This window comes from Streptomyces sp. 8N114 (assembly GCF_052245835.1).
Classification (GTDB): domain Bacteria; phylum Actinomycetota; class Actinomycetes; order Streptomycetales; family Streptomycetaceae; genus Streptomyces.
This window is the reverse complement of the sequence record NZ_JBQQBT010000006.1, coordinates 1-112,608: the sequence shown is the minus strand read 5'-3', so window position 1 is coordinate 112,608 and position 112,608 is coordinate 1. Positions and strand designations below refer to the sequence as shown.

The following is a 112,608-nucleotide window of genomic DNA, read 5'->3' as shown; positions in this document are numbered from 1 at the left end:
GCCGTCGCCCGCTCCGTCGCCATAGCCTCCGGGCTGGGCGGCACCTCCGCCTACACCTGGCTCAAGCTGCCGGTCACCGAGGACCCGGACGACATGGCGTGGGTGTGCGAGACCTCCACGCTGCCGGTCGTCCTGCTCGGCGGCGAGGTGCACGGCGACCAGGAGGGCACCTATGAGAAGTGGCGCAAGGCGCTCAGCCTGCCGACCGTGCGCGGGCTGGTCGTCGGGCGCTCCCTGCTCTACCCGGCCGACGGCGACGTCAGCGCGGCCGTGGACACCGCCGTCGGACTGCTCTGAAAGGGGCTTGAGGAGATGACCCGCACCACCACCGACTTCCATCTGCGCGCGGGCAGCGCCGCAGCGGGCCCGTACGCCCTCGACATCGGACCCGAGAGCGCGGGCTGGGGCTACTCCTCGCTGCGGGTGCTGGAGCTGGGCCCTGGGGAGTCGCATACGTTCCCGACCGGTGAGAGCGAGTGGATCGTGCTGCCGCTCAGCGGTGGCTGCACCGTCGAGGCCGAGGGGCAGACCCTCGAACTGCACGGCAGGGAGAGCGTCTTCACCGCCGTCAGCGACTTCGCGTACGTACCGCGCGACGCCGAGGTGACGCTCGGCAGCGCGGCGGGCGGCCGGTTCGCGCTCACCGGCGCGCGCTGCGAGCGGCGGCTGCCGGTCCGCTACGGCGCCGCCGCTGACGTGCCGGTTGAGCTGCGCGGCAGCGGGCAGTGCTCGCGGCAGGTCAACAATTTCGGCGCTGCAAGCGTCTTCGAGGCGGACAAGCTCATCGCTGTCGAAGTGCTGACCCCGGGCGGCAACTGGTCCTCCTATCCGCCGCACAAACACGACGAGCACCGCGAGGGGGTGGAGAGCGAGCTGGAGGAGATCTACTACTACGAGATCGCCCCGCACCACACCCCCGACGGTCGCTCCACCGAAGGGCTCGGCTACCAGCGGGTGACCCCCAGCGGCCACGGCCGGGGCACCGATGTGCTGGCCGAGGTGCGCAGCGGCGACGCGGTGCTGATCCCGGACGGCTGGCACGGCCCCTCCATGGCGGCGCCGGGACACGACATGTACTACCTGAACGTGATGGCGGGTCCGGGGGTGGATCGCGCCTGGCTGATCTGCGACCATCCAGACCACGCGTGGATTCGCGGTGCGTGGGCCGATACGCCTATGGATCCAAGGCTTCCGCTCTACGGGGCGAAGGAATCCGCAGAAGCGCGAGCTGGCTCACGAGAAGAGGAGGGCGAGCGATGACGACCGTCAGACTGACCGTCGCACAGGCCCTCGTGCGCTTCCTCGCCGCGCAGCACACCGCACGCGACGGGCAGCAGCACCGGTTCATCGACGCCTGCTGGGGCATCTTCGGGCACGGCAACGTTGCCGGGCTCGGCCAGGCGCTCGTCGAGAGCGGACAGGGCTGGTCGTCGAACGGAGCGCCGCTCCCCTTCCACCAGGGCCGCAACGAGCAGGCGATGGTGCACGCGGCCGTCGGCTTCGCACGTCAGCACAACCGGCTCTCCGCGCAGGCCGTCACCACCTCCATCGGTCCCGGCGCCACCAACCTGACCACCGGCGCGGCGCTGGCGACCATCAACCGGCTGCCCGTCCTGCTGCTGCCCGGCGACATCTTCGCCGGCCGCATCCCCGACCCGGTGCTCCAGCAGCTGGAAGTGCCGTACGCGGGCGACATCTCCGTCAACGACGCGCTGCGGCCCGTCTCCCGTTACTTCGACCGGGTACTGCGGCCGGAAGCGCTGATCCCCGCCGCGCTCCAGGCCATGCGGGTGCTCACCGACCCCGTCGAGACCGGCGCCGTCACCCTGGCGCTGCCGCAGGACGTGCAGACCGAGGCGTACGACTGGCCCGAGGAGTTCTTCGCCGAGCGGGTCTGGCGGGTGGCGCGGCCGGTTCCCGAATCGGAGGTGCTGGCCCAGGCCGCGGAAGCGGTACGGGCCGCGCGGCGTCCGCTGCTGGTGGCGGGCGGCGGCGTCCACCACAGCGAGGCCGAGGAAGCGCTGCGGGCCTTCGCCGATGTGACCGGCATCCCGGTGGCCTCCACCCAGGCGGGCAAGGGCTCGCTGCGGTACGACCACCCCTGCGACGTGGGCGGCATCGGCCACACCGGCACCGCCGTGGCCGACGATCTGGCCCGCTCCGCCGACCTGGTGATCGGCGTCGGCACCCGCTTCACCGACTTCACCACGGCTTCCGGCACCCTCTTCCCGTCCACGGCCCGCTTCCTCAACCTCAACATCGCCTCCTTCGACGGGCACAAGCTCGGCGCCCTCGCCGTCGTCGCCGACGCGCGGGCCGCACTGGAGGCGCTGGCCGGTGCATTGCGCGGGCACCGGGTCTCGCCGGACTACGAGGCCGAGTACGGGCGCGGCAAGCAGGCGTGGGAGCGCACCGTTGCCGAGGCGTTCGCCCCGCACCCGCTGGACGAGAAGGCCCGCCCCTCGCAGACCCAGGTGCTCGGCGCGCTCGACTCCGTCGTCGGGGACGAGGACGTGGTCATCAACGCCGCCGGGTCCATGCCCGGCGACCTGCACAAACTGTGGCGCGCCCGCTCCCCGCGGCAGTACCACGTCGAGTACGGCTACTCGTGCATGGGGTACGAGATCCCGGCCGCCATCGGCGTACGGCTGGCGGCACCGGACCGCCCGGTGTGGGCGCTGGTGGGCGACGGTACGTATCTGATGCTGCCCACCGAGATCGTCACCGCGGTGCAGGAGGGCGTCAACATCAACGTCGTCCTCGTACAGAACCACGGCTACGCCTCCATCGGCGGGCTGTCCGAGGTGACCGGCGGCGAACGCTTCGGCACCGCCTACCGGTTCCGCGACGCAGACGGCGGCTACACCGGTGACCCGCTCCCCGTCGACCTGGCCGCCAACGCCGCCTCACTCGGCATGGAGGTGCACCGGGCCGCCACCTGTGACCAGCTCCGCGAGGCGCTGGCCGCGGCACGCGCCTCCGAGCGGCCCAGCTGTGTCTACGTCGAGACCGATCCGGACCCGGAGGTTCCGGCGCCCGGGCCGCAGGCGTGGTGGGACGTGGCCGTCGCCGAGACCTCGCAGCGCCCGGCAGCGCGCCGGGCCCGCGAGGAGTACGAGCGGCAACGCGCCCAGCAGCGGCGGCACTTGTAAGTCCTCAGCGCCGACTCACAACCCCTCGTCGTACAACCCGTGTCACGTACCAAGAAAGGTCCCGTCCTCATGAAGACCCTCGGCCACTGGATCGGCAACAAGCCGGTGGAGTCCACCTCCGGCAACTTCGGACCCGTCTACGACCCGGCCACCGGAGCCCAGCCCACCCAGGTCTCCCTCGCCTCGGCTGAGGAGGTGGACGCGGCGGTCGCCGCCGCCAAGGCGGCCTACTCCGAGTGGTCGCAGTCCTCGCTGGCCACGCGCACCGCGTTCCTGTTCAAGTACCGCGAACTGCTGGACGCGCGGCGGGACGAGATCGCCGAGCTGATCACCGCCGAGCACGGCAAGGTGCACTCCGACGCGCTCGGCGAGGTCGCGCGCGGGATGGAGATCCTGGAGCTGGCCTGCGGCATCCCGGAGAAGCTCAAGGGCGAGCTGTCCACCCAGGTCTCCACCCGGGTGGACGTCTCCTCCATCCGGCAGCCGGTCGGCGTGGTGGCGGGCATCACCCCGTTCAACTTCCCCGCGATGGTGCCGATGTGGATGTTCCCGCTGGCCGTCGCCTGCGGTAACACCTTCGTCCTCAAGCCGAGCGAGAAGGACCCCTCGGCCTCCTACCGGCTCGCCGAACTCGCTGCCGAGGCGGGGCTGCCCGAGGGCGTCCTCAACGTCGTCAACGGTGACAAGGTGGCCGTCGACCGGCTGCTGGCCCACCCGGACGTGGCAGCCGTCTCCTTCGTCGGCTCCACGCCCATCGCCCGGCACATCCAGGCGGAGGCCACCGCGAACGGCAAGCGGGTGCAGGCGCTGGGCGGCGCCAAGAACCACATGATGGTGCTGCCCGACGCGGATCTCGACCACGCCGCCGACAACGCCATCAACGCGGCGTACGGCTCCGCCGGTGAGCGCTGTATGGCCGTCTCCGTGGTGGTCGCGGTCGGCGACATCGGTGACGAACTCGTCGCCAAGATCGCCGAGCGGGCCGGCAAGCTGCGGATCGGCCCCGGCGACGACCCGGCCAGCGAGATGGGCCCGCTGATCACGAGGGAGCACCGCGACAAGGTCGCCTCGTACGTGAGCGGCGCCGCCGCGCAGGGCGCCGAGGTCGTGGTCGACGGCACCGGGTTCTCCGTGGAGGGCCACGAGGACGGCTTCTTCCTCGGCGTCTCACTCCTCGACAAGGTCAAGCCCGGCATGGCCGCCTACGACGACGAAATCTTCGGCCCCGTGCTGTGCGTCGTACGCGCCGAGACGTACGACGGGGGCATCGCCCTGATCAACTCCAGCAAGTGGGGCAACGGCACCGCCATTTTCACCCGGGACGGCGGTGCTGCCCGGCGCTTCCAGCTGGAGGTCGAAGCCGGAATGGTCGGCGTCAACGTCCCCATCCCGGTGCCGGTCGGCTACCACTCCTTCGGCGGCTGGAAGCAGAGCCTCTTCGGCGATCTGCACATCTACGGCAACGACGGCGTGCAGTTCTACACCCGCGGCAAGGTCATCACCACCCGCTGGCCCGACCCCGCCGACGCGGCAGGCATCAACCTGGGCTTCCCCAGCAACCACTGAAGCCGGCTCCTCTTCCCACCCACCCCTTTCCGCCACGGCGACAGGGGTGGGTGCGGCACGTCGGCGCCAAAGCTGCGGCCGAAACCGAAACGTTCGGTTTCGATAGGCTCGCGGCATGCTCGCCGCACCATTGCCCTGGCTCCGGGCGCTGAAGGACACCGCGCGCTCCGGGATCAGCGTGGAGCGGGCCTCGCTCACGCCGCTGACCGCGTTGCGTGGCGCGTGCGGGGTCGGCCTGGTGGTCGGACTGGCACTGCTGATCGGGACCCCGCAACTGGCGGTCTCCAGCGCGTTCGGCGCGTTCGCCTCCGGTATCGCGACCTTCCAGCGCAGCTGGCGGCCCCGGCCCGTGCTGGCGCTGGCGGCGTCGACGGGGCTGGCGATCTCCACCTTCCTCGGCTACCTGCTCGTCGGCCGACCATGGGCGTTCGTACTGCTTCTCGCGCTCTGGGCGTTCCTGGCGGGGATGGCGTGGGGGGTGGGCCCCACCTCCGGCGTGGTGGCGGCGTTCAACATCGCCGTCATGCTCATCACCGTCCACCTGCCCACCAGCAGTCTGGGCGCGCTCGGCCACGCCGCGCTGATCGCCGCCGGCGGCGTCGTACAGGCCGGACTGATCGTGCTGTTCCCCGTACGGCCGTGGGGCGAGCGCCGCGACACGCTCGCGGACGCGCTGGCCGGGGTCGCGGACTACGCGCGGCGGCTGCGGCACGACCCGATGGCGCCCTTCGATCCCGAACCGCTGATCGAGGCCCGCAGCGCTGCCGCCGTCACCCCGCGTCAGGCCCGCCGCAGGCCCCGTCAGTTGCACGGTTACCGCGCGATGGCCGAGCGCTTCCGCCCGGTGCTGGCCTCCCTCGCCGACCCCGTGGTGGGCGGGGCGCCCATGGTGGGGCCGGAACGCGACCGGGTGCGCGAGTTGCTGGCCGCCGCCGCGACCGTGCTGGACGCCACCGCGCGTGCCATCCGGCGCGGCGAACGCGTCCGGCTGCCCGACCAGGCGCTGGACGTACTGCAGGTACCCGAGAGCGGCCCCGTGCTGAGCGGCCCCGCACGGCGTGCGGCGCTGCGCCTCATCGCCCTCACCGACGACGCCGTGGAAGCCGCGCAGGAACCCGTCGAGGTCACCAGGGGCGGGGTGTTGGCACGGGTGACCTGGCATGTGGCCGACCGTGAGGGCCGTCGCCGCGGCTTCCCCGACCAGTCACCGGTGGTCGACGCCAGCCTGGACGGCCCCTACGGCCCCGACCCGGAGGAGGTCGCCGCCGAGGAGGCCGCGGCCCAAGCGGCCGAACGCGCCCGCCACAAGGCGGCCGGCGGCAAGCACACCCCCGCCGCGGGGCACGCGCTTGCCCGCGAACGCCATCTGCACATGCCCACCCTCGCCGGCCTGGTACCGGTCGCACTCCGCGCCCTGCGCCGCGAACTCCACTGGAAGTCGCCGATCCTGCGGCACGCGCTGCGGGTCAGCGTCGTCGTCTCCCTCGGCTATCTGATCGGCAGGGCCCTGCCGCCCGCACACGGCTACTGGGTGCCGCTGACCGCCGTCATGGTGCTGCGGCCCGACTTCTCCCGTACGTACGAGCGAGGCGTCGGCCGGGCCGTCGGCACCCTGGTCGGCGTCGCCGTCGCAGGAACGGTGATGGCGCTGGCGGGCCCCGGGCCGTATCTGAGCGCCGCGCTGGCCGTGTTGAGCGTGGGCCTGATGTATCTCCTGCTGGACACCGGGTACGTCGTCGCCTCCGTCTGCATCGGCGCGTACGTGATCTTCCTGCTCGGCATACTGGGCGCCGACTGGTACCAGACCGCCTACGAGCGCGCCGGACTGACCGCGCTCGGCGGGGTACTCGCCATGCTCAGCTACGCACTCTTCCCCGCCTGGGAGACCCCGCTGCTGCGCGACCGGCTCGCCGACTGGCTGGAGGCGACCGGACGGTACGCCATCGCCGTGCTGGACGCCTTCGCGCGGCCCGCCGCACACGCCCCCCGCCAGGTACGCGAAGCCCTGCTCGACACCCGCGCGGCGCGGCAGAACTGGGAGCAGACCCTCAGCCGCGCCGAAGTCGAACCGGTCCGCCACCACGGCCGGCTCTCCCGCCGCTCCGCCGGCGAAGCGCAGTCCGCGCTGGTCACCATGGGCCGCGCCTGCATGCTGCTGGAAGCCCACCTGCCCGGCCCCCACCCCAGCTTCCGGCCCGACAGCGCCGCCGCGGACTTCTCCGCGGCCCTCGCCTCCGACGTCTCCACCGCTGTGACCGCCGTCCAGCAGAGCGAGCCGCTGGAGTGGACCGCCGTTCACGAGGCTCTGGCCCGCTGGTGGGAACAGGCCGAGTACCCGCCCCCCGTCGCCCTCCGCACCGCCGAACTCCTCACCGACGCGCTGGACGACCTCGCCCAGGCGGTCGGCCCCAAACGCCAGCAGCGGTCCTGACGCCGGGAGTTGCTCCCGAATTACGCGGATCCCTGCTCGCTGCGTTCGTATCCGGGCACGCGCCGCAACTGGTGACCGTACCTGTAGATCATTACGGGTGCCCCGCCTGCCCTGTCGCCCTCCACCAACACCCGGTAGAGGAACGGCGCCGGGCCGGTCACCTGCACCACCGTCCCCGGCTTCCCGGTCTTCGCGTCCCGCACCCTGTCGCCCTCGGCCCACACGGTCACGCGCTCCCCGGTCGGCGCTCTTCGTCGCTGTGCTTGCGGCGCAGATGCGCGCCGAACAGCGCCTCCAGATCGGCCCGGGGTTCCGGATCCCCCTCCGCCCGATTGATCATCGTGCGGAACCACTCACAGTCCTGGCATGGACGAGGCTGCTCCATGAATGTCCCTCTTGCTGGAATTGCTGGTTACCGGCAACAAGCTTGCGTGACGGGAAGTAGCCTCAACAGCACTGAGAGCTTTACACGTTGCCTAGTAGCCAGCCGGGGTGAGCCCATGGCCAAGAGTCAACTGGACCCGTCATCGAGCATGGCGGCCCTCTACGGCGTCCACCTCAAGCGCCTCCGCGAACAATGCGGCTGGACCCAGAAGGAGCTGGCCCGCAAGGTCTACGTCAGCCCGGGGCGGGTCGCGCAGTTGGAGTGCGCGTCGGGAGCCCGCCCGACGGCGGAGCTGACGCAATCCATCGACGCGATGGTCGGCGCCAATGGATTGCTGAACGACTTGTGGCCGCATGTGTATCGGGAGAGCTTCCCGGACTGGGCGAGGCGGTTTATGGAGCTTGCGGCCAAGGCGGTGGTCATCCGGGAGTACGCCTCGCAAGCTGTGCCGGGTCTTCTTCAGACGGAGGCGTACGCGCGGGAGGTGCTGCGGCGCGGTCGTACGGTGACGAGCCCTCAGATGCTCGAAGACCGCATCGCACTCCGAATGGCGCGACAGGATCGGCTCAAGGGACCGGACGCCCCCACACACTGTGCGGTGCTGGATGAGGCAGTGCTCGCCCGTCGGGTAGGCGGCGACAAGACGATGCACGAGCAACTGGACCGGGTGCGCAGGGCGTGCGATCGCCAGCCGATCCAGGTGCTCCCGTTCATGTCGGGGGCCCACCCGATGCAGGGCGGGTCGCTCACCTTGCTGACCATGCGGGACGGGTCCGAAGTGGCGTACGCAGAGGGCGCCGGGCACGGACAATTGTTTGAAGAACCGGACGACGTGGAGAGGTTCAATCATGTCTACGATCAGTTGCGTGCGGCCTCGCTTCCCGAGCCGATGTCCGCGCGGATGATCGCCAACGCAGCGGAAGGCTACAACCATGGTGGATCTGAGCGGCGCGCGCTGGCGCGCAAGCAGCTACAGCGATCCGGACGGCGGCAACTGCGTCGAAGTGGCGGACGGCTTCCCCGGCGTCGTCCCGGTACGTGACAGCAAGGACACCACCCGCACACCGCTGAAGTTCTCAACTCCGGCCTGGGCGACGTTCATCGCCGAGGTGAAGCAGGCCCACTAGGGCCCCGAAGGGGCGCGGGGAACTGCGCGACCAGCCACAACGGACCCGCAGCCTGCGGATGTCGGACAGGGGCACCCCCTTACCAGAAGCGGCTCAGCAACAGCGGATCCTCGCCACGGCCTGGCTGAAGTCGCCCGCCGCGAAGGCGTTGGCCGGGATCATGAAGTACATGGTCCCGGCGTCGCCCCACCCCCACCCAAGGTCCCCGTCCGCCGCGAGCTGGAGCAGATGGATTTCCGGGCCGTCGGCGTCCCGTTCGGTGACGTAGATCGCGTACGAGGTGTCGGGCCAGCCGAAGGCACAGTGGCTGCCGGAGGTGTTCCCGTCGAGGTCGTGCAGCTTGTCGAGGATGAGCGACGGCGCGCCCCAGTGCTCGTCCCTGTCGAACGCGATGTCGTCGTCCTCGAGGTCCCAGCAGTCCGGGAGCATGGTCACCCCGGCCGCGTGAACCGGGGCGAGTGGATAGCTCCTTGCGGGGGCGGGTGCGGGGGTCTCAACCGCGCACGCGGGATCTGCGGGGACCACGCGGCACGCCTCGGGTGCGTCGGCGTCCAGCTTCCGGTACTCCTCGTACGGCACATCCGGGTCGAGATAGAAAAAGTTGAGCAGGCCCGGCCGCGTGGGCAGTTCATCGCCGAGCCAGGGGGCGAGCGCGTCGGTGTCGAGTACGGCGTGGAGGGACAGCGGGTAGCCGTCGAGCTCGGGCCAGGGGGTGCCCGGTTCGAGCAGGGCAGGGCCGCCGAGCCGGCACCGGCCGGTGGCGGGGGTTTCGTCCGTCGGACGGTCGAGCCGGAAGCCGCGGCGGGCCATGGCCGCGAACTGCCGACCGGCCCGCTCGCCGAGCCGTTCGACGCATATGCGGTGCACATCGGCGGGGTTGTTGAATTCCATGCCCGGGATCTTCTCAACCTCCGAGCGCGAGGGCAGGCCCCGGGCCCTCCCGTCATGGCTGGTGCTTCGACCGCATTGCCTTGCTCACTACGGGCCTTGGCGTGTTCGCACCGTCGGCACGGCACTAGAGTTGGACGGTGACCTCTCTGCCGGAAGACCCGCCGTCGCCGATCGGCGAAGACGACCGCGACACGGCCGTGCAGCGCCTGCAGGAGGCGTACGCCGAAGGGCACATCTCTCACGAGGAGTTGGAGGAACGCCTCCACCAGGTGCTCACCGCCAAGACACGCAGCGAGCTCGTGGCGCCTCTGGCCTCGCTCCCGGAGGGGAATGGGGGCACCACGTCCACGATTGCCGCCGCCGGCGGACGGATCCGGCGGCGCGGCGCATGGCGGGTACCTCGGATCCTCAAGGTCGCGTCTGCACTCGGAAGCGTGGATCTGGACCTTTCCCGGGCGGTCATCGAGCATCCGGTAGTCGACATCGAGTTGCAACTCGGCACCGGCAGGGCGAAGATCACCGTGCCGCGCGACGCGACCGTCGACCTCGAAGATCTGCACACCGGGTGGAAGGACTCGCTCTACAAGCCCCCGCAGCGCTCCCACGTCGGTGGGCCGAGGATCCGGATCTCCGGGGCCATGGGGTTCGGACGGTTGAAGATCCGCCACGCGCGGCGATCACAGCACTAGGCAGTGTTTGAGACGTGCAGTTCCAGTCCGCCCGTTCCGCTGACTGTCTATCCTTGCGGCCATGACCGCCCAACCTCCGAAGCCCTCTCTGCGCCCTGCCCCATCAGGAGAGCTCCGTGCCTCTCACGATGACCGGGAAGCAGTGGTGGAGCAACTGCGCGATGCGGCAGCCGAGGGGCGAATCGATCTCGATGAACTGGATTCACGCCTGGAGCAGGCGCTGAAGTCCAAGACTCACGCCGAGTTGGCCGTCCTGACCGCCGACTTGCCGAAGCTGCATTCCTCTGCGAGCCAGCTGCCGCTGGTCCTCAAGGGCGGCATGCTTGGCGCGTCTCGGGGCCCCGGGCGCTGGGAGGTTCCCGGGCACGTGATCGCTCACGGAGGCGTGGGGGGTGTGAAGGTTGACTTCACCCGGGTTGAGTGCCGCCTCACGGAGGTCGCAGTGGAGGCGTACGGGGAGACATCTGGTGTCACGATCGTCATCCCCGACGCCTGGGCTGCAGACACCAGCGGCATGGATCCCGGCGTCGGCGGCCTGAAGGACGAGACCACTTCCGACCGGCTCCCGGGAACTCCGCTGATCCGGCTCATTGGGTCCGGCGGCACGGGAGGAGTGGTCATTCGCCACCCCAACCGCCGGGAACGGCGCAAGCTGCACAGCAACTCGACCTAGGGCTAGGACGGGTGCCGAAGCGTTGATCAAGATCTGAAACGATTTTGGAATGGCTCGCTCGTGGCGATCTGACGGGCGAACAGTGGGTGCGGCTGGAGCCACCGTCCAACTCACCCTTATACGTCAGGCTTTGTAACCACTTCTCAAACACTGCCTAGTGGTGCCAGGCACTGCCGCCCGTGTTGTGGATGAAGCGCTGGAGCACCTTCAGCGTGGTCAGGTACTCCGCGTCGGAGATGTCCGCGTGCCGTTCCGCCCATAGTTCGTCCTGGAGCGCTGCGGCCTTGTCGTAGAACGCCCTGCCCTCGGCTGTGATGTCCAGGCGTCCCTCGGAGTGCTCGGTGATCCACCCTTGGGCGATGGTCCGGTCGATCTCGGACTCCATGGCTTCAGGCCCCGTGTCGAGGTAGTTCCGCAGGAGGCGGGACACCTCGTCGCGGGTCTTGACGACATCGGCGCGTGCGACCTGCGCGAGGACCCACCACTGCGGCTGGGTGGTGCCGATCCCGGCGAGGGCTGCCCGGGTGCGGGTGACGACGGCGTTGTAGGCCGCCCAACTCCAGTAACCGATGGGCTGCTGAATGAGTTCGGCGTCGCTGTGCGAGTACTCCATGGCCGGTCCCTCTGTCTCTCTTGGCTCGTCGAGCTGGTGCGGCGGGACCGACCGTAGAAGTTGAACCAGGCTTCAAGTCAAGCTGGCTGGCTGAACACGGACTGCACACGCTTAAACACTTCCGGTACCGTGAAGTCCGTCACGTGACAATGACTGGAGGCAGCCATGGCCCATCTCTGGGAAGCCGACCCGTCCGCGTTATTCCTACGGCGACTGGGGAAGTCGGCAGCGGAGCTGGGGAATACGGATGGTGACGATAAGTGCCCGGACATCTGGCAGCTGGACAACGGCGATATCGCCGTCATAGGCCGAGATCTCACTGACGACTACGGCCCCCGCTTGCCGAAGGGTGTATCCCTCGGTTCCGATGAGCGGCTGGTCGTGATTCCCGGCAACATGCTCAGCGCAGCAAAGGCAGACATTCCTGATGCTTGATCTTCGTGCTCCGTCTCTCCCGTCGGAGCAAGGTGAACTTCTGGACGACGACCCATACGTCAGTGACTTCCGTGCGCGGCGTAAGGCCATCCGTAACGGCGAGTCCTGGAAGCTGGAACGACGCCAGCACTTCGAAGAGCAGGACAGTCCTACCCGGGACGCTCTTCGCCGGGGTGACTGGCAAGAGGCACTTCGGCTGTTCGAGGCACGCCTCGACGAAGCACGGAGGACGGCTGAGGACGACAGAAGGCGCTCTTCTCCCTTCCGCCGCCTGCGTGTGGTGGAGGAGCCGCTGACGCCGTACATGCAGTGGGAACTGAACTGGCTGCACATGCGCGCGGAGGCGGGACATCAATGCCGTGTGCTGCACGCCAAGGAAGTCGCCACAGCCGAGACGGACGGTCTGCTGCCGGAGATCGTCGTGTTGGACGGCAAAACCCTGTACGAAATTCTCTATACCGAGAAGGGAGCCTTCGAGAGGGCGCGCCGCTTCACCGATCCCGATGTGGTGAAGCCCTGGGTGGCCTTTGTGAAGGAGGCTTACGCGGTGGCTGAGGACATCCAGTCGTACTTCGAGCGCGTGGTGGCGCACCTGCCACCGCCCCCGGCGGCTTGAGAGAAGCGGAACATCAGCGTGTCCGGAGACGGTGACGGGCGTTCACAGGATTCTCGGAACGACCTTTCAGGGGCTTCCCGCGATGTGGTGCAGGCTGGGAATGTCGCAGGTGGCATTCACTTCCACCAGGGGCGGGAACAGGAACGGACGGGTCCCACCCCGCGGCAGCTTCCCGCCGACGTTCACGCTTTCGTCAACCGCACCGACGAGCTGCGCCAGCTCGAGGCAATCCTGACCGACCGTAGCGGCGACCGGCTGGTTGTCTCCGTTCATGTGGTCGCGGGTACGGGCCTCGACTCTCGCTGACCGAACCGACGGGCACTGTGCCGCCCCTCAACTTTTCCGATTACGACGCGGCGGTGGATTGGGCGGACCGCGAACATACGACCCTCACCAGTCTTGCGGCGACTGCGCTGTCCGCCGGATTCGACGGCCTCGCATGGCAGTTGGCCGAGGTGCTGTGGAACGCTCGCTCGCCGTCATCGTCGGTTCTCGACTGGCTCGAGGCCGGACGCGCCGGTCTGGCGGCTGCTGAACGAGGGGACGAGTCGGCTGCCCGGATCCGGCTGCTCAACAATCTCGGCATGGCGTATCGGCAGTGTCATCGACTTGAGGAAGGTCTGGACTGTCACCAACGGGCGCTGGAACTGGCTCGTGCTGAAGAGATGCCTTTTGATGAGGCTCGCTCGAACAATCTCATCGGCCTGATTCACCTTGACAGCCGTCAGCTCGATCCGGCGGCCGAGCATTTCGAGCGGGCGGCTGCGCAGTTCCGCGAGTTGGACGAGCCCCGCAGAGTGGCCATGGCCTTGTCCAACATCGCCAGCACGAGGCTTGACGCGGGTCGTCTGCAGGAGGCCGAAACGGCCGCGCAGCAGGCATTGAGCGCTCATCGGGCTCTGAACAATCAGCGGAGCGTCGGCAACGCGCTCAACATCCTCGCCGAACTTCACCGGGAGCAGGGCCGGCACGAAGCGGCACTGAGCGCGATCGAGGAAGCCCTCGACATCGCACTCAATCTGCGATCCCACACGCTGGAAGGGTTCTGGCTGCTCACCCTCGGCGATATCCAGCGCTCCACTGCTCAGCTCGGCGACGCGCTGTCGTCGTACCATCGGTCCGCCAAGTTGCACCGTGGCCTGAAGAACCGCAGTCGGGAAGCGCTCGCCTGGCGGGGTACCGGGCAGACGTATGTAGCGATGGGCCGCCATGACGAGGCCGTCGCGTTTCATCGGCAGGCCGCCGCTGTACACGCCGAACTCTCCGATACCTGGCAGCGTGCCCTGGAGCTCGACTGCCTTGCCGCCGCCGTGCGGCCGGAGGATCCCGGGGCCGCTCGTGCCCATTGGACCGAAGCCCGAAGCGGCTTCGCCACGTACGCCGATCCGCGTGCTGTGGCCTTGCGCAGCCGCATCGAGGAGGAGCTGGCCGAGCCGTGACAGCCGTGAGCCCCCGGCCGGGGGCTCACGACTGTCGGGCGCCTCGGACTACTGCGGGGCCCAGGGGCCGGTGATGGCGAAGACGTGGCCCGGGCTCTGGATGGCGGCGAAGAGGATGCGGCCGTCGTCGCTGAACGTCGGGCCGGCGAACTCGCTGTCGTTGAGGTCGTTGCGGGCCAGCGGGTAGGAGGCGCCGTCCTTGGTGACGCCGACGAGGTGCTGGATGCCTTCGCCGTCCTCGGCGAGGATCAGACCGCCGTGCGGGTCGACCACGATGTTGTCGGGGCCGTCGTAGTTCGTGTCGGCGTCGGGGTCGGGGTTCACACCGAAGATGGTCTTCAGCGTGACCGTCTCCGATGCCGGGTCGTAGAACCAGACCTGACCGTCGTGTTCGTTGGTGCTGCCGTCGCTGGTGCGGGCGTAGCTGGCGACGAAGTAGGCGCCGCCGTCGGCCCAGTAGGCGCCCTCCAGCTTGCGGGCTGCGGTCACTTGCCCGGCGTCGAACTGCTTGCGGACCGACTCGCGGGTGGCGTCGCGGTCGGGAACGTCGACCCATTTGACGTTGTAGCGGGTGCCCGGCCGGGTGGCCTGGGACAGGTCGGCGATCTGGCTGCTGCCCTTGAAACAGCTCATCGCCTGCAAGCGGCCAGCGGTGGCGCCGCCTTCGGAGAGCGCGAGGGCCCGCAGCGCGCCCTTCCCGGGGCGGAAGTTCTTGGGCGGGGTCCACCGGTAGTACAGGCCGTGCGGGTCGTTGGCGTCCTCCGTGAGATAGATGGGCCCACGGGGATCGACGGCGACGGCCTCGTGCGAGTAGCGGCCCAGGAACTTCAGCGGCACCGGCTCGGCGTTGGCGTCGCGGTCGAAGGCGTCGACCTCGAAGACGTAGCCGTGATCCTTCTGGTACTCGCCCCCGGCGCGCTGTTCGGTCTCCTCGCAGGTCAGCCACGTGTTCCACGGGGTCTGGCCGCCGGCGCAGTTGTTGTGCGTCCCGGCCAGGCTCACGTACTCGCTCACGCGCTTGCCGTCGGCGTCGACGACGATGTTGGTGGTGCCGCCCTTGGCGCCCGGGTCGTACGTCAGGCCCGGCAGCGGCGGCACGCCGTGGTCCTCGCCGCCGCCGATCTCGTGGTTGTTGACCAGCACGAAGCCCTTGCCCCCGCCGCGTGCGAAGCAGGCGGTGCCGTCGGGATCGGACGGCGTCGGCTCACCGCTCTCCAGCTTTGTCGCACCGGCCTCGGCGACGATCCGATAGCTGAACCCCTTCGGCAGAGACAGCAGGCCGGCCGGATCGGGAACCAGCTCGCCGTAGCCGCCGGCCCGGCGGGTGATTGCCCCGGCCGCGGGCGCCGCGATGGCGTCCACGCTGCCGGCGACCACAAAGCCCAACCCGCCGAAGGCGCTGGTGCGGAGCACATCTCTTCTGGACAGTGATGATGACAAGGTCCCCTCCTCGTCTCGAATATCGGGACCGTGGCCATCGAAACCGCGTGGCCCTACGCGCGGGCGCGCCGCCAGGTGTTGGCTAGGTGAACGCGCGGCGAAGCCTTTGGGGGTTGCCCCGTGGGTTCTGCGTACCCGGCATGGGGGGCTGCGCTTGCCCACCCTGCTCCCCCAAGCTCTTCGAGCAGGGGGTACCCCCAGGGCGCAGACTGCCCAAGCTTCGCAGGGGGACGTGCCCCGCAAGGGGCGCGGGGAACTGCGCGCCAAGCCACAACGCGCCCGCAGCTCGCGAGCGTCCGGCAGGGGCACCCCCTCGCCGGAACAGGGGGAGGGGCGCGGCAAGATCGGCCGGATGCCCTAGTTGGTGATTCGGCCGCCCGCCACGTCAACGGTGATGCCCGTCAGGAAGTTCGCAGCGTCGGAGGCGAGGAACACGGCCGTCGAGGCGACGTCGGCGGGCTCGGCGAGACGGCGGAGGGGGTGGCGGAGGGCGGCTTTGTGCTGGAGCTCCTTGGACATGCCTGCGGCGACTTTGTCGGTGCGGACGGTGGTGGGGGCGAGGCAGTTGACGCGGATGCCCTGGGGGCCCAGCTCGGTGGCGAGTTGCCGGGTGAGCATGGTCAGGCCCGCGTTGGCGACGCCGTAGGCGAGGTTGGCCTGGCCGGGCTGGCGGCCCGCCGACGAGGACAGGGTGAGGATGCTGCCGCTGAACCGCTCGACCATGCCGGGCAGGAAGGTGCGGATGGTGAGGAACGCGGAGGTCAGGTCGGTGTCGAGGACCTGGCGCCAGCGGTCCTCGGTCAGTTCGAGCGAGGGGGTGGGTGCGCTCTGGCCGCCCGCGAAGGCCGCGAGGATGTCGACCGGGCCGAGCTCGTCGGCGACCCGTTCGGCCACCCGGCCCAGCGCGGCGGCGTCCGTCACATCGGCGACGACGCCGGTCGCGGTGCCGCCCTGCTTGCCGATGCTCTCGGCGACTTCGAACAGCGCGGGCCGGTCCCGCCCCACCAGGCAGACGGCGACGCCCTGTGCGGCCAGCGCCCGCCCGGTCTCGGCACCGATGCCGCGGGAGCCGCCGGTGACCACCGCCACCTTGCCCGCCAGATCGGGGTAGACCGGGTGCGTGGGGGCGTCCTCGGGGCGGTGGGCGGAGTCCTCGGGCTCGGTCGTCATCAGCGGTCCCTTTCCGTGGTGTTCAGGCCCAGCTCCCTGCGGCGCCGGTGGCCGTAGAGCGCGGCGCCGACGGCGCAGCTCACGAGGACGGCGGAGGAGATGCCCCAACCGACGAAGAAGCTCGTCATGCCGGTCGGTGCCGAACGGCGCGGTCGCACGTCGCCCTGGGGGTCGGCGAAGACCAGCAGGGTGTCGCCCGCCTCGTCCTCGTCGCACGCGATGGTCATGTTGTCGTTCTCGGTGACCTTGCCCTTGGTCAGCGGACGCAGATCGCAGGTGGGCCCGCCCTTGGCGTGGTGGTGCACCTCGGTCATCTCGACGCGCACCCACTCACCGCGCTCCACCAGCACGGACGTGGAGTAGCCGTGCCCGGCGATCGGGAAGAGCGCTATGCCCGCGAAAATGACGAGCAGCAGATAGCGGCGGCGCGGTCCGTAGTGCGTCAGCTCGAGGAGCAGAGCGATCAAATAAGCCGCGGTGACCAGCGTCAGCGTCCAGAACAGCGGTCTGCCGCCGCCTATGTACCGGGGCACCAGCATGGTGGCGGCTGCCAGCGCGCAGCCCACCAGCGTCGCGGCCGTCGCCAGTGTCACGGCCGCGGGGCGGGACAGCCGCTGGATGCGGGCGTCCAGCCGGGGGCTGAACCGGTGCGGGGCGGCGGGCTGGGAGCCGAGCCGCGCATAGAGGGCTGCGCGGGGAGAGGTGGGCTCCGGCCGGCGTCCCGTACGGCCTCCGGCGGCAGCCGTGCCGCTCCCGTATGCGCCGTCGGCGCTGCTGCTCGGGCGGTAGCGGCGGGCCTTCGCGATGCCTGCGCAGCCCGCAACCGTCAGGATCGCGGCCCACGCCAGCAGGGCGCCGTAGACGGTCGGATCGGGCTCCTCGTACGGGTCGGAGGAGAACGCCTGGGTGAGCCCTCCGACGAAGAAGACGAACGCCAGGGCGAGCGCGAGCACGCAGACCGTCATCCACCCCGCGCGGCGCCCGCGCAGGGCCTGCTCCGTCTTGCCCCGCCGAGCTGCCACCCCGTACAGCTCGATGAGCCTGCGCCGGTCGCGGCTCTTGCCGCGCAACGTCAGCAGCAGCGCAAGCGTCGCCGGGACCAGCGCGGTGCCGATGCCGAGCGACAGGTTCGCGGCCAGTCCCTTGGGGCGGCCGACGTGCGTGTAGTCGTAGATCCCCGAGGCCAGGAAGCCGCAGCCGGCGCACAGCCCGACGATCAGCGCGACCCGCGCCCACAGCTCGCCGGGGGCGAGTTCGGCACGCAGGAGGGCTTCGCCGTACGCGGAGTCGTCGCACTCGGCGTCGTCGTCGTTCGCGCTCGCCATGTCCCTGCCCCCGTTTTGCGTACTCCGAGCCTCGTGCCAGCACTCTATGGCTTGTCCGGTGCATGCTGCGCCGCCCCTCCCCCTGTGCAGGAGAGGGGTGCCCCCTCGCCCGGCCGCGCACTAGCCTGTGGCCGATGGCGGGCCAGGGGAACGGGTTACCCAGCGGCACCCGATGGAGACTCGGGGCGGGAGCGCTGGCTGCGCTGGTGCTGGTCGGGGCACTGGTGTCGGTGCCCGACGGGGAGGAGCGCCGGGACGGCTGCTCCGGGGCGCGGGTGACCGGCTGGCGTACCGACGAGCGGATGACGCGCGAACTGGCCCGGTACGGCGACGACAACGCGCGGCTGGACGACTGGACCGGTGGTGACGGCACCCGCTCGGTGCGGCTGCCCGACGGGCGGACGCTGTGGCTGTCCGCCGACACTTTCCTCGACCGGGTGAACGACGACCACAGTCGCGCGCCCAACGCGGTCTGGGTACGCAACTCCGGGCTGGCCATGTCCAAGGGCGAGCGGTTCGAACGGACGCTGCTCGGCGGTACCGACACCCGTCCCACGGCGCTCTTCCCGGGCACCGCGACCCCTGAAGGGCGCGAGGTGTGGCGCTGGCCGGTACAGGCCGTGGTGGAGCCGCGCGCCCCGGGGTCGGACGAGAAGGTGGTACGCGTACTGCTGTGGCAGCGTGAGGCGGGGCAGCCGCCGTGGATCTTCGGCGTGCCCCGCGCCTCGGAGGTGGCGACCCTTTCGCTGCCGGATCTGCGGCTGGAGGGCATCACGCCGATCCACCGGCCGCAGCAGACCGATGTCGAGCGCCGCGTGCTGTATGGCACCTCGGCGATCAACCGGGGCGACTGGACCTACGTCTTCGGCGCCGACGAGGGCAGCGTCAGCGGCAAGGCATCCCGGGCGCACGTCGCCCGCGCCCCACGGGGAAGGCTCGGGGACGCGGGAGCGTGGCAGTTCTGGGCAGGTCCCGCAGACGAGGGCGGCGGGTGGCAGGACGACCCCGCCAAGTCGCAGCCGATACTCGTCGGCAAGACCGTGCAGCGCGGCGCGACCGGTACCTACTCGGTCGTGCGGCACAAGGACAGTTGGCTGCTGCTGACCATGGACGCCGGGGCGCCGGACGGGGGAGGGATCACCGACATCGTCTCGTACTGGTCCTGCTCGCCGACCGGCCCTTGGCACGGGCCCGGCCGGGTGGTGAAACCGCCGCTCCCGGAGGGCGGCGCGCAGTCCGGCGTGGTGCCGTACAACCCGCAGGGGCATGCGGAGTTCTCGTCCCGCTCGGGGCGGGAACTGCTGATCAGCTATGACGTGAACGTGCTGGGCCCTGGCGGGGCCGTTCACCGCAACGTGGACTACTACCGCCCGCGGTTTTTGAGGCTCACCCTCGGGTCGGCGCGGTGAGCCTTGCGACGCCGCTTGCCTGTTCTGGTAACAGGCTGCCCCTGCCTGGCGTCTGCCGGCTGCCGGCACGTCGTGGCTGGTCGCGCTGTTCCCCGCGCCCCTTCGGGTCGCGTCAGTCGCCGACCTGCGCCGCGAGTCCGTTCGTCAGGCGTACGAGCTCGTCGAAGTCGGTGGCGAACATGGTGTATTTGTCGCCGCCCCCGGCCCAGACGACCTCGTGCTCCTTGAGCTGTACGTCGACCAGGGTGCGCAGCGGCTTCTCGTGGCCGAGCGGGGCCACCCCGCCCACCAGCTGCCCCGTCGCCTCGGTGACGAATTCAGGGCTCGCCCGCCGGATCTTCTTCTTCCCCACGCCGAGCAGCGCGGCCACCAGCCCGGTGTCCACCCGGTGCGCCCCACTGGCCACCACCAGCAGCGGCTCGCCGTCGACGGCGAACACCAGGCTGTTGGCGATCGCGCCCACGGCACACCCCAGCTGTTCCGCGGCGGCCGCCGCGGTGGGCATGGGTACGGAGAAGGTGCGGATCTCGCTGTTCGCGCCCAGCTCTCGGAGGTGCTCGGCGACGCGTTGTGCTGCATCCATGCGGGGAGCCTACGGCTTGTCCGGCGCCCCTGTGCTGGGGAGGGGCTGCCCCTGTCCGAGGTCCGCAGGCTGCGGGGGCCTCGTGGTTGCTGGGGGCACCTCCCGGCCGGAGGCTGGGGGAGCAGTTCCCCACGCCCCTTCGGGGCGCGTCAATCGCTGTTCTGCTCGCGGGCGCGGCGGGCGGCTTCCGTGGGGCGGTTTATCGGGTCCAGTTCCTGGTCTATGTCGGGGATGGAGTCCTGGTCCTCGTCGCGGGTCTCGGCCTCCCACAGGGCCCGGTACTTCGCGTCGCGCAGCTTCAGCATGACGCAGGCGACCAGTGCGGAGAGCAGGGAGCCCAGGAGGACGGCGGCCTTGGTGTGTTCGGTGACGGACGCGCCCTGGAAGGCCAGTTCGGACACCAGCAGGGAGACCGTGAAGCCGATCCCCGCCAGCATCGCGACCCCGGCCACGTCCGCCCAGGCCAGATCGGAGCTGAGCCGCGCGCGGGTGAAGCGGGCGGCCAGGTAGGTGCCGCCGAAGATGCCGATGAACTTGCCGGCGAACAGCCCCACCATCACCCCGAGCGCCTCCGGTTGCCGGAAGGTCTCGCTCAGCGCCGAGCCGGAGACGCCGACACCTGCCGCGAAAAAGGCGAAGACGGGCACGGCGAAGCCGGCGGACAGCGGCCGGACCAGGTGCTCGATGCGCTCGGCGGGGGAGCTGCTCTCCGGGTCGTCGGGATCGTCGGGCCGCACCCGCAGCAGCAGGCCCATCGCGACGCCCGCGATGGTGGCGTGCACGCCGCTGTTGTACATCAGCGCCCAGATGACCACGGCCAGCGGTACGTACACGTACCAGCCGCGAAGCCGCAGGTTGACGTGGAGGACGCGGAAGAGCACCAGTCCGGCGACGGCACCGGCGAACGCCGCCCAGTTGAGGGTGGAGGTGTAGAAGACGGCGATCACGAGGATCGCGCCCAGGTCGTCGACGATGGCGAGGGTGAGCAGGAAGGCGCGGATGCCGGAGGGCAGATTGGTGCCGATCACGGCGAGCACACCGAGGGCGAAGGCGATGTCGGTGGCCATCGGGACGGCCCAGCCGTTCAGATCGCCGCCGCGCGCCAGGTTCACCACGACGTAGCAGAGGGCGGGCACGACCATGCCGCTGGCCGCAGCGATGACGGGGAGCGCGGCGGCGGCCGGACGGCGTAGCTCACCGACGGTCAGTTCGCGCTTCAGCTCAGCTCCGGCGACGAAGAAGAAGAGCGTCAGGACGCCGTCCGAGGCCCAGTGCTCCACCGACAGATCGAGGCCCAGCGCGGGGATGCCGAAGTGGAAGGACCGCACCGTCTCGTAGAGATGCGCGAGCGGGGTGTTGGCCCATACGAGTGCCAGCACGGCGGCGGCCAGCAGAATTGTCCCGCCGACGGTCTCCGTACGCAGCGCGTCCGACAGCAGCTTGCGCTCACGGGCCGACGGCAGGGCGAAGAGCGAAGTGCGGTGCTCGTCTGTGCTGGACGGTGTCATGGCGCTCCCTGGATCGGCGAGTGCAGAGATACGGGGAGGGCCCCGTACCGCCGACCAGACTTCCCGGCACACCTATGACGAATTTTGACGCGATCTTGACGCCGTTCTCACACCGTACTCGAACAGCGGCGATCCGCACCGCCCCGGTTCTGGGATCTTCACCTCAGCAGCCCTGTGGCCTCGGGCCGCGACGGCGCCCGGAACCCGGCCTCGGTGGCGTTCGGATCCGCCTTGAGGGGGTCGGGGGGTGTTGATACTGTGCCCGGGATTTACATGGCGTAGTCGCCTGTTGGTACGCGGGGGTATGTCCGACATGGCGGTAGCGGCATGTCGGCACGGGGCAGGTTCTCGACGTGACACGACGTGAGACGCACAAAGACCACAAGACGGGGAAAGACCACAACACGGGGGTGGTGAGGTGAAGACCCAGGAGCGGAGCTCCGCCGGGGTCGGGCGCGGGGCGGCACTCACCGCACCGGCCGGGGACCGGCTTCCGTCCCCGCCACGCGAACGCAAGCCCGCGCTCGCCGCGCTCGCCGTCCTCCTCGTCCTCCTCGGCGCGCTGGGCGCGACCGTCCTGGTGATGCGCGCGGGTGACCGGGTCGAGGCCGTCGCCATCACCAAGCGGGTCCCGCAGGGGCAGCCCATCCCGGACTCGGCCATCAAATCGGTGATGGTCGCCGAGGACAGCGACATCAAGTACGTGCGCTGGGACCAGCGCGGTCTGCTCAAGAAGTACCGCTCGGCCACCGATCTGGTCGACGGGACGGTGCTGGTGGGCAGCATGCTCACCAAGGAGAAGGGCCTGGCATCCGGCAAGGCCGTGGTGGGGCTCTCGCTCAAGAGCGGCCAGTACCCGCCGCGCCTGAAGGAGGGCGACACGGTCTCCGCGTACCGCGTGGGCCGCGAGACCTCCTCCGGCGGCAGCGACGCGACCGGTGGCGGGGCCGACGACACGGGCGACGACGCGTCCGGCCGGAACAACGGCTCCGGCAACGCGACGATCGCCGAGGGCGCCAAGGTCCAGTCGATCAGGTCCGGCTCCGACGACTCCCTCGCCTCCAGCGGCAACCTTCCCGTCTCCGTCGTCGTCGACAAGAGCGACGCCGCCGAGCTGACCGCGGCCGCGTCCAACGGGGAAGTGTCCCTCGTCCTCGACTCCGACAGCGGAAGCTGACGGCACGCGCAGCCGGACCGCGCCGTGCCCGCGCCATGGAGGACGGGAACGGGCCCGCGGAACCGTCCGCCGCTGAGCATCGTCGTCGGCTACGGCAGGACATGACGGCAGACGCAACGAGGGGCAGCACGGCAGGGACGACACGACACCAAGGAAAGGCGTAGCCGGATGGCGCTGATCGCACTCGCCGCCGACAAAGGGGCACCGGGGGTCACTACGGCCGCCGTCGCCCTCTCGGCGGTGTGGCCGCGCCGCGCACTGCTGGCCGAGATGGACACCGCGGGCGGCGATCTCGTCTACCGCAGCCCCGCCACGGACGGCCGTCCGCTGGACCCCAACACCGGGCTGCTCTCGCTGGCCGCGACCGCGCGCAGAGGGCTCGCCGCCGAGCAGTTGTGGGACCACACGCAGCGGCTCTCCGGAGGGCTCGAAGTCCTCGTCGGACTCGGCAATGCCGAACAGTCGGCGGGGCTGGCCGGACAGTGGGACACCCTGGGCCGCGCCTTCGCGTCCCTCGCGGAGACGCCGCATCCCCAGTTGGCCGCCGATGTCATCGCCGACTGCGGGCGGATCGGCCCGGAGTCCGCTTCGGTGGCGCTCTTTCCGCACGCCGCGCTGGTGCTGCTGATCGCGCGGGACGAGCCGGAGCAGATCGCCCGGGTGCGGGACCGCGCCCTGGCTCTGACCGCGCGGCTGCACGGCACGGGCCGCGGCATGTCGCCGCTCGCCCAGCCGCTGCTCGGCGTGCTGCTGGTATCCCAGGCGCAGGGCGCCGCCAAGATCGCGGGTCAGGTCAACGACATGCTGGTCGCCTCCCGCGCGGGCGCCCAGGTCGTGGGCGTGCTCGCCCATGACCCGCTGGGCGCCGAGCAGTTGGCGGGCCGCCGCCGGGGGCGGGTCGAGCGCTCGCTGCTCGTCCGCTCCGTACGCAAGATCGCCACCGACCTCCACCAGCAGTACGGCGCTGCCTGGGCGCCGGCCGCAGCGCAGCCGCAGCAGCAGCCCCCGACTTCGCGCGGCCAGGACCAGGTTCACCGCCAGGGCCCCGGTCCGGCGCCGGTCGCCGGGCAGCCAACCGGCCCGGCCGAGCTCCTCCCGTCCGGCCCGGCGCCGCACGCCCCGACGGGCCGACCCGGTGCGGGCCAGGACCGGACCCCGCCGCCGCGGCAAGGACCGCCCCCGCATCGGACCCCACCCCGGACCCCACCCCGGACCCCACCCCCGCAGCAGGGCCCGCCGCCCGTCGGGCCCGATTACGGTGCACCGCGTTCGCAAGCGCCGGGTCCGCAAGCGTCGCGTTCGCAAGCGTCGGGTCCGCAGACGCCTGGTGCGCAAGCGCCGGGTCCGCAGATGCCGGGTCCGCAAACTCCCGGTGCGCTGCCCCCCGTTCAGGCACCGCCGACGCAGGCATCCGCCTCACCGGCATCGGGTGGCCCCGCGCAGGGTGAGCCGGCGCGAGGGCTCAAGGGCTTCCGCGGGCGGCGTAGGCCCACGGCACCAGCGCCCGCACCCACGCCGCCGGTGCCGTTGCCCGGCAGCGGGGAGCGGTCGCGGGACGAGGGGGCCGCGTCGTGAGTGCGAGCATGGTCGACCACCAGTTGGTGAAGCGGTTCCGGCAGGAGGCCGGGGACCGGATCGCCGAGCAGCGCCGAATAGACCAGGCGTCCGGTGTTGCCCCGATGACCGCCGAGGACGAGCGGCAGTTCGCCCGTGCCGTGATCGCGCAGATCCTCGAGGAGTACGCGCGCACGGAGATCACCTCCGGACGCACCCCGCCGGACGCGCAGTCCGAGGAGGCGTACGCGGCGGCCGTGCACGCCGCGCTGTTCGGCGTGGGGCGGCTCCAGCCGCTGCTGGACGACCCCGAGGTCGAGAACATCGATGTCAACGGCTACGACCAGGTCTTCGTCGGCTACGCCGACGGCCGTGAGATGCGGGGCGAACCGGTTGCCGAGTCGGACGAGGAACTGGTCGAGCTGATCCAGATCCTCGGCGCCTACTCGGGCCTGTCCTCCCGCCCGTTCGACTCCGCCAACCCGCAGCTGGACCTGCGGCTGCCCGACGGCTCCCGGCTGTCGGCCGTCATGGACGTCACAAGGCGCCCCGCGCTGTCGATCCGGCGCGCCCGGATGGGCAAGGTCTTCATCTCCGACCTGGTGGGCAACGGGACGCTCACTCCGGAGCTGGGCAGCTTTCTGACGGCGGCGGTGCGGGCCCGTAAGAACATCATGATCGCGGGCGCGACGAACGCCGGTAAGACGACGCTGCTGCGCGCCCTCGCCAACGAGATCCCGCCGCACGAGCGGCTGATCACCGTCGAGCGCGCGCTGGAACTGGGCCTGGACCAGTTCCCCGAACTGCACCCGAACGTGGTCGCGTTCGAGGAGCGGCTGCCCAACTCCGAGGGCCAGGGCACCATCAGCATGGCCGAACTGGTCCGCCGCTCGCTGCGGATGAACCCCTCCCGGGTGATCGTCGGTGAGGTGCTCGGCGACGAGATCGTCACGATGCTCAACGCCATGTCCCAGGGCAACGACGGCTCGCTGTCCACGATCCACGCCAACAGCTCCAGCGAGGTCTTCAACCGCATCTCCACCTACGCGCTCCAGGCCGCCGAGCGGCTGCCCATCGAGGCAACCCAGATGCTGATCGCGGGGGCCATCAACTTCGTCGTCTTCATCGAGCGCCGCAACGCCTTCGCCAGCGGCGGGCGGCTGTCCCGCTCGGTCACCTCCGTACGGGAGATCAACGGCGTGGACGGCCGGGTGCTCTCCAGCGAGGTCTTCGCCGAGGCACCCGACGGGCGGCTGCTGGCGCACGCGCCGGTCTCCTGTGCGCAGGAGCTGGCCGTCTACGGATACCAGCCGACCGGAAACTGGGGGTGAGACCGTGCCTCTCGACGGCGGTACGGGCGGCATCTTCTCCCTGCCCACCCTCTACGCGCTCGCCTGCGGTGTCGCGGTCGGCGGCGGTATCGCGCTGCTGATCGTCGCGCTGCGCGGGCTGCCCGCCAAGGCGCCGGACGAGAAGCGGGACGCGGGCAAGCGCGCCTCGGAGCTGGTCCGGTTCATGAGCCGGCGCGGCTCCATCGCGGTGTGTGCGGGACTGCTGGTCCTGCTGCTGACGCGCTGGCCGGTCGCCGCCATCGCCACCGGCATCCTCGTCTTCGTGTGGGACCGGCTCTTCGGCGGCGCCGCCGAGGAGCGGGCCGCGATGAAGCGGGTGGAGGCGCTGGCGGCGTGGACGGAGTCGCTGCGGGACACCATCGCGGGCGCCGTCGGCCTCGAACAGGCCATCCCCGCCTCGGCCCGCGCCGCTGCGCCCTCGCTGCGCCCGCATCTGGACGCGCTCATCGACCGGCTGCGGGCCCGCACCCCGCTGCCCACCGCGCTGCAGAACCTGGCGGACGAGCTGGACGACCCCTCGGCCGACATCGTCGTCGCGGCCCTCATCCTCAACTCCCGGCTGCGCGGCCCCGGTCTGCGCGAGGTGCTGGGCGCGCTGGCCAAGTCGGCGCGCGAGGAGGTGGACATGCGGCAGCGGGTGATGGCGCAGCGCGCCTCCACGCGGCGCAGCGTGCAGATCGTCGTCGGCGTCAGCGTGGCCTTCGTGCTGGGCCTCGCCGTCTTCAACCGGGACTTCGTCAAGCCCTACGGCAGCCCGCTCGGCCAGGTCGTACTCGCCTGCGTATGCGCGATGTTCGCCTGCGGTTTCTGGTGGCTGCGCAAGCTGTCGCGGATCGAGACCCCCCAGCGCTTCCTGATCCACGCCGACCAGCCGGCACCGGCGGCCCGCGCGGGCCACCCGGCGGAACGGGCCGAGCACCCCGCCGAGCGGGGCGAGCAGCCAGCCGTCGGCGGAAGGGAGGCGCTGGACCGATGAACACCCTCACCCTCACCGCACTCACCGGAGCCCTCGCCGGGCTCGGTCTGTTCCTGCTCGTACGGGCGCTGGTGCCCGGCAAGCGGGGTGCCGTCGCCTCCGTCGCCGAGATCGACGCGCTGCGCGCCCGTTCCGCCGCTCACCAGTCGGCCGTCGCGGGAAACCCGGAGGAGACCGGCCGGTTCGCCACCCTCCGGGCGCGGATCGGCGTCCGGGTCGCAGAGCTGTATCTGCGGCAGGGCTGGGAGCAACGCAACCTCCGTTCCGACCTGGAGGTGCTGGAGCGCCGCTGGGAGAACTTCCTCGCGACGAAGGTGCTGCTGGGCGCCGCGGGGCTGTTCTTCGGGCCGTTCCTGTTCTCGATCGGCTGGCTGATCGGCTTCGGCCGCAGCCCGCTGATCCCGCTGTGGCTGGCGCTGTTCTTCGCGGGGCTGTTCTTCATGCTGCCGGACCTGGAGGTGCGCCGCGACGCCGCCGCCAAGCGGCGCGACCTGCGACGGGTGGTCGGCGCCTATCTCGACCTGGTGGCCATGAACCTGGCGGGCGGGCGCGGACTGCCCGAGGCGCTGAAGGCGGCCAGCGAGGTCAGCGACGGCTGGGCGCTGCGCCGTATCCGCGACACCCTCGCCGACGCGCGGATCACCGGGCAGAGCCAGTGGGCGGCCCTCGGGGATCTCGGAATCCGGCTGGGGGTCGACGAACTCAAGGACCTGTCGGCATCCTTGGCGCTGGTCGCCGACGACGGCGCCAAGGTGCGTGCCTCGCTCTCCTCCCGCGCCGAGACCATGCGGCACCGGGAGCTGTCCGAGATCGAGGGCAGTGCGGGTGAGAAGTCCCAGTCGATGCTCGTGGCCCAGCTGATGCTCTGCGCGGGCTTCCTCGTCTTTCTCATCTATCCGGCGGCGATGCGCGTCTTCCAGATCTGACCTCCTGTCCGAAGACCCGAGCCCGAAGCCCGAAGCCCGAAGACCCAGAAAGGACTGAGAACGATGCCGAATCCGATGCGTTCGATCAGTCATCCCGCCGTCGACTTCCTCGTCACGTTCCTGCGCGGCCGGATACAGCGCGCCCGCTCCGGCGAGCTGGACCGCGGCGCCTCCGCCGTCGAGTGGGTGATCATCTCGGCAGTCGTGGTGGCCATCGTCGGCGTGGTCGCCGCCATCATCAACCTCGCGCTCCGGAACGGCGCGGACAAGGTGAGCGACTGCATCGACGGCGCCGACGAGGACGGCACCTGCAAGTAGGAGCAGCGCCGGTGAGAGCTGAGCGACGGTTCGTCGCATGGACACGCCGCAGATGGGAGGCCGCCTCCCAGCGCGGCGAAAGCGGCATGACCGCGATCGAGTTCGTGCTGCTCACCCCGGTGCTGTTCTTCCTGATCTTCGCGACGGTGCAGTTCGCGCTGTACTTCTTCGCGGACCATGTGGCGCAGGCCGCGGCACAGGCCGGTGCCCGCAAGGCGCGGCAGGAGGCCGACGCCGACCCGGGAGGCTGGCGCGCCGAGGCGAGGCAGACGTCCGGCGAATACATCGAACAGCTCGGCCCCGAACTGATCCTGAACCCCGATGTGAAGCTGCTCGGGCCCGACGACAACACCGTGGGTGTGGAGATCCGCGCCCAGGTGCCCTCCGTCTTCCCGGGCCTGGACATGGACGTGTACGCGATCTCCCGGGGACCGGTGGAGCGGTTCGTACCGGACGGGGGCGGGTGATGAGTAGGCGACGGTGGGCCGGTCCGCGGGGCGGCGACGCCGGGATGTCGACCATCGAGGTCGTCATCCTCGCGCCGGTGATGATCCTGTTCATCCTGGTACTCGTCGCGTTCGGCCAGCTCGTGGACGGGCGCGGAGCGGTGGACAGCGCCGCGCGGGACGCCGCACGTGCCGGGTCGCTCCAGCACGGCAGCCACGGCGCTGCGATGGCGGCCGCGCAACAGGCGGCAGCCGCCACCCTCAAGGGCACCTGCGCGGGGAACGTCACCGTACGGGACGCGGGCAGCGACTACCGCTCCGGCGGGCTGTTCACCGTCGAGGTGAGCTGCCGGGTACGCGGCCTGGGCATCCTCGGTCTGGACATCGCCAAGGACATCTCCGGCCGCTCCAGTTCGCCGATCGACCCGTACCGGAGGACCGGATGAGCCGGGGGAGACGGGCCCTCTCCGAGGGGGTGGGCAGCTGGGTGCAGGGCCGGCGCACGGCCTGCGACGACAGCGGGTCAGGTGCCGCCGCGGTCATCATGTTCGCGCTGCTGTTCATGGTGCTGGCCGCGTTCGTGGTGGACGGCGGGCTGTCCATCTCGCAGCGTGAGCGTGCTGCCGACATCGCCGAGCAGGCAGCCCGCTACGCGGCGCAGGACATCGACGAGGAGGCCCTGCGCGCCAGCCAGGGCCGCAACGCGCCCATCAACTACGAGAACTGCCCCTCCCGCGTCCACCAGTTCGCCACCCAGTCGGGCCTCTCCGGGGGCGACGTGGCAGCCTCCGGCTGTGTGTCCGCCAGCGCACAGCAGGTGCAGGTCCGGATCCGGCTCACCTACCGTCCGGTCCTCACCGGACTGTTCTACAGCTCACCCATCACCGTCCACGGCACGGCGACGGCGGAATCCGTGACCGGCTGACCCGGCCCGGAATCACCGCCCCCTCCTCCACGTCCGCACTTCTCACACTGGGAGCACACGACATGGCGCGCCGCAGTTCGACACCGGCACCGGCCCCCGGCGGGCCCAGGGCCCGCTCGCGCTCGCGCACGCCCGTACCGGTGCGCACCCGGCGCACGTTCGGGGACGTGCTCAAGGCGTTCTGTGCGTTCGTCGCGCTGGCCGTACTGGTGGCCGGGGTGCCGTTGGCGTTGGCCTACTTCATCGGCTGGCCGCTGCCGCACCGGATGCCGTCGCTGGACATGCTGCGCGACGAGGTGAGCGTCGGTGTCTTCATCAACGTACTGACGGTCGTCGTATGGCTCGCCTGGGCGCAGTTCACCGCCTGCGTGCTGGTCGAGGTCAAGGCGGCGCTCTCGGGCGTGGGCCTGCCCGCGCGGGTGCCGGGTGCGGGCCCCAGCCAGCTGCTGGCGCGGCAACTCGTCACCGCGATCCTGCTGCTGGGCTCCAGCACGGCCAGCTTCGCGCCGGGCCTGGCCGACCTCGGCCACTCCGTACAGCCGCACCAGCCCTCGCAGACCGTCGCCAGTGCCCAGCTCCTCCCCGGGCAGCAGCGGTCGGGCGAGGTGGCCGCACAGGTGGACGGTGCCGGTGCGCATGTCATGGGCGGGGGCGGCTCGGACACGGTCGTACTGGCCGGAGGCGGCAGCGAGCGGGCCGGTGCGGCGCACCAGTCGTCGGCGCCGAGCGACACCTCCCAGGCCCGGAAGACGAAGTTCTACCGCATCCAGCCCCCGGTCGGCCGCCACCACGACTCCCTGTGGGAGATCGCCGAACGGCACCTGGACGACGGCCGCCGCTACAAGGAGATCTACCGCCTCAACAAGGACCGGGTACAGCCGGACGGCTCCCGGCTGTCCGAGGCCAGCCTCATCCGGCCCGGCTGGATCATGGAGATGCCCGCCGACGCGCACGGCGGCGAACTGGTCGAGATGCCGGACGACGCCGAGGAACTGGGCGCCAAGGAGCGTGCCCAGTACGAGCGTTATCAGGATGGCCGATCCCCCGGCGGCGGTCAGCGCCAGCAGCAGCCACCCCAGCAGGACCACGGCCAGGACCAGAGCCAGGACCAGGACCAGGGCAAGGGCGGGGACCGGTCGGAGCGGAAGGAGCCCACCGCGCCGAACGGTGACTCGTCGGACCAGGATTCCCAGGACCAGGGTTCTCAGGAGCAGGACTCCCAGGAGCAGGAATCTCCCGAGAAGGGTTCGCCGGACGAGGCTCCCTCGAACCCCGATCCGGACGTCTCCGACGACGGCTCCGACGAGCCCGAACTCGCACCGAGCATCCCGGAGGAGAGCGAAAAGGGTGACGGGAGCGAGGATCTGGCGCCCACCCAGCCGGACCAGGAGATCCCCGACGCTCCGGACGACGACCCCCGGCCGAGCCCCGGCGACCAGGGCAGCGAGGACAGCCATGGCGACCGGGACGCCGGGAACGGCCGGGCCGACCAGGACGGCAGCTCCGACGACTCGGATGCCGATGTGCGGCCCGATACGGAAGAGAAGCTCGACGTCCCGCCCGGCGAACACACGCCCGACCGCGAGGAGCAGTCCGTCCCCGAGAGCCCTGCCGAGGAGCAGCCGACCCGGACCGACGACCTCGGCGACGCGGAGGACGACGACGGGCTGCCCGGCCCCGGCATCTCCCAGCCCAACGACATCCGGCCGGGCGCCCCGGACACCCGGCCGGGCGGTACGGCACCGCACACCCCCGCGCCGGACAAGCCGGCCGCACCGTCACAGGACAACAGCGACGGCGGCAAGGGCGAGGACACCCCCTCCGAGCTCGACCACGCCGACGTCCCGGACGGTGACGGCACCAACAAGCTCCACCGCTCCTCGAAGGCGGACGACGGCGGGGTGTTCGGGACCGTCGGGCTGCCCGAAGCGCTGCTCGGGGCTCCGCTGCTGGCGGCCGGGGTGCTGGCCGCGCTGGGCCGCCGGCGGCGGACGGCGCTGTGGAGGGCGGTCACCGGCGGCGCCCGGCGGGCACCCGGCGACGACTTCACGCCCCCGTCGGACCCGGCAGCGCAGGCCCGCGACGCGCTCCTCGTCAGCGCCGACCCCGCCGCCGTACGCTTCCTCGACCGTGCGCTGCGCGGGCTGGCCGAGGACCTCGCCGACGCGGGCCGGGAACTCCCCGTCGTCTACGCGGCCTGGCTGACCGGACAGGACCTGCATCTGCAACTCGCCGAGGAGTCCGGACAGCCGCCCGCGCCCTGGCGATTCGGCCAGAGCCCCAGCTTCTGGACCATCCAGCGCGCCCAGACCCGCTTCGACGTGGACACCAGTGGGCCGTCGCCCTACCCGGCGCTGGTCAGCCTCGGCCTTCGCGGCGGGGCACGGCTGCTGCTCAACCTGGAGTCGGTGCCCGGGCTGGTCTCGGTGGCGGGGGACGATGAGCGGCGCACCGCCGTCCTTGCCTCCATCGCTGCCGAACTCGCCACCGGAAGCTGGTCCCGGGGCATGGATCTGACCCTCGTGGGCTTCGGCGAGGAGCTGACCGCACTCGCGCCTGAGCGGACGCGGTACCTGGCGGATGTCCCGGCGCTGCTGCAGGAGCGGGAAGACGAGCTGACTCCGCAGGCGGCGGCTCCGCAGATAGTGCTGATCGGCGTCGAGCCCACCAAGCAGGAGGCCCGCCGGCTGGCCGCGCTCGCCACCGAGAGCGAAGGGCCACGCGTGGGCTTCGTCGTCGGTGTCCCCGGCGGACGGCTGCCCAGCGCCGTATGGGAGTTCACCGTCGATGCGGACGGAACGCTCGCCGCACCCCGCATGGGCCTGGAAGTACGGGCCCAGCTACTGCCCGAGGAGCTGCGCGCGGCGGTGGTCGAGCTGTTCGCCGACGCGGACGACGAGCAGACCGAGGGCGGGCGCGGCCCCGGCTTCCGCGTCGACCTGAGCGAAGGCGGCCGTCCGGCGGTCTACGCGCGGATCATGGGCAGCTACGACGTCACCGGCATCGAGCCGCCGGAGGAGTCGCGCAGCGCACTGCTGCACGAGGCGCTGGCGCTGCTGCTGCTCAACCGGAACGGCGTGCACCCGCGCGTACTGGCCTCCGCGCTGTGGCCCAAGGGCGTCACCGACGATGTGCGGGACGCGCTCGTCGAACGGCTGCGCGGCTGGCTGGGGATCGAGACCGACGGCACGCCCCGGCTGTCCACCGACAAGGACGGGCGGCTCGTGCTGCGGCCCTCCGTCGTCTCCGACTGGGACGTGCTGCGCACCCTGCACCACGGCTGCACCGGAGAACGCGGCGCGAAGCTGGCGCCGCAGGTGCGGCGCCAGAAGCTCGCGGAGGCGCTGGACCTCGCGCGCGGGCCGCTGCTGGCCGACCGGCCGGAGGGGCGGTACGGATGGCTGGCGTACGACGTCGTCGAGGCGCAGCATCCGCTGCTCGTCGCCGAGGTCGGCCTCGCCCTCACCGCCGAGTATCTCCGGTTCGGGGAACCGGACGCCGCGGTGGGTGCTGTGCGGACCGCCTTGCGGAGTGCTTCGGCGGACGAGCGGCTCTGGGACGCGCTGTTGCGGGCCGCGCATGCCACCGGTGAACCGGGCGCCCTCGATGAGGCCGTGCGCTGGGTCGCGGAGCGCGCCGCCGCCCTCCACGGCGCCGAGAGGGGTCTTCCCCCACGCACCCAGGCACTCCTGGAAGAGCTGGCCCCGGGGGCGTACCGCGGCTGACGCCTTCCCCTGTTGTCATCAAAAAGCGACCTTTTGCATGGGTCCCGGCGGGGCCCCGGGCCGTCATACCGGCACACGGAGCCGAACGACGGTGTGAGGGGACGCGATGAAGCGAGGATGGATGGCGGGGGCCGCCGTGGCGGTCGCGGCGGGGGTGCTGGCCGGATGTACGAGCGGCGGCACGAAGAACATGGACACGAGCGACACCGCCAAGGGCGCCCCCGGATACGCGGAGGGCGGCGCCCCTGGACACGCGAAAGGCGGCGGCTCCGCACCGGGGGAGGTCGCCTCCGTAAAACCCACCGAACCAGCGGATTTCCGGTCGACGTTCGCGCTGGACGTCGACACCGCGTCCTACAGCTACGCCCAACGCACCCTGCGGGACGGCGCGCGGCCGGCCCCGCAGACGGTACGGACGGAGGAGTTCGTCAACAGCTTCCCGCAGGGCTACCGGCGGCCGAAGGGCGACGGCTTCTCCGTCTCGGCGGACGGCGCCCGCACCGGTGCGGCTGACTGGTCGCTGATGCGGGTCGGGCTGGCGACCAGGAACAGCGACCCGAAGGCGCCGCGCCGCCCGGCCGCGCTCACCTTCGTGCTCGACGTATCGGGTTCGATGGCCGAGCCGGGACGGCTGGATCTGGTCAAGGACGCGCTGCGGACGGCGGCGGGCCAACTGCGCGGCAGCGACTCCGTGTCGCTGGTGACCTTCAGCGGTGACTCCGAGACCGTGCTGCCCATGACACGGCTGGACGACGGCGGCCGTGCTGAGCTCCGAGCGGCCGTCGACAAGCTGGAGCCGCAGTCGAGCACCAACCTCGGCGCGGGGATGGAGGAGGGCTATCAGCAGGCGGCCGAGCACCGGCGCTCCGGCGCCACCAACCGCGTCGTCCTGATGTCCGACGCGCTGGCCAACACGGGGGAGACCGACGCGAAGACGATCCTGAGCCAGGTCGCGCGGCACCGTAAGGAGCAGGGCATCTCCCTCTTCGGCGTCGGCGTGGGCAGCGACTACGGCGATGCCCTGATGGAGCGTCTGACCAACAAGGGCGACGGCCACACCGTCTACCTCTCCACCCGCCGGGAGGCGCGGGAGGTCTTCGTCAACCAGCTGCCCCGCAACATCGATCTGCGTGCCCGCGACGCCAAGGCACAGGTCGTCTTCGACCGGGACGCGGTGACGGACTACCGGCTGGTCGGCTACGAGGACCGCAAGGTGGCCGACGACGACTTCCGCGACGACAAGGTGGACGGCGGCGAGGTCGGCCCCGGCCATACGGTCACGGCGCTGTACGCGGTCCGGCTGAAGCACGGCGCGACGGGCAGGGCCGCGACCGCGACCGTCCGCTGGCAGGATCCCGACAACCGGAAGCCGCACGAGAAGTCGCACGACATCGCCACCACGGCGCTGACCGGCGCCGAGCTGTGGAAGGGCGCGGAGGTCTCCCCGTATCTGCGGCTGGCGGCCGTCGCCGCCTACTTCGCCGACGCCCTGCGCACCGGGGAGGGCGGCGCATCACCCGGCCCCGAACCGCGGCCCACCCAGCCGGCGGCCGAGCCGCTGCCCGCCGCGCCCCCGCTCGGAAAGCTGCACAGCGAGGCCGACCGCCTCGCGGAGGAGCCGGGGCTGGCTTCGGCCGCCGGCCTGGCGAAGAACATCAGCCGGGCACAGAGCACGCCCTGACCAGGCGAGAGAAACCAGCGGGAGAAAAGCGGGAGAAAAGGGGCCGTGGCCCGCGCCCTCGGGGGAAGAGGCGCGGGCCACGGCAGTCCGGAGGGGAAGCTCTCGGCGGCGTCAGCCGACCTGGAGCTTCTGGCCCGGCACGATGAGGTCGGCGTCGCCGCCGATGGTGGACTTGTTGTCCGCGTAGATCTGCCGCCAGGTGGTGTCGTGCGCCTCGGCGATCTTGCCGAGGGTGTCGCCCGGCTTGACGGTGTAGTTGCCGTGGCCCTTCTTGGGGGCCTGCTGCTGCGGCTGGGCGGGCTTGGGCTGGGCCGGCTTCTGCGGAGCCGCCTGCTTGGGCGCCGACTTCTGTTGCGGCTGGGCCTTGTTGCCGCCGCCGTCGGGGTTCACATCGGCCGCGGGGCCGCCGGAGGTCAGACCGCCCGCACCGGCGCAGGCCCAGGCGCCCGGGCCCTGCATCTTCAGCAGCTGCTCGGCGGTGGCGATCTGCTGGTCCTTGGTGGCCAGGTCGGCGCGCGACGCGTACTTGGTGCCGCCCGCCGCGGCCCAGCTGGAGTTGTTGAACTGCAGCCCGCCGTAGTAGCCGTTACCGGTGTTGGCCTGCCAGTTGCCCGAGGACTCGCACTGGGCGACCTTCTCCCAGGTGTCCACCGAGGCGGCCTGCGCGCCCGTGGCGGAGACCAGCGGGATGGCGACTGCCGCGCCCGCGACACCTGTCAGGGTGGCAATGCGGGTGGCCTTGCTGGGACGACGGTGACGGCCCTTGCCGGAGAACAGCATGCTCTTCTTTCCTTCGGTCGCGGCTGTCCGCCTACGAGTTCGAGGCGAACCTGTCGAGCGGGAGCGACCGTAAGCACAGCTGTCCGAATGCTCCAATTAAGAGCAGCAAAGATCGTTAATGGCGCTTGACACCCAACAGCGGCGTCTGTGCTGGTGATGCGGTTGCAAAAAGATCGGCTCGGCCGGGTGTGACATAGCCGTTGGAGACAAGCGTCACAGATATGGGCGTTTTGCAACGGGTTGGCCGGGGGCGGGGCCGACCGGTCGGCCGGCCCCGCCCCCGGATCCGGTCAGGACCAGATCGCGTCGACCCACTCCGGGTGGTCGACGAACGGGTTGCGGTTGTGCTGGAACTGGTCGTATATGACGTCGTTCCGGTTCTTCTCGAAGGCGCTCGGCGGGTCCTGCTCGTTCCACTTCTTCAGTACGGAGAGCCGGCCATGGGCGGGCGCCGAGCCGTTGTCCACCTTGTCGTTGGGCTCCAGATCGGGGAAGTCGTCGTCGCCCTCGTAGCGCACGGCCATGTACAGGATCATGCGGGCCACATCGCCCTTGACCTCGTCGCGCGGCTCGAAGGAGTCGCCGTCGGTGTAGTTGCCCGGTGCCTCCCCGACCTCCTCGCCGCCCGCGTCGAAGTCCTTGCTGCCGCGGGTGCTGTTGACGGAGGCATCGGTGGGGCGCAGGTGGTGGATGTCGGTGCCGGGGCCTGTGGAGGTACCGAAGTCACCGTGCGACTTCGCCCACACGTGCTCCCGGTTCCACTGGTCGGCACCGCCGCCGTTGTCGTCCGCGCTCTGCGAGCGGCCGGTGTAGAGGAGGATGACGTTGGAGGGGTTGTCGGGGTCCTTGTCGGTGGCCTTGAGCGCGTCCCACACCTGGTCGTAGGAGAGCGCGTCGGATTCCTTGATGATGCCGTGCAGTGCCGATTTCAGTTCGGGGCCCGTCTTGCCCTCGGCGTCCTTGTAGTAGTCGGCGGGTGCGTCGTTCGCGGTGACGGCGGAGTCGGAGGGGAGGGGCATTGCCGTGGCCGGTGCCTGGGCGGACAGCACCAGCAGCGCTGCGGTGCCGAGAGCGGCGGCCAGAGGAGCGTGAGAAGCACGCATGGGGGGTCCTCTCGATGGCACGGGACACCCCCGGTGTCAACTCCCCCGAGCATGCCCCGTGTTGGCATGGGACGGGGGGAGCCTGCCAGATTTTCGAACACGCGCAAGAGGGTCGAACATGAAGATCGGCCCAACCCTCCGTTTCCGCCGCCGCGCGGGGGCAGGCCCCGGCGCCCGGCTCACGCCCGCCGCCGGGGGTGCAGGGCCCTGGGACCGGCGTTAATCTGGGGGCGCGGCGACCGGCTGGTTCCCGCGCGGCGGTGGGGCTCGCCGTACACGAACCGCGGCAACGGTGCCGCCAACGGTCCCTGCTTGCGATGGCGCGTGCCTGTGGGCGCCCGGCGAGTAGGAGACAGGTGTGGAGAAGATATCGGGGCGCCCCGGGCGGCCACGGCGGGAACCGCCGCGGCACCCGCGTCCGGCGCCGGTGCTGCGCGGTCAGGGCCCGGTCGTCGCGGCTGTGGCCCTCGGCGGTGCGCTCGGGGCCTGCGCCCGCTACGGTGCCGCGCTGCTGTGGCCCACCCCGCACGGAGCCTTCCCCTGGACCACCCTGCTGGTGAATGTGGCCGGGTGCGCCGTCATCGGGGTGTTCATGGTGCTGATCACCGACGTCTGGGCAGCTCACCGACTGGTACGGCCGTTCTTCGGGACCGGCGTGCTGGGCGGCTTCACCACCTTCTCGACGTACGCGGTGGACATCCAGCAGCTGCTGGAAGCGCACGAGCCCGGCACCGCGCTGGGCTACCTCGGGCTGACGCTGCTCGGCGCGATGGCGGCGGTCTGGCTCACGGCGGCGGTCACCCGCCGCCTGATCGAAGGGAGGCGGCGATGACGGACACCGGACAGGAGCTTGCGCGGCCGCACGGCAACGCGCTGCGGCTGACGGTGCTGCTCGGCGAGAACGAGCAGTTCCACCACCGCCCCGCCTACGCCGAGATCGTGCACCGGGCACACGTCGCCGGGCTCGCGGGCGCCAGCGTCTTCCGGGGCATCGAGGGCTTCGGCGCCTCCTCGATGGTGCACACCACCCGGCTGCTGTCGCTGAGCGAGGAGCTGCCGGTCGCGGTCGTCATCGTGGACGAGGCCGCCCGCATCCGGGCCTTCCTCCCGGAGCTGGAGGAGCTGACCCGCGAGGGCCTGGTGCTGCTGGACGAGGTGGAGGTCGTCCGCTTCCCGGCCCGCGACGCCCCGCAGGGCCGTGGTGAGGCGGCCGGTGGCGGGAGTGCCGGGGGCGCGGGCGCGTGAACTGGCTGCTCGTGATCGCCGGGGCCGCCGTCGGCGCGCCGCTGCGCTATCTGACCGACCGGGCCGTCCAGGCCCGGCACGATGCGCTCTTCCCCTGGGGCACGTTCCTGGTGAACGTCTCCGGCTGTCTGCTGTTCGGCCTGATCACCGGCGCCGCGCTCGCGGGGGCTGCTTCCTCGAACGTCCAACTGCTCCTGGGCACCGGGCTGTGCGGGGCCCTGAGCACCTACTCGACGTTCTCGTACGAGACACTGCGGCTCGCCGAGCAGGGCGCGGCCCGGTACGCGCTCCTCAATGTGGCCGCGAGCCTGGCGGCCGGACTCGGCGCCGCATACGCGGGGGTCACGGTGGCCCGGGCGCTCTGGGGGTGAACGGCACTGCCGATGGGGGTCCTGCCGGAGGGAGTCTGGGGGACGGTCACCAGCCCGGGGGCTTCGCGGTGCCCATCGCGCGGGTGACGGCGATCTCGATGACGACCCGTTCCGGGTTGGGCCGGGGCGGCTTGTAGCGCCGGGCGTACCGCTCCTCGGCGTCCGCCACCGACTCCGCGTCGTCCCGGACCACGGCGATGCCCTCCAGCGTGCACCAGCGCCGCCCCTCCGCCTGGCTCACCGCGACGCGCACCCCGGCGGGCCCGGCGGCCAGCACGTTGCGCACCTTCTTGCTGGAGCGGCTGCTGATCACCCGTGCGATCCGCGTCCGAGGGTCGTAGGTCACCCCGACCGGGACCAGGTGCGGGGTGCCGTCCGGCCGCGGGGTGGTGAGGAAGCAGGTGCGGCGCTCCTCCCAGAACGCGGGCTCGTCGGGGGCGGCCCCGGGGGAGGTCTGTGTGCTCATGGAGGGAACGTTACCGGCCGTCATCCCGTGCCCAGCGGTGTGCCGGGCCAGCCGAGCAGGCGGGCGCCGATCACCGCGGTCTGGAGCTTGTAGCGGTGGGCGGGGTCGGTGGGGCCGGCCCCGGTCAGCTGTTGGATGCGCTCCAGCCGGTAGGTGAAGGCGCGCACGCTGAGCGAGAGCCGGCGGGCCGCCTCCGCCGCCACGCAGCCCGAGTCGAAGTAGGCGGTGAGCGTCTCCAGCAGCGGCTCGGCCCCGCCGCGCGCCGCGGTGAGCGGGCCCAGCGTCGCCTGTACGAGGTCGGCCATGGCCTGCCGGTCGCGGGTCAGTACGGGATAGACGAGGAGATCCGCGGCATGGAGCACCGGTTCGCTCAGCTCAAGCCGCTCGCCGAGGTCGAGGACGCTCACGGCTTCCTCGTACGACTGCACCACACCGCCCGGCCCCGGCTGGACGCGTCCGATCGCCACCTGACCGCCGTCCATCGCCGCGTAGCACTGCTTCGCGAAGTGGGTGAGCACCTCCGGCTGGTCACCCGGCGCGACGCAGAGCACCCGGCCGTCCTTGGTGGTCAGCAGGATGCCGCGGTCGCGGAAGCGGGCGATCAGTGCCCGTTCGATCTGCCGGGCGACCTGATGGCCCTCGTCGTACGCGGCCGGGCCGCGCGCGACGGCCACCGCGTGGGAGTGCGAGAGCCGCAGCCCGAACCGCTCGGCGCGCTCCGCCAGTCGGCCCAAGTCGCTGCGCCCGTGCAGCAGGTCGTCGATGAACTCCCGCCGGGTGGCCTCCTCCTGGCGCACCGCCTGCCGCTGGGCACGCTCGTACCCCTCGGCCACCGCGTCGATCACCTGGTGCGTCACCGCCAGCAGGCTGTCGGGGTCGCCCGGCAGGGAGGGCCAGGCGGTACGGGCCGCCGTCAGGTGGGCGCTGACCAGATCGCGCAGTCCGTACCCGGCGTCGGCTGCACGCTCCCCCAACTCCCGCCTGCGCTCCAGCTCGTCCCGCTTCAGGCGTCGGCCGGTCGCACAGACCTCGGTCAGCAGAGCGACATATCCGTCCAGATATCCCTCCGGTATGCCTGCAGCGCCATTCACCCGTATCTCCGCTCTCCTGATGCTCCGCTGACGGTTCCTTGACGCCGCCCGGCACGCAGACCATAGAGAACACTGCCGAGTTGCGGCAATGCGCCGTGGATCGTGCGGGGCCCAGAATGCTTGCTGAGGGGGAACAACGGGGGAATCGGGGGGAATTCGGGGGGAGCCTCGGTGCCGTGCACCGGCAGGGGGGTGCCGTTCATCGGCAGGCCGCGGCACCGAGGCAACGGGGGCGACGCAGGGGTCGGTCATGAGGGCGCTTTGGGGAGCGGCCATGGCCGGCCCCTCGGTCGTCTTTCCGCCGCGCCGCCCAGGGGACTTGCCAACTTGGAAAGTAGATGTCTAATCTGAAAGAACTTGAGTGGCCGACTGCACGTGGAGGCATGTCATGGAAGCTGCGGAGGCACGGGCCGCGTTGGAGCGGCGGGAGGCGGTGCAGCGGAGCGGACGGAGAGCGCACGCCGACTGGTACGCGCGGTATCTGCTCGGCTTTCTCGGCTACACCGTGCTGCTGCTCTGCGGCGCCGCGGCGGCCCGCACCGAGCCCGCTGTGGGCATGACGCTCAACGCGGCCGGCGCTTTGATCGGCGCGCTGGCCATGGCGTATGCGGGAACCCGCCCTGTCGTCACCCGCGAATTCGGCCGCTTCCACCTCGTCTTCACCGCCGGCTGGACCGGGCTGTACGTGGCCGCGGTCGTCGTCGGCTCGGTCTGGAGCGGGGGCGCCCCGCTGTGGTGGTGGTCGGCCTCGCTGGCCGTACTCGTGGTGTGGACCCTGGGTGCGGCGCTGCTGGTGCGCAGAGCGGGCGCGCGGTGAGCAGCGCCCGGCACCCGCGGCACCGGCTGGAGCCGCTGCTCCAGTCCCCGGTTCGGTTCTCGGTCATGGCGGCTCTGGCCTCGGCCGAGCGGCTGGAGTTCCGGTTCGTACGGGACGTGGTCGAGGTCAGCGACTCGGCGCTCTCCAAGCAGTCCGCCGCGCTGGAGGAGGCGGGGCTGGTCGAGGTCGAGAAGGGGTACTTCGGCAAGCGGCCCCGCACCTGGCTCAAGGCCACCGGGGAGGGCAGAAAGGTCTTCGAGGAACACTGCGCAGGCTTGCAGGCGATTGCCCGCGGCCTGGAGGTGAGCCCGTCGGCGGAACCCCTCGATTAGCCGCCCGCCGCCGTCCGGCGGGGGTGCGAACAGAAGTGCGGGGAGCGATGCTTCGCCCATCGCTCCCCGCCTTCGTGTTGCCTTTCCGTTACCTGTTGGCGTCTTTCGTGTTTTCGCTCGCGAATATTCCGGTTTAATGCGGAGGGTATTACGCGGTGGGTCGTACGGCGTACAGCTCTTGCCGTGGAGCGGCCTGGTTGCCGCGGCGGCGTCGGCCATACTCGGGCATTGCTTCGCAGTGGCAGAGCAGATCCATCCGCGAGAGAATGTCGTGCGCCACTGGGACCATGCGTTTACCCGCTTCCGTCAGACTCATGCCCCCCGGTGTGCGCCGGAACAGCGGCTGCCGTGTGTGCACTTCGAGTTGGCGGATCTGGTCGCTGATGCTGGCAGCCGAGTAGCCCAATTCGGTGGCGGTCCTGGTCACGCTTCCTGTTCGCGCACACGTCACGAAGGCGCGAAGCATCCGATCATTCACTGAGTCTCCCCGTATGGCAAATCTTGCAAACTCGGTGTGTAACGGACATAGAGCACTTATTGCGGTGCCCGGACGTGGGAGGTCGGTCCCCGCGCGGTAATCCGCCTGGTCGGCTCGTCACTATTCCCTCAAGTCTCAAGCGACACAAGGAGACTGGCGAGTAGCAGGTTGGATCTTTACCCAACTCTCGGGCCAGGGGACGCAGTTCCCGTATTCGGTCTCTCCGAACGCCCCTTGCCCAGCGTTCCGCCGAGCGGTCAGCATTGCTCGTGATCACCTCCGACCAGTCGGCATGACGCACAGCGCAGAACGTGTCAACTATTTGCGCGGGACGTGGGGATGCAGCGCCAAATGTTTAGCCTTCAAGAACGCAGCGAACGCCCGGATGGCGAAGTCGCCGAATACGACGCGTCACTCGCTCTCGCGGTCAGCGAACTCACCGTCCGCTACGGGGATTTCACGGCGGTGAACAATGTGGAGTTCACCGTAGGACGAGGCGAGATATTCGGCTTGCTCGGCCGCAACGGCGCGGGCAAGACGAGCACCATCGCGGCCGTCACCGGACTGCTGCGGCCCGCCGGCGGCCGGATCTCGGTCCTCGGCAGGCCGGTGGAGCCGGGCCGGCGGAGCGGATGGCTGGGCAGCGCGCTCTCCCTCCAGCCGCAGAAGACCAGCCTCTTCCCGCGTCTGCAGGTGGACGAGACGCTGCACATGTGGGCCTCGCTCTACCCCGACCCACGCCCGGTGCCGGAGCTCATCGAGGAACTGGGCCTCGCCGACAAGGCCCGCACCAGAGCCGCCAAGCTCTCCGGCGGCCAGCAGCAACGGCTGCTGCTCGCCACCGCGTTGGTCGGCAACACGCCGCTCGTCGTCCTCGACGAACCCACCACGGGGCTCGACCCGCACGCCCGCCGCGACGCCTGGGCCGTCATCAACCGGGCCCGCGCCGGCGGCACCACCTTCCTGCTGAGCACCCACGCCATGGAGGAGGCGGAGGAGATGTGCGACCGGCTGGCCGTCCTCCACGAGGGCCGGCTGCGCACCTGCGGAACCCCGGCGCAGATCGTGCGGAGCCTCACCCACGGCAGCACCGTCACCGTCCGGTCGGCCCAGGAGGACCTGATCGGTGCAGCGCGCGAGGAGTTCGGCACGGACGCGGTGCAGGCGGACCCCGGGAGCACCTCGCGGTTCACCGTGGCCGCCGAGCGGCCCGAGCGGGCCGTCGCCTGGTTCGAGGAACGCGCGCCCGGAGTGGACGTACGCATCCACCGCCCGACGCTGGAGGACGCGTTCCTGGCCGCGACCGGCACCGGGGCCACCGACCCCGACGAGGGGAGCAAGGAGTGAGCACGATCGACACGAGCCCGCCCCACACCGGCTCCGCGGCACGCACCCCCGTCCCCGACAACCCCGAGCGTCCCGAAGAGGCAGTTCCGCAAGGCCAGTTCAAGGCGCTGGCCAAGGGCATGACAAAGGAGCTGGTCCGCGATCCGATGGCGCTGTTCTTCAGCGTCGTCTTCCCGGTCCTGCTCGCCGGGCTCTTCGTCACCATCATGCAGCTCACCTGGGCCGGCGGCCCGTACAAGGTCGCGGTGGTGGGCAGTGGCACCCAGGCGGCCCAGCTGCAGGACGCGCTCGGCGACGGCTCCAAGGTCACCGCCGTCGGCTCGCCGCGTGGCGCACCCGAAGGCACCGACGCGGTGGTGGCACCGTCCGCCGACGGCGACAGCCTGAAGGTGGTCACCGACCCCGAAAGCCCCTCGGTCGTCTCCGCGTTGCGCGACGCGTTGCCGCAGACCGGCTGGGACGGGCGGAACGTCGACGCCGTGGGCACCGACGGCAGCCCGCCGTTCGAACCGATGCCGTTCGTGCTGCCCGGCGTCCTGGTCTTCGCACTGATGTCGCTCGCCCTGAGCGCCACCGCGGGCACGCTGGTGTCGCTGCGCGCCAACGGCACGCTGCGGCTGCTGCGCACCACACCGGCCCGGCCACAGGCCATCCTCACCTCGCTGCTGCCGGCGCGCGGCGCGCTCGGCCTGGGGCTGCTCGCCGTCGCGGGGGCCGTCGCCACGGTGCTGGGCCTGCTGACGCCACTGTCCGGGCTGACCATGCTGCTGACGACAGCACTCGGCATGTGGCTGTTGCTGGCCGTGGGCTTCCTGCTCGGCGGCACACTGCGCTCGCCGGAGCTGACCAACGCGATCTCCGGACTGCTCACCCCCCTGCTGCTGATGGCCTCCGGCGTGCTCTTCCCGCTGGATCTGATGCCCGACGGGCTCGCGGATGTTCTGTCCTGGAACCCCGTCGCGTTGCTGGGCGACGCACTGCGGCACGACGTCACCGGCGGTGTCACCCGGCATGCCCAGTGGCTCGACTGGCTGCTGATCGCAGGCACCGCCGCCCTGTTGACCGTCGCGGCCATCCGCGCCTTCCGCTGGGACACGGAGAAGAGGAACTGATGACCGTGACCACCACGCCGCACAGTGCTGAGGCCGCCGCGGACGCCGCCACCGCGACGCCGCCCGCCTCGCTGCGCCGGATGGGCGATCTCGTCTCGCCCTACGGCCTCGTCAGCGGCGCCGTACGCCTTTCCGGCAGCCCCGGCGACCCGGACTTCCCCATCTTCACCGCCTCCCTCGGCGACCCCGTACACGTGCTGACCGGGCACGAGGACTGGAACATGGGTGCCGAGCACGGCAACTTCGACGGGGCCGGCGGCGATCTGTCGTCCGAGCACGCCGCGTTGCTGGCGGTCGCCGAGTCGCTGGAGCGCTACTCCTCCTGCGCCCGGGACGCGGGCCGCTACCGCTGGGCGACGGCCGGCGAACTCGGCGACGAGGCCGTGCCGCTGGACGCCTGGCCCAAGCTGTCGGCCGCCGAACTCGCGGGGGGCGGACACGGGCTGGTCGGCCCCGACCCGGACGCGCCCATGCGCTGGGTGCGCGGCTGGTCGTTCACCCGGCAGCGGCCGGTGTGGGTGCCCGCGGTGCACGTGTGGCTGAAGAACCCGCCCGAGGCCCTGGGCGAGCGCGTCAGCCATCCCGTCTCCACCGGCTGCGCCGTCCATACCGATGTGACGGCGGCCGTCGTCAACGGGCTGCTGGAGGTGGTCGAGCGCGACTCGATAGCGCTGACCTGGCTGCAGCGGCTACGACTGCCCCGGCTCACGGTGGATACGGAGCTACTCACGGAGAAGCAACGTCAGTTCGTCGAGCGCGCCGCCAACCCGCACCTCCGCACCCAGCTCTACGACGCCACCACCGACCTCGGCATCCCGGTGATCTACGGCGTCCAGCTCGCGGACTCCGACCCCGAACTCGCGCAGATCGTCGCTGCGACCTGCGATCCGGACCCCGGCGACGCCGTCGCCAAGCTCTACCGTGAGGCCGCGTCGCTGCGCATCGCGCTACGGCACCACATCACCAACTCGGCGAAGAAGGCGAGCACGTCGGAGGAGAGCGGCGAGAAGCTGGTCGACGTCGTCGGAGGTGCGGCTCAGGCCGGGCCCCTCGCGGCCCGCGACCGCTTCTCGTTCCTCCTGGACGGCGAGCGGGAGGAACGGCCGCTGGCCGCGCTGCCCCGCCCCTCCGCCACCGACCCGCGCACCGTTCTGGGCTGGCTGCTGGAGCGGCTGCACGCGCGGGGCTGCGAAGTCGTCGCCGTGGACCTGACCACCGACGAGGCCCGCCAGGTCGGCGCCACCGTCGTCCGGGTGCTGGTGCCCCAGCTGATGCCCCTCTCCTTCGTGCACCGGGCCCGCTACCTCGGCCACCCGCGGCTGTACGAGGCACCGCGCGCGATGGGCCATCCGGTGCTGGACGAGGACGAGATCACCCAGCTCCCGCAGCCGTTCGCCTGACCTACCGCCCATGGCGCACCGGCGCCACCCACGCACAGCGCGGCACCCGTGTACATCCACCACACCACCTGGGCAGGAGAAGCGATGCACACCGGAACGACCGGTCCCCGCAGACCGTTGTTTCTCGCGGCGGGCTCCTTCGGGCACGCCGTCACCGAGCGGCTGGCCAAAACGTACACCGGCGCCGTCGTCATGGGCGTCGACGGGGGCAGCCACCCCAGCTTCTGGCCAGTCAGCGATCTGCTGGTGCTGGTCACCGACCACCCCAGGCCGACGATGGCCGAGGCGGTCGAGTCCTCCGCGTACGCCTGGCGCGTGCCCTGGTTCCCGATCGAGCTGGAGCCCACCGAGCTGCGCTGCGGACCTGCCGTGCGGCCCGGCGCCGGCGCCTGCCACCGCTGCTTCACCCGGCGCCGCGCCCAGCACGACCGCGCACCCGTCCCCCGCGAGGCGCGCGGGCAGCACGGCCGGGAGGCCAAAGCCGCGGACACATCGGACGACGTACGGGTCACCGGCTATGCGCCGCACCACATCGGAATGGCCGTCGCGCTGGCTCGCGCCGCCGTGCACGACCTCTTCGACGAGCAGGAGGGCGAGGCCGCAGGTGCCGCCCGGGTGCGCTCCTTCAACCTCGCCGACGGCAGGACGGCCCGCAACCACGTCGTCGCCGTCGACCAGTGCCCGCGCTGCCGCCCGGCGCGCGGTGGTGGCGAGGACACCTCGTGGCGGACCTTCGAGCGGCTGACCACCGCCGCACCGGTGGGGAGCTGAGCACCATGCCGAACGGGGACGTACTCACCGCCGAACAGACCGGAGCGGCTGCCCTGCGCGACCCGCAGCTGTCCGTACCGGCACTGCCCCGGCTCCGCCGTGGCGTGGCGGTCCGCCCGGTCAGCGAGGGCCTGGTCGTCGAAGGGCTGCCCAGCCCCCAGGTGTTCCGCGGCAAGGCCGCCACCGCGCTGCTGCCCCGGCTGTTGCCGTTGCTGGACGGTGGCAAGGACTGCGAGGCACTCGCCGAGGAGTTGGGCATGGCGCCCCGGGCCGTCTTCAAGGCCCTCTCGCTGCTGTGGATGTGCGGGGTGATCGAGGACAGCCCGCCGCCCGGGGGAGAGCAGGCCGACGCCGGGGCCGCGCTCGCCGCCGAACTCGCCGACTATCTCTCCCGGATGGGCGACTCCACCGGCGCCAACAGCTGCTGGGAGCAGGGCGCGCTGCGGCTGGCCACGGCACGGGTCGCCGTCTTCGGCACCGGGCCCACGGCCTCGGCGCTGGCGGAGGAGCTGGCGCCGTCCGCGGAGGTGATCCGCCTGGCGGGGACGGAGGGCGTACCGCCCGCGGGCACCACGCTGGCCGTCACCGCCGACCTGCCGCCCGGCGAGCTGTCCGCGGTCGCCGCCGACTGCCGGGAGCGGAACATTCCGCTGGTGCGGGTGGCCGTCTTCGACGGGCGTGCCCGCTTGGGCCCGTTCGTCCATCCCCGCTACACGCCGTGCCTGGACTGCCTGTTGGCGGAGGACGCGGGTACGGACGCGGCCCGGACGGAGGCCGCGGACAGTACGGAGACCGACGAGGAGTCGGCAGCCCTCACCGCAGCGCTCGCGGCGCACGATCTGTTCGGCTTCCTCTCCCGCTCCGTACCCTCGCCCTACCCCAACCAGTGGCGCACCGTCGCCCTGGACGACCTCAGGCAGCGGCGGCACAGCGGAGCCACCCGCCCCGGCTGCCCCACCTGTTCGGCCTCGTCGGCCGCTCCGGAGGGCGCCGAAGGCCCCGAACCGGCGCCGCTGGCCGCGCGGTATGAGGCGTTCATCGGCTTCCCGCCGCACGAGTACCTGGACCTCAAGGGCCACCAGCAGCACTACAAGCCCTCCAACCTGGCCCTCCAGCGCCAGGAGAAGACCTGGCCCGTCTGCCCCCAGGTCGATCTGCCGGCGCCGGACACCGCACGCCTGGCCGGGCAGCCGTACGGCCATGAGGAACCCGCCCGGGACGCCGCCGTCGACCTGGACACCCTCTCGCTCGTCCTGGCCACCGTCGCGGGCATTCGCGCCGGCGACCCGGACTTCCTGCGCCGATGGACACCCAGCGGCGGCAACATCGGCTCGGTCCTCGCCCACGTGGCCGTACGCGACGCGGACGGACTGGAGCCGGGCATCTACGGCTACGTACCCGGCGGCCACCGGCTGGCCCTCCTCGCGCCGGGCACCGCCGTGCTCGACGGGATACCGGGACGGGGCCCGGCCACGCTGGTGCTGACCGGCAACCTCGGCAAGGTCGCCAAGAAGTACCACTCCTTCGCACTGCGGGTGACGCTGCTCGACGCGGGCTGCGCCCAGGCCACCTTGCGCCGCGCCTGCCGCACCCTCGGGCTGCCCCGCACACCGGTGCGGCGCTGGGACGAGCGGGCGGTCACCGGGGCGCTCGGTGTCGACCCGCGCGTCGAACCCGTCACCGCCGTCACCGACCTCGGGAGGCCGCTGTGATCGCCCCTGACGACCTCGCCCTCCAACTCGTCGACTCCTTCGCGTCCGCGCCCGCGAGCCCGCGTACCGAGGCCGCACCCCGGCGCGCGGCTGAGCCCGCACCGCTGGGTCCGGCTGTCGAAGTGGGCCGGGAACCCGACTCCGGAGCGCCCCGGCTCGACCTGGCGGCCACCCTCCAGGCGCGTCGCGCCAACCGCGTCTGGTCCCCCGAACCGCTGCCTGCGCCGCTGCTCGCCGACATCATCGGCGAGGGCGTCGAGGCGGACGTCGAGGAGTGGCCGGACGAACAGCCGTACACACCGCTGGAGATCACCGTCGTGGCCTTCCGGGTGGCCGGTCTGGACCCCGCCGTGCACCACTTCGACGGGCTCACCCGCACCGCCCGCCCGGTGATGGAGCTGCCGCCGCCCGAGCGGCGCCGCGCCCTCACCCTGCAGGCCGAGTTCGGGGACGCGCCGGCGATCGTCTCCGTCGCCGTGGATCTGCGCACGGCCGAGGCGCGCGACGGCGGCCACGGCTACCGGACACTGCTGACCCGGACCGGCGCGGCAGTCCACACCATGTGGCTGGCCGGCGTCTCGCACGGACTGACCGGTTCGGCGTTCGCCGGGTTCATCCCCGCCTCCGTCCGGGCGCCGCTGCGCTCCGACGGCACCAGCCGCCAGCAGGTGTTCGCGCTCGCACTCGGCTACCCACCGGCGGCCCCGCCCGGCGGCGAATCCGCCGCCCCCTGATCGTCCGAGGCGCGCCCCGGGCCGGCCACGAGCCCCCGGCACGCGCCGTCGGATGCACCACCCATCCGCACCGAACAACGAAAGGAAGTGATTCGCAGTGGAAGACTCCATCGACCTGTACGCCGTGGCCGAGGACGAGCTGGCACTGGAGGAGCTGCCCGAGGGCAACGCCCTGGCGAGCCTCTCCAGCGCCACCAGCGCCAGCACGGCGTCCTGCCCGGCGACCAGCGCGTCGAGCGCCTCCAGCGCCTCAACCTACGGCTGATCGCACCGGTTCGTAACCACCCCGAAGGAGGTACACCCATGGAGTCCATGGACAACCTGGAGCTCGACCTCTACATCGAGGACCAGGACCTCGCCGTCGAGGAACTCCCGGACGGCAATGCGCCCGGCGGCTGCTTTGCCTGCGCCGGCTCGGCCTCAACAGCGTCCTGCCCCGGTTCGTCGGCGGCCACCGTCGGCAGCGCGTCCTGCATCGGCTGATGAGAGCCGACTCCTGACGCGGTCGGGAGCACCCGGCAGTCGATACGCGAGAAAGGAGATGAGACATGCAGCACAGTGACGACCTCGACCTGTTCGTCGAAGAGTTCGACGACGACCTGGCGGTCGAGGAACTGAGCGAGGGCACCGCGCTGGGCACTTGGGGCACTTTCGGTTGTGCGGGTTCCGCATCCTGCCCCGGCAGCACGGCTGGTACCGCATCGACCGGCTCCAGCATGGGCTGATCAGTAAGAGCGCCGTACCACAGTGAGTCTCTCGGAAAGGAGACAACATATGGACAGCACGATCGATCTCGAACTGTGGGCCGAGGACCTCGAAGTTGAGGCCCTGCCCGAGTCGAACAGCCCTTTCACCACCTACGCCTGCGCCGGCACAGCTGCCTGCGGCAGCTGCCCGGTCGGAAGCGCGGGAACGTTCGGCTGCCTCTCCTCCAACGGAGGCTGACGGACGGAACGAGCACTGTTCCGCCCAGCGGCCTGGTGACACACGAACACCGGACCGCGCCGTGAGGTGAGACCCCGGTTCCGGAGCGGGCGAAGCGCCCCGGAACCGGGTGCTCGCGGATGCGACCCGCGAGCACGCTCAGGCTACGACGTGGCCCGCGCACCGGACCGCCACCAGGGAGTTGTTCATGGAGACCCTTACCCGACCGAAGCTCCGCGAGGGACTCGAAGTCATCCGCGGGATGGACGACCACCCGCTGCTGTACGACGCGTCATCCGGTATCTACCACCGGCTCAGCCGCTCGGCCGTCGGCCTCGTGCAGCGGCTCGACGGATCCCAGTCGCTCGACGACATCGCCGGCCTGATGGCGGCGCGCGGCACCAAGACCCCCGAGGCGGCCCGCAGCGAGCTGGACCGTTTCGTGAAGAACCTCTACGACAGCGGCCTGCTGGACGGCTCGCCCACCCCGCAGCGGGCCAAGAACGCGGGGCGGCGCGGCAAGCGCAACCAGATGATGCCGCGCTTCGTCGTCAGCCGCACGCTGCTGCCCCGGCTGCTGGAACCCCTCGCGGCCGTGCTGCGCAAGGTGCCCGGCGGCGCGCTGGCGGGCGGCCACATCGCAGGCGGCGTGCTGGGCACCGTCCTCGCCGTGTGGGCGGTGCTGGCGGGGCCCTCCGCCGATCCGAAGCTCGCACACTGGACGACGCTGATCGCGCTCGTCCTCTTCCTCTGCCAGATCGTGCTTCACGAGGCGGCGCACGCGATGGTCGCGCAGTTCCTTAAGGTGCCCGTACGGGGCTTCGGGTTCGCGCTGCTCTTCTACTTCATGCCGCTGGCGTACGTCGACCGTACGGACGCCTACCGGCTGCGCTCCCGCAGCAGCAGAGTCGTCCTCGCACTGGCCGGTCCCGTCAACGACGGCTGGGTCGCCGGGGTCACCGCGCTGGTCGCCACCATGGCGGACGGCACCGTGGCGACCGTCGCCGCGACGATGCTGCTCTTCCAGGTCTTCAGCGTCATCACCAACCTCAACCCGCTGCTGCCCAGCGACGGTTACGCCGCGCTGGAGGCCGGCATGGGCACCGTCGACGCCCGTGGCCGCGCCTTCGGGCTGCTCAAACACACACTCCTGCGCCGCCCGCTGCCCTCCCACCTGGCCGCCATGACACCCGCCGCGCGCAGGCTGCACCTGGCCTACGGGGCACTGTGCACGCTGTACGTGCTGGTGCTGGCGTACGTGGCGGTGGTCGGTACGGCGTTCTCGTACGGCAACGTCCAGGGGATGTGGGGCCGGTGACAGCCACGGTGCCGCACACCCCCGTCCAGCTGGGCATCCCCGAGCTGACCCGCGTCGCCGGGCTGCCCGCCGCCTGCTGCCCGCGGCCGGGCGCCCGCACCGCCGAACTCCTGGACCGGCACGCCGAGCTGAGCAGCGCGCTGGAGGAGCTGCGGCCCCGGGTGGAGGACGTCCTCTTCGCCCTCGTACCGCTGCTGGACGACGCGCGCGAACTGCGCCGTGCCGTCCTGGCGGCCCGCCGCGCCGCGCACCGTGCTGCGCCGCCGGGCTGGGACGAGCGGACCGGGGCACGGATCGCGGAGTATGCCGACGAGGGAGCGCGCGCCGCGCTGCACCGCTGGCAGGAGCTGACCGCCGCCGCGCAGGCGGTGGCCGCGGAGCTGGACAAGGAGGTCGCACGGGATCGCGCCGCCGCGGAGGACACCCTGACCGCGGCGCTGGAAGACCCGGCCTTCGCGCACTCCCTCGCCCTGGCCACCCCCGACTGGGTGCGCTACGGCAGCGCCGGCAAGCACCACAAGACCCGCAAACGGCAGCGCGCCATGCGGACGCTGTACTCGTACACCGTCCGCGCCGCCGCCAAAACCAGCCCCTTCGCCCGGCTGACCACGGTCGGCGTACCCGGTCGCTCGCACGACGGCCACGCGGTGCAACAGGTGTCTGCCACCGTTGCCTTCACCGCGCTCTACGCCCTCGCCCGCTCGCCGCATACGGCGCCGCTGCTGCGCTACCGCCCCTCGTCTGTGACAGGGGAGCTCATGCTCTACCCCGAGTACGTCGCCACCGGCGGCGTCACGTGGCGGATCGACCATGTGGTGGAGGCGGGCCCGGCGGCCGGGTGGGCCCGCACACTGGCCGCGGCCTGCGACGAGGACGACGGCACGCTGTCCCACGAGGCGGCGCTGCGCGCACTGGGCGGCGCGGACCCGTTCCGCCGCTTCCTACGCCTGCTCGACAGCGGTGTCCTGGCCCCCGTCGCTCCGTGGCGGCGCGGCGAGGACGCGGTGTCGGTGTTGCTGGCGCTGACGGAGGGCGCGAGGGGCGAAGATGGCGAAGCCCCTTCAGCCGTACGGCAGTTGCGCGACCTGGCCACCGAGCGGGAGCGGCTGGCGGCACCCGTCGGCGCAGGACCGGACGGCCCCCGGCAGCGTGCCGGTGCCGTCGCGCGCGTCCGGGAGCTGGGGCAGGAATGGGCGCGGGCCGCGGGTTGGGACCGGTTCGAGCCCACCGAGGTCTGGTACGAGGACGCCGTCACCGAACTGCGGCTGCCACCCGTGCTGGAGGACGAGGAGACGGCAGCCGACCTGCGCCGCCTCGGCGCCCGTATCCGCCCCCGGCTGTTCCGCTCGCACCTGTACGACGAGTTGGTGCGCCGGTTCGTCGCCGTGTACGGGAGGGGCGGCAGCTGCGACGACGTGCTCGGTTTCGCCATGCGCTGCGGCGCCGAGGCCGACCGCGACCCGGAGCTGGAGCGGGCCGTGCAGCTCGACCTCGCCGCGCGAGAGGACCCGGGGGAGCGGGCCTGGCTCCCGGTCGGCCCGAGCAGTGCGCCTCCCTCGGCTGCCGTGCTCTTCCAGCATGTGCAGGCAGCGGACGGCCCCCGCATGGTCGTCAACCAGTTCAATCCCGGTACGGGCGGCCTGCTCACCCGCTTCAAAGGGCTGCTGGGCGACGGTTTCGCGGACGCGCTCCGCACCCATGTACGCCGCTGCTGGCCGGATGCCGCGCACCACCACGAGCTGGTGCTGTGGACCGAGTGCAGCACCGCGCAGGCCCAGTCCGCCGGTCTGCTGCCCCCGCTCACCCTCCCCGGGGAGCTGGAGGCGCCCGGCGCCCTCGCGCTGAGCGCGACCCGCCTGGTACACGACCCGCACCAGGACACCCTCACGCTGCTGGCGCCGGACGGGCTGCCGCTGGCCGCCGCCTACACCGGGCTGGTGCCCACGCACCTGTTCCCCAAGTTCGCCCGGTTCCTCGCCGTGTTGTCCGACCCATGGGTCAACGGCTCGCCGCTGGCGGACTACCGCATGTCCTTCCAACTGCCCCGCGACCCCGGACGGGTGCTCGCACTGGACAGACAGACGCTGGGCGACGAGGGCCGCGTGGTGACCCGGCGGGCTTCGTGGATCGTTCCGGTGGACCGGCTCCCGCTTCCCTCCCCGGAGTCCGGCAGCGACGCCGAGGCCGTCGCGGCGGCGGACGCGTTCCGCCGTGCGCACGGCATGCCGCGCGAACTGTTCGCCTATCTGCTGCCCGCCGCCGCGGGCGGGATGAGCCCGGACCACGACCGGAAACCCCTGTGGATCCGGCTCGACTCTGCCGTCTCGCTGGACGTCCTGGCCCACTGGATCACCCCCGGGACCGGCCACGTACGGCTGGTCGAGGCGCTGCCCGCACACGACCAGCACCCGCTGCGCGACGCGGACGGCGAACGGCGCGCCGCCGAGCACGCCGTACTGCTGCACTGGGCCGACACCGAGACCGGTACCCACGGGAAGGAGAACCGGTGATCGCCGCCCCCGATGCGGTCCCTGACGCGGTCCCCGACGCGGCCCCTGACGCGGCAACGGACTGGTGGTACGTACGGGCCTATCCCGGCGGACCAGCACGCATGGACGCGGGAGTCGGTGCAGCGCTGCCGTGGCTGGCGGCATGGGCGGCCGAACTGGAAGCGCCCGCCTGGCACTTCCTGCGCTACTGGGACGCGACCGGCCACCATCTGCGGCTGCGCATCCGCTGCACCCCCGAACAGGCCGACGTGCTGCACGCCTGCGTCCCGGAGCTGCGCGCGCTGATGTCGGCCCTGCCCGAGCAGCCGGACGAGCCCGGCGGCGGTCTGCTGCCCCCCGAGCCCACCATGGCTCCCCGGCACCAGCCCACCGGGGTGAGCCCTGCCCCCTACGCGCCCGAACTGGCCAAGTACGGCGGCGCGGTGGGCATCCGGTCGGCCGAGGACGTATTCACCGACTGCTGCGCGATGCTGGCCGAGACCCGACTGGTGACGCTCCCAGCCGCCTACGAGCGGGCCGCGGCTGCCGTGGATCTCACCGGCATACTGGTGGCGTCCTGTCTGGCGCCCGGGGAGCGTGACGCGTTCTGGACGGCGCACCGGCGCCGCTGGGTGGCCCGGCTGCGGATGGCCCTTCCGGCGGACGAAATGCGGGACCGGCTGCGCACCCTGGCTTCCGGGGTACGGGCTGCATCGTGGCCGCAGGACCGCGTGCGCGGCAGGCTGGCAGCCCACGCGGAAGTGGTGGCCGCGTCCCTGGACCACTGCGCAGCCTCCCACGTCCCCGTCCCCCGCGCCGAACTGCTGCTGCACCATGTCCATATGACCTTCAACCGGCTGGGCTTTCCGCCCGCTGAGGAGGCTGCGCTGGTGCTGGCCGCTCGCGCGCTGACGGAATTCCGCTGAGGGGGTGCCCCTGCCCGTCGCTTGCGGGCTGCGGGTGCCGTTTGGTTGGTGGGGGCACCTCCCGGCCGAAGTCCCCCAGCCTCCGGCCGGGAGGCACCCCCAGGGGGAGCAGTTCCCGCGCCCCTGACGGGGCGCATCTCCCCATGCCGGGTACGCAAGCGCGGTCGTACGTCAAGCCGGGCGGCTCCGCCAGGACATCACCGACACCCGCCGCACGCGCAGCTGACGGCGAGGATAGGTCAAGTACGGCCGCCGCGCCGATCGATGCCCCGGTGGCCTGAGAAGGCCATGATCCACGGGCCAATTGCCGCGCATTGGCTCTGTCACAGCAGTCCAATCGGCGCCAAACTTCCTTTCACAGCGGTCATTGGGCGGACCGCGCCGAAGTGGAACCTGTGGAAGGGGGAGCGATGAGAGGCAGTGGTGGCGCCACCGGAGGAAGAGGGGCGACGCCGGGCGGGAACGATGACGCAGCCCATGAGGGGCGGCTGATCGTCGGTGTAAGTGGATCCCTCGCCAGTCTGGCTGCGCTGCGGGCAGCGGCGCGTGAAGCGCGGACCAGCGGGCGCCCGCTGCTGGCGGTGCTCGCCTGGGAACCGCCGGAGGGCGAGGCGGGGTACATGCTGCGGCCCGACCGGGTGTGGGCGGAGAACTGGCGCCGGGAGGCCAGGGCGCGGCTGGACCGCGCGTTCGAGGAGGCGTTCGGGGGCGATCCGCCTGGAGTCGTCGCCGTCGAACGGCGGCTGGTCCGGGACCGGCCCTGGCGTGCGCTGTGCAGGACGGCGGATCGTGGGGACGATCGCCTGGTCATCGGCACGCGAGTGCCGCGGCGCGGTCTTTTCCGCTACGGCCGTACGCGGCGCCTTGTCCTTGCCCGGGCCTCGTGCCCGGTCCTCACTGTTCCGGCGCCGCGCTTCCCCGCGTACATGCGCACTCGGCTGCGGCATGCTTCGCCGGCCGACTTCAGTCCCGCGTAGGGCTTGCCCGGCGGACTTGCTTCGCCTCTCCCGTGCGCCGGCTGAGGGGTTGCCCCTGCCTGGCCGCTTGCAGGCTGCGGGTGCTCCCCCAAGCTCTTCGAGCAGGGAGGTACCCCCATGGCTGGGCGCGCAATTCCCCGCGCCCCTTACGGGGCGCGTCCCCCTGCGAAGGCGGGTCAAGCTGGCTGGGGGGCCCTCTCTTTGGCGATCTGTTCAACAAGGGCGGCGCAGAAGGCCGGGAGGTCGTCGGGGCCGCGGCTGGTGATGAGGTTGCCGTCGATGACGACCTCCTCCTCGACCACCTCGGCTCCCGCGTTGCGCAGGTCGGTGCGGATGCTGGGCCACGAGGTGAGACGGCGGCCGCGGATCACGTCCGCCTCCGCCAGGGTCCAGGGTCCGTGGCAGATGGCCGCCACAGGCTTGCCCGCACGCATGAACTCCCGGGCGAAGCCGACCGCGTCAGGGTCCGTCCGCAGCTGGTCGGGGTTCATCGCGCCGCCGGGCAGCACCAGCGCGTCGTAGTCGTCGGCGGACGCGTCGGCGACCGTCCTGTCCACCGAGAAGGTGCCTGCCGGGTCGATGTCCATCTGGCGGGCGTTGATCTCCCCGGTGTGCAGCGAGACCACCTCGGTATGCGCCCCGGCGCCGTGCAAGGCGCCGCGCGGCTGTTCCAGTTCGACGCGTTCCACGCCGTCGGTGGCGAGGAGGGCAACCCTCTTGCCGTGCAGTTCGGCGGTCATGATGCGACTCCCTTCGGCCCCGGCCTCCCCTGGGGGTATCCCTGCTCGAAGAGCTCGGGGGAGCATGGCGGGCGCGGCCTCGTAACGCCGGCCACACCTCCTCCGAACAGGTTCTCATCCCTGCAAGAAGTGTCAAACGGGGCGAATGGTGTGATCGGCGCTCTCCTCGCTCCGCACAAGGGAATCGCGCAGGGCAGCGGCGAGCGGCTCGGGCTGCGGCGTGCCGGTGTACGCGGCGGCGCGGCTCCGGCCCTCCCCGCGTGCCCACTCCCACCAGTGCGCCAGCGCCGCGTCGTCCAGCCGCTCGGCGGGGATCAGCGCGGGCCAGCCGAGCGCCCGCGCCTGCGCGCTGACCTTGGCGCCCCCGGCCACCGGATCGACGGCGACGGCGGGTACGCCCGACCGCAGCGCCAGCACCATGCCGTGCAGCCGGTTGGTCACCACCAGATCGACGCGGGCCAGCACGGCGTCCAGTTGCTCCGGGGTGCCGCACAGTCGCCAGTCGCGGGTGTCCAGCCGCGTCTCCAACTCCAGCCGTGCACAGTCCTGTCCGCCCAGCCAGTCGGTGATGTGACGGGCCGACTCCTCGTGCCGCCGACGGCCCGCGTACTCGTGCTGCCCCGTCGTGAGGACGGTCGCCACCACGGGCGGCAGCAGGTGCGGTGGCCTGGTGCCCGCCGACAGGTCGGGCGACGGGCCGGGGGCACCTCCCGGCGACAACTGGGGGAGGGCGGCGCCGCCGTCCCGGGCGATCACCTCGTGGAACCCCCGCACGGCCGGGTCCTCGGGGTCGACCACGGAGACGCCGACGGCGACGCGGCGGCAGTGCGCGAAGCGCTCGTGCAGCGCCGCCGTCTGCGGTCCGCTGCACGGCCCGCAGACGAACAGCAGCAGGTCGTACGCGTCAGGCCGTACGGTCTCCAACGACAGCTCCCCCGGCCGGAATCCGGGGCTCCACGCCACGTCGTACGCCACCCCCGCCTCCCGCACCACCTCCTCGGCGCGCCGCAACGCCAGCACGTCCCCGGCCGTGACCTCCCCCTCCACAAAGCTGAACCACCCGGTGAGCAGCGCGCGCCGGTACGTCACGGCGCTGCCCCGTGGGGGAGCGCGGGCGCGGCGCAATCCGCGTCCTGAAGCGAGGGTGGATCTCCCAGCGCCGCGCACGCCTCCACGACCTCCTCCGGCGTGATTCGCAGCAGCCGCGGATCCGGCTCCGCCCCGTGCGGGTCGCCGGCGCGTACCCCGTCACCGGGGTACGGCCGCCACAGTCTGCGATGCCGCGCACGCGCGGGCGGCCCCCACAGAGCAGGGGAAACGGGCCCGAACAGCGCGACCGACGGCGCTGCGAGGGCCGAGGCCAAGTGGGCCACTCCCGTGTCGCCGACCACCACCACGCGCGCCTGAGCCACCAGCGGGGCCAGCGTGCCGAACGGCAGCCCCGCAGGCGTGCCCAGCACAGCCGCGGGCGGCAACCCGGCCTGCTCTGCGATGCCGGCGGCGAGCTCGCCTTCGCCGGGCCCGGACGTGATCACCACCTCCTCGCCGCGCGCCCGCAACTCCCGTGCGACAGCGGCGAACCGCTCGGGCGGCCAGCAGCGCGCCCCGGCATCGGCGCCCGGATGGAGCACCACGGCTCCGGGTGCCGGCGACGCGGCGGCAGGCCGCCGCAGCAGCAGATCGTCCGGGTCGGCGGGGATGCCGTACCAGGTCAACAGGCGGCACCAGCGCTCCCGTTCGTGCTCGTCGGGCCGCCAGCGGGGCGCCGACCCGTCCGCGTACGCCAGCAGCCGCCGCGGGGTGAGCCGGGCGAGGACCGCGCGGCTCGCCGGGCCGTTGCCGTGCAGATCGACGGCGAGGTCGGGCGGGGACCACGGCCACGGCACCCGAACCGGGACCTCGCGGTCGGGCGCCCCGGCGGGCAGCAGGACATCGACGGCATCGACAGCGCGCACCGCGTCGGCCAGCCACCACGGGGCCGCCAGCACCAACTCGTGCCGGGGGAGCGCGCGGCGCAGCGCGCGCAGGGCCGGGACGGCGGTCAGCAGGTCCCCCAGCCCCAGGGCACGAAGCAGCAGGGCGCGCGGCCGGTCCCGGTCGCTGCCCGCCCCCTCCCGCAGGATCAGCGGGCCCGGCCGCTCCGGTTCACCCCCGGGCCGCCCCGGCCACGCCCCACCGGGCTGGCCCCGGCCACGCCGGGCACCGCTGCCCGGCGGCGGGTCACCCGCCGGGCGGGGACTCATGAGGACTGCTCCAGACCACCCAGACCACCCAGACCACCCAGGCCGTCCAGTTCGTTCGGACCGTCCATGCCGGAGGACCGCACCGTGCCGTGGTGGCCGGCGGCACGGCGGGCCAGGGCCGTGGTCGAGCGGCCGTCCAGGTACGGGAGGAGCAGGACGCGTCCGCCCCATTCCTCCAGGGTGGCGGCCTCGGGGAGCCGCTCCGTCCCGTAGTCGCCGCCCTTGACCCACACATGCGGACGCAGCTCCCGCAGCAGGCGTTCGGGAGTGTTCTCGTCGAAGACGGCGATCGCGTCGACGCAGTCGAGCCCGGCCAGCACCGAGATCCGGTCGGCCTCGGGGGTGATCGGCCGGCCCTCGCCCTTGAGCCTGCGCACCGACACATCCGAGTTGAGGCAGACGATGAGACAGTCGCCGGTGCGGCGCGCGTTCTGCAACATGCCGACGTGTCCCGCGTGCAGCAGGTCGAAGCAGCCGCCGGTGGCCACGACCGTGCCACCGCGGGCCCGTACGGCGGCGGCCAGGGCACGCGCGTCGTCCGTCTTGGAGACCGGCGGCGCGGGCGGCGGCGGACTGGGCACTCCGCCCCACAGCGCGGGGTTGCGTACCCCGCCGGCGGCCACGAAGGCGCCGGACTGCCGTACCGCCTCATGGGTGGCCTCCTCCGGCAGCCCCCCGTCGGCCAGGGCCCGCGCGGCGGTCGCCGCGAAGCAGTCACCGGCGCCGCACGGGTCGCCGTCGGCCTCCTGGAGCGCGGGGAAGTACAGCGGCGCCTCGTCCCCGGGCCGGGCCAGCACCGCGCCGCGCCGGCCCAGCGTCACCGCGACCGCTGCGCTGCGCCACACGGAGGCGAGGGAGGCGCCGCGCCACCCGTGCCCGTGCAGCCCGTCGCCGTCGGTGTCCGGGTACTCACCGGAGCACAGCACCATCGCCTCCGCCGCGTTCGGCGTCACCAGGCGGGCACCGGGGACGGGCGGCTCACCGCGCGGGTGAGGGTCCCACACCACCTGGGTCTGCCCGGCCAGCACGGCGAGTTCGGCCCGCAACCGGGCCGCGACCCCGCGCCCGTAGTCGGAGACGAGCACCGTGTGCGCCCCGGCGAGCGCCGTACGCACCTCGTCGGTGACAGCGCCGACCGTGCCGCCGCCGCGATCCACCCGCAGCAGCGGCCGGCCGTCCGCGCACAGCCGCGTCTTGACGGGCACGCTCCCGCGCAGCGGCAGCTCCAGCAGCCGCACCCGCGGCGACAGCAGATCCCGCACCGTCTGGTCGGACCTGCTCCGGCCCAGCGCGGTGACCAGGACGATCTCAGGATGGTCCGCCGCGTCCGGCGGGAAGGTCCCGGCGAGCGTCGCGGCGAGCCCGGCCCCGCCGGGCCGGTTGTGCTCCTCGGACACGTCCAGTACCGGCGCCGGCGCGTCCGGGGCCAGCCGGTCGGCCTGGCCCTCGACGTCGGTGTCCAGCAGCGTGTCGCCGACGACGACGAGCGGGCGGTTGCGTGGCATTGGTGCTTCCTTCTGTCGTCCTGGGCGGTGCCCCTGTCCGTTGTCCGCGGGCTGCCCGTTCGTTGTGGTTGCTCGCGCAGTTCCCCGCGCCCCTTACGGGGCGCGTTCCCCTGCTGCCCCATAACGCGTTCCCGGGCACGCGTTACGGGGCCTCCACAGCTGAGAGCAGGTTCTCGGCGGGCTGCTGCGCGGCGTCGAACGCCTCGCACAGCAGATGCACGGCCACCAAATGCACCTCCTGTACGGTCGCCGTCGTGTCGGCGACCACGCACAGCGCCGCGTCGGCCGCGGCGGCCAGCGGATTGGGCGCCGGCCCGGTCAGTGCCCACACCCGCAACCCCGCCTCACGGCCCGCCATCGCGGCGTTCAGCAGGTTCTCGCTGCGGCCCGACGTGGACAGCAACAGCAGTACGTCCCCGGGGCGTCCGTGTGCGGCCACCTGGCGGGCGTACAGATCGGCGAAGCCGTAGTCGTTGCCGATGGCGGTGACGGTGGAGGTGTCGGCGTGCAGCGCGATGGCGGAGTACGGTCTGCGTTCGCCCTGGTAGCGGCCGACGAGTTCGGCGGTCAGATGCTGGGCCTGTGCCGCGCTGCCGCCGTTGCCCGCGGCCAGCAGCCGTCCGCCGGCGCGCAGTGCCTCGGCCAGCCGCTCGCCCCAGGCGGTCACTTGGGCCGTGCGCTGTTCCCGGAAGGCGGCCACGGCCTGTTCGAGTGCCTGGCAGTGTGCGTGTGCGGGATCGGCAGAAAGCATCTCGGGGCTCCTCAGGGGACGGCCGGTATCACCGGCACGGCAGTCGGCTGTGCGGCGGCCCGCGCCGCGCGGGCGTCCAGAACGCGCCGGTAGACGTCCTCGGTCTGCGCCACCACGCGCGCCCAGCTGTACCGGGACAGCACCCGCCGCCGCCCGGCGGCGCCGTACGCCCTGCCCCGCGCGGGCATCGCCAGCAGCGTCCGTACGGCCTGCGCCAGCGCCTCCGGGTCACGGGGCGGCACCAGCAGCCCGGTGCCGCGGTGTGCGACGGTGTCGCACTGGCCGCCGACAGCGGTTGCCACCACGGGCGTGCCGCAGCTCATCGCCTCCAGGGGGACGATGCCGAACGGCTCGTAGTCGGCGGGGCACAGCACGGCGTCCGCCGCGCGCATCAGCCGCGGTACCTCGTCCCGGTTCAGCCCGCCCGTCAGGTGCACCCGGTCGGCGACGCCCAGTTCGCGGGCCAGCTCGCGCAGCCGCCGGGCCTCCGGGTCGCGGGTCAACTCCGCGCCCTTCGGGCCGCCGGCGATGACCAGTTCGGCCTCGGGTATGCGGCTGAGCGCGGCGATGGACAGCGCGGCGCCCTTGCGCGGCACCAGCCGTCCGATGTGTGCCAGCAGCGGGCGGTGCGCGGGGCGTTGCCACTGCGGGCCTGTCGGGGTGAACACCTCCGGGTCGACGCCGCACGGGACTACGGAGACGTGCTCGGCACCCACCCGCATCGCGGCCAGCTCCGCCACTTCGTCCCGGCAGGTGGCGATGATCCGGTCGCAGCAGGTGCCGATCGCCGTCTCGCAGGGGATGCGTTCGCCGGGGCTGGTGTCCGCGTCGCCCTGGTGCCGCCTCTTGACGGTGCCCAGCGCGTGGTACGTGTGCAGGAACGGCAGGCCACCATCCGGGCCGCCCTGCGCCGCCTGCAGCGTGGCCAGCCCGGACATCCAGAAGTGCGAGTGCACCAGGTCGGGCCGCTCGGCAGCCCACTGCGACGACAGGAAGGTGCCGAAAATCCCCATGTAGGGCAGCAGTTCGTCCTTCGGTACGGGGCGCGGCGGGCCCGCCGGCACATGGTGGACGTCCACACCGTGCCGCAGCGGCAGCCGCTCGGGCAGGTCGGGGGAGTCGCGGCGGGTGTAGACGGTCACCCGGTGCCCCTGCGCCGCCAGCGTCTCGGCCAGCCGCGCCACATGGACGTTCTGGCCGCCCGCATCCGCGCCGCCCAGCGCCGCCAGCGGACTGGCGTGCTCCGAGACGAGCGCGATGCGCAGCTGCTCCTTCTTCCGGGCAGTCCGGGCGGTCCGGGCCATCCGGGCGGTCCGGGCCGGCTCTTGGGACATCATCAGCGGGTCACCTCCTCCAGAAGCTGCTCCCAGCGGTGCAGGAACGGTTTGAGCCCGTAGCGGCTCAGTGCGGCCCGCCGGGCGCGGGCCCCGTCCTCGGCGGCGGCCTGCGGCTCGTTGACGTACCGGCGTGCCGCCTCGGCCAGCACCTCGGGGCGGGTGGAGAGGGTGCCGGCGCCCTCCGGTACGGCCTCGACCGCCTCGGTGGTGGCCAGCGCGACCACCGGCATGCCCAGATGCATGGCCTCCAGCAGCGACAGGCCCAGCGAGGTCCACCGCACCGGGTGCAGATAGCAGCGCCGCAGCGCCAGCGCGGAGTGCAGCTGCTCCTGCGGCAGATCCTGTGCCCGGCAGCGCTCCGGCGGCAGCCCCAGGTGCGCGGCGAGCGACTCGGTACGCATCCCGAACACGTCCAGCGGCGCCGCCTCGCTCAGCGCGGGCAGCAGGTCGGTGCCCACATACCGGCCGCGCCGTACGGGGTCGTTGACGACGACGGCAGCACGGGCCAGTTCCCCGGTCCACTGGTGGCCCGGGTCGACGATGCCGTGCTCGATGACGGTGGTGCGGGTGGCGCCGTTGTCCCAGAAGAGCCGGTTGAAGTGGGTGACGTGGACCAGCGTCAGGTCGCGGCGGTCGGCGCACGGGTGGCGGGTGTCGGGCACGTCGCCGTCGGGCGCGTTGTGCTCCAGGTAGACGGCCGGGATGTCGCGGCCGGGACGGCGACCGCCCAGCCAGCGCGCCGCCAGCTCCTCCTCGTGCGGGCGCTGCAGCACGACGACGTCCACGTCCGTTCCGGCCAGCTGCTGCGGGCTCACCTCCCGCACCGACTCCGGCCAGGCGAAGGTCTTTGCCCGGCCCAGTCCGTCCGGGCCGCGGTCGGGCAGCACCGGCACCAGATAGGTGTGCGGACCCTGGACGAACGCCGTCGTCCAGGAGCCGTGCACATGCCACAGCAGAATCCTCATGCGCGGGCCTCCAGAGCCGTCCGGTCCGGTGCGGGAGCGGATGCCGTCCGTGCCGTCGGCGAGGGGGAGGCGGACGGCAGCCGGTCGAGCGCCGCCAGCACTTCCGCGTCGTCCACCGCGTCCAGGCACGGGTGCCCCGGCACCGGGCAGCTCACCTTGCGGGTGCCGGCGCACGGCGCGTTCCGGTCCCCGAGCAGTACGTGCGGCACCCCGAACGGCGCCCAGCGGTCGGCCGGTACCACGGGGGAGAACAGGCAGACGACCGGAGTGCCCACGGCAGCCGCCAGATGGGAGGGGCCGGTGTTGCCGACGATCGCCGCGCGGGCGCCCGCCAGCACCCCCGCCAGCTCGTGCAGCCCGGTCCGGCCGCCCAGGTCCAGCGCGTGCTCCCCGGCGACGGCGGCCGTCAGCTCCTTCTCCGACCTCCCCCCGGTGACCACCACCCGGTGTCCGGCACCGGCGAGCGCCGCCACCGCGCGCGCCGCCCGCTCGCGGCTCCACGCACGGGCGGGTGCCGAGGCGCCGGGGTGTACGACGACGTACGGGTCGGTCCCGGTCAACGGGCCGGTGTCGGGCGGAGGGTGGATCGCCAGGCCGCCGTGGTCGCCCTCCGGCAGCGCGAACCCGGCAGCGTCCGCCAGCTCCATGGCCGCCTCCGCCTCGTGCCGCCCCGCCGCCCTACGGTGCCGCAGCTCCAGCAGGCTGCCGGGGTAGTCCTCGCTGTCCGCACCCACCCACGGCACCCCGGCGAGCTTCAGCAGCAGCGCCATGGGCAGCGGGCTCTGATGGAACGACGTGAGCACCAGTGCGCGGTCGATACGCCGCCGGGCGAGCGCCTCGATCAGCGCGGCCGTCTCACCGCGGTCCACCGCCGCGGGCGGCCGTCCCACCCAGGGCGCATCGAAGGTGAGCACCTCGTCGACCCCCGGCAACAGCCGTGCCGCGCCCGCGCCGTGCGCCCCCGCCAGCAGCGTCACCCGCCGTGAACCGGCCGCCGCCATCCGTACGGCGGGCCCGGCCAGCAGTACGTCGCCGACGCTGTCGAGCCGTACCAGGAGCGTGTGCGGTCGGGTCATGCCGGGCCTCCAGGGCGGGTGGGGGCACCGACCAGGGCGCGGACGGCAGCCGCCAGGTGCGCCGCGGTGCGGGGTGCTGCGCGGGTCTCGGCCGTGCGGGTGGCGGTGTTGGGCACGAGCACGCCGGTGGCCCCGGCCCGGTGTGCGGCGCCCAGGTCGGCGGCGATGTCCCCGACCACGGCGGTCTCGGGAGGGCGCACCCCCAGCACCCGGCATGCGGCCAGCACCAGCCCGGGCGCCGGCTTGCGGCAGCCGCAGCCCTCCTGCGGGCGGTGCGGGCACACGGCGGTCACCGCGAGCGGTCCCACCAGCGCCTCCATCCGGGCGTGCAGCGCGTCCAGTTGCTCCAGCCGCAGGATGCCGCGCCCGATGTCGGGCTGGTTGCTCACCACGCCCGCGGGCACTCCGGCGGCACGCAGCGTCGCCAGTGCCTCCCGCGCGGAGGGGAGCGGCCGTACCCGCCCGGGGTCGGTGTTGTGCGGTACGTCCTCGATCAGGGTGCCGTCCCGGTCGAAGAGCACGGCGCGGGGCCGCCCGCACGCCGGTACCGCCGCGCAGGGGGCCGGATCCGTGTGGGGCAGCCGCACCAGTGGCTCCGCGGGCCCGTCCTGGTACCAGGTGGCGGTCGCCGAACGGAGCACCACGGCGGCCGGGCGCGCACTCGCGGCCCCGGGCCGGGGGGCGGGCTCCACGGATGCCTGACTGTTCATGCCCGCACCTCCCGGGCACCGACGGTCATCTCCTCGCCACCGCGGCCCGGTTGCCCGCCGGAGCCGGACTCCCCGGCCCCGGTGCTGCGCGCGGGCAGCGTCCGCAGCCAGGCGCCCGCCCAGTGCCAGGTGGCGAACGGCGGGATCAGCAGGCTGCTCAGCAGCATGGTGAGGCTCTCGTCGCGGGTGCGCGGGCCGGGGCGCAGCCGGGCGTACAGGAACTCGCCCGTACCCAGCAGCCACAGCCCGCCCAGCACGGCTGCCGCGCGGCGGCGCCCGGCGGTCAGCGTGCCGAGTGCGGCACCGGCCGCCGCGGTGACGGCCACATGCCGCGGCAGCCGGCCGCGCGCTGCTCCGGCGCGCCGCCACCAGTCGGGGCCGTGGATACGGTTCATCAGCACGTCGTCGGCGTTGCCGCGTTGGGTGCGCACCGAGACCCAGCGGTCCGCCGGCCGCACCGGGTGCACCGTATGGCGTTCGCCCTGTTCCAGCCGCCATCCGGCGTCGAGCAGCCGCAGCGCCAGATCGGCGTCCTCCCGGAAGGCCCGCCGGAAGCGCTCGTCGAAGCCGCCGACGGCTTCCAGGGCCGTACGCCGGTAGGCCATGTCGGCGGTGATCCAGCGCGCGCCGGCCAGTCCGGCTGTGTTGCGCTCCCAGTCGGTGGGCGGCCGGTGTCCGGGCAGCGGGACCGTGATGCGGGCCTGGCTGCCGGCAGTGGTCCGGTCGGCGGCGGCCAGATCGACGGCGAGCCGCCGGGTCCAGTGCTCGCCCGGGAGCACGTCGTCGTCCAGGAACGCGATCCACTCCTCCTCGGCGGCCCGCCAGCCCACGTTCCGCGCGGCGGCGGGCCCGGCCGCCGCACCCGTCACCACCTCGACCAGTGACGCCAGTGCGTCCGGCACCTGGACGGGCAGCGGGCCGCACTCGCGGGCCGGGCGGTCGTCCACGAGCACGATCCGGCGCGGGCGCGGCGGCCCGGCATCGGCCAGCGCCTGCAGCGTCCCGGCCAGCGACGGCCTGCCCAGGGTGGGGACGACGACGGCGAACTCGGGCGCGGAGTCCGGATGTCCGGTGCTCACGTGGGCTCCCCTCGTATGACGTCGAACGCTTGGGGCGGTTCCATGCGGTGGAAGAAGCTCGCCCGCCGCACCACGTACGGGCCGATCGCCAGCAGGTCCACCGGTGCCGAACCGAAGCACTCCAGCGCGTCCCGCGGGTCGTCCACCATCGGCCGTCCCGCCGTGTTCAGGCTGGTGTTGACGACGACCGGCAGCCCGGTGAGCCGTTCGAACGCCGCCAGCATCCGGGCGAGACGCGGCTCCTGCTCGCGGTCGACGGTCTGGATGCGCGCCGTGCCGTCGGTGTGCACCACCGCGGGGATACGGTCCAGCCAGGCGGGCCGCACCTCGTGCACGAAGAGCATGTACGGGCTCGGCAGCGGCCCTTCGAAGATCTCCGGCGCCCGCTCCTTCAGGACCATCGGCGCCACCGGGCGGAACTGCTCGCGGCCCTTCACATCGTTGAGGCGTTCCAGATTGGCGGCCCGCCCGGGGTGCGCCAGCAGCGAGCGGTGGCCCAGCGCACGGGGACCGTACTCGGAACGCCCCTGGAACCAGGCGACGATGGCGTCCTCGGCGAGCGCCTGCGCCACCGTCTCCGCCACGTCGTCGGGCCGCTCGAACGGCACCCCCGCGGTGGTCAGCCACTCCCGCAGCTGCCTCTCGTCCCACTGCCGTCCCAGGTCGGCCCCGCCCATCGGTGCGGTCGCATCCCCGCCCTGGGAGGCCAGCGCCAGCGCGCCGCCCAGTGCCGTACCGGCGTCCCCGGCCGCCGGCTGCACCCATACGCGGGAGAAGGGGCCCTCGGCAGCCAGCCGTGAGTTGGCCACACAGTTGAGCGCCACCCCGCCCGCCATGGTGAGCAGTTCGTCGTGTGTGCGGCCGTGCAGCCAGCGGACCATGTCCAGCAGCGTGTCCTCCAGACAGCGCTGCGCACTGGCCGCCAGATCGGCCTGCTCCTGCGACCAGCCCTCGCCGCCCTGCCGGGCGGCCGGGGCGAAGCTCTCCCAGGGCACGTCCTTGGCGACGAACCCGCCGTCCCCGGTGGAATGCACGTACTTGGCCAGTTCGGCGGCCATCCGCGGCCTCCCGTAGGAGGCCAGCGCCATCACCTTGTACTCGTCGCTGGAGCGCAGGAACCCCAGATGCTCGGTCAGCTCCTCGTAGACGAGGCCGAGCGAGTGCGGCAACTGCTGGCTGTGCAGCGGTTCGAGGGCCGTGCCACGGCGCCGCGCCGCCAGATGGGACGTCGACTCGCCGCGCCCGTCCACCACCAGCACCGAGGAGCGCTCCGCGTCGGGCGCGGCGAACGCACCGGAGGCCGCGTGTGCCATGTGGTGCTGGACGAAGCGCACCTTCTCGGGGTCCAGGCCCGGCAGTGCCTCGGACAGGAAGGACGGTGCTTCCCGCGCGTACGTCAGCCGCAGCGGGTCCCACGGGTCGTCGAGGCCCATGTCGACGGCGGGTTTGGCCAGGTCCGGGTCGAAGGAGTAGGCGACCGCGTCGATGTCCTGCGGCCGCAGCCCCGCCTCGGCCAGACACCAGGCGGCGGCCTTGTACGGAAGCTCCCAGGCGGCGAACGGCACCGGCCGTTTGCCGTGCTTGCGCCGGGAGAACCGCTCCTCCTCCGCCGCCGCGACCGTATGTCCGTCGATGACGAGCGCGGCTGCGGGGTCGTGGAAGAGGGCGTTGATACCGAGAACGCGCATGGTCTGCCTTTCGCCGGGAGGGCCGGGGCGGGGAACCGGGCCGGTGTCAGCCGCTGGTGTGGTGCCGGCGGAACCAGCCGATCGTCCGCTCCAGCCCGTCGCGGGCGGCGACGCGCGGCTCCCACTGCAGCTTTCCGCGGGCCAGGGTGATATCGGGGCAGCGCACGGCCGGGTCGTCGCTGGGCCGCTCCACGAAGCGCAGGCCCGAGGACGAGCCGGTCAACTCGATGACCAGCTCGGCCAGCTCCTGCATGGTGATCTCGTCCGGGTTGCCGATGTTGACGGGGCCGAGCAGCTCGGAACCGGCCATGGCGAGGACGCCGTGCACCGTGTCGTCGACGTATGCGAGGGAACGGGTCTGCCGCCCGTCACCTGTCACCGTCAGCTCCTCGCCCGCCAGCGCCTGCCGTACGAAAGTGGGGACGGCCCGCCCGTCGTAGCCGCGCATCCGCGGCCCGTAGGTGTTGAAGAGGCGGACGATGCCCACATTGCTGCCATGGGTACGGGCCTCCGCCGCCGTGAGCGCCTCGCCGAACCGCTTGGCCTCGTCGTACACGCTGCGCGGCCCGACCGGGTTCACATGCCCCCAGTACCGCTCGCTCTGCGGGTGCTCCTGCGGGTCGCCGTACGCCTCCGAAGTCGACGCGTGCACAAACCGCGCCCCGTGCCGCCGGGCCAGCGCCAGCGCGTTGCGGGTGCCGGAGCTTCCCGTCTCCAGCGTGTGCAGCGGCATACGCAGATAGTCGGCGGGAGAGGCCGGGGAAGCGAAATTCAACACCAGGTCGGGAGGGGGAGAGGCGTTATCCACCTCGAACGGATGGCAGATATCGGCCTCCAGCAGCGTGAATCCCGGCCGCCCCGTCAGATGCGCCACATTTTCCCGGCGACCGGTGCAGAAGTCGTCCACGCAGGTGACCTGGCAGCCGCTTTCCAGCAGCGCGGTGCACAAATGCGAGCCGAGGAAGCCCGCACCGCCGGTGACGACGGCGTGCCGAAAGCGGGATATGGCAGCGGTGGGCACATCCATGAGCGCTCCTACAGGTGAGGAGGGGGAGGCGAAAGGAGGAGGCGAGGGAATTCGGCGCCGCTGTCCCCAGCCTGAGGTGAGCCACCGGGAGCCGCAACTGAAGAGCTGGTGAACGCTGCTGCCCGTAGCGCTGCGCAGCGTGGTCGAGTTGGTGGTGCTACGCGGTCAGTCACGGACACACAGCCAGCGCTCTACGCCCTTTCCCGGGCTGTGAGCAAGGCAACGGGACGGGTTTCGTTCCAGCTCAGCATGTGTGCGACGGGTGTCGTCCGGCGCCGGTCACAGCGCTGTGCACCGACTCGGCGAGAGCCGTCTGTGAATATGGCTGAAGGCATCGGGAGCGACCGTTCTCGGTCCTGCTTCCGCTCCCGTTCTCACACGTTCTTCGGGTTCTCCGGTTTCCCGCCCCGTTCCCTTCTTGCCCCCTGCCTTCCTGCGCGAAATTCCCTATGGCTTTTCACTCGATTGCTACCCGCTGGGCCGAGCGCTTTCGACGCCGCTCCGCGGGCTCCGGGCCCTCCGCCCCCTCCGACCGCAGCCCCTGGCGTTCCCTGCGCTACCCCAGCATGCGCTGGTGGTCGGCGGCCAATCTCGTCTCCAACGTCGGCACGTGGATGCAGCTGACGGTGCAGAACCTGCTGGTGCTCCAACTCACCGGCTCCGCCGCCACGACCGGCCTCTCGCTTGCCGTACAGGCGGCCCCCGGCCTGCTGCTCAGCCTGGTCGGCGGCAGCCTCGTCGACTCCTGGCCGCGCAAGATGACGGCCTCGGTCAGCCAGGCGCTGCTCGGCGTGGTCGCCTTCAGCACCGCCGCGTTCGTCGCCTTCGGCATGCTCACCGTGCCGCTGCTGATGGTGCTCGCCGCCGTCACCGGGACCATCGCCACGGTGGACAACCCCGCCTGCTCGCTGCTCGGCAACGACCTGGTCAAGCGCAAGGACGTGCCCTCGGCCATCGCCCTGGGCTCGGTGGTGCACAGCGCCGGACGGCTGCTGGGCACGGCCGCCGCAGGTGCCACCGTCGCCTGGTTCGGCATGTCGTCCGCCTACGTGGTCAACGGGCTGTCGTTCCTCGCGGTCGCCGCTGTCATCCCCTTCCTGAAGCTGGTGCCCAAGGAGGAGCGTGAACCGCAGACGGCGCAGGAGCATCCCGCTCCGGCCGTCGCCGACGGCAAGCAGCGCCCTGTCCGTGGCGGTAGCCGCGAGGGCCTGGCCTACTTCGTCCGCAACCCCCGCCTGGTGGCGCTCGCCACGATCACCGGGGTCTCCGCGATCTTCGGCCGTAACTACCAGCTGACGCTGGCCGTCCTGGTGACGGGCCCGCTGGCGGCCGGTGCCGGCTCGTTCAGCACCGTCTCCACCGTGCTCGCGGTCGGCGGCATGGTCGGCGCCGTGGTCGCGGGCTGCCTGCGCAAGCCGTCCGTGCGGCACGTGGCGCTGCTGGCCGCGGCAGGCGCGCTGCTCCAGGCCGTCGCGGGTCTCTCCCCGTCGCTGGTCGTCCTCATCCTGCTGGTGGCGCCCATGGCCGTCGTGGAGTCGGTCTCCGACACCGCCGGCACCACCGTCCTGCAGACCGAGCCGCCCAGCCATCTGCGCGGCCGGGTGCTCGGCGTATGGCGCAGTGCCAGCACGGGCTGGGGCCTCGTCGGCCCGCCGCTGCTGGGCGCCCTGATGGAGTTCGCCGGCGCCCGGGGCGGACTGATCGCGGGTGGCCTGGCCATCGTCGCCGTCACCGGCACCGCGATGTTGCTCACGCAGCGTCGCGGGGCAACGGAGCCCGCGGAGGCTGCGCCTGCTCTGCGGAAGGCCCTGGTGATGCCTGCCCCGCGTACGGCGCCCGCGCCCGCTCCGGCGATGGCCGTGCGCGAGGCGGAGCCTGCCACTGTGTGAGGGCGCCGCTGAGGGGGTGCCCCTGTCCGATGAGTGCGGGCCGCGGCTTGCATTGTGGCTTGGCGCGCAGTTCCCCGCGCCCCTTCGGGGCGCGGGGCTTGTGTTGCGGGGCGCATGGGGGTCTTTCACCATGAAGTGAGCAAGAAGGACAAAGGGGTACTCAGCATCATACGGCGCACGCGAACGGAGGACGCAATGGCCAAGATGAACCCCATCGAGGTCCAGCAGGCTCTCAAGGGAGCCTCCTACCCGACCGACCGCAAGACCCTCACCGAGCTCGCCAAGAAGAACAACGCGAGCGACAAGGTCGTCGACAAGATCGCCCACCTCAAGAGCGACCGCATCGAAGGCCCCGACCAGGTCGAGAAGGAGATGTTCCGGGGCTGACCACAGCCCCCGCACCTCTTCGCCGCCGAGCTGAGAAGACGAGGCGCCATGGACCCAGCTCCCTCCCAGGTGCAGGGCCTGTACGACCGGCTCGGCGTCGTCATCGCCACGCGCGACCGACGGGACACCCTTGCCCGTACGCTCGACAGGCTGCTGGCCCTCCCGGAGCGGCCCCGCGTCCTGGTGGTGGACAACGCCTCCACGGACGGAACGGCCGACATGGTCGCGCACCGCTTCCCGGCGGTGCAGGTGCTGCGGCTGCCCGTCAACCGCGGTGCTCTGGCCCGGAACGACGGAGTCCGCGCCCTGCACACCCCCTATATCGCCTTCAGCGACGACGACTCCTGGTGGGAGCCGGGCGCCTTGGCCAAGGCGGTGGACCTCCTCGCGGCGCACCCCCGGACGGGGCTGCTGGCCGCGGGCATCGCCGTGGGCCCGGACGGCCGCCCCGACCCGCTCAACTCCGTGCTGGCCACCTCGCCGCTGGGTGACGGGGCCGTACCGCACAGCCGTAAGGTCCTCGGCTTCCTCGGCTGCGCCGCCGTGGCCCGCAGGCAGGCGTATCTGGATGTGGGCGGCTACCACCCGCTGCTGTTCTTCGGAGCGGAGGAGACCCTCCTCGCGTACGACCTGGCCGCAGCCGGCTGGGATGTCGTGCACTGCCCCGAGGTCGTGGCCCGGCACTCCCCGGCCGGCGGCCCGGACGGGTCGGCGCCTGACGCTCCCCGGCCCGGTCGCCGGGCGCTGATCCGCCGCAACGAGCTGCTGATCGCCTGGCTGCGCCGGCCGCTGCCGGTGGCGCTGCGCCGCACGGCGGCCCTGTGCGCGGAGGCCGTCCGGGACGCGCAGGCCCGCCGCGCCGCCCGCGGCCTGCTGCCCCGCCTCCCGGCAGCGCTCCGCCTCCGCCGCCCGCTCCCGCCCGCGGTGGAGGAAGCCGCCCGCCTGGTGGAGGGGACGGCGCGATGACCGAGCCGCACGAGGCGCCGGACCGGCATGTGACGCAGCCCGCGGAGGGACCGGACCCGCGCGTGACGGTCGTCGTCATCACCCGCAACCGCAAGGACGAACTCCTCCGCACCCTCCGGCTGCTCGTGCAACTGCCCGAGCGGCCCCCGGTCATCGTCGTCGACAACGCTTCGACCGACGGAACCGCCGGTGCCGTACGGGCCCTTCAGGCCGGGCATCCGCAGATCACCCTGCTCGCGCCGGGCCGCAACACCGGTGCGGTGGGCCGCAACCTCGCCGTACGCCAGGTCAGCACCCCGTATGTGGCCTTCTGCGACGACGACTCCTGGTGGGCGCCCGGCTCGCTGCGGGGCGCCGCCGACCGGCTGGACGCGCATCCCCGGCTGGCAGGTGTGGTCGCGCGGATCGTCGTCGAGCCGGAGGGGACGGAGGACCCGGTGGTGGCGGAGCTGCGCAACTCCCCGGTGCCGGGCCCCGACTGGCTGCCCGGCCCGGCGCTGGGCTCGTTCCTGGCCGCGGCGACCTGTCTGCGGGTCTCCGCGTTCCGTGCGGCGGGCGGCTTCGAGCCCCGGCTGTGGCTCGGCGGCGAGGAGGAACTGCTCGCCACCGACCTGGCCGTACGCGGCTGGTGGCTGTCCTTCGCCGAACAGCTCACCGTCCATCACGCCCCCTCCCGGGTACGGGACGCCACCGGCCGGCGGGTGGACGGGCTGCGCAACACCCTCTGGTACACCTGGCTGCGCCGCCCCCTCCCAGCGGCGCTGCGCCGCACCTGGTACCTGGCCCGTACGGTCCCCCGGGACGCGGCCAGCGCCCGCGCCTTCACCCGGGCCGCCGCAGCGCTCCCCTGGGTGCTGGCCAACCGCCGCCCCGTCCCCGCCACCGTCGAGACCCGGCTGGCCACCCTGGAGCGCGCCCAGCGCCGGTCGACGGCCCGCCGCTACGTGGGCTGACCCCCTGGCACCCGGCCGCGCGCGATACGGAATCCCACGTCGTCCACCTGGAACGCCGGGTGACTGCGCCGCCGCGCCGAGGCACGGCAGCTCCAGTGCTCGTCGAACCAGCCGCCCCCGCGCAGCACCCGGTATTCGCCGTAGACCTCGGGGTCGTACCGGTCCCAGCACCAGTCCCAGACGTTGCCGAGCATGTCGCAGAACCCCCAGGCGTTGGGGCGCTTGCCACCCACCTCGCGGAGGCGCTCCTGCGAGTTGCCCCGGTACCAGGCGATCTCGTCCAGCGCCCCGTAACGCGGCCCCGTCGTACCGGCCCGGCAGGCGTGCTCCCACTCGGCCTCGGTCGGCAGCCGGTACCCGTCGGCGTCACCGTCCCAGGCGGTGACGTCTTCGTCCTCACTCCCCAGGCGATAGGCGGGCGCGAGTCCGTCACGCCGGGAGAGGGCGTTGCAGAACCGGACGGCGTCCCACCAGGACACGCCTTCGACGGGCAGCCTCTCCCCGCGGGCGGTGCTCGGCCGCCGCCCGGTGACCTGCGCATACAGCTCCTGGGTGACGGGGACCGCGGCGAGCTCGTACGGCGCGAGCTCGACGGACCAACTGCGCTGCGTCCGACGGTCCGACAGCGTCACCCGCCCCGCCGGAACAGCGATCAACCCGACCCCGGCCTGTGCCTCCATGACAGGCGATCCTATGGCCCGACTTCTTGTACGGATAGTTTAGTTTTAGACACTGCGTAAAAGTCGCGAAAGCCGGAGGAGGACCTGCCGTGGACGAATCCCCGCCCCGTGAGCCGCGAGATCTGTACGACCCGCGCTCGGAGCGGCGCTACCCGCTGGACCCGCTGCGCTGGCGGGGCGACGACGGGACGCCACTGCTCGTCTCGCCTGCGCAAGGGCTGGCGCCCGGCGATATCGAGCCGGGCGACCGTTCGCTGTGGCGTTACCGCGCGGCGCTTCCGGTGCCGCCCGCGGCGCCGGGGATCAGCCTGGGGGAGGGATGCACCCCGCTGCTGCGGCGGACGTGGGGCGGGGTCGAGGTCGGCTTCAAGCTGGAGTGGTTCAACCCCAGCGGAAGTTTCAAGGACCGCGGCAGCAGCGTGATGATCTCGGCGCTGGCCGCGCAGGGCGTCGGCCAGGTCCTGGAGGACAGCTCCGGCAACGGCGGATCGTCCGTCGCCGCCTACTGCGCAGCCGCCGGTATCGGCGCCACCATCCTCGTCCCCGAACACACCTCGCCGGCCAAGACGTTGCAGGCCACGGCCTACGGGGCGCGGGTCACCCCGGTGCCCGGCGACCGGGATGCGACGGCCGCCGAGGCGCTGCGCCAGGCGGAGCACACGGTGTACGCCAGCCACAACTGGCACCCGTACTTCCTGGAGGGCACCAAGACGCTGGCGTACGAGATCTGGGAGGACCTCGGCTTCCGGGCCCCGGAGGCGGTGGTCACGGTCGCCGGCGCGGGCAGCACCGTCCTCGGCTGCGATCTGGGCTTCACCGAACTGCTCGCCGCGGGGCAGATCGCGGCGCTGCCCCGCCTCCTGGTCGCCCAGCCCGCCAACTGCGCTCCGCTGCACGCCGCGTTCCACACCGGCGCCGACAGCCCCGTGGCCGCCGCGGGAACCTGGAAGCCGACGCTGGCCGAGGGCACGGCCATCAAGGAGCCGGTCCGGCTGCCCGAGGTGCTGGCCGCCGTACGCCGCTCGGGCGGGACCATGGCCGCGATCCCGGAGGAGGACATCGCCACCGCCGTACGCCGTCTCGCGGCCACCGGCCTGTACGCGGAGCCCACCAGCGCCACCGCCGCGGCGGCCGTCGACGTCTTCGCGACACGCGGCGATCTGCGGCCGGGCGAGACGGCGGTGGTGATCCTCACGGGCTCGGCCCTCAAGGCGCCCACCGCGACGGCGAAGATCGTCAAGGGGGTCGTATGAGCAGCCCCACCGAGGACGAGGTGCTGCTGCGGGAGGCGGAGAAGATCGTCACCGCGGTCGGCCGGATGTTCCCCGGCCTGTGCGAGGCCGTACTGCACGATCTGCGCCGCCCCGACCACGCGGTGCGCACGGTGGAGAACAACCTCTCGGGCCGCCGGCCCGGCGACCCCGCGACCGAGCTCGGGCTGGCCCGCATCGCAGACCCCGCCTACCCGGAGGTCCTTCAGAACTACCCCAACCGCTTCCCCGACGGCCGCCCCGCCAAGAGCACATCGATCGGCATCAAGAACAGCGCGGGCACCTACGTCGCCGCCGTCTGCCTCAACCTGGACGTCTCCCTGCTGTCCACCCTCACCCGCGGCCTCACCGAGCTGCTGCGTACGGAGGAGCACCAGCCGCCCGTACACGAGACCCTGCGGGCCCGCACGGTGGACGAACTCCGCGCCGTCACCGAGTCCTTCGCCGCCGCCCGCGGCACCACCCCCCGCGCCCTGGCCACCACCGACCGCGCCACCCTCGTCCACACCCTGAAGGACCAGGGCTTCCTGGAACTCAAAGGCGCCGTCCAGACCCTCACCGGCCTCCTGGGCGTCTCCCGTGCCACCGTCTACAACGACCTGCGCCGCTGAACGCTGAACCGTGCGGAGGGGCTCAGGGCTGCTGGACCTTGCCCCTAACGCCCGCGATCCGCCCGGCGGCATCGAAGTCGACCTCGACCGCGTTGCCGCCGGGCAGGTCGGCGACGATCCGGTCGCCCTCGACGCGCTGGGGGACGCCGTGGTGGTCGAAGTACCCGCCGACGACGTGCCGGGCCGAGTACCCGATCAGCCCCGCGCCGGTGAGCAGCGTCCGGGGCAGCGTGACCGGGTCCAGGCCGACGCCGGGAACCTGCGCGTCGTCGGGCAGGAAGTAGACCTGCGTGCCCCCTCCCGCCGGAGCGCCGATGTACCCGGGTGCCTCGGCCACTCCCATCCCGGTGAAGGCGAGCATCTCCGCCGCGCGCCGCGGGTTGTCGAACCCGGAGAGCTGCAGGACCCCCTCGGACAGTTCGGCGATACCGTGCGCCCGCCCGTACCGCTCCACAGCGGCGCTCAGGGCAACCACCTCGGTTCCCTGCAGGCCCGGGTTCGCCCAGCCCCACATCCAGGACTGCTCGTCCATGTCATAGGTGCCCAGCACGGCCACCCGCAGCTGAAGCTCCCCCTGCTGGTAGAGGCAGGACGGCAGGTCCGCGGTCCACGGCCCCTCGGGCAAATACGCGGTCAGGGCCTCGAGTTGGACCGCGCCCCACGCGGCATGCCGTTCGGCCTCGAGGAGGAACGCTTCGCTGAATTCACTCGCCATGCCCCGACCCTAGGGGGGTGCGGCACCCGCACATCGAGCAGGGGTCGGTCGGCGTAACCAGATCTCCTCCACCCCTCGCCCGGCATCCGCGTGGCCGCCAGGCGGCTCCACTGCTCGGCGTAACAGCACGGGCGGCGGCCGGGGAGCCTGCCTAGGCTCGTGCCGTGGTCAAGGTCACCGGCGTGCTGAAGCGGCTGATGATCGGCCGTGCGCTGCGGAGCGAGGAACTGGGGGAGACGTTGCTCCCCAAGCGCCTGGCGCTGCCGATCTTCGCTTCCGACCCGCTGTCGTCGGTGGCGTACGCCACGGAGGAGATCCTGCTGGTCCTCACCCTCGGCGGGCTGGCGTATCTGCACTTCACCCCGTGGATCGCCGCGGCGGTCGTCGCTCTGCTGGCGGTGGTGGTGCTCTCCTACCGCCAGGTGGTGCACGCCTATCCGAGCGGCGGCGGCTCGTACGAGGTGGCTACGCGGAACCTGGGGCCCAACGCCGGTCTGGTGGTCGCCGCCTCACTCCTCGTCGACTATGTGATGACGGTGGCCGTGTCGGTCGCCTCCGGCGTGGACAACATCATCTCGGCGGTGCCTGAAGCGGCCGGATACCGGGTGTTGCTGGCCGTCGGCTTCGTCGCGCTGCTCACCGCCATGAACCTGCGCGGCGTACGCGAGTCGGGGCGCGCGTTCGCCACGCCCACCTACCTGTTCGTCGGGGGCGTACTGATCATGGTCGGCACGGGGCTGTTCCGCTATCTGCTGGGTGATGCGCCGGTCTCGGAGAGCGCCGAGTACGGCATCGAACCGGAACCGGCCGACGCGAACCTGGTCGGCCTCGCCCTGGTGATGCTCGTCCTGCGCGCCTTCTCCAGCGGCTGTACGGCCCTGACGGGTGTGGAGGCGATCTCCAACGGGGTTCCCGCCTTCCGCAAGCCGAAGTCGAAGAACGCCGCGACCACCATGGCCGCCATGGGGATCATCGCGATCACGATGTTCGCGGGCATCACCACCCTCGCCGTCGTCGCGAAGGTGCACATCACCGAGGACCCCTGCCAGCTGACCGGGCTCCAGGGGAACTGCTCCTCGTACCACCAGCGCACCGTGATCGCCCAGCTGGCGGCCTCCGTCTTCGGCGGCGAGAACAGCTTCGGCTTCTACTTCATCCAAGGCGCGACCGCGCTCATCCTGATCCTGGCGGCGAACACTGCATTCAACGGATTCCCGCTCCTGTGCTCGATCCTGGCCCTGCACCGCTACCTGCCCCGTCAGCTGCACAGCCGCGGTGACCGGCTCGCCTTCTCCAACGGCATCATCGCGCTGGCTGCCGCGGCCGTCCTGCTGCTGTGGGGCTTCAAGGCCGATGTCACCAGCTTGATCCACCTGTACATCCTGGGTGTGTTCACCTCGTTCACGCTCTCCCAGACCGGCATGGTCCGGCACTGGAACCGTGAGCTGCGCGTCGAGACCGACCCGAGGCTGCGCCGCCGCCATCGGCTGGTCCGGTTCGTCAACGCGCTGGGGGCGGTGATCACAGGTCTGGTTCTGGTGATCGTGCTGGCCACCAAGTTCCTGCAGGGGGCCTGGCTGGCGGTGGTCGCCGCGGTGATCCTGTGGCTGATGATGCACGGCATCAAACGCCACTACGACGCCACCGCCGCCGAGCTGGCGGTCACCGATCCGCGGGACCTGCTCCGCCCGCCTTCCCGCGTGCTGGCGATCGTGCTGGTCTCCACCATTCACAAGCCCACACTGCGCGCCCTGGCCTACGCCCGCGCCTTCAAGCCCCAGCGGCTCGAAGCCCTCACCGTGGCCGTCGACCGCGACGAGGAGCGGACGCTGGAGCGCCAATGGCAGGACCTCGACATCGTCGTGCCCCTGACGGTGCTGGACTCCCCCTACCGGGAGATCACCCGCCCGGTTGTGGACTACGTCCGCTCCATCCGCCGGGAGAGCCCACGGGATGTGGTCGCCGTCTTCATCCCCGAATACGTCGTCGGCCACTGGTGGGAGAACCTGCTGCACAACCAGTCGGCGCTGTGGCTCAAGGGCCGGCTGCTCTTCACCCCGGGGGTGATGGTGATCAGCGTGCCCTGGCAGCTCACCTCCTCCGCCCGCGCCGACCGTCCTGCCGCCCGGGCACCGGGCTCGGTTCGCCGCGGCGAACCGCCTCACTGACGGAGACGGGCCGCTTCGGCTGCGTTACCGCAGGTCAGAGCATGCCGCAGGGGGCGAAAGGTTAGGAAGGCGTCAAAGGCGGTCTTGTGGCCGTAAGAGGGCTGTCAACGGAAGGCTCAGCCGGCTGAAAAGGCGCTTTCCTCAAGGGGTCATCTCAACCCCGAGCCTTACTGAGGAGCACCGATGGCCGACCTGGCCTTCGTCGTCACCACGATCGCGGTCTTCGCGCTGGTGGCGTTCATCGCCAAGGGGGTGGCGAAGCTGTGACTGCCGAGAACATCGTCGGCCTGATCGTGGCCGTCGCCCTGCTGGGCTACCTCGTCCTCGCGCTGGTGCGCCCGGAGAGGTTCTGAGCACGTATATGAGTCCGTTCCTCGCCGCTGTTCTCCAGCTCGGCGCGCTGATCGGCGCGCTCGCCCTGGCCTACCGCCCGCTCGGCGACCACATGGCCCGCGTCTACTCCTCCGACCGCCATCTGCGGGTGGAGAAGTGGATATACAGGGCCATCGGCGCCAACCCCGACGCCGAGATGCGCTGGCCCGCCTATCTGCGCGGTGTCCTGGCCTTCTCCGCGGTCAGCGTGCTGTTCCTGTATCTGCTGCAGCGGCTCCAGGGCTCGCTGCCCGGTTCGCTCGGCTTCTCCTCCATCGACCCGGACCAGGCGTTCAACACCGCCGCGTCCTTCGTCTCGAACACCAACTGGCAGTCCTACTACGGCGAACAGGCCATGGGCCACGTCGTGCAGACCGCCGGTCTGGCGGTGCAGAACTTCGTCTCCGCCGCCGTCGGTATGGCCGTCGCGGTGGCCCTCGTACGGGGCTTCGCCCGGTCGCGTACCGGTGAGTTGGGCAACTTCTGGGCCGACATGGTGCGCGGTACCGTCCGCATCCTGCTGCCGATCTCGGTGATCGGCGCGCTCGTACTGGTCGCCTGCGGTGCCATCCAGAACTTCTCCGGCATCCATGAGGTGGGCCAGTTCCTGGGGGACCCGCAGCAGTGGAACGGCGGCGCCGTCGCCTCGCAGGAGGTCATCAAGGAGCTGGGGACCAACGGCGGTGGTTACTTCAACGCCAACTCGGCGCATCCCTTCGAGAACCCGAACGGGTTCAGCAACCTCTTCGAGATCTTCCTGATCCTGCTGATCCCGTTCGCGCTGACGCGGACCTTCGGCCGTATGGCCGGCAGCGTGCGGCAGGGGTATGCGCTCCTCGGCACGATGGTGACCATCTGGATCGGTTTCATCCTGCTCATGTGGGCCACCGAGTACGCGCATCACGGCCCGGCCTTCGAGGTGGCCGGGGGCGCGATGGAGGGCAAGGAGACGCGGTTCGGGATCGGCGCATCGTCGATCTTCGCGGTCTCCACGACGCTGACCTCCACCGGTGCGGTCGACTCCTTCCACTCCTCGTACACGGGGCTCGGCGGGGGCATCACCATGCTGGGCATGCAGCTGGGCGAGATCGCGCCGGGCGGTGTGGGCTCGGGGCTGTACGGCATGCTGATCATGGCGGTCATCGCGGTGTTCATCGCGGGGCTGATGGTGGGCCGTACGCCCGAATACCTCGGCAAGAAGATCGGGACCCGCGAGATCAAGCTGGCGGCCTGCTACATCCTCGTCACCCCGGCGCTGGTGCTCGGCTTCACCGCCGTGGCGATGGCGCTTCCCACCCCGCCGCACTCGATGACCAACAGCGGCGCGCACGGATTCTCCGAGATCCTCTACGCCTACACCTCCGGGGCCAACAACAACGGCTCGGCCTTCGCCGGGCTGAACGCCGACACCCAGTGGTTCAACACCACCATCGGGCTGGCGATGCTGCTGGGCCGGTTCGTGCCGATGGTGTTCGTCCTGGCGCTGGCCGGCTCGCTCGCCGAGCAGAAGCCGGTCCCCGCGACGGCGGGCACCCTGCGGACCGACAAACCGCTGTTCGCGGGTCTGCTGGTCGGCGTGATCATGATCGTCGCGGGGCTGACGTACTTCCCGGCGCTGGCGCTGGGCCCGCTCGCTGAAGGACTGGCTGGATGACCACTCGTACAGAGAAGCAAGAGGACTCGATGTCCACAGCCACTTCGACCCGGGCTCCGCACGGCGACGTACCCTCCGGACACAAGACCCCCGAGGGCCGGGTGGGCGCGGGCCTCTTCGATGCGAAGCAACTGGTCAAGTCGCTCCCGGACGCGCTGCGCAAGCTGGACCCCCGGGTGATGGTCAAGTCCCCGGTGATGTTCGTGGTGCTGGTCGGTTCGGTGGTCACCACCGTCCTGGCCGTCACGCACCCGGGGGACTGGTTCGGCTGGGCGATCACCGGCTGGCTGTGGCTGACGACGGTCTTCGCCAACCTGGCGGAGGCGGTGGCCGAAGGCCGCGGCAAGGCGCAGGCCGACACGCTGCGCCAGGCGAAGACGGACACGGTCGCCCGGCGGCTCTCGAAGGACGGCGAGAGGGAGGAGCAGCTGCCCGGTACCGAACTGCGCGTCGGCGATCTCGTCGTCTGCGAGGCGGGCGACATCATTCCCGGCGACGGTGATGTCGTCGAGGGCGTCGCGAGTGTCGACGAGTCGGCGATCACCGGCGAATCCGCTCCCGTCATCCGGGAGTCGGGCGGCGACCGGTCCGCCGTCACCGGCGGTACGAAGGTGCTCTCCGACCGGATCGTCGTCAAGATCACGACCAAGCCCGGTGAGTCGTTCATCGACCGGATGATCAATCTGGTCGAGGGCGCGGCCCGGCAGAAGACGCCCAACGAGATCGCGCTGAACATTCTGCTCGCCTCGCTGACGATCGTCTTTCTGCTGGCGGTCGTCACGCTCAAGCCCTTCGCGATCTACGCGGGCGCCGACGGACAGACCTCGCTGATCGTGCTGACCGCACTGCTGGTCTGCCTCATCCCGACGACCATCGGGGCGCTGCTGTCCGCGATCGGTATCGCGGGCATGGACCGGCTCGTCCAGCGCAACGTACTGGCCATGTCCGGGCGCGCGGTCGAGGCCGCCGGCGACGTCTCAACGCTGCTGCTCGACAAGACCGGCACCATCACCCTCGGCAACCGCCAGGCCGCCGAGTTCATGCCTGTCCAGGGGACGACGGCCGCCGAGCTGGCGGACGCCGCGCAGCTGTCCTCGCTGGCCGACGAGACGCCCGAGGGCCGCTCGGTCGTCGTCCTGGCGAAGGAGCGGCACGGGCTGCGCGAGCGCCACGCGGGCGAACTGGAGCACGCCGAGTGGGTTCCGTTCACCGCCCAGACCCGGATGAGCGGCGTTGACCTCACGGAGAACGGCGCCGCCCGCAAGGTGCGCAAGGGCGCGGCCGGTTCGGTGCTCGCCTGGGTCAAGGAGCGCGGCGGTCAGGTGGCCGACGACGCCGACGCGGTCGCGAACACGATCTCCGAGGCGGGCGGTACGCCGCTGCTGGTCGCCGTCGAGGACGGGACGGGCGCCCGGGTGCTGGGCGTCATCCATCTCAAGGACGTGGTCAAGGAGGGCATGCGGGAGCGGTTCGCCGAGCTGCGCCGGATGGGCATCAAGACCGTCATGATCACCGGTGACAATCCGCTCACCGCGCGGGCCATCGCCGAAGAGGCGGGAGTCGACGACTTCCTCGCCGAGGCCACGCCCGAGGACAAGATGGCGCTGATCAAGCGCGAGCAGGCCGGCGGCAAGCTGGTCGCGATGACGGGTGACGGCACCAACGACGCGCCGGCCCTCGCCCAGGCCGATGTCGGCGTGGCCATGAACACCGGCACCTCGGCCGCCAAGGAGGCCGGGAACATGGTCGACCTCGACTCCAACCCGACCAAGCTCATCGAGATCGTCGAGATCGGCAAGCAACTCCTCATCACCCGGGGCGCGTTGACGACCTTCTCGATCGCCAACGACGTGGCGAAGTACTTCGCGATCATCCCCGCGATGTTCGCCGTCGCCTACCCGGGCCTGGACAAGCTCAACATCATGCACCTGGCCTCGCCCCAGTCGGCGATCCTCTCGGCTGTCATCTTCAATGCGCTGATCATCGTCGCGCTGGTACCGCTCGCCCTCAAAGGTGTCCGGTACCGGCCGATGAGCGCGGACCGGATGCTCCGCCGCAACCTGGGAATCTACGGCCTCGGCGGACTGGTCGCCCCCTTCCTCGGCATCAAACTCATCGACCTGCTCATCTCCCTCATCCCTGGCATCGGGTGACGACCATGAACACCTCCGTACGCAATACCGCACGCCTGCTCGGCGCCGGTCTGCGCGCCCTCCTCGTCCTGACGCTGGTCTGCGGCGTGCTCTACCCGCTCGCCGTCACCGGCATCGCACAGGGCCTCTTCCCCGGCAGGGCCAACGGCTCCGAGGTCAGGAGCGACGGCAAGGTCGTCGGCTCCGAACTCATCGGCCAGCGCTACGACCTGCCGCTGAAGAAAGGGCAGGAGACGCCCTCGCCCGACCTGAAGTGGTTCCAGCCCCGCCCGTCCAACGGCCTCGGCACCAACACCGTCAACACCCAGTACAAACTCCTGCTCTCCGGCGCCACCAACCGCTCCGGCGACAACAAGGAGCTGCTCAAGTGGGTCACCGACGCAAAGAGGGCCGTGGTCGAGGACAACAGCACCCCGGGTTACAAGGTCAAGCCCGCCGACGTACCGCCCGACGCGGTCACCTCCTCCGCCTCCGGCCTGGACCCGCATATCTCGCCCGAGTACGCCGAGCTCCAGGTCCACCGCGTCGCCGAGAGGAACCAGCTGCGCGTCGGACAGGTGGAGAAGCTGGTCAAGGACCACACCGACGGCCGCATCCTCGGTTTCATGGGAGAGCCACGGGTCAATGTCCTCGAACTCAACATCGCACTCGAAGAACTGACCGAGAAGAACTGATGGCGTTACCCGCGGCAGCCGGGCGCCGACGGGCGGAAAAGGCGCCACAGCCCGTCGGTTCCCGCGTCAAGTACAGCCCCGAGGCAGAACCGGTAATCCGTCACGTGGGTGTCAAAAATCACCGACCCGCCGTAAGTGCGCCGTCAATTGCGCCTCAACCGGGACAGCCGGTCATTACCGTCCCTGGCATGAAAGGGAATTCCGCGGGGGCTGCTCCTGGAAATGAAGCCCACCGCGGCGAGCCAGTCGATGCCGAGGTGTACGACACCGCCTGGGCCGCGGGTGCCCGGTACGCAGTGGTGTGCGCAGCGTCGCTCTTGGGCCTGCTGCTGTCGGTCGACGCCATCAGCGCCACTCTCACCCTGTGGCGCGCGGGGCTCTGGTCAGCCCTGGCCACGCTCCTGTTCGTCGTCCTGATGCCGGCGAGACTCTCCGCGGGCCCGGGATGGCTCCGCTCGCGCGGGCTGCTGCGCGAGCGGCGGGTGCGAACCGATCGGCTCGTGGCGGCGCACTGGTCGAGCGGAGTATCGGAACGCCTGGTGCTGCGGGACACGGACGGCGCCCGTGTCGAGATCGACCCCAAGGTCCTCACCGAGAACCCCCCGCTGTGGCGCCAACTGGACACGGACGTCCGATACTGCGCCGAACGGGGAACACTCCGGTGCGGAACGACAGCCCTCCGGAAGATGGCCCGAGCCATCGACCGGGAAACAGCACGCACCGTCTTCAAGGTCTCAGGACTGGACTGAGCCACTCCGCACAGCTTGTACCGCCTTCCGCCTGTCCGATCGGCTACCTCCTCTTGGCGCGTAAATACCCGGACAAGTTCTGATGCGAGAACCGGACCCTCGGTCCCGTCGGCCAGTTACGTCGGAGTGTCGATCAAGACCATCCGCGTCTATCACGACAAGGGTCTGCTCCCCGAGCCCGATCGCGATGCATCCGGCCACCGGCGGTACGGAGCGAACGACGCCGTCGACCTGATCAAGATCCGCACGCTCGCCGAAGCCGACGTCCCCCTGGCCCGTATCCGGGACCTGGGAGCGGCGACCGACGACGAGTTCCGGCAGGCGCTGCGCGAGATCGACGACGGGCTCACCGACCGGAAGCGTGGCCTGCGGGCAACGCAGGGGCGCCTGCGCCGGCTCGCCGCCGGGCATCTGTCACCACTGCCCACCGGGGTCGGTGCCCATCTGGAGGACGGTTCCGCTGCTCGGGGCCTTTCTTCGTCCGAACTCCCGAGTGGCCAGGCCGAAGACCAGACCGCCGACCAGGAACCAGGGATTCCACAGCACCAGCGACCACAGCCGCTGTTCCGGGCTCACGTCTACCTCCTGGCCTGCTATGTCGGTCAGCAGCAGCATCTCGACCGCGATGCCGCGCACCAGCAGCACAGCGCAGGCACCCCAGCCCAGAACCTTGACCACCCGTCCGGCCGGGCCACGGGGCCGCGGCCGGGCGAGAAGCCATCCCAGCACGCCACCGACAAGACACAGCACCCCCACACCCCACAAGCCCACCATCACGAACCATGCGGGGCGTGTCTCGGCCAGGGGCCCCGCCGAGACACTCAGACCCCAACTGCCGCCCAGCGCCCAGAAGAAATGAAGCAAGGCGAAAGCGACCGCCCAGGCACACGCGATACGCCCCCACACCCCCGCCGTTGCCCCGCCCTGCCGATCTCCGTACATGGCAAGGACCATGCCACTGCCGTGGCCAGCCACCGCCGGCACCACTGAGAAACCAGCACGCCTCACCTTTCAGTTGGCCACCACACGCGAGCGAACACATCAGACGTGATCAGACGTGATCGACTCGTGTGGAGAGTTGGGCCACCTCTACGTCGACTGAGGCAGTGAACCGCTCGGACGGTTCGCGATAGGTTGGTGAGCTGCGCGAGGGACGCAGCCGGGGGCCGGGGGGAACCAAGGATGGGTACCGTATCGCTGGTCTCAGCAGTCGTCTCAGTGGCGGGCGCGGTGGTGACCGTGACGCTGGGCGGGCTGTTCGAGTGGCGTCGCCAGCACTCCGACCGTGAGCAGGCCCGCCGTGAACGCGTGAGTCGCTACCGCGATCCCCTGCTTCAGGCGGCGGCGGGACTTCAAGCGCGGCTGGGCAACGCCGTAGCGCTGCTGTCCGGGCGGCCGGTCACCCAGATCGCGCCGGATACGGCCCGGCAGGAGGAGTACAACCGGTATGAAAGCCTCTACCGGTTCGCCGTCTACCAGGGGTGGGTGCACATCCTCTTCCAGGAGGCCGGCTTCCTGGACCTGGGGAGCCGCCGACGCAACCGTCGGCTGGTGGAGTTGCTCGCCGGGGTGAGTGTCGCGATAGCGGGACACGAGGACCACGGGCGGACGGGAGTGCTGCAGGGGGGCGAACAACGGCTCCTCGGAGAGCTGATGGTCGTGCCGGACGGCTCCGAGCAGGCACGTCGGCGCTGCCTGGGATACATGGAGTTCCGTACGAAGCTGGAGAGCGACCCGGAGTACGCGCAGCGGTTCCAGCCCGTACTCGACTACATCGACGGCCTTGCAGCAAATGGTGCGGCAATGCAAAGGCGGCTGACCGCCGTGCACAATGCGCTCATCGACCTGATCGACTTCCTCGATCCTCACCGAGTGTGGGTCATGGGCGCACGTGACAAGCTGCCGCTGCCCGCCGCGGAGTAGGAAGCTGAGAGGCCGCAGCCGGCCGGCGGTTCGAACGGCGCCATCGGGTCACCGACGCGCAGACCGGCCGGGGATGACTGGCCGCGTCATCGACAAGGACCTGGGCTACGGAGGGCTTATGACGGTGAGCATGCGGGCGAGCTTCCATGGCCGACGACCCCAAGTGGCGAGCTTCCCTTCGAGAAGCGGTTTCCACATTCCTTGCCGGCCGATGAACAGCAGCATGAGAGCCGGGGGGTCGGCAGAGACGTGGGCGTCAACGTCACGTGCGCTCCCCGCGTCGAGCGTCAGCGAACCGCGGTCGAAGACAAGCAACGTGCGTCCACCTCCACGCAGGCGCAGTTCGAAGCGAGCTCGGAAGGTCCCGGCCTTCTCCTGGTCCAGGAATGCGGTGGGCGGCAGAGCCGCGATGAGCGGAAGCGCGGCGCCCTCGATCGCAAGCAGTGCGTGATGACGCTGTATTGGCCACGGGCGCCCAGTGGCTGTGGCGATGTCATGGCCGTGGATCAGGCATTCCTCGAGCAGGTGACACGCCACCGCCGAAGGCGGCAGCCGAGCACCTTGCAGCCAGCCGACGGTGGCTGCTCGCGAACGCGACGCGACGTCGTCGAACTCGTCTGCAAGCGCGTTGATGCGATCTGCGAGTACGGCGAGGTCCCGTTCGCCGTCCTCGGCCAGCATCTTCGCGTTGACCTCGGCCATGCCCGCCGTCGTCACTGTGGCTTCCGGGACCGGTCCTCCGGCGACGGCGTCGGTGTCGAAGCGAAAAACATGAGACAGATGAGCCGCGACATCACCCACCGTCCAGGCCCCGACCGAAGCGGTGTTGGCGTCAGGGACGCTCCGCACAAGTGCGACGAGGCTGGGGACCACGTCCCGCAACGCCGCACGAGCCTGGGCCATGGTGTCGGGTGCACGTGCACCGCTGGGCGTCGCAGCCGGGATCATGTCAGCACCTTCCTGCGCGTCGGAGTCCGGGCCTTGCCTGGCCATTACGACTCCCCTGGCGTCTTCCGCCCGACGTCCCCGCGAGCCGGAGGTGCGCTCCGCCCGCCGGGCGTGAACCGCCAGTCGCGGATCGCCGCCGCGAACCGGTCAGGCGCGTCGGACTGCACGAAGTGGCCGGCGCCTTCGACGATCACGGTGTGATGGTCGGCGAAGATCTGCTCCCATCGCTGCCGCTCCTTGGCCCGGAAAGCGAAGTCGGCGTCGCCCCACACGATGAGCGTCCGGAGCGCCGCGATGTCGGAGAGCCCGGCCTCGACACCGGCGAGAAAGGAACGGCTGGCGGTGATGCGCCGGGGAAGCACGGCCGATGCGTCGCGCCGGCTGTGGGTGGCCAGAGCCTGTCGGTAATGGGCCATCTCGTCGGCGGTCGGCTTCCGCAGCCGGTGTCCAGCAGGGATCATCGCGTTGACGAACAGGTTGAACTGCCTGACCAGCAAGCGCCCTGGCGGTCCGCCCATCAGATGGGAGACGACCTCGAAACGGGGGTCGCCGGTGACCGGCCAGCCCCAGGTGTTGGCCAGCACCACGCCCTCGAAGGCGGCGGGCCGCTGCTCGACGGTGGCCAGGCCGATGGGGCCGCCCCAGTCCTGGGCCACCAGGCTGACCCCCGCTCAAGCCCATGGCGTCGACGAAGGCAGTGACGACCTGGGCGTGCTCCTCGGGAAGATACCGATAGCCCGGGCGGGGCGACGACAGCCCGAAGCCGGGATAGTCCAGAGCGACGCAGCGGAACTCGTCCCGCAGCGCCCGGATCACATCGCGATACACGAACGACCAGGTCGGGTTGCCGTGCAGCAGCAGCAACGTCGGCCCCGATCCTTCATCCACGTAGTGGACGGTGTGCCCGTCGATGGCAATGAAGCGGCTCTCGAACGGGAACAGCTCGTCGTCGACCCACGTCGGCCTTCCCGTGTCACCCATGCCTACCGTCCTTTCACCGACTGTGCTAGATATAGTCAGGCAAGCTTGAGATCGTCAAGTAGGTGGGGATGAGTCGAAGTTACGGCCAGTACTGCGGTCTCGCCCGGGCACTCGATGTCGTGGGCGACCGGTGGAATCTGCTGATCGTCCGCCAGCTCCTCGTGGCGCCCGCCCGCTACCGTGAGCTGCTCGACGGGCTTCCTGGCGTGGCCACCAACCTGCTCGCCGACCGCCTCCGCGACCTAGAGACCGCCGGAGTGGTCGAGCGGCGCCTGGCCGAGGAGGGCAACGCCATCGTGTACGCCCTCACCCCGTGGGGCGCCGAGCTGCGGGAGCCGGTTGAGAGCCTCATCCGCTGGTCCACGCCGCTCATGGCACGGGGACCGGGCGGCGACCACTTCAGCGCCGAATGGCTCGTCCTGGCTCTCTCAGCCCTGCTCGCCGGCAAGACGGCCGCACACCGGCAATCGACGGTAGGGATCGCGGTCGACGACCGGCTGCTCCAGGTGACGACGACACCCTCGGGCACAGAGGTGAGCCGGCATGATGGCCGCGAGCTCGATGCCGTCGTGCGCGCTGACGCCTCGATCGTTCTTGGGCTGGCAGCGGGTGTGCTCACTCTCGACGACACCCGTGGGCTCGTCGACATCGAAGGCGACGAAGCTGCCGTACGAGCCGTCATCACCCCTCCACGCGCCCATGCCGGCGGCTCCGCGCGGCAATAACCGCTCGCCCCGTCCCGGCCTGTGGATAACCCGCCGCACGCTTCTCGCCATCCGGCCCACGTGCGTGATCCAGCTCTGCCCCAAGGATCTCCATCACGACGCGGGAGCCACCCGGAAGCGACGAGGAGCTTCGCGCAACCGTGCCGTGCGCCGTGCAGCCGGATCATCCGCAGGCCGTGTTCATCAGCGTCGGGAGCAGCTGATGTGAGAGGCACGACGCCCCTGTGCATGCGAGTGGCGCCCCGTGTCCCGCGGGTGCAGGCTGGAAAAAGAGAATGAAGAGCGACGGCACCGCATGAGCAGGTTACCTAGCTCAAGCGGAAGCCCGAACAAGAGAAGAGGCTGATATGTCTACTATCATTCTCAGATGCCGAGGAGAAGCTCCTGGGAACCCGTTTCCTTGACGGCCATACCCAGGATGGAACCGTCGCACTTGCGCCCAACACCGGCCCGCCGTTCAGCGGCACACGGTGGGACATGCGGAAGATCCAAGGAACACAAGACGAGTTCGTCTTCCGATGCCTGGGGGATGTAGAGGGCAACCGATTCCTGGACGGTCACACCCAGGATGGAACTGTGGGCCTCGCACCGGACACAAGCGAGCCGTTCACCGGCACCCGGTGGAAGGCCGTCCGAGACAGCAACAGCATTACCACCGTCAAGTGCCTGGGGAATGTGGAGGGCAACCGGTTCCTGGACGGTCACACCCAGGATGGAACCGTAGGCCTCGCCCCCAGCACCGACAAGCCGTTCACCGGCACCCGGTGGGCCGTTGAGGTGCCGATCGACTAACTGGAACGTCCGGCGAACCGCAGTCGACACCGGTCATCGCAGAACGCCGAGCCCCAGCCCGCGAGTCGCCATACGGCCAGGTCAGGGCGCAGCTGTTCGTGAACCGCCCGTGATTCCCAAGCTCAGAGCGCGGCTTCGATCCCCATCGCCCGCTCCAGTGGAAACCCCCAGGTCAGATACCCGGGGGCTGTGTGTTGTCCGGACCAGTTCAGGCGTACAGCACCGGCTGCGTACCAGGCGCCACGCTCACCGGTCGCGAACTCGGCGTTCTTCGAGACGCCCGGCACGGTGATCCACGGCTCGTTGCGCTCTGCGGGGGCGGGCCTAAAGGCCGACGGGCTGAGCGTCGAACCGAGTGCGGGCTCGGCTCGCAATCCGTCCGCACAGCCGGCACCGCCCCCGCTTCGGTCAGGGGCTTCGATGCGGGCAAGAAGATCAAGGGCCCGCAAGAGGTTCCCGGCGGGCGGGGGCGGTCGGGCCTTTCGGCCCGAAGCTGGTCGCCCAAGCGTCCAGGGGCCTACCGAGCGGCCAAGCCTTGCGGACCAGACGGCACAGCGCCTCGGCGCACTCGCCCGTCACGCCCGCCACCACGGCGTGAATCCCTTAATCTGAACGGTGCTTGACATGACCGCGGCTTGCCGTGGCCGGGCGGATGGGGGAGGCGCCAGTGCAGGCGGAGTGGACAGGCGCTGCGCGCCCCGGCGAGCAGATCGGCCCGTACACCGTACTCAGGGAACTGGCCAGCGGCGGCATGGGCCGGGTCTACCTGGCCCGTTCCCCTGGTGGCCGCACCGTTGCCGTCAAAATCCTCCTCGCCGACCCCGACGAGGGCACGCTCTCGGATGCGGACCGGCGCCGCTTCGCCCGTGAGGTGGCTCTGGCCCGGCGCGTACGCGGGGTGTTCACCGCCGGCGTCGTGGACGCCGATGTGGAGGCCCATGTCCCCTGGATGGCCACCGAGTACATCCCGGCCCCGTCACTGCGCGAACTGGTCGCGTCCCAAGGCCCCTTGCCGCCCACCGCCCTGCACGTGGATCGCGGCAGGAATGGTCGAGGCCCTGGTGAGCATTCACACCGCCGGGCTGGTCCACCGCGACGTCAAGCCCTCCAACATTCTGCTGCCGGAGGACGGCCCCCGACTGATCGACTTCGGGATCTCCCAGGCTGCCGACATCACCCGTACCAAGGCAGCCTTCGGCACCGTCGCCTTCACCGCCCCCGAGCAGGCCCGCGGCGAGCCGACCACCGCTGCATCCGATGTCTTCTCGCTGGGTGCCACGCTGTTCTACCTGGCCACGGGCCGCAGCCCCTACCGCGACATGGGCCAGGGCAGCGCACTCGAACAACTGGTACGAGCAGCCGAGGGCGACCTCGACCTGGACGGCCTGCCCACCGAACTGGACGGTCTGATCCTCCCCTGCCTCGCCCCAGACGCCGCCCAACGGCCCACCTCCCGCGACCTCTTGGCCCGAATCGGCACCGTTCTCGCCGAGCGCCCACAAGCACGCGGTGCCACCGACTGGCTCCCGCACGGCTGGTCCACCGCAATCGAGCGGCACCGCAGACGCCGTACGGAGGAGGCCGATGCGGCCCAGCGGCGCATCGACCTTGACGCGGCCACCGTACGCACTCCGCCCGCCACCACCCGCACCCGTCACCTGCCCCGCTCGACACAGCTCCAGCCGCCCCGCCGCCGTCGCACCGGGGTGTGGCTGGCCGTGGCTCTGGCCGGAGCCGGGCTCCTCACCGGAGGCGGTGTCCTCTACGCACTGCAGCAGGGCGGTGAGAGCACACCCGGCGAGGTACGGCAGGACCTGCGGCTCGCCCTGGTGGAACAGAGCGCGCCGGGCGAGTGCACCGACAAGCTGCCGCCGCCCACCTTCTACTCCTCGGACCAGCAAGCCTGCTTCCGCATCTCCACCGAGGCCGGGAACCGCATGAGCGTCAAGCAGCTCCAGCACGTGCGCGCCAAGTCCGGCCAGACTGCGGGATGGATGATCCAGGCGACGTTCCAGGACGAGGACGCCAAACGATTCGCAGCCCTCACCAGTCGGGCGGCACAACGCCAGTCCCCGCAGAACCAAGTCGCCATCGTCCTCGGCGACCGGCTGATCAGCGCCCCTGCCGTCACCGAGTCCATCACCGGGGGCAAGGTGCAGATCAGCGGCAGTTTCACCAAGGACTCGGCGCACAAACTGGCCAAGGAACTGGGAGCCCCCTGACGGGCTCTGCACGAGTGGCGGCAAGTCGCTACACGTGCCGGCCCAAGAACGACCACCACGCTGACGCGGCCTGATACGCCACCCACCCCCAAGTGATCCGGATCAGTGAGCGCCTGCTCCTGGAAGCCGTCCGTACCTTCTTCGACGACCGTATCTTCGGCCCTCACCGGGCGGACCTGCTTGCCGCGCAGCTCCCCGAGCGGGGAGCGCCTGTGGCCGACATCGGCGCGCTGTGTCGCGAAGGAGAGCGGCCGGCGCGCGGGCAACGGGGTCTGATGGAACAACTGGCGGGAGAGGATGACGGCGATCCGGAGACGGCAGCCGAGTTCCGCAAGAGCATCCGCAAGCAATTCACCGCTTGGAGCGGCAGCGACGCGACGTAGTGGCCAAGATCACCGAAGCCGAGACCGCCGCAGCAGCAGCTCCTGGGGCCGATGGGGCCGATGGGGTCGACGACCCCGGCCTCCTGAACATGCTGCCGCAGCTGAACACGCGGATGGCGGATCTCCCGGCCACCATCCAGCGCCAGCTTTACGACGCCTTCCACCTGCAGATCCGCTACGACCACCGCGGTCGCCGCGCCGAGATCCGCGTCACCGTCGCTGCACCGCTCCTTGGCGAGATCGCCGAGATCGCCGAGATCGCCGAGATCGCCGAGATCGCCGAGATCACCGCGATCGCCGAGCGCGCCCCAGCGACGGCGCCGGGGGCTGACCAGCCCTTCAGTGCGCGCCCCCGGCAGGAGCCACAAAACATGGCTTGTTCTGCAGATGGGGGTGACCTGCGCGTTTGCGCCGCAGTGGCGGTGGAGGGGCGGACCCGGCTGGTGCCGATGGCCTATAAGTGAACAAGCGATCGACTATTGCAGCGCTCGAAGCAGCTCCGCGCAGGTGTGAACCCTTGGCAGGGCACACCCAGATGAGAAACCACAGATCCAGCAGGCTCGGGCCCCTCGTCGTAATTGAAGCGGCATCCAGGCTTGCACACCCGTGAGTGGGCGGAGTCGGGCCCCGGGCCTCGGGCTCGAAGCTGAGCTTGAGGCCACCCCCGTGCTTCGCCCACGCCCATTTCTGGGGTGAGCCCTCCAACGACCCGGCACCCCCGACTCCCGCGTCTGCGGCGAAACTCCTCCGCCAGTACGCCCGCGACATCATCGAGGGCATCCCCCACTTACCCAGCACCGGTAAGCGACGACCACATCGACCAGGAGCCCCTGCATCAGGGCGAGGGCATTCCGGAGGGTGGGCGCCCACCCTGACCACCCACGACGGGGTTGCCACCTCTCTACTCCGAGGCCCCGGGCCTCTCCCTGAGCATCCGGTGCTGGGAGGGAGGGGGCAGTCAGCCTGACCACACCTCAACCAGGCAGGAACCACGTTCTAGCAGCCCGCCGGTCTTTGGAGTCCGCTGGCGAGCGCCAGAACGAGTACGAGGCAAAGTTCCTCTTGCTCCTGGACTCGGAGAGTCGAGTTCGACCTCGGACGTGGACCAGGGCCTGTCCGGTCGGCGGGGAGGAACACCGGGCAGGCCCTGGCGGTCAGGCGGAACAGGAGCGCAGTCGGACGTCGGCCGGGGGGGGGGCGGCCCTGTCGCGGTCGGTCAGGCCCGGTGGAGCCAGACCGCGGTGTCCGGTGGCAGCGTCCCGTCGTTGCCGAGTGGCTCGGATGCCAGGAGGGGCCGGCAGGCGTGGGGGAGGGGGATCGGCTGGTCGGAGAGGTTGAGTGCGCAGAGGAGGCCGGTTCCGCGTTGGAAGAGGAGTGTGCCATTGGGGCTGTCGATCCAGCAGAGTTCCTTGCTGGTGAGGTCGGGCAGGGTGCGGCGCAGGTGCAGGGCGGTGCGGTAGAGGTGGAGCATTGAGGTGGGGTCGGCCTGGTTGGCTTCGGCGGTGTGGGACTTCCAGTCCTCGGGCTGGGGCAGCCAGGGGGTGGATCCCTGTGGGCCGAAGCCGAACGGTGGGGTGTCGCCGGTCCAAGGGAGGGGGACGCGGCAGCCGTCACGGCCGCGGACGGTGTGGCCGGAGCGTTCCCAGGTGGGGTCTTGGAGGGCCTCTTCGGGGAGGTCATCGACCTCGTAGAGGCCCAGTTCCTCGCCCTGGTAGATGTACGCGCCGCCGGGCAGCGCCAGCATGAGCAGGGTCGCCGCGCGGGCGCGGCGGGTGCCGAGGGCGCGGTCGGAGGGGTGGCCCTCGTCGCGCATCGGGGCGGTGACGCCGGTGTAGGCGCGGCCGTAGCGGGTGACGTGGCGGGTTTCGTCATGGTTGGAAAGGACCCACGTGGCGGGGGCGCCGACGGCGGCCAGATCGGTAATGCTGCGGTCGATGACTTCCCGCAACCGATCTGTCTCCAAGGGGCACTTGAGGAAGTCGAAGTTGAAGGCGGTGTGCAGTTCGTCGTCGCGCAGGTAGTCGGCCAGGCGGCCGGGGCGGACGTGGGCCTCGGCGACGAAGACTCGGGGGTCGGGGTAGCTGTCGGCGATGGCGCGCCAGCTGCGGAAGATGGTGTGGATGTCTTCGCGGTCCCAGTGGGGGTGGTCTTCCTGGCCTTCCAGGGCCAGGACGGAGAATTCCGAAAGACCCAGGTCGGGCAGCGCGGGGTCCTTGACCATGCCGTGGGCGACGTCGATGCGGAAGCCGTCCACGCCGAGGTCGAACCAGAAGCGGAGGATCGCTTCGAACTCGGCGCGGACCTGAGGGTTGTCCCAGTTCAGGTCCGGTTGTTCGGGGGCGAACAGGTGCAGGTACCACTGGCCGTCGTCGGTGCGGGTCCAGGTGGGGCCGCCGAAGGCGGCGTGCCAGTCGTTCGGCGGCAGGGAGCCGTCCTCGCCCCTGCCGTCGCGGAAGATGTAGCGGTTCCGTTCCGGTGATCCCGGGCCTGCGGCCAGCGCCTGCTGGAACCAGGCGTGTTGGTCGGAGGTGTGGTTGGGAACGATGTCGAGGATCACGCGCAGGCCGAGCTCGTGGGCCTCGGTGATCAGCTGGCGGGCCTCGTCGAGGGTGCCGTAAGCGGGGTGTATGTCGCGGTAGTCGGCGACGTCGTAGCCGCCGTCGGCCAGCGGGGAGGGATACCAGGGGTTGATCCAGATCGCGTCGACACCGAGATCGGCCAGGTAGGGCAGGCGGGAGCGGATGCCGGCGATGTCGCCGATTCCGTCGCCGTTGCCGTCGGCGAAGCTGCGTATGTAGACCTGGTAGATCACGGCGGAACGCCACCAGGCGTCACGTGAGTTGCTCACGGTGCTCGGTTCCTGACTGTGCGATGGGACATGTCGGTGTGACGTGTCGATGTGACAGGTGGGGATGGAGATACGCCGCAGATCGGCGGCGTGGCATGTGGTCTCAGCCCTTGACCGAGCCCTGGAGCAGCGCCTTGGCGAAGTGGCGTTGCAGGAACAGGAACACGATGATCGTGGGGGCCATGATCAGCAGCGCGCCGGCGTTCAGGAGCACCTGGTCGGTGCTGTACTTCGTGGTGAATGCCTGAAGGGCGCCGGCCATGGTGCGCTTGTTGGGGTCGTCGATGAGCACCAGGGCGAGCAGGAACTGGTTCCAGGTGGACAGGAACATCAACAGCGCCAGGGAAGCGATCGCGGGTCGCGCCAGCGGGAGATGGACGTGGCGCAGGGCCCGCAAGGGACCGGCGCCGTCGATGCTGGCGGCTTCGGAGAGTTCGCGGGGCACGTTGACGAAGTGTGCCCGCATCCAGAAGACCGCGAACGGCATGTTCATCCCGATCAGCGGCAGGATCAGCGCCCACTGGGTGCCGAGCAGGCCCATGGCCCTGACCTGTTCGTACAGCGGGACGATCACGATCTCGTACGGCAGGGTGAGCGTGAGGACGAGAACGGTGTAGAAGATGCGGCCGAGCGGGATGTCCAGTACGGCGATCGCGTAGGCGGCCATCGTGGAGATGACGATCGCGACGGGGACCACACCGAGCACGATCAGGGTGCTGGATTTCAGCAGAGTCGTGATGTTGGCGACGTTCCAGGCGTCGATGAAGTTGTGCCAGTGCGGATCGCTCGGCCAGCTCAGTCCGCTGGGGAGGGAGCCCTGGGGCGCCAGGGCGGCGCTGACCATGCTCAGCAGCGGCACCAGGGAGTACAGCGCGGCTGCCGCGATCAGCACCAGACCGGGTGCGCGTCGGCGAAGTGTCCGTGTGGGCATGACGCTCTACTTCTCCCGGAACAGCCGCTGGAGCGGGGCGATGACGGCGATCACGATCAGGGTGAGGACCACGGCGAGCGCGGAGGCCGCGCCGAGGCGGTTGTCGTTGAACGCCAGGTTGTAGACGGCGACGCCGGGGACCATCGTCTGGGTGCCGGGGCCGCCCTGGGTGGCGAGGTAGACCACGTCGAAGCTGGCCAGCGCGGCGATGATGGTGATGGTGACGCAGACGCCGATCTCGTTGCGCAGTCCGGACAGGGTGACGGCCCAGAACTGCCGGAGGGGCCCTGCCCCGTCGATACGGGCGGCCTCGTACAGGCTGCCGTCGATCTTTCCGATACCGGCCAGCAGGAGCATCGTGCACAGTCCGGTGGACAGCCAGGTTCCGATGAAGCCGACCGCGGTCAAGGCCCAGGTGAAGTCGCCCAACCAGGGGCGGGCGAGGCCGTCGAGGCCGATGGCGCGGAGCAGTTGGTTGACCACGCCGTTGTCCGAGTACATCCACATCCAGGCCACGCCGGCGGCGGCCCCGGGGATGATCTGGGGCAGGAACAGCAGGGTGCGGGCCAGTGCGCCGGTGAAGCGGCCCTGGAGCTGCCGCAGCACCGAGGCGGTGATCAGGGCCAGGACCACCGGCAGGACGGTGAAGAAGAGGATCAGGTAGAAGGCATGGAGCAGCGAGTTGAGCTGCTCGGAGTCAGTGAAGACCTCGCTGTAGTTCTGCAGGCCGACCCAGGTGGAGGCGCCGACGCCGTCCCAGTCGTAGAAGGAGTACTGGATCGACAGCAGCACGGGGCGGGCGTTGAAGACGGCGTAGAAGGCGAGTGCGGGCAGGGCGAACAGCCAGCCGGCCCAATGCCGGGCCCGGAGCCTGCGGCGGTGGCGGCTCCGGGAGGCGGAAGCGCCCTGCTTCCGGCTGAGGCCGGGCGACTTGGTCAATTCCATGGTGTCAGTTGCTCTTGAGGGCGTCGGCGTATGTGCTCTGCAGGGTCTTGACCATCGCGTTCGGGGCGACCTTGCCGGAGACCAGCAGTTGGAGCTGCTGGGTGAGCTTGGTATTGACCTCGGGTGCGGAGTTCTGCAGCCAGCTGTCGAAGCCGTTGTCGGCGGCGATCGCCGCGTAACCGGTCTGGATCTGCTTGGTCAGCGTGCCGGACAACGACGGCTCGGCCTTGCTGTCCGCGCCGGGCGTCAGCGCGGCGTACCCGTTGTCGACCGCGACTTTCGCGGCTTCGGGGGTGGTGAGGAAGTTCAGGAACAGTCCTGCGGCGTCCTTCTTCTTGGAGCGCGCGGCGATCGAGAAGGCGAGGGTGTTGTTGGTCATCCCGGCGTACTTGCCGCCCTTCTTCGCGGGCGGCATCGGGAACACCCCGTACTTGCCCTTGAAGTTCTTGTCCAGGGTCTGCGTGATCCAGCTGCCCTGGAAGAAGAACAGCCCCTTGCCGCCGGTGAACTTGCCGTACGACGCCTCCTGGTTGAGGGCGTTGACGTCGGAGGCGAAGTACCCCGCCTTGATCCACTTCTGCAGCGTCTTGGTGGCCTGCACCGCCGCCGGGGTCTCCAGGGTCGCGCCCGGCTTGCGGTACACGATGTCGCTGAGTTTCTGGGCGCCCATGTAGTCGCCGAGCAGCAGGTTGTAGAGGTGGCCGATCAGTCCGTCCTGGTTGGAGGCCACGATCGGGGTGATCCCGGACTTCTTCGCCTTGGCCATGACCGCTTCGAGCTCACCGATGCTCCGGGGCGGCGTCTTCATACCGACCTTGGCAGCCAGTTTCTTGTTGTAGAAGACACCGGTCAGCGGCCCGGCCGAACCGCCTGCCTGATACAGCGGACCCGAACCGACCACGCCGTTCGACACCCGCCCCGGCGTCAGCGCCGACGCCGGAACCTTGTCGCTCCAGCCGTACGCCTTGTCGTAGGCATCGAGATTGGTCAGCAGGCCGTCCTTGACGCCGCCGCGGAGGTCATAGGGCTGCACGATGTCGGGCGCAGAGTCGGAGGCGAGCACCCTCGGCAGCACGGTATTGAAGTTGTTGTCCGACTCCACCCGCAGCTTCACCTTGATCTTCGGGTACTTGCGTTGGAAAGCGTCGGCCAGGTCCTGCTCGTACGCCTCGAGGCCCGCCGCTGAGAACAGGGTCAGCGTCGTAGGCGTGTTGGCGACCGCGGTGTTCACGGCAGTCGGAGTGGCATCGGCCGACGAGCCGGAGCCCGACCCCGGACCGCTGCAGGCCGCCAGCGTGACAAGCACCGACCCGGCAGCGACGGCCACCAGCGAGGCACGCCTGCGCTTGCCGACGGCACCGGTGGCTGATCTGGCCGGGGAGGTTGTGGAGTACGCAAGCATGATGCCTCCTCGCATCCGTGCGGCTGCCGCTCACGGTCGGCAGACGGAGTCTCGGCGTGCTTCCCGGAGGGCCGCGGGGAGGTGGCGGGCTCGTTTCGGAAGCGTTTCCGTTGCCGAAAGACTGAGCACCCCAGCCCAGGCTGTCAAGTAACGGAACCGCAACAGCATATTGACGTGCTGAAATGGTGAAGTTTCGTGGGGATCAGCCGTCGGTCACGACGGAACCCTCGGAAACCTTTCCGAGAGATCTATGGAAGCGTTTCCGACCGTGGGTTAACCTTCCGGCATGCCGCAGAGCTCCCGGAAGATCAACATGGCGAACGTGGCCCGCAAGGCCGGCGTCTCGATGGCCACCGCCTCGCGCGCACTCAACAACGAGAACGGTGTCGCCGAAGCCACCCGCCGACGCGTCCTCGCCGTCGCCGAGGAGCTCTCCTACGTGGTCTCACCCGAGGCATCCCGCCTGGCGGGCGGTGCCACCGGCCGGGTCGCGGTGGTCGTGCCGCACATCTCCCGCTGGTTCTTCGCCACCCTCCTCGAAGGGCTGGAGTCGGTCCTGCGCGGCGCCGAGCTCGACGTACTGCTCTATCACGTCGACGGCATCGAGGACCGGCACGACTTCTTTCACCGCCTGCCCGCCCGGCGCAAAGTCGACGCCGTCGTCGTCCTCGCTTTCCCCGTCGGAGAAGAGGAACAGCGAAGGCTCGAACTCATGGGCGTCACCATCATCGCCGCAGGCGGCCAGCACGCGCCCTACCCCAACGTGTCCATCGACGACGAGACCGCCGGCCGACAGGCCATGGACCATCTGATCTTCCTGGGCCACCGCCGCATCGCCATGATCGCCGCCGTCGACCCCGACCAGCCCGACGAGGTACAACCGTCCGGCCGCTCCAACGCGTACTACGCCGCCCTGCGCGACGCCGGCATCCCCACCGACGAACGCCTTGTCGTCACCGTCGACTGGGGCGGCACCGCAGGAGCCGACGCCATGGCCGAGCTGCTCAGCCAGCCCGAGCCGCCCACCGCCGTCTACGCCCACTCCGACGAAGTCGCCCTCGGCGCCCTCCGCACCCTGCGCCGCGCGGGCCTGCGCATCCCCGAGGACATCTCCGTCATCGGCATCGACGACCACCCCGTCGCCGAGCTCACCGACCTCACCACCGTCCGTCAGCCCGTCCGTGAGCAAGGGGAACTGGCCGGACGCATGCTCCTGAAGATCCTGCGCGGCGAAGAGACCGACCACGACGTCGTCGTCCCCACTCAGCTCGTCATACGGGGCAGCACGGCACCACCGCGCCCGTAGCCGCAACGGCGAGCTTGGCCGGGACGGACCTTACGGCCCAGAAGCTCCCCCAGGTTTCTGGAAGTCCGAATCGGAGCAGATGGCGCGAGGTGCCCAGAAACGGCTCCGGGCGCCGGTCCGTTCCGGGCGGTGACCGGTTCCGGAGGGGCGGACGACCTTGACGGCGTCCCCGCCGCCCGCGACGTCCTGGAAGCCGACCGCCCCTAAGTCCATCGAGACCGTTCCATTTCAACGCCCTGACAAGGAAAACGCCAAGCTGGCTGGCGTCGGCCCTGCTAAAACCACGATTCATGACGAGGAGATCTAGTCAAATCCGCCACTCAGACAGGAGGCACCAGGTCAGGGACGTGGTATGCGAAAGCGGGTCGGCCCCTGAGCGGTTTCGGGGGCCGGTTTGGGAGCTTCTTCGGAGCCGCCTTCGAGATCGGCTGGCAGGATCGGCCAGGACGCCCGATACCTATGAGCCGTCACGCGACGACCTGCTGACATCGAGCTCGTGCTCACGCAGCGCAGCCTGTTCGGCCTGGTCCACCGCGAGGCCCCAATGGCGCTCCCACTGACCCTGGTTGGTCAGGTACCGGCAGCCTGCCGACGTGGGCAGGTGGGCGATGGGGCAGGGTGGGTTCAGCCGCCGCCGACGGGGTTGACGCAGGTGCCGGGCGGGCCTTGACTTCCGTCTTCCCAAGAGGAGGCTAGCCGTAGGTTGTGCGCCTCGGCAGGAGCCTCGCTTCGCCATCAGCGGCCGATGGCTGCCACCCGAGATCCGCGCACTGGCGCAGGAGGCGGGACGGGGCGATCCGGCCGGGGGAGCGGTGTGCCGCAACCCCGTCCGCAGCATCGTCGTACGCGCCCTCGAAGTGCGCTACGCGGTCCAGGAAGCGCTGCGCATGATCGATAACTACGAACCACCATCCACGCCGCATGTCGACGTCCCCGCCCGCGCAGGCACCGGCCACGGCGCAACGGAGGCACCCCGCGGTCTGCTCTACCACCGCTACACCCTCGACAGCGAGGGCACCGTCACCGACGCCGTGCTCGTCCCCCCGGCCTCCCAGAACCGGCCTCCCAGAACCAGGACGCCATCGAGGAGGATGTACGGCGCGTACTGGAAGCGCGCCTTGCGACCAGCCACTCCTCCGACGAAGAGCCCGCAGCGCTGAGCGAGCGCGCCGTTCGCAACCACGACCCCTGCATCTCCTCCTCCGCCCATTTCCTGCGCCTCTCGGTGACGCGCGAGGAGTGACTTTTGGTGACCGCGGCTTTTGGCCCTCGACGGGAGTCGCTCGGCCGGGCGCTTGTGAACGTAGTCCTGTTCCGCCGTGGCCCACTCCTTCCCCGGGCGAGGCGCGGGAGCGCTACAGGTTCGGTCGCGACGATCCCAGCAGGTGCCCGTAGGCATGGATTCCGGCCGGAACCATCCTGGTCACAGTGGTGGCAATGGCGACGTAATCGTGGCAGTGGAAGCGGCCATGACCTCGGCGTATGCCTACAGTGACCGGCAAGAGCCCATTGATCACCTGGCCTCGGTCAACCGTCACCCGCTCCTCCCCGGGCCATGGCGGCTGTCTCTGCCGCGTGGACGGCAAGCGTGCTGCCTGGCAGCGCGACCGACTGGCGAGCTCAACCGCCGTCGGCGCCAAGAGGCCCGCCGATTGCGGGGCGCTGTGCTGATCAGCGGCAGGCTGTCCGTGCACGTCGCCGATCGATGGCCGCTGGCCGCATGCTCCCCAACGGAGGACCAGCCATGTTTTGGGTGCCCCGCAGGGCTCGAACCGGTGGTTGGCCGATCACATTTCGCGCCCTGGGTGAGGGGCTGTGACCTGTGCCTTTCCTCAGTCTGGACGGGATTGGGCCGACTCGGCTCTTCCTCGCCTCCCAAGGGGCGCACAACCACGAACGCCGCTGACCGACAAACACCGCCGTGACCTGCTGCGACGCACAGGCAGAGCTGACCACAGGTTGGCGCCCCCAACTTGCCACAACGCGAAAACGAGCTCCTCATCAAAGCTCCGCCGATCAGCCTTCTTCCGGCTCACGCGAAGGTCCGACGGGAGGGCTACCGCTTGCCCAGTGGGTCGGCGCCGGAGGACAAGGAGGCGTAGACGGGGCCGGCTTCGTCCATGTAGTACCTGAGGCGGAGGCGGAGAGATCCGTACGCAGGCGGACCCGTGCCCGAGGTCCGCGGTCCTACGATCAACGGCGTGTCCGAAACCAAGCACAAGGCGATCAGGGGACTGAATGTCCTGCGCAGAGAACTCAATGTTCTGCGCAAGCAGCCGAGCGCCGGCGCCCTCGTCGCGCGGTTGCTGCCGCTCGTGCCCACCGATGTGCGGGGCCCGGTTCGGCCCGCCTGGTTACGGCGGGCCATGGGCTGGTTCCCGCACGTCGTGCTCTGCGTTCTCGCGGTCGTGCTGTTCTGGCTGAGCTGGTATCTGTACGAGTCGTCGCCCGGTGTCGGTTCGCGGTGGAAGAGCACGCTCCTGGGGCTTGCCGCGGGGGCGCCGCTGACGGTGGTGCTGTTCCGGCCCGTCACCGCCTGGTGGCTCTCGCTGGCGGGGGTGTGCGCGGTGGTGGCCGCGAGGCTCGAAGTCGGCCCGTTCCCCTTCGTGGAGACCCTGTTCGCCTCGCACCTGGCAGTGATGGCGCTGGTGGCACTGCGTGCCCGCCCGGTGATGGTGCCTGTGATGTGGCTGTGGACGACGGCCGTTGCCTATCTGGCAGAGCACATTTTTCCTCCCCTGAATGAGGTGTCGAACAACGCCGATGACTTCGCGGTCTGGTCGGCGGCCGTACTCACCGGTGTGCTCGCCGCGCGGGGTGTTCTGAAGGCGCGCGACAGCGTCACGTCGAGCCGGAGAGACGCTCTCGCCGAACGGTCCAAGCGCACGGTCCTGGAGGAGCGCACCACCATCGCGCGTGAGCTGCACGACGTGGTCGCGCACCACATGTCCGTCATCGCCATCCAGGCGGAGGCAGCCCCGTACCGGGTGGAGAGCACCCCTCCCGAGCTCGCCGCTTCCTTCACCCTCATTCGCGAGAACGCGCTCGCCGCCCTCGCCGAACTGCGCCGCGTCGTCGGGATCATCCGCATCGCCGACTACGGGACGCAGGACGCACCGGACGCACCCCAGCCCACCTTGGACGTGCTCGATGAACTGCTGGCCAACGTGCGCGAGGCCGGGCTCCCCGTGGACAAGGCCGTCATCACCGGCGCGCGGCGGGAGCTGCCGCAGGGCGTCGAGCTGTCCGCCTACCGCATCATCCAGGAGGCGCTCAGCAATGCCCTTCGGCACTCGCCCGGCTCCGCCACCCGGGTCGAGCTCTCCTATGTGCCGGGTGGCCTGGAAGTGCGTGTCGTCAACGGCCCCGCCGACCCGGACGCGGTCCGGAGGGTCACGGCCGGCGGGGCGCGGCACTCGGACGGCTCCGGGCACGGGATCACCGGGATGCGCGAGCGGGTGGCGATGCTGGAGGGGGAGATGACAGCGGGTCCGCTGCAAGACGGCGGGTACGAGGTCGCGGTGTTCCTGCCCGCGCCGTCCGTGACGGAGGTGACGGAGTGACCATCCGGGTGCTCATCGTCGACGACCAGGCCATGGTCCGGGAGGGCTTCGCCGTCCTGCTCGGTGCCCAGCCGGACATCGAGGTCGCGGGCGAAGCGGTCGACGGGCAGCAGGCCGTCGCGAAGGTCAGGGAACTGCGGCCGGACGTCGTGCTCATGGATATCCGGATGCCGAATCTCAACGGTCTGGAGGCCACCCGTCGCATCGTCGCCGCTCACCCGGACGCCAAGGTCCTCGTCCTGACCACCTTCGACCTGGACGAGTACGTCTACCAGGCGCTGCGCGCGGGAGCTTCCGGGTTTCTGCTCAAGGACGCCTCCGCGCAGCAGCTCGCCGAGGGCGTGCGCATCGTCGCCGCCGGTGAAGCGCTGCTCGCGCCCACGGTCACCAAGCGCCTGATCGGCGCCTTCGCCCGCTCACCGGTCGGTGCCGCCGGAGAGGCGCTGCCGCCGGGCACCCGGCTCGGCGAACTGACCGAGCGGGAGACCGAGGTGCTCAACCTCGTCGCCCGGGGCCTGTCCAACGCGGAGATCGCCGCCGAACTGGTTGTCGCGGAGTCGACGATCAGGACGCACGTCAGCCGGGTCCTGGACAAGCTCGGCCTGCGTGACCGCACCCAGGCCGCGGTGTACGCCTACGAGAGCCGGCTGGTGACGCCGGCGTCCTGAACCGCGAGCCCGCCATGTGGTCCGCCGCGGCGGACCGCCCGGACAGTTCACCCGCGCCACGGCGTGAGCCCGACCGCGCGCGATGCCGCGCCGCGCGCCTGACGTCATCTATTCGGCCCGCCACCGGCCGCTTCCCTCCCTTCGCGATGCCCGAAACAGGGGCTACCGCCGACTGATCGCACCGCAAGGCCCGCGTACGGAGCCGCTGTGCCCGCACGCGCTGCCTTCCTTTTGCCTGCCCGGATTCAAGGAGACCGCCATGTCCCGTGCCCAGCCACTCCCACCGTCCCCGGCGCCTCCCACATGCCCCGCACCACCCACCCGCGAAGTCGGTCCGGCCGCACCCGGGCTGCCGCGTACCACCACCGTCCTGATACCTGTGGCCGTGAGTCTGTGCCTCGGGCTGTGGGGGCTACGACGTCAGGGTTCGATGTGGCGGGACGAGGCCGTCACCTACGACATGGCGCATCGTGGCCTCACCGACCTGCTGCACACCCTGGCCCACTACGACATGGCGCACGGCCTGTACTACCTGCTGATGCACGCGGTGTTCGCGGTGCTCGGCGACGGGCTGATGGTGCTAAGGCTGCCGTCGGTGCTGGCGATGGCGGCCGCGACCGGCGGCGTCGCACTGCTCGGCCGCCGACTGGCGGGTCCGTGGGCCGGACTCGGTTCAGGAATTCTCTTCGCCCTGCTGCCCGACACGCAGCGATACGCACAGGAAGGCAGGTCGTACGCGCTGGTATGTGCCGCGGTGACCTGGGCGACCGTGCTCCTCGTCCGCGCCGTCGCGGAGCGCCGGACCGGCCCGTGGGTGAGCTATGCGGTGCTGTCGCTCGGGGCGTGTCTGCTCCATGAGTTCGCCGTCCTGGCCGTGCTCGCGCACGGAGTCACGCTCCTCGCTTCCCGCGCGGCGGGCGATGCGTTGCGTGCCTGGGGTGCGGCGGCGGCCTGTGTGGCAGCGGGGCTGGCGCCGCTCGCGGTGGCCAGTTCCGGGCAGATCGGCCTGGTGGCGTGGATCCGCGACCCGGATGCGGGCACGTACCTGAAGGTCGTCGCGGTGGCGGGGGTCGGCATGGGATGTGCGGCACTGCTGAAGGCACGGCCGACGTGGCGAGTGGTGCCGGTGGCGCTGCCGCTGGCGCTCGTGCCGGAGGTGGCTCTCCTCCTGATGTCCCTGGTCAAGCCGATCTACGTGCAGCGGTACGTCATGTACGCCTCGGCCGGGTCGGCACTCCTGCTGGGGGCCGCGCTTCAGGAGCTGTGGCGCCGCCCGGGTCTCCGCGCGGGCTCGGCGGCAGTCGCTGGTATCGCGGCGGTACTTCTCCTGGTTCCGGTAGGGCAGCATCTGCGCGCTCCGGCGAGTCGGACGGACGACCTCAACGCCATCGCCAACGCCGTGAGCGTGCGGGCCAACCCCGGAGACGGGCTGCTGTTCATGCCCGACGGCAGCCGCGTCTGGAAGCTGCCCTACGCCTCCGCCTACCGCGGTCTGACCGACCTGACGAGCAAGGCGGACCCGCACACCTCCCGCACGCTGTACGGCACTGAGGTGCCCCCGCGCGCGGTCCGCACCCGCATGCTCGCCGTCCGCCGGATCCTCGTGCTCCAGGACCCGGCGGGAAAGCAGCGCGGCCAGGACGGGATCGACCGCGTCAAGCGGGCCACGCTGCGCACGCACTTCGAGCTGTGCAGCACCACCAGCGTTCAAGGAGCCCGCGTCACCGTCTACGCACGCCCCGGCACCTGCTGACAGCCTTGGTTACTCCAGTGCCGTTTTGTGAGCTATCCAGGGGATTCGTCGGCGGTAGTGGCTGTGTCGGGCCGGCCTCCGGCTCGGTCCGAGACGCGTGGCTGATGGGAGCACACACCTCACCACACTGCCTCCTCCCCGCCAAGCCTGCCCGGGTTCTGGACCTGGCCCTCAACAGCGCTCTCTCGACAACGACGACATGGGCATGGCGGCCTTCGGACGGCTGGCAAGGGGCGTGCCCACTCTGTGCCGCGGGGGCGTGATGAGGGGCATGAAGCATCGAGGACGAGCGACGACGCCTCCACGCGGACAGGGCTCGCGCTGACAGCAAGTCACAGTGGCCGCTCCGCGCTTCGTGCCGCTCAGCGCCGAGCAGGGGCGGCACGCGGTCGATGCGCTGTCCCAGTTGCTTGTCGACTGGTCGGTCAAGCGCTCTGCTGCGGGCGACCAGGATCAGACGACCGATGGGCGCGACCCGTCGGCTGACCAGGCGCCCGACAGGCAAATTTCGCGTTCTGACGAATGAGCTCCCTCGCCCAGAAGATCAGAAACCATAGGTTTCTGCAGGTCAAGGCGGTGTACGCGCTTGATGTGAAGAGGGCGCCCCCGGCAGGACTCGAACCTGCGGCCAAGCGCTTAGAAGGCGCCTGCTCTATCCACTGAGCTACGGGGGCCGGCCTCCGTCGCGGTGGGCGGGCTCGCCGCCCCCCGTGACCATGGCGGGGTCAAGGATAGGGGGCCGTGCGGCTCGTCCTGCTCGCTTCACGTCCGCGACGCTATGTGGAGGTTCCGTGAAGCGGTCCCGATAATCGCAGGCGGGTGCGATTCACGCAGCGGTTTTGGCGGCGTGGGGTGCGGGTGTTGCGCAGTCGTTATGGGGGCGGCCGGGTGGCAGGCGGGTCATGCGGGGTGAACGGGGTGAAAGAGGTCATTCGATGGTGAAACCACTCATTTTCATCGCCCGCAACCGCGAATAAGCTTCAAAACTGCCGCAAAATTGGGCATTCTGCCCATGTGGCGATCTTGGACGTACGGCTTGAACTGCTCGATGCGCTCACCGCACTGCGGGAGCGCGTCGCTGCCGCGCGCTTCCCCCTCCCGTTGCCGGGCGCCGAGCGTGCCCGCCGCTCCAGGGACGAACTGCTGGCCCAGCTCGACGACTACCTCGTCCCGCGCGTGCGCACCCCCGAGGCGCCGCTGCTCGCGGTGATCGGCGGTTCGACGGGCGCGGGCAAGTCGACGCTGGTCAACTCCCTTGTGGGGCGCAAGGTCAGCGAGGCGGGAGTGCTGCGGCCCACGACCCGCACACCCGTGCTGGTCTGCCATCCGGACGACCGCGGCTGGTTCGTCGGGCAGCGTGTGCTCCCGCGTCTGGAGCGGGTCTGGATGCCCCGGCAGGACGCGACCGGCACACCAGGCGTGCCCGGCATGCCTGGCGCGTCCGGCATGCCCGGTCCGTCCGGCGCCTTCGGTGCGGTGGGAGCTCCCGGCCCGTACGACGCGCCCGGCGGCAACGGCATGCCCGGCGCGCACAGCGCGCACGGGCTGCACGGCCCGCACGGCAGCCGGGACGGTGTGGCCGACGGCACCGACCGGTTCGGCGACCGGACAGCGGCCGACCGTGCCACCGACTGGGAGAGCGGCTGGGCCACCGACTGGGATTCCGGCCGGGATGCCGGCCGGGGCCCCGGCCGCGACACCGGCTGGGACGCCGGTCCCGAGGCGGACTGGGAGCCCGAGTGGGACGCCGACCGGGACGAACCCCGGCGGGTCCTCCGCCTGGAGACCGACAGCGGCCTGCCGCCCGGCCTCGCGCTGCTCGACGCGCCCGACATCGACTCCCTCGTCGCCCACAACCGCGACCTGGCGGCCGAGCTCATCTGCGCCGCCGACATCTGGGTGCTGGTCACCACCGCAGCCCGCTACGGCGACGCCATTCCCTGGCATCTGCTGCGCACCGCCAAGGAGTACGACGTCACCCTCGCCACCGTCCTCGACCGCGTGCCGCACCAGATGGCCGCCGAAGTCACCGCACAGTACGGCCTGCTGCTGGAGCGCGAGGGCCTTGGACAGGTGCCCCGCTTCACCATCCCGGAGCTGCCCGAATCGGCGGGCGGCTCCGGACTGCTGCCCGTCTCCGCCGTCTGCGGGCTGCGGGACTGGCTCGAAGAGCGCGCCCAGGACGCAGACGCCCGGTATGCGGCCGCCAGCCGTACCGCCGACGGAACCCTCGCCTCGCTGCGCCCTCGCATCACCGCCCTCGCCGGTGCCTCCGCCACGCAGCACGCTGCCGCCGAGCGGCTCACCCGGTACATCGAGACCGCCTACGAGACCGCGGGCAAACGGATGCACGCCCGTATCGCCGACGGCGAGCTGCTGGCGGGCGACGCGGCTGAGCACTGGCGCAGCTTCCCCACCGACAGCGACGGCGAGGAACTGTTCGACGCCTTCACCGACGGTCTGACCGCCCTGCTGTCCGGCGCGGTCGCCGCCGCCGACGAACGGATCGCCGAACTGCGCCGCAGCGTGCCAGGGCTGGAAGGGTGCGCCCAGTCCCTCCCGGGCGGCCAGGGCGAGCGTGACGAGGCCACCGGCCGGATCGGCGTGATGGTGCGCAGATGGCGCCGCTGCGTCGAGGAACTGGCCGAGGAGGAGACCCACGCCGCCGGCCGCGCGGGCTGCTCCGACGAGGAGTCCGAACGCGTCGCCGGGCTCCTGGCCGCCTCCCTCCTGGGCGGGCAGCGGGCGGCAGGCGCCGACGAAGCCCTGGAGGACCTGCTCGGCGACGAGAGCGCCCAGCATCTGCGTGAACAGTGCGCGGAACTGCTGGAGGGCTGTGTGGAGCGCGTGCTGTACGGCGAAAGGGACCTCCGCCTCGCCCCCCTGGAAACCCTCGACGCCGGCCCCGAACCCCAGATGGAACTGATCGCCGCGTTCTCCGTACTGGACAAGCTCAACAGGACGCACGGGCTGCACGAGCCGCACCAGTGGCCAGAGCTGAACCTGTCGCAGGAACCGGCACACCAGCCGCACGAACCGCACCGGACGGCCGGTGTGCAGGAGCCGACAGGGCCGCAGGAGCCGAGCCGGACGGACGTGACCACCCGCGACTTCCCGCCGACGCGTACCCCGCTCGGCCCGGACGGCGGGCGCGGTCTGCAGAGCGCGCACATGGAGAGGTGACCCCAGTGACGTCCACCGACGCCATCCACACCGGACCGGGCGAACCGCCCGAGCGCTGGACCGGCAGCTTGCCCGACAGCTGGATCAGCGCGCACAGCGACCCCGTGGAGGGGCAGCTGGAACTGAACCTGGACGACGAGGACGCACCGCCGCCCTCCCCGCCTTCCCCGGCCTCACCGCCCCAGCAGCACCCCGCACAGAGCGGGCCGGACGGACCTGCGGCACAGCATGCAACGGCGGACCTGCCGCGTCAGCAGCCGGAAGCCGCAGCAGACAGCCCGCCCGACACCGGGACCGAGCCCGTCTGGGACGACGGCGTCATCGCCCGAAGGGCCCCCGCCGAACGGGTCGCCCACCTCGCCGAGCAGGCCGAGACGGGCCCGCCCCGGACGGAGCCTGTTCCGCCGCCGCAGACGGAGCCTGTCCCGCCGCGGACAGACTCCGTTCCACCGCGGGCCGAGACTGTTCCACCGCGGACCGAGACCGCCCTGCAGTACGAGCAGCCTGCCCGGCCGTACGAGCAGCCCGTCCCGCCGCAGGACTCCGCCCCGCAGCATGAGCCCGCCCCGCAGTATGAGCCCGCCCCGCAGCATGAGTCGCACGACGAGTTGCAGTACGCATCGCATTACGGGTCGCAGTACGAGTCCGCGGAGCACGCCGCAGAGCACGCCCCCGCACCGGAGCCCGAGGTCCGGACGCCGAACCCGCGGGGGCACGCCCCGAAGGCGGACCCCTCGGAGCGAGGAGGGGACCACCCCAGGCCCGGCTTCGCCGCGGCTGCCCCACCCTGGCGCGGCGCCCCTTGGCCGGAACCCCGGTACGGCACCGTCCACGAAGCCGTACAGGAGACACCCCTGCCCAGCACCGACCGAACGCCTCTCCCGTCCGTACAGGACACGCCCTCTCCAGCCGAACAGGACAGGCCGGACAGTGACGTCCGTCCGGACGCCAGTCCCGACGTCCATGAGGACACCGACGCCCGTCAGGACGTCCCCGAGAGCACCGAAGGGGCAGCCGGAGCCGCTGGCCTGGACGCCGGAACGGCGACCTTCCGCAACGTCGAGAAGGACATCTGCCGGGACCTCCGCAGAGACCTCCGCAGGGACCCACGACGCGACGCAGGGGAGAGCGTTCTGCGCCAGCGGCTGGGCGCACTGCGGGAACTCGTCGGACTGTCGCGCACCCGGCTCGACGCCGACGTGCTCGCCGAGGCGGGGAAGGTGCTGGACGAGGCGGCAACCCGCAGAGGACTGCCCCGCTCCTACACGACGGTGGCTCTCGCGGGCGCGACAGGCAGTGGAAAGTCGTCCCTGTTCAACGCTCTGACAGGGGGGCGCCTCTCCGAGGTGGGCATGCGCCGCCCCACCACAGCACAGCCGGTCGCGTGCACCTGGGAGGCGGGACGGTACAGCGACGGCAGGCCCGACGGGCTCCTCGACAGGCTGGGCATCCCGCAGCACGCACGGCACCGGACGCACGACGGCACGCTGAGCGGACTCGTCCTCGTCGACCTGCCCGACCACGACTCTGTCGCACCAGGTCACCGCGAACAGGTGGACAGGATGCTGGAGCTGGTCGACGCGGTGGTGTGGGTGGTCGACCCGGAGAAGTACGCGGACGCGCTGCTGCACGAGGGCTATCTGCGCCGGCTCGCCGGTCATGCCGAGGTCACGTTCGTCGTCCTCAACCAGACCGACCGGCTCACCCGCGACGCCGTGGACACCGTCCTCGACGACCTGCGGCGGCTGTTGGACGAGGACGGGATGGCACTGGGCGAGCACGGAGAGCCGGGCGCGGTCGTCCTGTCCGCCTCCGCCCTCACGCACGAGGGCATCGACGTACTGCGGGAGGAACTGGGCGAGTTCGTCGCACAGCAGCGCGCCGCGGTCCTGCGGCTGACCGCCGACCTGGACGGGGCGACGGAACGCCTGCGCCCCGTCTACGCCGATCCCGGGCCGGGGGCCGACGACGGTCCCATCGGGCTGACCGAGAGCGCCCGCGAGGACTTCGAGGACCGGCTCGCCGTCGCCGTGGGCGCGGCGGCTGCCGGGCAGGCCGCAGAACGAGCCTGGCTGCGCCAGGCCGAGCGCTCCTCCGGCATCCCCTGGGTGCGCGCGCTGCGCTGGTACGCGTCCAGGCCGACCCAGGAGCGGGACGAGCCGTCCCAGGCCCCGGCCGGGGAACAGCCGGCGGAGCGGGACGGTGCCGCCGGTGGGCCGTCTGTGCGCCGGGCGCCCCTTCAACAGCCGCTCGCCGCCCGGCCGGTGGTGGCACAGGCCGTAAGGGAGCTGGCGGACGCTGCGGCGAGCGGCCTCCCCGGCGCCTGGGCGCGCAACGTACGAGAGTCCGCCCGGCGCGGCGCCGCAGGGCTGCCGGAGGTGCTGGACGAGGTCATGGAAGTCTGCGCCTCCGGGGCGGACGCGGCGCGGTCGGCCTCGGTCGCGGCGTCGATGACGGACGTCGCGCTGGGGATGGACGCCGCCTCGTCGGCGAAGAACACCGCCGCGCCGGCCGTGCCCGTACAGCAGTCCTCCGCGGAAGTGCCGGGCCCGGAGAACGGACGCGGCATCGGGAACGACAGCGGGCGCCAAAGCGCGGGGGAGGAGCGACCGGAACGACTGACCGGATCCGCCGCGGAGTTCGGGCCGGAGGGTGTGTCCGAGACGAGAGCCGAACCGGCGACCGCTTCGGAAGAGCCGCCGCGTGGTGCGGGCGGGCGCACCGCCCCCGCGACGCGAGTCCCGCGTCCGCCCTGGCACACCGCGGCCTTCGCCGGACAGTGGCTGCTGTTCGCCCTCCAGGCGGCGGGAGCCGTGTGGGCGGCCGCGGTGGTGGCCCTCGCGCGTGGCGTCGACCAGGCCGTGCTGCTGCCCTGCGTGCTGCTGACGGCGGCCACCGTCGCGGGCCCTGTGCTCGCGTGGGCGTGCAGGAGGGCCGCACGTGGCCCGGCGCGGACGTACGGGCTGCAGGAGGAGCGCAGGCTGCGGCAGTTGGCGGCGTGCTGCGGCCGGACACGGGTGCTGGAGCCGGTGGCCGCTGAACTGCTGCGGTACCGGCACGTGCGGGAGCAGTACGCGATCGCGGCCGGCGTGGTGGACTCGGCCCCGGAGGAGCCGTCGGCGGACGCCGGGCGAGCCGTGGGTACCGTCCTGGAGCCCGGGGAGGGGTCACCCACCGGGGTGACCGAGTTGTGCACAACCTCCGAGTAATCCACAGCTGAGAATCTCTTTCCCCACGCCGCGGCCTCCGCCCCCACTCTGGAATCCGCAACGGCACCGAAGCGGTGGCCGGCGACAGACAAAGGCAGCAACCAGCAGCAACCAGCTGCGACGTGGGGACGCGGGGACGCGGGATGCGGGGGAGATTCGTATGAACGAGACATATGTGACGGTGATGGGCAACGTGGCGACGAAGGTCGACCACTGGACGTCCCCCTCGGGAGTGCCCGTCGCCAGGTTCCGGCTGGCCAGTACCGTCCGACGGTTCGACAGGCACAAGGAGTGCTGGACGGACGCGTCCACCAGCTTCTACACCGTCTGGGCGTGGCGTGGGCTGGCCGTCAATGTCGCCTCCTCGGTGGCGCGCGGCGAACCGGTGGTCGTCCGCGGGCAGTTGCGGGTCGTGGAGGACGAGCGGGAGGGACGGCGGTATCTGTCGGCGGATCTGATGGCGTCGACGGTCGGTCACGATCTGACGCGCGGCACGGCCGCGTTCGTCAGGGTCAGCCGCGCCAACCCGGAACTGACGCGCGTGCCTGAGCCGGCGCGCGGGCCGGAGTTGACGCGAGGGCCGGAGTTGACGCGCGGCCCGGCACCGGCCTGGCCGCCGCTGTCGGCCGAAGCAGCCGGGCCGCCGACTTTCGGGGCGCCCGGCGAGGGGATGGACGCTGCCGGTGCCGGATCGGCGCGCGAGGAGGGGTCCGGGGAGGAGCAGTTGGTGCCGGAAGCCGTGGCGGAAGGAAGCGTTCCAGGTCAGCGCGGTGCGTCGTGATCGTCCCGGTCCGCCGGATTCGGCGATAACGATTCCGAGTCGGAATGTGTGGCCACCGTGAATCGTGGGGATCGCGCGGCGTCCGTCTCCTTACGATCCCACGCGTATCGACCAGGGGGTTCAGAGCTTTGCGGTAGACCGGCGGCCCGTGTGCGACGCGGCCGGGGGGAGGTCCTGCCAAGAGGGGAAGACCATGACTTCTGTACGCGCGCGGGCGGTCCGCCGTCTCACCGTCGTCGCGGCGGTCACCGGGCTGTCCGCGACCGGCGTGGCGGGCAGCGCGGGGACGGCAGCCGCCGCCCCGGCGACGGCCCGGTCCGCCGGGTACGCCGCCGGGGGATCGCTCACCGACGGGACGCCGGAACAGCGCAGCGGAGCGGTGGCCACGCTGAACGGTCTCGAAACCTACGGCCAGGCGGTGGTGACCGCGGGCGGCGAGAAGCAGAAGGTCGGCGCCGGGCTCTTCGAGATGTCCGTCGACGGGGGCGGCACGCTCCAGACCTACGGGCTGGACGCGCTCAACCCGATACAGGAGCAGTCGCGTTACGCGGAAGGGGAGTGGAAGTCCTCGTCCCTGTCCGGCAATCGCAACGCGGGCAAGATCCGCTGGATAGTGGAGCACTCCTATCCACGGCGGAACGACCTCCAGGCGTTGGCCAAGGCTGCGGGTGCCAAGCGGCTCACCCCGCAGACCGCCGCGACGGGCACGCAGGTCGCCATCTGGAGGTTCGCGGAAAACGGGGCACGGGGGGTTACG

Annotated in this window: 104 protein-coding genes, 1 tRNA gene and 4 pseudogenes (1 of these 109 only partly in view); 72 read left to right on the top strand and 37 right to left on the bottom strand. The window is 71.2% G+C overall.

The genetic code is table 11. The features are described 5' to 3' along the window. The 5 genes from ACTWQF_RS15410 to ACTWQF_RS15390 form a co-directional block, all read left to right on the top strand. A protein-coding gene (locus tag ACTWQF_RS15410) for a Cgl0159 family (beta/alpha)8-fold protein (protein ID WP_443279952.1) crosses the window boundary here: on the top strand, positions 1-297 show its end. It extends 591 nt beyond the left edge of the window; only the last 297 of its 888 coding nucleotides appear in the window; its start codon lies off the left edge, out of view; the stop codon is at positions 295-297. A gap of 15 nt (positions 298-312) precedes the next feature. Then, the gene (iolB, locus tag ACTWQF_RS15405) at positions 313-1,260 is read left to right on the top strand and encodes a 5-deoxy-glucuronate isomerase (protein ID WP_443279951.1); all 948 of its coding nucleotides are present in this window, start codon (positions 313-315) and stop codon (positions 1,258-1,260) included. Next, on the top strand, positions 1,257-3,152 hold the full coding sequence (gene iolD, locus ACTWQF_RS15400; RefSeq protein WP_443279950.1) for a 3D-(3,5/4)-trihydroxycyclohexane-1,2-dione acylhydrolase (decyclizing): 1,896 nt from the start codon (positions 1,257-1,259) through the stop codon (positions 3,150-3,152). The genes iolB and iolD overlap by 4 nt, the downstream gene beginning before the upstream one ends. 69 nt (positions 3,153-3,221) lie before the next feature. Beyond that, positions 3,222-4,718, top strand: coding sequence for a CoA-acylating methylmalonate-semialdehyde dehydrogenase (locus ACTWQF_RS15395; protein ID WP_443279949.1), 1,497 nt, complete (start codon positions 3,222-3,224; stop codon positions 4,716-4,718). Positions 4,719-4,833: 115 nt separating this feature from the next. Then, on the top strand, positions 4,834-7,149 hold the full coding sequence (locus ACTWQF_RS15390) for an FUSC family protein (protein WP_443279948.1): 2,316 nt from the start codon (positions 4,834-4,836) through the stop codon (positions 7,147-7,149). Between the two features lie 20 nt (positions 7,150-7,169). Here ACTWQF_RS15390 and ACTWQF_RS15385 read toward each other — a convergent pair whose 3' ends face one another. Then, positions 7,170-7,379, bottom strand: a complete 210-nt coding sequence (locus ACTWQF_RS15385) for a hypothetical protein (RefSeq protein ID WP_443279947.1) — start codon at positions 7,377-7,379, stop codon at positions 7,170-7,172. A gap of 270 nt (positions 7,380-7,649) precedes the next feature. Between ACTWQF_RS15385 and ACTWQF_RS15380 the strand changes: the two genes are divergently transcribed. Further along, positions 7,650-8,576 (top strand): helix-turn-helix domain-containing protein, encoded by a 927-nt coding sequence (locus ACTWQF_RS15380; protein ID WP_443279946.1) that lies wholly within the window; start codon positions 7,650-7,652, stop codon positions 8,574-8,576. Continuing rightward, positions 8,539-8,661, top strand: coding sequence for a DUF397 domain-containing protein (locus tag ACTWQF_RS15375; RefSeq protein ID WP_443279945.1), 123 nt, complete (start codon positions 8,539-8,541; stop codon positions 8,659-8,661). The genes ACTWQF_RS15380 and ACTWQF_RS15375 overlap by 38 nt, the downstream gene beginning before the upstream one ends. A 93-nt stretch (positions 8,662-8,754) precedes the next feature. Here ACTWQF_RS15375 and ACTWQF_RS15370 read toward each other — a convergent pair whose 3' ends face one another. Further along, a complete protein-coding gene (locus tag ACTWQF_RS15370; RefSeq protein ID WP_443279944.1) occupies positions 8,755-9,552 on the bottom strand; it encodes a DUF1963 domain-containing protein in 798 nt (265 codons plus the stop codon). A 137-nt stretch (positions 9,553-9,689) separates the two neighbouring features. On the opposite strand from ACTWQF_RS15370, the gene ACTWQF_RS15365 reads away from it, so the two are divergent. Together ACTWQF_RS15365 and ACTWQF_RS15360 are read left to right on the top strand one after the other, a co-directional pair. Continuing rightward, positions 9,690-10,241 (top strand): DUF1707 SHOCT-like domain-containing protein, encoded by a 552-nt coding sequence (locus ACTWQF_RS15365; protein WP_443279943.1) that lies wholly within the window; start codon positions 9,690-9,692, stop codon positions 10,239-10,241. Between the two features lie 61 nt (positions 10,242-10,302). After that, positions 10,303-10,914: a DUF1707 SHOCT-like domain-containing protein gene (locus ACTWQF_RS15360; protein WP_443279942.1), complete on the top strand. Its 612-nt coding sequence runs from the start codon at positions 10,303-10,305 to the stop codon at positions 10,912-10,914. Between the two features lie 154 nt (positions 10,915-11,068). Here the strand turns inward: ACTWQF_RS15360 and ACTWQF_RS15355 are convergent, their stop codons facing one another. Then, positions 11,069-11,527 (bottom strand): MarR family winged helix-turn-helix transcriptional regulator, encoded by a 459-nt coding sequence (locus ACTWQF_RS15355; RefSeq protein WP_443279941.1) that lies wholly within the window; start codon positions 11,525-11,527, stop codon positions 11,069-11,071. 165 nt (positions 11,528-11,692) lie between these two features. Here ACTWQF_RS15355 and ACTWQF_RS15350 point away from each other — a divergent pair, with 165 nt between their 5' ends. Further along, positions 11,693-11,962 (top strand): hypothetical protein, encoded by a 270-nt coding sequence (locus ACTWQF_RS15350; RefSeq protein ID WP_443279940.1) that lies wholly within the window; start codon positions 11,693-11,695, stop codon positions 11,960-11,962. Next, entirely contained in the window at positions 11,955-12,578 is a 624-nt protein-coding gene (locus tag ACTWQF_RS15345) for a DUF6879 family protein (protein WP_443279939.1), read from the top strand. Before ACTWQF_RS15350 ends, ACTWQF_RS15345 begins: the two co-directional genes overlap by 8 nt. Before the next feature lie 66 nt (positions 12,579-12,644). Here the strand turns inward: ACTWQF_RS15345 and ACTWQF_RS15340 are convergent, their stop codons facing one another. Next, positions 12,645-12,851, bottom strand: coding sequence for a hypothetical protein (locus ACTWQF_RS15340; protein ID WP_443279938.1), 207 nt, complete (start codon positions 12,849-12,851; stop codon positions 12,645-12,647). A 50-nt stretch (positions 12,852-12,901) separates the two neighbouring features. Here ACTWQF_RS15340 and ACTWQF_RS15335 point away from each other — a divergent pair, with 50 nt between their 5' ends. Next, the gene (locus ACTWQF_RS15335; protein WP_443279937.1) at positions 12,902-14,017 is read left to right on the top strand and encodes a tetratricopeptide repeat protein; all 1,116 of its coding nucleotides are present in this window, start codon (positions 12,902-12,904) and stop codon (positions 14,015-14,017) included. Between the two features lie 48 nt (positions 14,018-14,065). Here ACTWQF_RS15335 and ACTWQF_RS15330 read toward each other — a convergent pair whose 3' ends face one another. From ACTWQF_RS15330 to ACTWQF_RS15320, 3 genes are all read right to left on the bottom strand, one after another. Further along, positions 14,066-15,457: an alkaline phosphatase PhoX gene (locus ACTWQF_RS15330; RefSeq protein ID WP_443279936.1), complete on the bottom strand. Its 1,392-nt coding sequence runs from the start codon at positions 15,455-15,457 to the stop codon at positions 14,066-14,068. A 357-nt stretch (positions 15,458-15,814) separates the two neighbouring features. After that, the gene (locus ACTWQF_RS15325; protein ID WP_443279935.1) at positions 15,815-16,627 is read right to left on the bottom strand and encodes an SDR family NAD(P)-dependent oxidoreductase; all 813 of its coding nucleotides are present in this window, start codon (positions 16,625-16,627) and stop codon (positions 15,815-15,817) included. Further along, positions 16,627-17,952 carry a hypothetical protein gene (locus tag ACTWQF_RS15320; protein WP_443279934.1) on the bottom strand — a complete coding sequence of 442 codons (1,326 nt, stop codon included), beginning with the start codon at positions 17,950-17,952 and terminating at the stop codon, positions 16,627-16,629. The genes ACTWQF_RS15325 and ACTWQF_RS15320 overlap by 1 nt, the downstream gene beginning before the upstream one ends. 134 nt (positions 17,953-18,086) lie before the next feature. Between ACTWQF_RS15320 and ACTWQF_RS15315 the strand changes: the two genes are divergently transcribed. Beyond that, a complete protein-coding gene (locus ACTWQF_RS15315) occupies positions 18,087-19,361 on the top strand; it encodes a hypothetical protein (protein ID WP_443279933.1) in 1,275 nt (424 codons plus the stop codon). Positions 19,362-19,473: 112 nt separating this feature from the next. Here the strand turns inward: ACTWQF_RS15315 and ACTWQF_RS15310 are convergent, their stop codons facing one another. Further along, the gene (locus ACTWQF_RS15310) at positions 19,474-19,944 is read right to left on the bottom strand and encodes a YbaK/EbsC family protein (protein ID WP_443279932.1); all 471 of its coding nucleotides are present in this window, start codon (positions 19,942-19,944) and stop codon (positions 19,474-19,476) included. Positions 19,945-20,093: 149 nt separating this feature from the next. Then, the gene (nhaA, locus tag ACTWQF_RS15305; protein WP_443279931.1) at positions 20,094-21,452 is read right to left on the bottom strand and encodes a Na+/H+ antiporter NhaA; all 1,359 of its coding nucleotides are present in this window, start codon (positions 21,450-21,452) and stop codon (positions 20,094-20,096) included. Between the two features lie 418 nt (positions 21,453-21,870). Here nhaA and ACTWQF_RS15300 point away from each other — a divergent pair, with 418 nt between their 5' ends. The 11 genes and pseudogenes from ACTWQF_RS15300 to ACTWQF_RS15250 all read left to right on the top strand — a co-directional run bounded on the left by ACTWQF_RS15300 (position 21,871) and on the right by ACTWQF_RS15250 (position 34,532). Beyond that, complete coding sequence (locus tag ACTWQF_RS15300; RefSeq protein WP_443279930.1) at positions 21,871-22,629, top strand: hypothetical protein; 759 nt, start codon at positions 21,871-21,873, stop codon at positions 22,627-22,629. Positions 22,630-22,797: 168 nt separating this feature from the next. Beyond that, positions 22,798-23,628, top strand: a pseudogene (locus ACTWQF_RS15295) (hypothetical protein); the annotation flags it as partial. Between the two features lie 584 nt (positions 23,629-24,212). Then, positions 24,213-25,514, top strand: coding sequence for a CpaF family protein (locus tag ACTWQF_RS15290; protein ID WP_443280166.1), 1,302 nt, complete (start codon positions 24,213-24,215; stop codon positions 25,512-25,514). A 4-nt stretch (positions 25,515-25,518) separates the two neighbouring features. Then, on the top strand, positions 25,519-26,511 hold the full coding sequence (locus ACTWQF_RS15285; protein WP_443279929.1) for a type II secretion system F family protein: 993 nt from the start codon (positions 25,519-25,521) through the stop codon (positions 26,509-26,511). Next, entirely contained in the window at positions 26,508-27,437 is a 930-nt protein-coding gene (locus tag ACTWQF_RS15280; RefSeq protein WP_443279928.1) for a type II secretion system F family protein, read from the top strand. Before ACTWQF_RS15285 ends, ACTWQF_RS15280 begins: the two co-directional genes overlap by 4 nt. Positions 27,438-27,500: 63 nt before the next feature. Further along, the gene (locus ACTWQF_RS15275; protein ID WP_443279927.1) at positions 27,501-27,755 is read left to right on the top strand and encodes a hypothetical protein; all 255 of its coding nucleotides are present in this window, start codon (positions 27,501-27,503) and stop codon (positions 27,753-27,755) included. Between the two features lie 11 nt (positions 27,756-27,766). Next, complete coding sequence (locus tag ACTWQF_RS15270) at positions 27,767-28,222, top strand: TadE family protein (protein ID WP_443279926.1); 456 nt, start codon at positions 27,767-27,769, stop codon at positions 28,220-28,222. Further along, a complete protein-coding gene (locus tag ACTWQF_RS15265; protein WP_443279925.1) occupies positions 28,222-28,647 on the top strand; it encodes a TadE/TadG family type IV pilus assembly protein in 426 nt (141 codons plus the stop codon). Before ACTWQF_RS15270 ends, ACTWQF_RS15265 begins: the two co-directional genes overlap by 1 nt. Continuing rightward, complete coding sequence (locus tag ACTWQF_RS15260) at positions 28,644-29,126, top strand: Tad domain-containing protein (protein ID WP_443279924.1); 483 nt, start codon at positions 28,644-28,646, stop codon at positions 29,124-29,126. Before ACTWQF_RS15265 ends, ACTWQF_RS15260 begins: the two co-directional genes overlap by 4 nt. A 62-nt stretch (positions 29,127-29,188) precedes the next feature. Beyond that, positions 29,189-32,851, top strand: a complete 3,663-nt coding sequence (locus ACTWQF_RS15255; protein WP_443279923.1) for a BTAD domain-containing putative transcriptional regulator — start codon at positions 29,189-29,191, stop codon at positions 32,849-32,851. 106 nt (positions 32,852-32,957) lie between these two features. Next, complete coding sequence (locus ACTWQF_RS15250; RefSeq protein WP_443279922.1) at positions 32,958-34,532, top strand: YfbK domain-containing protein; 1,575 nt, start codon at positions 32,958-32,960, stop codon at positions 34,530-34,532. Between the two features lie 111 nt (positions 34,533-34,643). Here the strand turns inward: ACTWQF_RS15250 and ACTWQF_RS15245 are convergent, their stop codons facing one another. Continuing rightward, on the bottom strand, positions 34,644-35,312 hold the full coding sequence (locus tag ACTWQF_RS15245; protein WP_443279921.1) for a LysM peptidoglycan-binding domain-containing protein: 669 nt from the start codon (positions 35,310-35,312) through the stop codon (positions 34,644-34,646). Between the two features lie 290 nt (positions 35,313-35,602). Further along, positions 35,603-36,415 (bottom strand): endonuclease I family protein, encoded by an 813-nt coding sequence (locus ACTWQF_RS15240; protein ID WP_443279920.1) that lies wholly within the window; start codon positions 36,413-36,415, stop codon positions 35,603-35,605. A gap of 367 nt (positions 36,416-36,782) precedes the next feature. On the opposite strand from ACTWQF_RS15240, the gene crcB (ACTWQF_RS15235) reads away from it, so the two are divergent. The 3 genes from crcB (ACTWQF_RS15235) to crcB (ACTWQF_RS15225) are packed head-to-tail and all read left to right on the top strand — an operon-like array spanning position 36,783 to position 38,031. Next, a complete protein-coding gene (gene crcB, locus ACTWQF_RS15235; protein WP_443280165.1) occupies positions 36,783-37,247 on the top strand; it encodes a fluoride efflux transporter CrcB in 465 nt (154 codons plus the stop codon). Continuing rightward, a complete protein-coding gene (locus ACTWQF_RS15230) occupies positions 37,244-37,660 on the top strand; it encodes a DUF190 domain-containing protein (RefSeq protein WP_443279919.1) in 417 nt (138 codons plus the stop codon). Before crcB (ACTWQF_RS15235) ends, ACTWQF_RS15230 begins: the two co-directional genes overlap by 4 nt. Continuing rightward, positions 37,657-38,031, top strand: coding sequence for a fluoride efflux transporter CrcB (gene crcB / locus ACTWQF_RS15225; protein ID WP_443279918.1), 375 nt, complete (start codon positions 37,657-37,659; stop codon positions 38,029-38,031). Before ACTWQF_RS15230 ends, crcB (ACTWQF_RS15225) begins: the two co-directional genes overlap by 4 nt. A 46-nt stretch (positions 38,032-38,077) precedes the next feature. On the opposite strand, the gene ACTWQF_RS15220 is transcribed toward crcB (ACTWQF_RS15225), so the two are convergent. Beyond that, on the bottom strand, positions 38,078-38,497 hold the full coding sequence (locus tag ACTWQF_RS15220) for a pyridoxamine 5'-phosphate oxidase family protein (protein WP_443279917.1): 420 nt from the start codon (positions 38,495-38,497) through the stop codon (positions 38,078-38,080). A 20-nt stretch (positions 38,498-38,517) separates the two neighbouring features. Beyond that, positions 38,518-39,588 (bottom strand): PucR family transcriptional regulator, encoded by a 1,071-nt coding sequence (locus tag ACTWQF_RS15215; RefSeq protein WP_443279916.1) that lies wholly within the window; start codon positions 39,586-39,588, stop codon positions 38,518-38,520. A 388-nt stretch (positions 39,589-39,976) separates the two neighbouring features. Here ACTWQF_RS15215 and ACTWQF_RS15210 point away from each other — a divergent pair, with 388 nt between their 5' ends. After that, positions 39,977-40,405 carry a hypothetical protein gene (locus tag ACTWQF_RS15210; RefSeq protein ID WP_443279915.1) on the top strand — a complete coding sequence of 143 codons (429 nt, stop codon included), beginning with the start codon at positions 39,977-39,979 and terminating at the stop codon, positions 40,403-40,405. Further along, positions 40,402-40,737 carry a winged helix-turn-helix domain-containing protein gene (locus ACTWQF_RS15205; RefSeq protein ID WP_443279914.1) on the top strand — a complete coding sequence of 112 codons (336 nt, stop codon included), beginning with the start codon at positions 40,402-40,404 and terminating at the stop codon, positions 40,735-40,737. The genes ACTWQF_RS15210 and ACTWQF_RS15205 overlap by 4 nt, the downstream gene beginning before the upstream one ends. 148 nt (positions 40,738-40,885) lie before the next feature. On the opposite strand, the gene ACTWQF_RS15200 is transcribed toward ACTWQF_RS15205, so the two are convergent. After that, a complete protein-coding gene (locus tag ACTWQF_RS15200; RefSeq protein ID WP_443280164.1) occupies positions 40,886-41,203 on the bottom strand; it encodes a LysR family transcriptional regulator in 318 nt (105 codons plus the stop codon). Positions 41,204-41,566: 363 nt separating this feature from the next. On the opposite strand from ACTWQF_RS15200, the gene ACTWQF_RS15195 reads away from it, so the two are divergent. The 14 genes from ACTWQF_RS15195 (at position 41,567) to ACTWQF_RS15130 (ending at position 54,925) form a co-directional block, all read left to right on the top strand. Then, complete coding sequence (locus ACTWQF_RS15195; RefSeq protein WP_443279913.1) at positions 41,567-42,562, top strand: ABC transporter ATP-binding protein; 996 nt, start codon at positions 41,567-41,569, stop codon at positions 42,560-42,562. Next, on the top strand, positions 42,559-43,674 hold the full coding sequence (locus ACTWQF_RS15190) for an ABC transporter permease (RefSeq protein ID WP_443279912.1): 1,116 nt from the start codon (positions 42,559-42,561) through the stop codon (positions 43,672-43,674). Before ACTWQF_RS15195 ends, ACTWQF_RS15190 begins: the two co-directional genes overlap by 4 nt. Continuing rightward, positions 43,674-45,074, top strand: a complete 1,401-nt coding sequence (locus ACTWQF_RS15185) for a YcaO-like family protein (protein WP_443279911.1) — start codon at positions 43,674-43,676, stop codon at positions 45,072-45,074. Before ACTWQF_RS15190 ends, ACTWQF_RS15185 begins: the two co-directional genes overlap by 1 nt. Before the next feature lie 84 nt (positions 45,075-45,158). Then, entirely contained in the window at positions 45,159-45,845 is a 687-nt protein-coding gene (locus tag ACTWQF_RS15180; RefSeq protein WP_443279910.1) for a TOMM precursor leader peptide-binding protein, read from the top strand. Beyond that, entirely contained in the window at positions 45,797-47,557 is a 1,761-nt protein-coding gene (locus ACTWQF_RS15175; RefSeq protein ID WP_443279909.1) for a TOMM precursor leader peptide-binding protein, read from the top strand. Before ACTWQF_RS15180 ends, ACTWQF_RS15175 begins: the two co-directional genes overlap by 49 nt. Continuing rightward, a complete protein-coding gene (locus ACTWQF_RS15170; RefSeq protein ID WP_443279908.1) occupies positions 47,554-48,291 on the top strand; it encodes a nitroreductase family protein in 738 nt (245 codons plus the stop codon). The genes ACTWQF_RS15175 and ACTWQF_RS15170 overlap by 4 nt, the downstream gene beginning before the upstream one ends. A 97-nt stretch (positions 48,292-48,388) precedes the next feature. After that, entirely contained in the window at positions 48,389-48,556 is a 168-nt protein-coding gene (locus tag ACTWQF_RS15165; RefSeq protein ID WP_443279907.1) for a thiocillin family RiPP, read from the top strand. Between the two features lie 38 nt (positions 48,557-48,594). After that, positions 48,595-48,774: a thiocillin family RiPP gene (locus ACTWQF_RS15160; RefSeq protein WP_443279906.1), complete on the top strand. Its 180-nt coding sequence runs from the start codon at positions 48,595-48,597 to the stop codon at positions 48,772-48,774. Between the two features lie 65 nt (positions 48,775-48,839). Then, positions 48,840-49,016, top strand: a complete 177-nt coding sequence (locus ACTWQF_RS15155; protein WP_443279905.1) for a thiocillin family RiPP — start codon at positions 48,840-48,842, stop codon at positions 49,014-49,016. A 49-nt stretch (positions 49,017-49,065) separates the two neighbouring features. Next, entirely contained in the window at positions 49,066-49,236 is a 171-nt protein-coding gene (locus ACTWQF_RS15150; RefSeq protein WP_443279904.1) for a thiocillin family RiPP, read from the top strand. Between the two features lie 187 nt (positions 49,237-49,423). Then, positions 49,424-50,533: a PqqD family peptide modification chaperone gene (locus tag ACTWQF_RS15145; protein ID WP_443279903.1), complete on the top strand. Its 1,110-nt coding sequence runs from the start codon at positions 49,424-49,426 to the stop codon at positions 50,531-50,533. Next, positions 50,530-53,043 carry a hypothetical protein gene (locus ACTWQF_RS15140; RefSeq protein ID WP_443279902.1) on the top strand — a complete coding sequence of 838 codons (2,514 nt, stop codon included), beginning with the start codon at positions 50,530-50,532 and terminating at the stop codon, positions 53,041-53,043. The genes ACTWQF_RS15145 and ACTWQF_RS15140 overlap by 4 nt, the downstream gene beginning before the upstream one ends. Continuing rightward, positions 53,040-53,948, top strand: coding sequence for a lantibiotic dehydratase C-terminal domain-containing protein (locus ACTWQF_RS15135; protein WP_443279901.1), 909 nt, complete (start codon positions 53,040-53,042; stop codon positions 53,946-53,948). Before ACTWQF_RS15140 ends, ACTWQF_RS15135 begins: the two co-directional genes overlap by 4 nt. A 410-nt stretch (positions 53,949-54,358) precedes the next feature. Next, a complete protein-coding gene (locus ACTWQF_RS15130; RefSeq protein WP_443279900.1) occupies positions 54,359-54,925 on the top strand; it encodes a universal stress protein in 567 nt (188 codons plus the stop codon). A 176-nt stretch (positions 54,926-55,101) separates the two neighbouring features. Here the strand turns inward: ACTWQF_RS15130 and ACTWQF_RS15125 are convergent, their stop codons facing one another. The 12 genes from ACTWQF_RS15125 to ACTWQF_RS15070 all read right to left on the bottom strand — a co-directional run bounded on the left by ACTWQF_RS15125 (position 55,102) and on the right by ACTWQF_RS15070 (position 68,046). Next, entirely contained in the window at positions 55,102-55,665 is a 564-nt protein-coding gene (locus ACTWQF_RS15125; protein WP_443279899.1) for a type 1 glutamine amidotransferase domain-containing protein, read from the bottom strand. 132 nt (positions 55,666-55,797) lie between these two features. Next, positions 55,798-56,754, bottom strand: coding sequence for a polysaccharide pyruvyl transferase family protein (locus ACTWQF_RS15120; protein WP_443279898.1), 957 nt, complete (start codon positions 56,752-56,754; stop codon positions 55,798-55,800). Further along, complete coding sequence (locus ACTWQF_RS15115; protein ID WP_443279897.1) at positions 56,751-57,908, bottom strand: glycosyltransferase family 9 protein; 1,158 nt, start codon at positions 57,906-57,908, stop codon at positions 56,751-56,753. Before ACTWQF_RS15115 ends, ACTWQF_RS15120 begins: the two co-directional genes overlap by 4 nt. Continuing rightward, a complete protein-coding gene (rfaE2, locus tag ACTWQF_RS15110; protein WP_443279896.1) occupies positions 57,905-59,413 on the bottom strand; it encodes a D-glycero-beta-D-manno-heptose 1-phosphate adenylyltransferase in 1,509 nt (502 codons plus the stop codon). Before rfaE2 ends, ACTWQF_RS15115 begins: the two co-directional genes overlap by 4 nt. A 142-nt stretch (positions 59,414-59,555) precedes the next feature. Continuing rightward, on the bottom strand, positions 59,556-60,164 hold the full coding sequence (locus ACTWQF_RS15105; protein WP_443279895.1) for a D-sedoheptulose-7-phosphate isomerase: 609 nt from the start codon (positions 60,162-60,164) through the stop codon (positions 59,556-59,558). Between the two features lie 11 nt (positions 60,165-60,175). Next, the gene (locus ACTWQF_RS15100; protein ID WP_443280163.1) at positions 60,176-61,468 is read right to left on the bottom strand and encodes a glycosyltransferase; all 1,293 of its coding nucleotides are present in this window, start codon (positions 61,466-61,468) and stop codon (positions 60,176-60,178) included. A 32-nt stretch (positions 61,469-61,500) separates the two neighbouring features. After that, on the bottom strand, positions 61,501-62,466 hold the full coding sequence (locus ACTWQF_RS15095) for a glycosyltransferase (RefSeq protein ID WP_443279894.1): 966 nt from the start codon (positions 62,464-62,466) through the stop codon (positions 61,501-61,503). Beyond that, the gene (locus tag ACTWQF_RS15090; protein ID WP_443279893.1) at positions 62,463-63,542 is read right to left on the bottom strand and encodes a glycosyltransferase family 9 protein; all 1,080 of its coding nucleotides are present in this window, start codon (positions 63,540-63,542) and stop codon (positions 62,463-62,465) included. Before ACTWQF_RS15090 ends, ACTWQF_RS15095 begins: the two co-directional genes overlap by 4 nt. Next, entirely contained in the window at positions 63,539-64,252 is a 714-nt protein-coding gene (locus ACTWQF_RS15085; protein WP_443279892.1) for a D-glycero-alpha-D-manno-heptose-1,7-bisphosphate 7-phosphatase, read from the bottom strand. Before ACTWQF_RS15085 ends, ACTWQF_RS15090 begins: the two co-directional genes overlap by 4 nt. After that, the gene (locus ACTWQF_RS15080) at positions 64,249-65,331 is read right to left on the bottom strand and encodes a glycosyltransferase family 2 protein (RefSeq protein ID WP_443279891.1); all 1,083 of its coding nucleotides are present in this window, start codon (positions 65,329-65,331) and stop codon (positions 64,249-64,251) included. The genes ACTWQF_RS15085 and ACTWQF_RS15080 overlap by 4 nt, the downstream gene beginning before the upstream one ends. Continuing rightward, on the bottom strand, positions 65,328-67,019 hold the full coding sequence (locus tag ACTWQF_RS15075; RefSeq protein ID WP_443279890.1) for a carbamoyltransferase family protein: 1,692 nt from the start codon (positions 67,017-67,019) through the stop codon (positions 65,328-65,330). Before ACTWQF_RS15075 ends, ACTWQF_RS15080 begins: the two co-directional genes overlap by 4 nt. A 46-nt stretch (positions 67,020-67,065) precedes the next feature. Next, positions 67,066-68,046, bottom strand: a complete 981-nt coding sequence (locus tag ACTWQF_RS15070; protein ID WP_443279889.1) for an NAD-dependent epimerase/dehydratase family protein — start codon at positions 68,044-68,046, stop codon at positions 67,066-67,068. Positions 68,047-68,612: 566 nt separating this feature from the next. On the opposite strand from ACTWQF_RS15070, the gene ACTWQF_RS15065 reads away from it, so the two are divergent. The 4 genes from ACTWQF_RS15065 to ACTWQF_RS15050 all read left to right on the top strand — a co-directional run bounded on the left by ACTWQF_RS15065 (position 68,613) and on the right by ACTWQF_RS15050 (position 72,241). Then, positions 68,613-69,935: an MFS transporter gene (locus ACTWQF_RS15065; protein WP_443280162.1), complete on the top strand. Its 1,323-nt coding sequence runs from the start codon at positions 68,613-68,615 to the stop codon at positions 69,933-69,935. A gap of 195 nt (positions 69,936-70,130) precedes the next feature. Next, positions 70,131-70,322, top strand: coding sequence for a DUF2795 domain-containing protein (locus tag ACTWQF_RS15060; protein WP_443279888.1), 192 nt, complete (start codon positions 70,131-70,133; stop codon positions 70,320-70,322). Positions 70,323-70,370: 48 nt separating this feature from the next. Next, on the top strand, positions 70,371-71,288 hold the full coding sequence (locus ACTWQF_RS15055) for a glycosyltransferase family 2 protein (RefSeq protein WP_443279887.1): 918 nt from the start codon (positions 70,371-70,373) through the stop codon (positions 71,286-71,288). After that, complete coding sequence (locus ACTWQF_RS15050) at positions 71,285-72,241, top strand: glycosyltransferase family 2 protein (RefSeq protein WP_443279886.1); 957 nt, start codon at positions 71,285-71,287, stop codon at positions 72,239-72,241. The genes ACTWQF_RS15055 and ACTWQF_RS15050 overlap by 4 nt, the downstream gene beginning before the upstream one ends. Here the strand turns inward: ACTWQF_RS15050 and ACTWQF_RS15045 are convergent. After that, on the bottom strand, positions 72,229-72,921 hold the full coding sequence (locus ACTWQF_RS15045) for a formylglycine-generating enzyme family protein (protein WP_443279885.1): 693 nt from the start codon (positions 72,919-72,921) through the stop codon (positions 72,229-72,231). The genes ACTWQF_RS15050 and ACTWQF_RS15045 overlap by 13 nt on opposite strands. Before the next feature lie 89 nt (positions 72,922-73,010). Here ACTWQF_RS15045 and ACTWQF_RS15040 point away from each other — a divergent pair, with 89 nt between their 5' ends. Continuing rightward, a complete protein-coding gene (locus tag ACTWQF_RS15040) occupies positions 73,011-74,174 on the top strand; it encodes a threonine synthase (protein WP_443279884.1) in 1,164 nt (387 codons plus the stop codon). Next, positions 74,171-74,803: a helix-turn-helix transcriptional regulator gene (locus tag ACTWQF_RS15035; protein WP_443279883.1), complete on the top strand. Its 633-nt coding sequence runs from the start codon at positions 74,171-74,173 to the stop codon at positions 74,801-74,803. Before ACTWQF_RS15040 ends, ACTWQF_RS15035 begins: the two co-directional genes overlap by 4 nt. 22 nt (positions 74,804-74,825) lie before the next feature. Here ACTWQF_RS15035 and ACTWQF_RS15030 read toward each other — a convergent pair whose 3' ends face one another. Further along, positions 74,826-75,518 carry a DUF6882 domain-containing protein gene (locus ACTWQF_RS15030; protein WP_443279882.1) on the bottom strand — a complete coding sequence of 231 codons (693 nt, stop codon included), beginning with the start codon at positions 75,516-75,518 and terminating at the stop codon, positions 74,826-74,828. A 197-nt stretch (positions 75,519-75,715) separates the two neighbouring features. Between ACTWQF_RS15030 and ACTWQF_RS15025 the strand changes: the two genes are divergently transcribed. From ACTWQF_RS15025 to ACTWQF_RS14995, 7 genes and pseudogenes are all read left to right on the top strand, one after another. Then, a complete protein-coding gene (locus ACTWQF_RS15025; RefSeq protein WP_443280161.1) occupies positions 75,716-77,686 on the top strand; it encodes an APC family permease in 1,971 nt (656 codons plus the stop codon). A 263-nt stretch (positions 77,687-77,949) separates the two neighbouring features. Further along, on the top strand, positions 77,950-78,039 hold the full coding sequence (kdpF, locus tag ACTWQF_RS15020) for a K(+)-transporting ATPase subunit F (protein WP_443246221.1): 90 nt from the start codon (positions 77,950-77,952) through the stop codon (positions 78,037-78,039). An 8-nt stretch (positions 78,040-78,047) separates the two neighbouring features. Further along, positions 78,048-79,712, top strand: coding sequence for a potassium-transporting ATPase subunit KdpA (kdpA, locus tag ACTWQF_RS15015; protein WP_443279881.1), 1,665 nt, complete (start codon positions 78,048-78,050; stop codon positions 79,710-79,712). Then, positions 79,709-81,865 carry a potassium-transporting ATPase subunit KdpB gene (gene kdpB, locus ACTWQF_RS15010; RefSeq protein WP_443279880.1) on the top strand — a complete coding sequence of 719 codons (2,157 nt, stop codon included), beginning with the start codon at positions 79,709-79,711 and terminating at the stop codon, positions 81,863-81,865. Before kdpA ends, kdpB begins: the two co-directional genes overlap by 4 nt. Positions 81,866-81,870: 5 nt before the next feature. Further along, on the top strand, positions 81,871-82,539 hold the full coding sequence (locus ACTWQF_RS15005) for a potassium-transporting ATPase subunit C (protein ID WP_443279879.1): 669 nt from the start codon (positions 81,871-81,873) through the stop codon (positions 82,537-82,539). Positions 82,540-82,727: 188 nt separating this feature from the next. Beyond that, positions 82,728-83,288 carry a hypothetical protein gene (locus tag ACTWQF_RS15000; RefSeq protein WP_443279878.1) on the top strand — a complete coding sequence of 187 codons (561 nt, stop codon included), beginning with the start codon at positions 82,728-82,730 and terminating at the stop codon, positions 83,286-83,288. Positions 83,289-83,414: 126 nt separating this feature from the next. Beyond that, a pseudogene (locus ACTWQF_RS14995) lies at positions 83,415-83,567 on the top strand (MerR family transcriptional regulator); the annotation flags it as partial. Between the two features lie 135 nt (positions 83,568-83,702). On the opposite strand, the gene ACTWQF_RS14990 reads toward ACTWQF_RS14995, so the two are convergent. Next, positions 83,703-84,230 (bottom strand): DUF3995 domain-containing protein, encoded by a 528-nt coding sequence (locus ACTWQF_RS14990; RefSeq protein WP_443279877.1) that lies wholly within the window; start codon positions 84,228-84,230, stop codon positions 83,703-83,705. Between the two features lie 240 nt (positions 84,231-84,470). Here ACTWQF_RS14990 and ACTWQF_RS14985 point away from each other — a divergent pair, with 240 nt between their 5' ends. Then, a complete protein-coding gene (locus tag ACTWQF_RS14985; protein ID WP_443279876.1) occupies positions 84,471-85,211 on the top strand; it encodes a hypothetical protein in 741 nt (246 codons plus the stop codon). A gap of 105 nt (positions 85,212-85,316) precedes the next feature. On the opposite strand, the gene ACTWQF_RS14980 is transcribed toward ACTWQF_RS14985, so the two are convergent. The 3 genes and pseudogenes from ACTWQF_RS14980 to ACTWQF_RS14970 all read right to left on the bottom strand — a co-directional run. Continuing rightward, positions 85,317-86,159 carry a maleylpyruvate isomerase N-terminal domain-containing protein gene (locus tag ACTWQF_RS14980; protein WP_443279875.1) on the bottom strand — a complete coding sequence of 281 codons (843 nt, stop codon included), beginning with the start codon at positions 86,157-86,159 and terminating at the stop codon, positions 85,317-85,319. 44 nt (positions 86,160-86,203) lie between these two features. Then, positions 86,204-86,815: an alpha/beta fold hydrolase gene (locus ACTWQF_RS14975; RefSeq protein ID WP_443279874.1), complete on the bottom strand. Its 612-nt coding sequence runs from the start codon at positions 86,813-86,815 to the stop codon at positions 86,204-86,206. Positions 86,816-86,843: 28 nt separating this feature from the next. Next, positions 86,844-87,140: pseudogene (locus ACTWQF_RS14970) on the bottom strand (alpha/beta fold hydrolase); the annotation flags it as partial. Between the two features lie 68 nt (positions 87,141-87,208). Between ACTWQF_RS14970 and ACTWQF_RS14965 the strand changes: the two are divergent. From ACTWQF_RS14965 to ACTWQF_RS14945, 5 genes are all read left to right on the top strand, one after another. Further along, a complete protein-coding gene (locus ACTWQF_RS14965) occupies positions 87,209-87,865 on the top strand; it encodes a winged helix-turn-helix transcriptional regulator (RefSeq protein WP_443279873.1) in 657 nt (218 codons plus the stop codon). A 576-nt stretch (positions 87,866-88,441) separates the two neighbouring features. Next, the gene (locus ACTWQF_RS14960) at positions 88,442-88,657 is read left to right on the top strand and encodes a hypothetical protein (RefSeq protein ID WP_443279872.1); all 216 of its coding nucleotides are present in this window, start codon (positions 88,442-88,444) and stop codon (positions 88,655-88,657) included. An 842-nt stretch (positions 88,658-89,499) separates the two neighbouring features. After that, on the top strand, positions 89,500-90,879 hold the full coding sequence (locus ACTWQF_RS14955; RefSeq protein WP_443279871.1) for a protein kinase domain-containing protein: 1,380 nt from the start codon (positions 89,500-89,502) through the stop codon (positions 90,877-90,879). A gap of 92 nt (positions 90,880-90,971) precedes the next feature. After that, the gene (locus ACTWQF_RS14950; RefSeq protein ID WP_443279870.1) at positions 90,972-91,262 is read left to right on the top strand and encodes a hypothetical protein; all 291 of its coding nucleotides are present in this window, start codon (positions 90,972-90,974) and stop codon (positions 91,260-91,262) included. After that, the gene (locus tag ACTWQF_RS14945) at positions 91,262-91,726 is read left to right on the top strand and encodes a hypothetical protein (protein WP_443279869.1); all 465 of its coding nucleotides are present in this window, start codon (positions 91,262-91,264) and stop codon (positions 91,724-91,726) included. The genes ACTWQF_RS14950 and ACTWQF_RS14945 overlap by 1 nt, the downstream gene beginning before the upstream one ends. A 752-nt stretch (positions 91,727-92,478) precedes the next feature. On the opposite strand, the gene ACTWQF_RS14940 is transcribed toward ACTWQF_RS14945, so the two are convergent. The 4 genes from ACTWQF_RS14940 to ACTWQF_RS14925 all read right to left on the bottom strand — a co-directional run bounded on the left by ACTWQF_RS14940 (position 92,479) and on the right by ACTWQF_RS14925 (position 97,388). Next, positions 92,479-94,110, bottom strand: coding sequence for a glycoside hydrolase family 13 protein (locus tag ACTWQF_RS14940; protein WP_443279868.1), 1,632 nt, complete (start codon positions 94,108-94,110; stop codon positions 92,479-92,481). 103 nt (positions 94,111-94,213) lie between these two features. Then, positions 94,214-95,041 (bottom strand): carbohydrate ABC transporter permease, encoded by an 828-nt coding sequence (locus ACTWQF_RS14935; protein ID WP_443279867.1) that lies wholly within the window; start codon positions 95,039-95,041, stop codon positions 94,214-94,216. 6 nt (positions 95,042-95,047) lie between these two features. Then, positions 95,048-95,986: a carbohydrate ABC transporter permease gene (locus ACTWQF_RS14930; protein ID WP_443279866.1), complete on the bottom strand. Its 939-nt coding sequence runs from the start codon at positions 95,984-95,986 to the stop codon at positions 95,048-95,050. Positions 95,987-95,990: 4 nt separating this feature from the next. After that, entirely contained in the window at positions 95,991-97,388 is a 1,398-nt protein-coding gene (locus ACTWQF_RS14925; protein ID WP_443279865.1) for an ABC transporter substrate-binding protein, read from the bottom strand. Positions 97,389-97,674: 286 nt separating this feature from the next. Here ACTWQF_RS14925 and ACTWQF_RS14920 point away from each other — a divergent pair, with 286 nt between their 5' ends. The 6 genes from ACTWQF_RS14920 (at position 97,675) to ACTWQF_RS14895 (ending at position 105,204) form a co-directional block, all read left to right on the top strand. Further along, complete coding sequence (locus ACTWQF_RS14920; protein ID WP_443279864.1) at positions 97,675-98,694, top strand: LacI family DNA-binding transcriptional regulator; 1,020 nt, start codon at positions 97,675-97,677, stop codon at positions 98,692-98,694. A gap of 812 nt (positions 98,695-99,506) precedes the next feature. Then, positions 99,507-99,854, top strand: coding sequence for a hypothetical protein (locus ACTWQF_RS14915; RefSeq protein WP_443279863.1), 348 nt, complete (start codon positions 99,507-99,509; stop codon positions 99,852-99,854). Positions 99,855-100,895: 1,041 nt separating this feature from the next. Further along, positions 100,896-102,257 (top strand): sensor histidine kinase, encoded by a 1,362-nt coding sequence (locus tag ACTWQF_RS14910; RefSeq protein ID WP_443279862.1) that lies wholly within the window; start codon positions 100,896-100,898, stop codon positions 102,255-102,257. Then, positions 102,254-102,925, top strand: a complete 672-nt coding sequence (locus ACTWQF_RS14905; protein WP_443279861.1) for a response regulator — start codon at positions 102,254-102,256, stop codon at positions 102,923-102,925. The genes ACTWQF_RS14910 and ACTWQF_RS14905 overlap by 4 nt, the downstream gene beginning before the upstream one ends. A gap of 385 nt (positions 102,926-103,310) precedes the next feature. Beyond that, positions 103,311-104,678 (top strand): glycosyltransferase family 39 protein, encoded by a 1,368-nt coding sequence (locus ACTWQF_RS14900; RefSeq protein ID WP_443279860.1) that lies wholly within the window; start codon positions 103,311-103,313, stop codon positions 104,676-104,678. A 337-nt stretch (positions 104,679-105,015) separates the two neighbouring features. After that, on the top strand, positions 105,016-105,204 hold the full coding sequence (locus ACTWQF_RS14895; RefSeq protein WP_443279859.1) for a hypothetical protein: 189 nt from the start codon (positions 105,016-105,018) through the stop codon (positions 105,202-105,204). Between the two features lie 75 nt (positions 105,205-105,279). On the opposite strand, the gene ACTWQF_RS14890 is transcribed toward ACTWQF_RS14895, so the two are convergent. Then, positions 105,280-105,352, bottom strand: a tRNA-Arg gene (locus ACTWQF_RS14890). A 340-nt stretch (positions 105,353-105,692) separates the two neighbouring features. Here ACTWQF_RS14890 and ACTWQF_RS14885 point away from each other — a divergent pair. The 4 genes and pseudogenes from ACTWQF_RS14885 to ACTWQF_RS14870 all read left to right on the top strand — a co-directional run. Continuing rightward, positions 105,693-107,861 (top strand): ATP-binding protein, encoded by a 2,169-nt coding sequence (locus ACTWQF_RS14885; RefSeq protein ID WP_443279858.1) that lies wholly within the window; start codon positions 105,693-105,695, stop codon positions 107,859-107,861. Between the two features lie 1,127 nt (positions 107,862-108,988). Further along, positions 108,989-110,254 (top strand): annotated as a pseudogene (locus tag ACTWQF_RS14880) (GTPase); the annotation flags it as partial. A gap of 976 nt (positions 110,255-111,230) precedes the next feature. After that, on the top strand, positions 111,231-111,851 hold the full coding sequence (locus tag ACTWQF_RS14875; RefSeq protein ID WP_443279857.1) for a single-stranded DNA-binding protein: 621 nt from the start codon (positions 111,231-111,233) through the stop codon (positions 111,849-111,851). A 193-nt stretch (positions 111,852-112,044) separates the two neighbouring features. After that, the coding region (locus ACTWQF_RS14870) for a TQXA domain-containing protein (protein WP_443279856.1) at positions 112,045-112,608 on the top strand (564 nt) is incomplete at its 3' end.

What these genes read in the sequence shown, in the direction of transcription:
- ACTWQF_RS15025 (WP_443280161.1), top strand. Translation starts at nt 75,716, where the DNA reads ATGATCGGCCGTGCGCTGCGGAGCGAGGAACTGGGGGAGACGTTGCTC.
- ACTWQF_RS15220 (WP_443279917.1), bottom strand. Translation starts at nt 38,497, where the DNA reads ATGAGCACACAGACCTCCCCCGGGGCCGCCCCCGACGAGCCCGCGTTC.
- ACTWQF_RS15370 (WP_443279944.1), bottom strand. Translation starts at nt 9,552, where the DNA reads ATGGAATTCAACAACCCCGCCGATGTGCACCGCATATGCGTCGAACGG.
- ACTWQF_RS15210 (WP_443279915.1), top strand. Translation starts at nt 39,977, where the DNA reads ATGGAAGCTGCGGAGGCACGGGCCGCGTTGGAGCGGCGGGAGGCGGTG.
- ACTWQF_RS15310 (WP_443279932.1), bottom strand. Translation starts at nt 19,944, where the DNA reads ATGGATGCAGCACAACGCGTCGCCGAGCACCTCCGAGAGCTGGGCGCG.
- ACTWQF_RS15030 (WP_443279882.1), bottom strand. Translation starts at nt 75,518, where the DNA reads ATGGCGAGTGAATTCAGCGAAGCGTTCCTCCTCGAGGCCGAACGGCAT.
- ACTWQF_RS15095 (WP_443279894.1), bottom strand. Translation starts at nt 62,466, where the DNA reads ATGAGGATTCTGCTGTGGCATGTGCACGGCTCCTGGACGACGGCGTTC.
- ACTWQF_RS15195 (WP_443279913.1), top strand. Translation starts at nt 41,567, where the DNA reads ATGTTTAGCCTTCAAGAACGCAGCGAACGCCCGGATGGCGAAGTCGCC.
- ACTWQF_RS15275 (WP_443279927.1), top strand. Translation starts at nt 27,501, where the DNA reads ATGCCGAATCCGATGCGTTCGATCAGTCATCCCGCCGTCGACTTCCTC.
- ACTWQF_RS14990 (WP_443279877.1), bottom strand. Translation starts at nt 84,230, where the DNA reads ATGTACGGAGATCGGCAGGGCGGGGCAACGGCGGGGGTGTGGGGGCGT.
- ACTWQF_RS15185 (WP_443279911.1), top strand. Translation starts at nt 43,674, where the DNA reads ATGACCGTGACCACCACGCCGCACAGTGCTGAGGCCGCCGCGGACGCC.
- ACTWQF_RS15360 (WP_443279942.1), top strand. Translation starts at nt 10,303, where the DNA reads ATGACCGCCCAACCTCCGAAGCCCTCTCTGCGCCCTGCCCCATCAGGA.
- ACTWQF_RS14935 (WP_443279867.1), bottom strand. Translation starts at nt 95,041, where the DNA reads ATGCCCACACGGACACTTCGCCGACGCGCACCCGGTCTGGTGCTGATC.
- ACTWQF_RS15050 (WP_443279886.1), top strand. Translation starts at nt 71,285, where the DNA reads ATGACCGAGCCGCACGAGGCGCCGGACCGGCATGTGACGCAGCCCGCG.
- ACTWQF_RS15180 (WP_443279910.1), top strand. Translation starts at nt 45,159, where the DNA reads ATGCACACCGGAACGACCGGTCCCCGCAGACCGTTGTTTCTCGCGGCG.
- ACTWQF_RS15090 (WP_443279893.1), bottom strand. Translation starts at nt 63,542, where the DNA reads ATGACCCGACCGCACACGCTCCTGGTACGGCTCGACAGCGTCGGCGAC.
- ACTWQF_RS15240 (WP_443279920.1), bottom strand. Translation starts at nt 36,415, where the DNA reads ATGCGTGCTTCTCACGCTCCTCTGGCCGCCGCTCTCGGCACCGCAGCG.
- ACTWQF_RS15125 (WP_443279899.1), bottom strand. Translation starts at nt 55,665, where the DNA reads ATGACCGCCGAACTGCACGGCAAGAGGGTTGCCCTCCTCGCCACCGAC.
- ACTWQF_RS15005 (WP_443279879.1), top strand. Translation starts at nt 81,871, where the DNA reads ATGAACACCTCCGTACGCAATACCGCACGCCTGCTCGGCGCCGGTCTG.
- ACTWQF_RS14930 (WP_443279866.1), bottom strand. Translation starts at nt 95,986, where the DNA reads ATGGAATTGACCAAGTCGCCCGGCCTCAGCCGGAAGCAGGGCGCTTCC.
- ACTWQF_RS15350 (WP_443279940.1), top strand. Translation starts at nt 11,693, where the DNA reads ATGGCCCATCTCTGGGAAGCCGACCCGTCCGCGTTATTCCTACGGCGA.
- ACTWQF_RS15290 (WP_443280166.1), top strand. Translation starts at nt 24,213, where the DNA reads ATGGTCGACCACCAGTTGGTGAAGCGGTTCCGGCAGGAGGCCGGGGAC.
- ACTWQF_RS15085 (WP_443279892.1), bottom strand. Translation starts at nt 64,252, where the DNA reads ATGAACAGTCAGGCATCCGTGGAGCCCGCCCCCCGGCCCGGGGCCGCG.
- ACTWQF_RS15075 (WP_443279890.1), bottom strand. Translation starts at nt 67,019, where the DNA reads ATGCGCGTTCTCGGTATCAACGCCCTCTTCCACGACCCCGCAGCCGCG.
- kdpA (WP_443279881.1), top strand. Translation starts at nt 78,048, where the DNA reads ATGAGTCCGTTCCTCGCCGCTGTTCTCCAGCTCGGCGCGCTGATCGGC.
- ACTWQF_RS15280 (WP_443279928.1), top strand. Translation starts at nt 26,508, where the DNA reads ATGAACACCCTCACCCTCACCGCACTCACCGGAGCCCTCGCCGGGCTC.
- ACTWQF_RS15200 (WP_443280164.1), bottom strand. Translation starts at nt 41,203, where the DNA reads ATGCTTCGCGCCTTCGTGACGTGTGCGCGAACAGGAAGCGTGACCAGG.
- ACTWQF_RS14925 (WP_443279865.1), bottom strand. Translation starts at nt 97,388, where the DNA reads ATGCTTGCGTACTCCACAACCTCCCCGGCCAGATCAGCCACCGGTGCC.
- ACTWQF_RS15035 (WP_443279883.1), top strand. Translation starts at nt 74,171, where the DNA reads ATGAGCAGCCCCACCGAGGACGAGGTGCTGCTGCGGGAGGCGGAGAAG.
- ACTWQF_RS15245 (WP_443279921.1), bottom strand. Translation starts at nt 35,312, where the DNA reads ATGCTGTTCTCCGGCAAGGGCCGTCACCGTCGTCCCAGCAAGGCCACC.
- iolD (WP_443279950.1), top strand. Translation starts at nt 1,257, where the DNA reads ATGACGACCGTCAGACTGACCGTCGCACAGGCCCTCGTGCGCTTCCTC.
- kdpB (WP_443279880.1), top strand. Translation starts at nt 79,709, where the DNA reads ATGACCACTCGTACAGAGAAGCAAGAGGACTCGATGTCCACAGCCACT.
- ACTWQF_RS15265 (WP_443279925.1), top strand. Translation starts at nt 28,222, where the DNA reads ATGAGTAGGCGACGGTGGGCCGGTCCGCGGGGCGGCGACGCCGGGATG.
- ACTWQF_RS14980 (WP_443279875.1), bottom strand. Translation starts at nt 86,159, where the DNA reads ATGATCCCGGCTGCGACGCCCAGCGGTGCACGTGCACCCGACACCATG.
- ACTWQF_RS14985 (WP_443279876.1), top strand. Translation starts at nt 84,471, where the DNA reads ATGGGTACCGTATCGCTGGTCTCAGCAGTCGTCTCAGTGGCGGGCGCG.
- ACTWQF_RS15055 (WP_443279887.1), top strand. Translation starts at nt 70,371, where the DNA reads ATGGACCCAGCTCCCTCCCAGGTGCAGGGCCTGTACGACCGGCTCGGC.
- ACTWQF_RS15340 (WP_443279938.1), bottom strand. Translation starts at nt 12,851, where the DNA reads ATGAACGGAGACAACCAGCCGGTCGCCGCTACGGTCGGTCAGGATTGC.
- ACTWQF_RS15045 (WP_443279885.1), bottom strand. Translation starts at nt 72,921, where the DNA reads ATGGAGGCACAGGCCGGGGTCGGGTTGATCGCTGTTCCGGCGGGGCGG.
- ACTWQF_RS15160 (WP_443279906.1), top strand. Translation starts at nt 48,595, where the DNA reads ATGGAGTCCATGGACAACCTGGAGCTCGACCTCTACATCGAGGACCAG.
- ACTWQF_RS15155 (WP_443279905.1), top strand. Translation starts at nt 48,840, where the DNA reads ATGCAGCACAGTGACGACCTCGACCTGTTCGTCGAAGAGTTCGACGAC.
- ACTWQF_RS14920 (WP_443279864.1), top strand. Translation starts at nt 97,675, where the DNA reads ATGCCGCAGAGCTCCCGGAAGATCAACATGGCGAACGTGGCCCGCAAG.
- ACTWQF_RS15100 (WP_443280163.1), bottom strand. Translation starts at nt 61,468, where the DNA reads ATGGCCCGGACCGCCCGGACTGCCCGGAAGAAGGAGCAGCTGCGCATC.
- ACTWQF_RS15105 (WP_443279895.1), bottom strand. Translation starts at nt 60,164, where the DNA reads ATGCTTTCTGCCGATCCCGCACACGCACACTGCCAGGCACTCGAACAG.
- nhaA (WP_443279931.1), bottom strand. Translation starts at nt 21,452, where the DNA reads ATGACACCGTCCAGCACAGACGAGCACCGCACTTCGCTCTTCGCCCTG.
- ACTWQF_RS15070 (WP_443279889.1), bottom strand. Translation starts at nt 68,046, where the DNA reads ATGGATGTGCCCACCGCTGCCATATCCCGCTTTCGGCACGCCGTCGTC.
- ACTWQF_RS15325 (WP_443279935.1), bottom strand. Translation starts at nt 16,627, where the DNA reads ATGACGACCGAGCCCGAGGACTCCGCCCACCGCCCCGAGGACGCCCCC.
- ACTWQF_RS14965 (WP_443279873.1), top strand. Translation starts at nt 87,209, where the DNA reads ATGAGTCGAAGTTACGGCCAGTACTGCGGTCTCGCCCGGGCACTCGAT.
- ACTWQF_RS15355 (WP_443279941.1), bottom strand. Translation starts at nt 11,527, where the DNA reads ATGGAGTACTCGCACAGCGACGCCGAACTCATTCAGCAGCCCATCGGT.
- rfaE2 (WP_443279896.1), bottom strand. Translation starts at nt 59,413, where the DNA reads ATGCCACGCAACCGCCCGCTCGTCGTCGTCGGCGACACGCTGCTGGAC.
- ACTWQF_RS15145 (WP_443279903.1), top strand. Translation starts at nt 49,424, where the DNA reads ATGGAGACCCTTACCCGACCGAAGCTCCGCGAGGGACTCGAAGTCATC.
- ACTWQF_RS15390 (WP_443279948.1), top strand. Translation starts at nt 4,834, where the DNA reads ATGCTCGCCGCACCATTGCCCTGGCTCCGGGCGCTGAAGGACACCGCG.
- ACTWQF_RS15065 (WP_443280162.1), top strand. Translation starts at nt 68,613, where the DNA reads ATGCGCTGGTGGTCGGCGGCCAATCTCGTCTCCAACGTCGGCACGTGG.
- ACTWQF_RS15230 (WP_443279919.1), top strand. Translation starts at nt 37,244, where the DNA reads ATGACGGACACCGGACAGGAGCTTGCGCGGCCGCACGGCAACGCGCTG.
- ACTWQF_RS15115 (WP_443279897.1), bottom strand. Translation starts at nt 57,908, where the DNA reads ATGAGTCCCCGCCCGGCGGGTGACCCGCCGCCGGGCAGCGGTGCCCGG.
- ACTWQF_RS15315 (WP_443279933.1), top strand. Translation starts at nt 18,087, where the DNA reads ATGGCGGGCCAGGGGAACGGGTTACCCAGCGGCACCCGATGGAGACTC.
- ACTWQF_RS15000 (WP_443279878.1), top strand. Translation starts at nt 82,728, where the DNA reads ATGAAAGGGAATTCCGCGGGGGCTGCTCCTGGAAATGAAGCCCACCGC.
- iolB (WP_443279951.1), top strand. Translation starts at nt 313, where the DNA reads ATGACCCGCACCACCACCGACTTCCATCTGCGCGCGGGCAGCGCCGCA.
- ACTWQF_RS15380 (WP_443279946.1), top strand. Translation starts at nt 7,650, where the DNA reads ATGGCCAAGAGTCAACTGGACCCGTCATCGAGCATGGCGGCCCTCTAC.
- ACTWQF_RS14875 (WP_443279857.1), top strand. Translation starts at nt 111,231, where the DNA reads ATGAACGAGACATATGTGACGGTGATGGGCAACGTGGCGACGAAGGTC.
- ACTWQF_RS15130 (WP_443279900.1), top strand. Translation starts at nt 54,359, where the DNA reads ATGAGAGGCAGTGGTGGCGCCACCGGAGGAAGAGGGGCGACGCCGGGC.
- ACTWQF_RS15150 (WP_443279904.1), top strand. Translation starts at nt 49,066, where the DNA reads ATGGACAGCACGATCGATCTCGAACTGTGGGCCGAGGACCTCGAAGTT.
- ACTWQF_RS15060 (WP_443279888.1), top strand. Translation starts at nt 70,131, where the DNA reads ATGGCCAAGATGAACCCCATCGAGGTCCAGCAGGCTCTCAAGGGAGCC.
- ACTWQF_RS15250 (WP_443279922.1), top strand. Translation starts at nt 32,958, where the DNA reads ATGAAGCGAGGATGGATGGCGGGGGCCGCCGTGGCGGTCGCGGCGGGG.
- ACTWQF_RS15255 (WP_443279923.1), top strand. Translation starts at nt 29,189, where the DNA reads ATGGCGCGCCGCAGTTCGACACCGGCACCGGCCCCCGGCGGGCCCAGG.
- ACTWQF_RS15320 (WP_443279934.1), bottom strand. Translation starts at nt 17,952, where the DNA reads ATGGCGAGCGCGAACGACGACGACGCCGAGTGCGACGACTCCGCGTAC.
- ACTWQF_RS15260 (WP_443279924.1), top strand. Translation starts at nt 28,644, where the DNA reads ATGAGCCGGGGGAGACGGGCCCTCTCCGAGGGGGTGGGCAGCTGGGTG.
- ACTWQF_RS15345 (WP_443279939.1), top strand. Translation starts at nt 11,955, where the DNA reads ATGCTTGATCTTCGTGCTCCGTCTCTCCCGTCGGAGCAAGGTGAACTT.
- ACTWQF_RS15395 (WP_443279949.1), top strand. Translation starts at nt 3,222, where the DNA reads ATGAAGACCCTCGGCCACTGGATCGGCAACAAGCCGGTGGAGTCCACC.
- ACTWQF_RS14955 (WP_443279871.1), top strand. Translation starts at nt 89,500, where the DNA reads ATGCGGACCGGCGCCGCTTCGCCCGTGAGGTGGCTCTGGCCCGGCGCG.